Here is a 115,343-nt window from a genome sequence, read left to right as displayed (position 1 = left end):
AGAATCTGGCTCAAAGAGATCGCCTGGGTCAAATGCCCTCTTCCTTCCCCCTGAACCATGAAAAGGATTTTCATATTATAGATACCGTTGGTTTCTTCCCGTCAAAAATCCGGTAAAGGCGACCTGTTTTTCAACTACCGGAAATTGCTCTGCAACCTTCGCCGCTTTGAGAGGTTTTTGAACAATTGCCTGCTGATCATAGTACAGCAGACTCCAGTTACCATCGAAATCTTCGACCAGCGCGCTCAGCGTCTCTACCCAATCGCCGGAATTCATGTACATGATACCGTCTATTTCACGGATCGCCGGGTGGTGAATGTGTCCACAAATTACACCGTCACAACTCCTGGAACGTGCCAGCTCTGTGAGCTTTTCTTCAAAATCCGTCATATAATTCACCGCCAGCTTCACGGATTGCTTCACTTTTTGAGACAAGGAATAATATGACAGTCCACGCCATTCGCGGTACTTGTTATAAAACTTATTGACCCAGAGCAAAAATGTATAACCCATATCTCCCAGGTACGCCAGCCATTTCAAATGGGTTGTGATAGAGTCAAAAACGTCTCCGTGCGTGACATAAAATCGCTGGGTACCTGAGTTGAGAATATAATCTTTGCGGATCTGAAAGTGCTTTCCAAGCCTCAGTGGGATAATCTGATCAAGAAAATCATCGTGATTGCCACGAATGTAAATGACTTTCGTTTTGTGTTCTTCAATCATTTTGAGCACCCGTTTGAAAAACATTGTGTGCTTTTTTTTCCAGACGCCGTACTTTTTAAGCTGCCAGGCGTCAATAATGTCGCCATTCAGTATCAGCTTTTTACAAGTATAGCTTTTCAAAAAGCTGGTTACCTCTTCCGCCTTGGAACCGCCCGCGCCTAAATGCAGGTCAGAAATGATGATTGTCCGAAAGTGAGTTGTATCTCCCATGATACAAATTTTCTCATTTTATATTACCTGGATGTTACTATCAGGTTATCAGTAAGTTAAGATTTGATAAGAAATTATTTCTACGATTTACTCCAAACTTTTTCTTAACGTCCTCCTGGGTTATTTAAGAAAAAAGGTCAGATATTTATATTTCCAGAACTGCATATCCAGCTATGAAATCACTTTTTACGCTTCTGTTATTTTGCTCTTTTCAGTCGATAGGACAAAAGATTTACCTGCCCCACGAAGTAGAAAAAAGCGCCGAACCTGCCGGCGGATCATCCTACTTCAACCAGTTTATCAATGCCAATCTGCAAATCCCGTTCAAAAGCTCGGTGAAAGGTTTGAATAGCCGCGTTTTCGTAAAAGGTATAGTCGAGCCCGACGGCACGATGACGAATGTTGAGATAATTCGTGGAACTGATCCGCTTTGCAACCAGGAGGCACTTCGGGTAGTGAAGTTGTTTCGTGCATGGAAACCTGCGTTGGTAAAAGGCGAGGCTGTTCGCCAGTCTGTTTCCTATCCTATCGCATTCAAAGCAGCCGCCAGAAGCAGTTACGATAGTACCAGCAACTCCATTACCGAACATTTTGATAGTAAATACGCGCCGACAACTGATCTGAAAAAAGCAGAATACCGAAGCACGCTGCCTCTCGACGAAAAGGGATATGTCGCAAATGATGTCAGATACGAGCAAAAGCAGGGAAACAAATGGAAACCGATCGGTACAGCAGCATTTGCGAAAAATAATGTGTGGTTTAAATCGGATTATCTGGGTGAGGGGATTGATTCCATCCAAGCGTATTCCATATCTGCCCGCGACAAAAATATGGCCAGCCACGCTGCGGAAGCAGTTTTCCAGCCAAATGGCAGCCTGCTCGACTATATTGAATACAATGCGGACAACAAAGCCTCTCTGCACAAAAAATACGACCTCAAAGGAATGGTCCGCGAAATGACGCTCTTTTCCGACAGCCTGAAAACGGAAATTAAATGGTATGATAATGGCCAGATTAAAACGGTGAAAGAAACGCTGCTTGCGAAACAGACCGACAATGAGCAGGTTGCATACATAAATGCGTGGGAAAAAGATGGTACACAGACTGTCAAGGACGGCGACGGGTATTGGAAAACAACTGAAAAGACCTACGACGGAAGGTTACTGACGGAACAGGGCCGCGTTATATCCGGCGCAAAAAATGATAAATGGACGGGGAAGCTTGCAGACAGCACTTTATTTTATGAGGAAACATACGAGCTTGGGGTATTGCAAAAGGGAATATCCTATCAGGACGGACAGCAAATTGAATATACCAAGGCCCAGATCAGTCCGCAGTTCAAAGGCGGAATCAATGAATTTTACAGGTTTCTTGGCCGCAATATCGTATACCCGACCGACGCGGCCCGTCGCGGCGTTGCAGGACGGGTACAACTTTCTTTTGTAGTATGCGAGGACGGCAGTCTTTGCGAATATAAGGTTGAAAAAAGCGCCGGATTCGGGCTGGATGAGGAAGCACTTCGTGTCGTTAAAAAAATGAATGGAAGTTGGGAGCCCGGCATTTTGCGGGGCAAGCCGGTGCGCGTGCGCTATAATGTTCCGATTAACTTCCAGGTCCAGTAACATACAAAACCATTTATCCTATCCCAATGCCTTTCAGCGGCTTTGGGATTTTTTTATACCAAAACGTAGTGGAAAATTGGCGTGATTTGATGATATTGTGATATCATTTTAATATCAACCTCAATCCTTATGAATGAAAAACCACTAACCTCCAATTCAGGCGCGGGAATGCTCGGCCTGGGTATATTGCTGATGTTTATAGGCGTAGGCCTGGCGAGCTCGCTTGACAATCCAGCTTTGGGCATGATCTTCTTCATCCCCGGATTCTTTTTCTTGCTGGGTTTTACGGTCGTTAACCCAAATGAGGCCGTAGTCGCAACATTTTTTGGCGACTACCAGGGAACTGTCAAAGAAAATGGGCTCCGCTGGATCAATCCATTATTTAAAAAGAAAAAGATCAGTTTGCGCGCCAGAAACCTGAACGGTCAGAAATTGAAAGTAAACGACAAGCTCGGAAACCCCATTGAAATTGCGGCAGTTGTAGTTTGGCGGATCAGCGACACTGTGAAAGCCTGCTTTGAGGTGGACGATTACGTGAAATATGTAGAAATCCAGTCGGAAGCGGCTGTACGCCACCTTGCGGGGATTTATGCTTATGACAGTATGGAGGACGATGATATTGCAGTTCATGAAGTTACGCTGCGGGACGGAAGCGGTAAAATCAATGAAATGCTGGAAGGCGAGCTGACAGAACGGCTTAGTCGCGCCGGAGTGGAAGTACTCGAAGCACGGATCAGCCACCTGGCCTACGCACCTGAAATCGCAGGGGCAATGCTGCAAAGGCAACAGGCTTCTGCGGTGGTAGCAGCGCGCCGGCAGATCGTGAACGGGGCTGTCGGTATGGTGGATATGGCACTTGCAATGCTTTCGGAAAAACAAATTGTGGAACTGGATGAGGAGCGCAAAGCTGCCATGGTAAGCAATTTGTTGGTAGTATTATGTGGTGAAAAAGCAGCCACTCCAATTTTGAACGCCGGTACTTTGTATCCCTGATATGTCAGAAAAAAAGGCTTTTGTACTACGGATAAATCCTGAAATGCTCAAAGAACTCGAAGTTTGGGCGCAGCAGGATTTTCGTAGTTTGAACGGACAGATTGAATACCTGCTCAGCGAAGCATTGAAAAAACAGCGACGCGGGAAAAAGCATAGTGACAATGGTGCGGAAGGAAAAGAATAAAGAAAATGTTAACATTGCATTACAATAGTTGTCGTACCAATTTTAAAGTAAATATGAAGAACGCCATCCGGATTTTGGTTTTGACCATTATCTCGTTACCAGTCTTTGCACAAATTCCCGATACTTTTCAATGGCTTCCGGATGGAAGCGGCTACCGTGATGTAAGCGATGATGAAATCGTGGAAGTTGCATTGCCGTCCAATACTCCGAAGATCCTCGTATCACGTGCTCAGCTCACTCCCTCGGGAGGTAGTGCACTGACAATCAAGAGTTACACGGTTAGTAAAGCCGGAGACAAGTTTTTGATTTATACCAATGCAAAAAGAGTTTGGAGATACGAAACGCGGGGCGACTACTGGGTTTTTGATGCGACTTCGAAGACTTTGAAACAGCTTGGAAAAGGGCTACCGGCTTCCTCTCTGATGTTCGCCAAGTTTTCACCCGACGGAAAACATGTCGGATACGTGAGTGAGCATAATGTGTATGCCGAGGACCTGCAAAGCGGCGAGGTAAAACAGCTGACCAAAGATGGGACCGACCGCGTGATCAATGGTACTTTCGACTGGGTATATGAAGAAGAATTCGACTGCCGGGATGGATTTCGGTGGAGCGACGACAGCAAGTCGATCGCCTACTGGCAGCTCGATGCACGCAAGATCCGCAATTTTTTGATGATCAATACGACGGATTCCATTTACTCTTTTAACGTTCCGGTGGAATATCCAAAAGTTGGCGAAACGCCTTCTCCCTACAAGATTGGAGTGGTGGATATCGCGAGCGCACAGACCAAATGGATGAACATTCCCGGCGACCCGCAAAATACCTATGTGCCAAGAATGGAATGGTCGGGTATGCCGAATGAGCTTGTGATTCAGCAATTGAACCGCAAGCAGAACGAGAGTACTTTGATGTACATTAATACAACAGACGGCAGCGCCAAACCATTTTACACTGAAAAAGACGAAGCCTGGATCGACATTAAAAGCCGCTGGGAAAACGACCCGATGGGCTGGGATTGGATCAACGGCGGCAATGAATTCCTTTGGGTAAGTGAAAAAGACGGCTGGCGCCATACATATCGGGTAAGCCGCGACGGAAAAAAGGAAACGCTCATCACCGCCGGAGACTTCGATATGATCAGTCCGGTTCGCATTGACGAGAAAAGCAACGCCTATTATTTCATGGCTTCTCCCAACAATGCAACACAGAGCTATCTGTACAAAACCACTCTCGATGGAAAAGGTAAACCCGTGCGGGTAACGCCGGCTGATCAGGCGGGCTCGCACAACTATGAAATTTCGCCGGCCGCTAAATTCGCAATGCACCGTTTTTCTAATGCAAAAACTACTCCGCTGACAGAGTGGATTTCTCTTCCAAAGCACACTGCAATTGACCCAAATAATTCCATTGCGCAGTCGGCAAGTAAGGTCAATGCCGCGAAACTGGACATCGAATTTTTTAAGGTAACTACCGAAGAAGGCATTGAAATCGATGCGTGGCTTGTAAAACCGACCAATTTTGATGCCTCTAAAAAGTACCCCATCGTATTCACTGTGTATGGCGAGCCGGCGGGAAGTACTGTAAAGGATACCTATGGAACAGGGCGGAACCGCCTGTATAACGGAAATATGGCCGATGACGGCTATATCTACGCGTCTATGGACAACCGCGGAACACCGTCTCCCAAAGGCGCGAAATGGAGAAAGGCGATCTACAAAAATATTGGAAGGATAAATATCAGGGATATGGACGGAGCGGCGACTGCTATGTTCAAAAAGTATCCCTTTATCGATACTTCAAGAGTAGCGGTTCACGGATGGAGCGGCGGCGGTTCTTCGACTTTAAACCTGCTTTTCCAATATCCTGATCATTTCAAAACAGGTATTGCAGTGGCGGCGGTGGGTAACCAGCTTACTTACGACAATATTTACCAGGAGCGCTATATGGGTGTTCCTCAGGAAAACCGCGATGATTTTGTAAAAGGGTCACCTATTACGTACGCGAAAAACCTGCGTGGAAATTTACTTTATATTCACGGTACCGGTGATGACAACGTGCATTACCAGAATGCAGAAATGCTTGTTAACGAGTTAATTAAAGCCAATAAGGTATTCCAATTCATGCCTTATCCGAACCGGTCGCACAGTATCAGTGAGGGAGCCGGGACTTCGGCACATTTGAGGACTTTGTTCACTGATTATCTGAGAAAAAACTGTCCTCCGGGAGCGAAGTAAGTTAATATCAGCTATAAAAAGGGTTGACTTCGAAAACAAAGTCAACCCTTTTTTGTGGTTTCACAAAATCCTATTTGCCATAAAGCTTCTTCGCAGCCGGCTCATATTTATCTCCCGCCGACCATTGTGGGGCCACTTTCCGATCAGCGATCAGCCTGGCAGTATAGGTATATGCCTGGCTGAATTTCAAAAGATAATTAAAATTGATCGTTTCCGGATTATCCGAAACCTGGTGATAGTTTTTCATAATATCTCCATTAAACTCCCTGAAACCAGGCGTAAACGTCGGTGCAGGGATACCTTCCCTGGCAAAGCTCACATTATCTGATCTGTCAAATAGTCCCTGCTCAGGGGAAGGATCGGCGAAAACACCAAGTCCGAAAGCTTTGCTTGCGGTTTCAATTTCAGCGCGGGCACCCGTGCGGTCAAGGCCCATAACAGCTACGATGGTAGTATCGTTATAACCCGCCCCATCGGAATTAAGATTGAAAATGCATTTGTTTAAGGGTAACAAAGGGTTTGCTGCGTAATATTTGCTACCTAGCAAACCAACTTCTTCTCCCGTCAACGCTACTATCAATACCGAGCGTTTTGGAGGATTTTTGGACAATGCCTCTGCGGCAGTAAGCAGCGCGACGGTTCCGAATGCATTATCCCTTGCGCCGTTGAAAATGCTATCCTCAGCCGTGTAAGGCTGCCCTCCCTGCCTGCCCACGCCCACGTGATCGTAATGTGCGGTCAGCAGCACATATTCATCTTTCAGTTTCGGGTCGGAGCCCTGAATCAATCCGGCTACGTTGTAGCTGTTGATCAGCTGCATTTTTCTTCCGGTTGTTTTGAATTCCACTTCCTTCACTGCCCGCAATGCACGCGCATATTTCGCCTCTTTCCCATTCACCCAGGCGTGCGGAATACTTGGGGTAGCCGCAGCATCACCTTGTGAAAGTGCTAATTTCTCTCCTCCAAAGGCGCGCAAAACGATATTCCAGGGTACCGGCGCATTAAATAATTCAATAATACCAATTGCTCCTTTCGATGCGGCGAGCTTGCGCTTTTCGTTAGAGGTAGCGAAAATTTCAGTAGGCGTCTGCGCTTCCGGTGTGCCGCTTTCTACAAGGACGATCTTCCCTTTTACATCCAGGCCTTTGTAATCGTCCCAGCTTTTGGCAGCATCTTCCAATCCGAAGCTGGCATATATGATCGGCGCTTTCAGGTTTGTTTCGCCTCCGTTCATGAGCAGCCAGGCCTCGCCAGCTTTCATAATTTCAGCATCGGCAATAATTTCCCCCGCTGCCGAGGCGCCCATTTTTTCGAAAGGAACATTTTGAAAATAAGATACAGTATTAGAACCTGCATTGCTGGTAACCGGACTTAAACCCAGCTTCCGGAATTGCTCGGCAACATACCTCGCGGCCACAAAATTACCAGATTCCCCAGTCCGCCTCCCCATCAGTTCATCAGCCGCCAAAAAACGCATATGAGCCTCAGTTTCTGATTTTTTGATTTGAAATTCTGGCAATGCAGGGCTTTTCTTTTGGGCGAAAGAAGGTTGGAAACTCATAGCTCCAACAAAAAGTATCAATAGTATTGTTTTTTTCATTTTGACATTGATAAATCTCTTAAACATAAAAATGAAGCTACTATTAATATAGTAGCTTTCATATGGTTTATCAAAAATTGCTGACTCCCTTTCCTGACTATCTATTCAAAATCACCGCAGCTTCCTTCGCAAAATACGTCAGAATACATTTTGCCCCCGCCCGGCGAATGCTCATCAGGACTTCCATCATGGCGCGGTCGCCGTCCAGCCAGCCATTTTGTGCAGCTGCCTTGATCATCGCGTATTCGCCAGAGACATTGTAAGCAGCTATGGGAATATCAAAGTTTTCATCCAGCAAACGGATAATATCCAGATAGGACAGAGCAGGTTTAACCATCAGCATATCAGCACCTTCCTCAAAGTCCAACTGCGCTTCCAGTAATGCTTCCCGTTTATTTGCCGGGTTCATCTGGTAGGTTTTTTTATCCCCAAACTTAGGAGCCGATTCCAGCGCATCACGGAAAGGACCGTAAAATGCACTCGCATACTTGGCGGAATAAGACATGATACTCACGTCCGTAAAACCATGCGAGTCGAGGTGGCGGCGAATGTAACCAACTCTTCCGTCCATCATATCACTAGGCCCCAGGATATCAGCCCCGGCTTTTGCCTGCGCCAGCGACATATTCGCCAGAATTTCCAGCGTGGCATCGTTCAGGATCTTCCCATTTTCCACCAATCCATCGTGACCATCAGAACTGTACGGATCCATCGCTACGTCCGTCATGATTACCAATTCCGGAAAACGCTCTTTAATCGCGGTGATCGCTTTGAGATAAAAGGTATTTTCCTGATAACTTTCAGAAGCAGTTCTGTCTTTTTTACTTTCAGGATAGTTGGGAAAAAGATCGATCGCGCGGATGCCCAGATCGGTTACTTCTTTTAATTCTTCCAAAAGATTATCGAGCGAAAAACGGTGAATACCAGGCATTGATTTCACCTCAACCTTTTGATTACTCCCCTCCTGGACAAACATGGGATAAATAAAATCGGAAACCTGAAGATTCGTTTCCTGAACCAGTTCCCTGATTCCTGCGGACTTTCTATTGCGTCGTGGGCGACGGGATATATCGATCATGATGGGCTTTCGGCGTCAGCGCTCGGCTGCCGGCTTTTTATTAGCTATTTGAATATTTACGCAAATAAAAAACCAACCCGCTCGAAATTCAGTTTCCCAAATCCAAAAACTTCCTCCCAGTCTTCCTCCATCCTCCTTTCCTCCCCCTCTTCCCTATGCGGCCCGCGTCGGGCCGCCCTACGCGGGTCGCCCTTCACCCTACCATCAATTTAAATCCTTCCCCATGCAGGTTCATGATCTGAATAGTCGGGTCTTCGCGGAGGTATTTGCGGAGTTTGGTAATGTAAACGTCCATACTTCTTGCATTAAAGTACGAATCGTCGCCCCAGATGGTCTTCAAGGCAAAGCTGCGGCTGATTGGTTGGTTAAGGTTTTGGCAAAATAGTTTGAGTAACTCTGACTCCTTGCTTGTGAGCCGGGCAGAATTCCCGTTGGCTGTCAGCTGCTGGTGGCTGTAATCAAAAACGTATTGACCAATGTGAAATATTTTAGTGGCTTCCTGTGAGTCAGGCTGTTTTTTATACCGCCGCAGAATGGCTTCAATGCGGAGAAGCAGCTCTTCCCGGTCAAATGGTTTGGTTACGTAGTCATCCGCACCAACCCGAAAACCCTGCATAGTGTCTTCCTTCATCGATTTTGCTGTCAAAAAAATGATCGGAACATCCCGTCCGCTCATTCTCACTTCTTTGGCCAGCGAGAAACCATCCTTCTTCGGCATCATCACATCGAATATGCACAAGTCATATTCTTTGTCCACAAAAGTCTGCCAACCTTTCTGTCCATCAGTAGCAAGATCGGTAGGGAAGCCTTTATCGGTAAGATATTCCTGAAGCAGCAATCCCAGATTTGCATCGTCCTCAACAAGTAGCAGGTTGGGCATAGAAAGGATATTAAATTATGTTTGCAAGATAGTATTGATAAACCTTCTTAGCTCATAAAAAATGTTAAAACTTCTTGTATCGTTAGCCGTGATCTTTATCATTTTGGGCGTCGTATACTATGCCGGCCCAAAAGTCCCCGAGGCGCGCCTCACACCCGTTTTGCCGACGGTCACCAGTGATCTTGTCAAGCTTGAACAGGAAATAAAGCAAACTGAAAAGGCCACCGCGCTGCTCAAAAGCGACAATGAAGCACGCATTATCTGGGCCGACAGTACCAAAAAGGAAAAGACACCTTATAGTATCGTGTATATCCACGGTTTCGGGGCAAGCTGGGCGGAAGGCGACCCGATACACAAGGATCTTGCAAAAAAATACGGAGCAAATCTTTATCTCTCACGCATGCACGACGCAGGAATCAACGATCCCGATGCATTCGACGACCTCACTCCAAATAACTTTTTGGCCGGAGCAAAAAGGGCATTGGCGATAGGCAAGGTGCTGGGTGACAGTGTAATTGTGATAGGCACTTCGGCAGGCGGACTACTATCCGTTTACCTGGCTTCAACGCATCCCGAGATCAAAGGACTTATTCTTTACTCGCCCTGCATGGAGGTAGCGAATCCGAGCCTGAAACTGATCACCGGACCCTGGGGAAAGCAGATTTTACAGCAGGTGATGGGGGAACACAATACCTCGCAAGATTCCATTCCGGAGCACGCGCAGTTCTGGCTGCAGGGTTACCATTCCAATGGGCTCGTCACGTTGCAGCAAATGATGGACGTGATTTCGAGGCGCGAAGTGTATGAACGGATTAAAATGCCGGTATTTGTAGGATATTATTTTAAAAACGACAAAGAGCAGGATCAGGTAGTGTCGGTCGCGGCTATTCAAAAAATGTTTCCGCAGCTCGGTACGCCCGATCATTTGAAAGTTGAAAAAGCATTCCCGGAAAGCGGCGACCACGTAATCGCTTCCAGGCTGCGGTCGAAAGATGTAAAAGGCGTGTACAAAGCTACCGACCAGTTTTTCAGGGAGAAGCTGTACATGAAACCAGTAGCTCAGCGCAGTAGTGTTAGTTGGGCAGACTAAATTCTGGCAAACCCGTCAAAAATTATTTACTTTGTCGCCTCAAACGGACTTATCCTAATTAATCAATAGAAAAGGAAAACATGGCTTACGGTTTATTAAAAGGAAAAAGAGGAATTATTTCAGGGGCATTGGACGAAAATTCTATCGCCTGGAAAGTAGCCCTGAAAGCGAAAGAAGAAGGTGCCATATTCACATTGACAAATGCCCCGATCGCCATGCGTATGGGCGCGATCAATGATCTGGCCAAACAATGCGATGCAGAAATCATTCCCGCCGACGCCACTTCCGTTGAAGATATTGAAAACCTTTTTACTAAATCGACCGAAATTCTGGGCGGTAAGATCGATTTCGTTTTGCATTCGATCGGTATGTCGCTGAATGTTCGTAAGGGTAAAGAATATGGCGATTTGAACTACGAATGGTTTCAGAAGGGCCTGGATATTTCTGCGATATCACTGCACAAATTTTTGCAGGTCGGCGAAAAGCTCGATGCAATCAACGATTGGGGATCGGTTGTGGCATTATCCTACATTGCAGCCCAGCGCACGTACTCTTTCTATAATGATATGGCCGAGGCAAAAGCATTGCTTGAAAGCATTGCGCGCAGCTACGGTTACCGTTATGGAAAAGCAAAAAATGTGCGCGTGAACACCATTTCTCAGTCGCCTACCAAAACAAAAGCCGGTTCAGGAATCGCTGGTTTTGACGCATTTTACGAGTTTGCTGATAAAATGAGCCCGCTAGGAAACGCTTCCGCCGACGATTGTGCGAATTATGCCATTACCCTGTTCTCTGATCTGACCCGTTTTGTTACCATGCAAAACCTCTATCACGACGGCGGTTATTCGTCCACGGGTATCTCCGAAGAACTGGTTACAATGATCCAGGAACAACATAAATAGGAAGCTGACTTTAATCTTTCCGAAAAGAAAAACCCTTCAAGGCACACTGCACTGCCCCCCAAAAGTTAGACACTTCTTGGGGGTATTTTTATGGGTAAAAACAGAAAACACAGTGCAGAGTTGAGGTTAGCGGTTGTAAAATCTTATTTAGGCGGAGGTGGTATTAATGAATTGGCCAGACGCTTTGGGATTACTAGGTCCTGTATACAGAAATGGGTGGGACACTATAAACAAGGCGGCGGTTCAAGTCTTTTGCCGCAATACGGGCGCGATTACACAATAGAATTTAAGCAACAAGTTGTGTTCGCTTATCAGAAACAGGGTTTATCTTTGAATGAGTGCTGCTTCAAATTTAAAATACCCAGTAAAAGTACTTTACATGTTTGGGTCCGGCAGTATGAGCAGTTTGGTATAGATGGTTTTAGCACGGCCCGTGGCAGGCCCAGGTCTATGAAAAACAAACCCAAGATCATAAAAACATACGGTCCATTGACCCGGTTAGAGCAGCTCGAAAACGAAAACCTGCGCCTGAGGGCAGAAAATGACTTGCTAAAAAAGTTGGATGCCTTAATCCGCCAGAAGGAAGCTGCGCAAAAGAAAAAGCGTTGACAATCCATGGGTTAAGGCAGAAATATCCGCTTGAATTGCTTTTGGAGCTCTTTGAAATACCCAGGAGCAATTTCTACTACCATATTAAAAATAGCGCTCAGGCCAGCAAGTATAAGGAGGCGAAAAAGCAGATCAGGCAAGTTTACGATCGGCATAAGGGAAGGTTCGGCTACCGTCGCATCACAATGATGATCAGGAAGATGGGCAGCGAGCTCAACCATAAAACGGTCTTAAAGCTGATGAAGTCCATGGGCCTGAAATCGTTGATCCGTCTCAAAAGGTACCGCTCTTACAAAGGCCAGACAGGCAGGGTTGCGCCCAATATTCTCAACAGGGATTTTAAATCTGAAAAACCATCACAGAAATGGGCGACGGATGTCTCCGAGTTCAGGGTGAAAGACAAAAAACTTTTTCTGTCTCCTATTATTGACCTGTTTAATGGAGAAATCATCAGTTACAACCTGTCCGAATCAGCTAATTTTAAGCAAGTAACACAAATGCTCGAAACGGCATTTAAAAAGATCAATAAGCCAGAAAATCTGGTACTGCATTCCGACCAGGGCTGGCAATACCAAATGAGTAAATATCAAAAAATACTTGAATCGAAGGGTATTATCCAAAGCATGTCCAGAAAAGGCAACTGCCTGGACAATGCGATTATTGAAAACTTTTTTGGCACCATTAAATCAGAGTTGTTCTACCTGAACAAATACCAAAGCACCGACCAGCTGAAAGAAGACATCAAGGAATATATCGACTACTACAACAACGACAGGATCAGGCTTAATTTAAATGGAATGAGCCCGGCACAATACCGGGCTCATCACACTAATCGTTAAATTATAAAACGTCCAACTTTTGGGGTTCAGTCCACACGTTTTGAGGGGTTTTCTGTTTTTGTATAAAATATTTCCACCACTCTCCCGTTTGCCGTTGTGTGCTATTTATGAACAGATTAGTTTAGCCAAAATAAAACTGCCCCATGAAACCTCAGAAAAATCAGCTCTTCACATCCTTCTCATTTCTTACATTTATCCTCTTCCTGATTTCCTGTGGCGGGGAAAAAGAAACTGCCCAGGCAATACCCGATGCGCCAATTTATACTTTGGTCTTTCTGGACAAAACCCAGAGCGTACATGTTGACAAAAACTATGTAAACGACAAATACCGCCAGGCGCTGACTGATATTGTGGAAACCAATATGCGTAGTAAGGGTGATAAGCTGGAAGTTTATTTTATTCACGAAAACACCTCCAAAGCAAAGGCATTATCGCTGACCGTCAGAAGTGAGAAAGATAATATGGAAGGTGCTAATGCAACTGACCGCGAGGGAATTGAAACCGCATTTCAACTATCGCTTCAAAAAGAAAAGGGTATTTATCTTAGACAATTACTGGCTAAACTGAACCAACAGAATACCGGCGCTTCTAACTTATCGACGGATATCTGGGCGAGCCTTCCTGTAATCGCAAAAGCCGGAGAAAGCGGCTCGGAAGTGAAGGTGTACTATTTCAGTGATATGATAGAAAGTGTCAAAGGCGGCGACCGGAGGGATTTTCATATCAGGCCTCCAAAAAGTGATTCAGAAGCGGAGGCTGACGCAAAAGCGGATACCAAGAAGCTGGATCAATACGCGATAGGCTCACCGCAGGTAACGATCGTTTCACCGTTTGAACCCACCGCATCAACCAAAGAGAACAACCCGCACGTAACGCATTACTGGCAAACGCTGTTTCAGGAATTGGGCGGTGTAAGTGTAGAGGAACTTTGAGTTCTTAGGAAAATCTAAAACTGCTGGATTGCTTTTAGATTTTCCGCTTCATCAAATATTGCCCGAACTGGGATTTGAAAGCCCGGAATTGCGAAGCTGGTCACAGTCCCATCGCCGGATTTGAGTATCAGCTCGTATTCTTCTCCGTTTAAATGATACTGCTCCAAAGTCTCGTGTTCTGGATCAATAATCCAATACTCTTCGACTGAATGTGCTTGATAATCTTTAAACTTTACACCTTTATCGCGTCGCTCGGTCGATGGTGAAACAATCTCTACTACAAAATCTGGTGCCGGAAAAAGGGTCTGATCCTTTCCAAAATCGATAGATTTTTCTTTACAAAAAAAGCAAATGTCTGGCTCGTAATCATTACGAGTAAGCTTAATCATAATCTTTTCAACGCCAACAAACCCGAGCTGATTTTTGCCTACATAAATGCTTAGTAACCTGTAAAGTAGCCCAGTCGCTGCATTGTGGCTCATTTTCACCGGAGAATGCACAATGATCTCACCGTTGATAAATTCAATTTTATCTTCTTCGGTAATATCATTGTAAAACTTGGCTCGCCGCTCCCGCTCCTCATTTAACACATCGATCACAGCTTGTACCACGAAATACGCGTCCGGCTCATTGAGAATATCTGACACAATTCGCTTCCCCATTTCCGTTTTTAAAATTGGTCTTTCCAAAAGTTGTGTTTCCAAATTTAACAAAGTTTAAGGTGAAAAAATAGAGAATTGGCCCTGTTACCCAGCCCAATTCTCCCGATCCAAACTCCGGTATTGAATCGCTTCCGCGAGGTGTTCTACTCTAATATCGTCGCTGTCGGCGAGGTCCGCGATGGTGCGGGATACTTTCAAAATGCGGTCGTAAGCCCTGGCTGAAAGGCCCAGTCTTTCCATTGCTTTGCGTAGGAGCGCCTTTCCTGCTTCTTCGATCACGCAAATTTCCTTTACCATTTCCGGCGTCATCATTGCATTGGAATAAATCTCTTTTTTGTCTTTAAAACGCTCCGTCTGCCTCTGCCGCGCTCGAATTACCCGCTCGCGTATATCGGCGCTGCTTTCCGATTTTCGGGTAGAAGATATCTGGTCAAAAGAAACCGGAGTGACTTCTACATGCAGATCGATGCGGTCGAGCAGCGGGCCGCTGATCTTGTTGAGATACTTTTGTACCACACCCTGCCCGCATACGCATTGTTTTTCCGGGTGATTGTAGTACCCGCACGGACAAGGGTTCATACTGGCTATCAGCATAAAATTCGACGGATATTCAACGGCCATTTTTGCACGCGAGATAGTCACCTTCCGCTCTTCCAGCGGCTGCCGCATTACTTCCAGAACGGTTCTTTTAAACTCAGGCAGCTCGTCCAGAAACAATACACCGTTATGTGCGAGTGAAATCTCTCCCGGCTGGGGATAACTTCCTCCGCCTACCAAAGCTACGTCGCTGATAGAGTGGTGCGGCGCACGAAACGGTCTGCGTGAAACGAGCGTTGCGCGCTTGCCGAGCTTGCCGGCTACTGAATGTATCTTGGTAGTTTCTAATGCCTCCGGTAAACTTAATGGAGGAAGTATACTCGGAATCCGCTTGGCCAGCATTGTTTTACCTGCTCCGGGTGGTCCGATCATTATCGCATTGTGGCCGCCAGCAGCCGTAATTTCCAGTGCCCGCTTGATATTTTCCTGACCCTGAACATGTTCGAAGTCAGCATCATACTCGTTTTGGGTAGCGAAAAATAAGTCCCGGGTATCGATCCTGACAGGCGATATATCGAGCTTGCCTTCGAAAAAAGCGATTGCATCCGGCAGTGTTTCCACGGGGATAACATCAATGTTATTGACGATCGCGGCTTCATGTGCATTCTCGGCAGGCAATATCAGTCCTTTAAAACCCTGCTTCCGCGCTTCGATCGCAATCGGTAGTACGCCTTTGATCGGGCGCAACATGCCGTCGAGTGAAAGCTCTCCAAGGATAATGTAATCTTCGAGGCTGCGCTCGCAGGTGAGTTGCTCGGAGGTATAGAGCGTGCAGAGTGCAATTGGCAGGTCGTACGCAGAACCTTCTTTGCGGATATCGGCCGGGGCAAGGTTAACGACAAGCTTTTGACGCGGCATTTTGTAACCAAAATATTTAAGGGAAGCCTCCACGCGCTGCTGACTTTCCTTCACCGCACTATCGGCCAGACCAACCATAAAAAACCCGAGCCCCTGACCAACATTCACTTCGATCGTGATAATGGTAGCGTCCACGCCATACACGGCGCTTCCATAAGTTTTAGCTAACATGTGTGTGTAGTTAGAGTAAATGAAAAAATGGATTCCGGCAAAAATAGCAGGAAATTGATGAAACACTTTCAATGGGAAAGCTGCCTGTGCGGGTACCAGGCAGGATTGAAAGCAACAAATAGGATTATAGTCTGGTATGAATTTCCGTATGAAGGATCTGAGTTATCCAGCGGCTCTCTATTCTACCACTGCGGAGACGCAAATATAGGTGGGGATAATGCCCGTGGCCCGGATACGTACCTCGGCATCTTCCGCCTGCGTGTTCCCGGTAAGCACAAGTGCAGTATCCAGCCCGAATTTATTTCCGCCAAGAATGTCGGTATGCAAAGTATCCCCTACCATTAAAATATCCCTTTTGCTAACATTAGGATAGTTTTTAATGTGCTGATAAGCGAAAATGAACATTTGCGGATCTGGTTTTCCAAAGCGGATAAACTGCCTGCCGATCGTGTCCTCGATCATTTTGGCCAAAGCTCCAACCGCAATAGAAAGCCGACTTTTGGATGCCGGATAAGTTTTGTCAGTATTCGCAACGATGACCGGAATATTGCGTTTTCGCAACAGGTTAAGTGTTTTTGTCAGATCTGTATTCCAGTCAAAACCCTCGTCATCCATAAATACCAGTGCATTGATCTGCGCGGCATCGTCCAGATTTACTTCACGGATAGAAACGGTTTTCAGGCCAAGGGTTTCAATATAATGCGCCGAATTATCGGTACCGACGTAGGCTACCAATCCCTCCCGAAATTTGTAATCCAGGTACTCGCGTGCGAGCATACCTGAGGAGATGATCCGGTTTGCGGTAACATCATTAATACCCATTTTCACATAAGAATCGGCCAGCTGCTCGGGGCTCCGGGAGGCATCGTTGGTGACCACGTAAAAATCTTTTCCATGTTCGTTCAGGTAAGCGAAAGTTTTTTCAATGCCGGGAATCAACCCATTATATGTTTTTAAAACACCGAAAGCATCAAAGAAAATGACGTCGTATTTTGAGATTACAGATTTGAAATTATCGAGGATCATAGTAAAGAAGTGAAATAATAATGGGGTCAGAAAAAAACGCTATATATTCAGTACCCTAAGGATTTTATCAGCATCAAAACCCTCTATTGAGGGGAAATACAGTTCATAAGCCTCCTTTTGCAGTTTCGTACAATAGGATCTGTGGAAAAAATACTTACCATATTTGATCACATAATTCAAAATAAAAAACCGGTAAGCTTCTTTCATGAACAATATTTCGCGCTCGGTGAGCGGATATATTTTATGGTATTCTTTCAGAAAGATCATAAAACGGTCTTCCGTGAGCGGGCCGATCAGATAACTGAATACGGTGCGGTCGCCTACATTGGAACAAACCCGGCTGAAAAAATAGAAGTCCATCACGCGCGACGAAACCCTGAACCAGTCGTAGTCCCATCTTGAATAAAATTTCAGATCGTCTGTAACAGAGAAATTACCAATATTCCAGTCCACAAAAACGGGCATCAGATCAAATCCGCTTACATTCAGCCGCTGGATATTCTTCATGAAAATATCACACTGCTTTTTCAGGATATTGATAAACCCCCGGTGCTCGTATTTGCCGGTATCAGTTTCCAGAATGTCCAGCAAATGCTGAATATCTGTTCTCAAATTTTTCGAAGACTTGGGAATAGAGCGGCTCGCCCTGAAACATGCCTGGTGAAATTTAGCGGTTTCTGTCCCCAGTTTTCCTATTTGCTCTTCATTTAATCTGCGCGGAAGCCTGTTTGCAGCACGGATCGGATTGTAAAATACGACCCAGGTATCCACAAAATCTTCCTGGTAACGATATGTATAAACCTGGTTATTTTTGACAAGTGACTTCGCCAATACATTTTCAAACGGATAAAGCAGATTGTTGGACAAAGCCTGAATAATCCGGTGGTCCTCCTTAAAATGCTCATATTTTCCGAAATAAGACAGCTTCGCAATTACTTTGTCGTCATTGTCAAGCGTCACCCTGAAAACATGGTTTGTAGACACCATTGCGCTGATATCTTCGACAAACTTCACTCCTATCGAATTGTCAAATCCGGCCCACGCCTGTCTGATAATCCCCGGATAATCTTTTAAACGCATTGCTTTATTCTCCCTACGCCTTAGCGTGTTGATGCTTTTTTTAGTTATTTCAAAATCAGTTTCAAAGGTAGCAACTTCAATGCGCGGATTGCGGCTGCGAGACAGGATAAATAAAAAAATAATCCCATAATTTTACAGAAACTTACCTTTTCAATTTTGTTTTATTACTTCTCCCGTTTTCTGGTCCGTCTGGCACTGCCTATTTATCTCAAAAAGCTCTGTGTCTCGCATTTCGACCGGCTTCCAAAAGGAAAACCGTTACTGCTGGCTTCCAATCACCCCGATTCGTTTTTCGACGCGGTCGTGATCGGTTCCGTGCTGAGCCAGCCTATCCATACTCTGACGCGCGGAGATGTTTTCAAAAAACCTGCTGCCGCTTTCTGGTTACGACAAATTAACCTGATTCCTGTTTTTCGCGGCTCGGAAGGTCGACAATACCTTAAAAATCATGATGTTACCGCACAGGAAAGTCACGACGCTTTGAAAAAAGACGATGCGGTGGTGGTGTTTTCAGAGGGTATTTGTGTAAATGAATGGCGACTGCGCCCGCTCGGAAAAGGTACCGCCAGAATGGCTTACAAGATCTGGTTTGGCGAGGATGCATTGCCGGAGATGAAAGTAATCCCGACGGGTTTAAACTATGAAAATTTCAGAGGGCCGGGAAAGCGCGTTGCATTGAAATTCGGTGTCCCGATTAGTCAGGAAGAGATCACAACCAGCTCCTCCGACTATGAAAAATGGTTGCGTGAATTCAATGAAATTTTAGAAATTAGAATGAATGAAATAATCCTGACCGTTCCCGAGGATTTGCCGGTTCAGGAGCGCAACAACATTTTAAAGACCTATTTCAGTGAATGCAAATCGCCCGCACGGGACAATGCACTACTAAAAGGACTAGGCTGGATTGGCCGGATTTTACACGCGCCGCTTTACACTTTCTTTACCAAAAAAACAGCCCAGCTAACCGGCAGATCAGTATTTTACGATTCCGTTTTGTTTGGAATGCTGATGTACATTTATCCGGTGATCGTCGGAATACTCGCAGTTATATTAGGCGCATTTGCCGGCTGGCAGGCGGGACTTGCATCGTTTGTTGCTTTACCTCTGCTGGCCTGGGTAGGAAGTAAATACAAGTAGAATCAGTCTTTCACCCGCCCGAATCCCATTGTTTTGAGCATCCAGTCCGGCAAAGGTTTCTGGCTTTTTCTTTTTTGTAAATCCATAAACCAGCCGATTTTTTTGAGGATCGGTACTTTATGTGTTTCCACCAACTCGATCAAGGTGCCGTCTGGATCTTCCAGATAAGCAAATCGCCCGGCGGCGGCTTCCATACCGAAAGATTGCTCACTATCAATGGTAAAAGGATAACCCTGCGCCTGCAATTTCGTTTTCAATGCATTCATATCCAGGGTATCAAAACACAAATGGATATATCCGCAGTCGCCCCAGAAACGATTTTCAAATATTTTCTTCGGAGTGCGGTCCAGAGCCTGGATAAGCTCGATCTGCACATTACCTAAAAGCTTACTGAATGCGCCTTCGGGTGTGAAGTTTTTGCGCAGCAACATTCTTCTGAATCGCTGCCCCGGGAAAGCGGAAGGAATATCGGCAAACACGCCGGTTTCGTCATAAACAACTTCCAACGGCTGCAAAAGGCTTTCGTAAAAGGCAACAGACTGATCAATATCACTCACGCCGACCACCACGCCGGCCACACCTCCAACTGGTTTTCCGGTTTTCTGGAACCAAGTTTTGTCGGTTGTGATCTGGAAAATATTTCCATAAGGATCTGTCCCCCAGAAACCTTCTCCCTCGGGTAACGCCACCACCGGCCCCACTGCCTGCCCAGAGTTGCTTTTGATCCAGGCATGAGCCTTCTGCACATCAGGTGTTTTGAAACGGATCGCATTGATTCCCAGGTCGCCCGGCTCCACTTTGAAATTGGCAGGCTGAGATTTGCGGCTGGTAAAAGACCAGATTTCAAGTCCACCACCACCGGCCATATTGATCGCCAATACTGCATGCCGTTTTTGAACTTCGCCTCCGGTATAGGGCGTCATCAGCGGAGCTTCGGCTTTTTCATCAAAAACCGGTACATCAAAACCCAGCACCTGACGATACCATTTCCAGGCATCCGGTACATTTTGAACACCTACTCCTACTTGTTGAATTCCTGAGATCAGCGCAGCACTCATTCGTTGAGAAAATTAAATCGGTCGCAAAATTATTGAACGGCAATTTTACGAAATAAAACGCAAACCAGCCTTTGTGTGGCACGGTTGACTAAAATTTGTGTACTGTGGAAAAATTTTCTTGGAAGACAAAACCATATTGATTATCTGATAAACATTATAATTCCTATATTTAAATGAGATTTCCAGAATATTATTTCTAAAAAGTGGAAGTCAACGCATCCATTTGGGTGCGCTCACCGTATGTGTGGTGAGCTTGTCTCAATTCAATCTAGAATGAATCAGTCTGTTATCATTGCGCCGATAAGCGAAAGCTTGCCGGATTTTTTAGGCTCTGCCAATTACTCTAAAGTTGTTGTAATAGCTGATAATAATACAAAAAAACATTGTTATCCGAGTCTGAAAGCCCTTTTACCAAAACATACTATAATAACCGTTCAGAGCGGCGAAGCTAATAAAACACTGGCGACGTGCGAGAAAATCTGGCAGGGAATGACAAATGAAGAGCTTGACAGACACGCGCTGGTGATCAATATTGGCGGCGGCGTTATCGGGGATATGGGCGGATTTTGCGCCGCAGTTTACAAGCGTGGAATAGATTTTATACAGGTGCCAACAACGCTGCTTTCACAGGTAGACGCAAGTGTAGGAGGTAAGCTAGGTATTGATTTTCAAGGATTTAAAAATCATCTGGGTGTCTTTAATATTCCCAAAAGTGTATTGATAGATCCGGTTTTTCTGAAAACTTTGCCTGAAAGGGAGATTCGTTCCGGGTTCGCAGAGGTCATCAAACACTGTCTGATCGCAGACGCAGGGAAATGGGACGAGATCAGGCAAAAAGACTTTGAAAGACAAAACTGGCAGGACCTCATTGCACATTCTGTTAAAATCAAACAGCAGGTCGTAGAGGAAGATCCGACAGAGAAGGGATTACGGAAGATTTTAAATTTTGGACACACACTGGGGCACGCTGTTGAAACCTGCTTTTTGAACAAAGCGACCAATAAGCGATTATACCATGGGGAAGCGATTGCAATCGGAATGATCATGGAAAGCTACCTGTCTTTCGAGCGGAAAATGATCACCCAGGATACGCTGACAGATATTGAGGAATTTATTTTCGCTACCTACGGTAAGGTAAAAATCAGTCCGCAGGATATTGAAGAAATTATCGGTTTGACAAAACAGGACAAGAAAAACAAAGGAAAGGAAGTGCGGTTTTCATTGCTGAAAGGAGCAGGGCAGTGTGCGTTTGATATAGTGGTTTCTGCTTCTGAAATGCGTAAATCAATAGCTTATTATTTGGGATAGTATCTACCAGCTTCGGGTATAAGTTATTGGTTAGAGTGGTGTGTAACAATTTATTTACAGACATATTTTTTCACAACCTGACAAATTAAATACTTATGCTGAGGTCTATCTTTACTTACGCTGCATTACTCCTAGTAATAATAATTGCCGGATGTTCCAGTGGCCGCAAAGTCTTCGTTGAGCACGATTACAGCTACGAAACGAATTTTAAAGACTACTCTTCTTACACTTTTCTGGAGTGTGAGCGCGACACGAATAACTTATGTACGGAGATTTACGAAGCGATCCGTCGCCAGATGCAGGTAAGAGGCTACAAGCTTACCGCCGAAAAACCCACTTTACTTGTTAATTACGGTATTTTCTACGACAACCTTCGCTACCAGGGATATATGCAGCCGGTGATTAAAAACTGGGTGGATACTGAAAACGACGGTTTTCGCTACGAGCCGATCAAATACGCCCTTGACAAAGGAACACTGATCGTCTCACTGATCGACGCGGAAAGTGATCAGGTAGTATGGAGAGGTTACGCTTCCGGTATTTTTAAAGGCGTAGAAGGATCGAACAACCATTACAGAAGCGTAGTAAGGCGCATTTTCGACCAATATCCCCTATTCGCAAAAGGCTACGACCCAAGAAGATACAGCGAAGCCGTAGGCCGATAATTAAATTATTCAATTACCGTCGGCTTAAGCCGACGGCTAGTGACTAAAGGTGCGCCAGCTTAAGCCGACGGCTAGTGAAAAGGCGGTTTACCGCAGCTTCAACGTTGCCAGCGTCAGAATAGCCAGGATAATTCCTACGATCCAGAACCTGGTAACGATTTTCGACTCGTGGATTCCTTTTTTCTGATAATGATGGTGAAGCGGCGACATCAGAAATATTCGTCGCCCTTCTCCGTATTTCCTTCTCGTGTATTTAAAATAGCTGACTTGCATAATCACCGAAAGGTTTTCGGCAATAAAAATCCCGCACATAATAGGTATCAGCCATTCTTTACGGATTGCAAGTGCCACAACTGCTATCACACCTCCCAGCATTAAACTTCCCGTATCACCCATAAAAACCTGGGCAGGATATGCATTGTACCAGAGAAACCCGACGCACGCCCCTATAAATGCGGCACAGAAAATCACGAGCTCACCCGAGTTAGGGATGTACATGATATTCAGGTATTGCGAAAATTTTGTATTTCCCGAGAGATAAGCCAAGACCCCGAGCGTCAATGCGATAATGCCTGAAACGCCAGCGGCCAGCCCGTCAATTCCGTCGGTAATATTGGCTCCGTTGGAAACGGCTGTAATGATAAAAATAGCGATGATCGTGTAGATAACCCAGGTATATTCCTCTGGTAACCAGCCAAAAAGCAGTGTTTTGTAATCAAATTCATTGTTTTTAAAGAAAGGAATTGTCGTGATGGTTGGATGTACGATATCGCGATAACGCTGAACTTCACCCAGATTAGAGCTTAGCAAAGGCTGATCATACACCCTGATCCTGACACTATCATTAAAAGACAATGTCACACCAACGATCACACCAAGTCCAACCTGTCCGACGATCTTGAACCGCCCGTGCAATCCATCTTTATTGTTCCTGAATTTTTTTAAATAATCATCAACAAAACCGATCAAGCCCGTCCAGAGCGCAGTTATGATGAGCAAAACGATATAGACATTACTTAGTTTGGCAAAAAGCAAAACCGGAATAAGCAGCGAAGCAAGTATAATGAATCCGCCCATTGTAGGCGTACCTGCCTTCTCCATCTGACCCGCCAACCCAAGATCACGGATAGACTCACCCATTTGCTTCTTTCTCAGGAAGTTAATTATCGACTTGCCGTACGTTGCCGCAATGAAAAGCGACAGGACCGTAGCTCCCAACGCCCTGAACGAAATGTATTGGAATACACCGGCGCCCGGTATATTGAAGTTTTTGTCTAGATAATCAAAAAGGTAATAGAGCATGAAGAAACTTATTGGGGTGACGGCTGCAAAATTGGTTCTTTTCGGAGACTACGCAAAAAGCCACTGGCTTTTTAATTGGAATGTCTCTTTTCAAACACTTCTAGCAGAATTTCCTTATCATCGAAATGATGTTTTACTCCTTTGATGTCCTGATAATTCTCATGTCCTTTCCCAGCGATCAGAATAATATCCCCGGGATTGGCCGAAAGCCCTGCATTAAAGATTGCCTCCCGTCTGTCGGCTATTGTTGAAGTTTTTTTGAAATCGATCGGCGGAACTCCTTTCTGCATTTGTGCCAGAATATCCAGCGGATCTTCAAATCTTGGATTGTCAGATGTAAGAATAACCCTGTTACTAAACCTGCACGCGATTGCCGCCATTTTAGGCCGTTTTTCGGCATCCCTGTTGCCGCCGCAGCCCACGATCGTGATTACCTGCTCATTCCCACTTCGTAAATGCGCGATCGTTTCCAGTACGTTTTCCAGTGCATCCGGGGTATGCGCGTAATCTACTATCCCCACAATCTGATCAGCAGAATGGAATTGCTCAAAACGCCCAGGAGGACTTTTGAGGTTTGACAATTCCAGTAATACAGTCTCCGGTTTTTCGCCCAATAAAACTGCGGCGCCGTAGACAGAAAGGAGGTTATAAGCATTGAACCGTCCGATCACCCTGAACCAAACTTCCTGGTTATTTACATCCATATGCATGCCGGCCAACGTGTCGGAAATTACCTTTCCCTTGAATGCTGCGAGCGTTTGCAGCGAATAGGTTTCCACTTTGGCACGGGTATTCTGAACCATTACCGCGCCTCTGCGGTCGTCGATATTCACAAGCGCAAATGCAGATTTAGGCAGTTGATCGAAAAAGCCTTTTTTAGCTGCAATGTAATTATCGAATGTTTTGTGAAAATCGAGGTGATCGTGGGTGATATTCGTGAAAATGCCTCCCGCAAAATGCAATCCTGTGATCCTGTGCTGCGCAACCGAATGCGAGCTCACTTCAATAAATACGTGGCTGCAATTTTTTGCCACCATCTGAGCCAGTAAGTGATTCAATGCAACCGAGTCAGGCGTAGTATGCGTGGAGGGAATGACTTCATCCTCAATTTGATTTTGAACAGTAGATAACAGCCCGCAGCGATAGCCTAAACCCCTGAAAAGCTGAAAAAGGAACGTCGCTACCGAGGTTTTACCATTCGTTCCCGTAACGCCTACCAGCTTTACTTGGCGGGAAGGATAACCATAATATGCGGAGGCAATCAATCCCATTGCAGCAGCAGAATCGTCAACCTGGATATAAGTAACCTGGTCGTTTAATTGTTCAGGCAGTTCCTCGCACAATATCGCAGCGGCACCGAGCTCTGTCGCTTTTCCTATATACTGGTGCCCGTCCGTTTGCGTGCCTCTCAGTGCGACAAACAAACATCCTGGCAAGATTTTGCGGGAATCAAGGACAATACCTGTGATGTTGATTTCATCAGAACCCGTGATGCGGGTACCTTTTACTTCGGAAAGAAGGGCATTTAGCTTTTTCTCCTGATTGCTTTCCATTAACGGAATTACTGTAAAGTTAAAAGTATTGTTTTGACCCCGCTCTGGTTAGCTCCCGGCGGCAGCGATTGTTCCACTACTTTTCCAGAACCTTTGAATGTTACTTTAAATCCTTTGTTTTCAAGCAAATACAAAGCGTCGCGCATAGCCATTCCTACCAGATCCGGAACATCCTTCGAAGCCAGGTCCGTTTTTTTCCAGTTCGTTTTGCCTTTTTTGTAGAGAGATGCGGCCGCATACTCGGCATCTGCCGGCGCCGGGGTCAATTTGAGTTCTTTGCTGATCACCTGCAGATCAGACGTACGTCCCGCCCACATTACTGCTTTGGAATCTTCCGGTAACGAATCCCTTACAGGCTTCTGTATACCTACTTCCGACGCGTAAATCCTGTCTGCAACCTCTTTGAAAACAGGCGCGGCGACACTTCCTGCGTACCTCGTGTAGTCGGCTCCGGAACTTTTCGGGTTATCGATCACGACAATACAGCTGTATTTGGGCTTATCGGCCGGAAAATAACCTGCGAATGAAGTATAGTTTTTACCTTCCGTATAAATACCATTAATCAGCTTCCGCGCAGTTCCGGTCTTTCCTGCGATTTTATACAGATCACTTTTAATGTGCTTGGCAAGACCGTTATTCACAACTCCTTCCAGCATTTTCTTCACTTTCCGGATCGTTTCAGGAGAACAAATGGGCTTTTCTTCTACGTAGGGCTCCATTTTATCTTCCAGCTCCTCGGCATTCCGTATCTCCTTCACGATCATCGGCCGCACCCAGTAGCCGTCATTTGCGACAGCATTATACAATGCGAGCGTTTGCAAAGGCGTCATCTGCATTTCGTACCCGTGCGCCATATAATACATTGAATAACTGCTCCATTGCTTGGAAGTACGGTCACGGATCAGCGGCGGTTTCTCACCTTTCATTTGGATGTCCGTCGGCGTAGTGAGGTGAAACTGTTTCAGGTATTTGAGATATTGGTCAGGCTTATTGGCAAAATACCGCATCATAAGCTGGACAATACCGATGTTAGATGATTTTTCTAAAACCTGAGAAGCAGTAATCGTACCAAAACCTCCTCTGTGCGCGTCCCTGATGATATTGTTCCTAAAACGCATTGCCCCGTTTCCGGTATTTACCATGATCTTGTCGGGGTCCATATTTGTTTCCTCCAGAATCGCCATCATGGTGGCCAGCTTGAAGGTTGATCCCGGATCGTTACTGCCTGCGAGTGCGTAATTGAAAACTTCCTCATACTTGTGGTCGCCACGTTTCGTCAGATTGGCCATCGCCCTGATCTCACCGGTTTTTACTTCCATGATCACCACCGAGCCAAAATCCGCATCCATTTCATTCAGCTTACGCCGCAATGCGATCTCGGCCATATCCTGGACTTTCATATCCAAAGTAGTGTAAACATCGCGCCCCGCCTCCGGCTGCACATTCAATGCATCGCCTACCGGAATTTTCATGCCGCCCTCTACCAATTCTACCCAGCCGATACCCGATTTACCCTCCAGTATTTTATCAAAACTAGCTTCCAGACCAATGTACCCCTTCCCCGTTTTAGGATCAATGCCGCCAATCGTCCGGTCGGCCATCGGGCTATATGGTTTATATCTCTTATAGATCGTTTCGAACTTTCCACCTCCGCCTTTCTTATGTTTGGCAAAAAACGGCCACTTTTTTACTTTCTCCCGATCCAGATAACTGATCTCCCGGCTTTTCAGTCGCAGGTAACGTTTGGTTTTACTTACCCGGTAACGCATGATCTTGCTCCTGTAACCGGCAGCCGTATTTTCTCCGAAACTCTTCGCCAATAAAGACGATAGTTCATCAATATGCTCGTGGAAATAGGTCGAGTCAGCGACTTTGGTATCAAGTCCGATAAAATAATACGGCAGCGAAGTCGCCAGCAGACTTTTATCATTGGAATAAATATTCCCGCGCATAGCAGGGATCGTATCCAGTTTCAGGTCGTTTTTAGCTGAATATTCAGCCCACGTCTTGCCTTTGAATTCGTCATAATACTGCACCCGGATCAGTTTCACGAATACCAGCACAGCGAGCAGGAATAACAGCCAGCCAACAGTCCTGGCCCTGTTAATCAGCGCTTTCTTATTGTTTTGACCACTTTCAATTTCGTTCTTCATACGGGGAAGAAAAAATTACTTTTAAATATTTGTTGAGTCTCTTAAGATCAATATTCCTCGGCTTTGACAATGATCTTCTTCGGTGGCGTCAGGTTTTCCTCCAGACCCGTTGCTCTCACTTTTTCAATGATAACAGACTGCTTTTTACTTTTCTGATATTCTGAATGAATGGAATGGTACTCGGCACGCAGATCGTCCACTTCCTTTTTCAGCTTAATGCTGTTCCGCACATATTGTTCAGACTGAAATCCGATCCTTTCATAGGCTACCAGCAAAATCACCACCCAGCCAAAATAATAGAAGTATTTGACAGGCAGCCGCTCCTCACGACCCGGCGCTTTTTCACCGAATACCCGGTCGAGCGGTAAAAATTTGTTCAGCCAGTTAAAAAGATGATATTCCCGCTTGCGTCTAGGCGGTTTCGGGGGTATCGGTTTTGGTTTTTTTTTATTTTCCGCCATGCTCAATTTCCAGTTATAATGCGTTGAGTCAACTATTTACTCTTCCTTTTCTGCGCTTCTTAATTTCGCGCTCCTCGCTCTTGGATTTCTGGCCACTTCTTCCTCGGTCGCCTCTACCGGCTTTCTGGTAACGCTGTTGAGTGGCTTTAATACATTTCCGTAGAAGTCTTTTTCGAGCTCTCCGTCAAATTTTCCTTTTTGGATAAAGTTCTTGACGAGCCTGTCTTCCAGCGAATGGTAAGACATAACTACCAGTCTTCCACCAGGAGCGAGCACTTCCGGCACTTGCGAAAGAAATTCTTCCAGCACCAGTAATTCATCATTTACCTCAATCCGCAAAGCCTGGAAAACCTGGGCAAAATATTTGTTTTCACGATGTTTGGGCGCAAAACGCATCAGGATACCTTTTAAATCATTGACAGTTTCAATGGGCGTATTATGGCGTGAAGAAAAAATCGCTTCAGCAGCAGTTTTTGCATTGGTTACCTCGCCGTACATTCCTAATATCCTTTGCAGCTCCCGCGCCGATCTCGAATTCAACACTTCGCGAGCAGTTTTGTCGGTGCCAGGGTTCATCCGCATATCCAGGTCCGCCTCGAATCTCGTTGAAAATCCTCTTTCAGGGGTATTGATCTGATGGGAAGAAACGCCCAGATCGGCCAGGATACCATTGACTTTTTCTGCTTTGTGCAGTTTCAGGTACCTTTTCAAATGCCTGAAATTGGCGGCTATGAATGTAAATCGCTTGTCTTCTTTCAAAGCTTCCGCATTCCGGGCGGCATCGGGATCCTGGTCGAAAACGAGCAGCCGACCGGTTGTCAGCCGTTCCAATATCGCTTTGGAATGTCCGCCGCCTCCAAATGTGACATCGACGTAAATACCGGTTGGATCGATTTGTAATCCTTCAAGACATTCCTGCAACATGACAGGTTCGTGATAGGTACTTTGTTGATCCATTGTGAAAAGAGACTATTTTTAGGAACTAATTTTTACCGGGAGGCAGTTACAAACTTAGCAATTTTAGCGCGTAGGAATTGCGACCTGCATGGGATTTAATTTTCTTGCTACACTTATATTTCTATTATAACAAACTGTTTATGAGAGCGATCATTTCAGGAGTTTCCCTGCTATTTTTTTTATTCCAGATCGGCTGCAAATCGTCCTCCGAAGCCAATCTTAAAAATGGCATCTGGCGCGCCACGCTTAGCCGTGACAATCAGGAACTTCCGTTTCTGCTCGATATCTCGAAAAATCCCGATGGAAAAACGTACAACGTTTATGCATTGAACGGGGCCGAAAAGCTGAGCATGGACACCGCATATTTCGAAAACGATTCGCTGGTGATCACGATGCAGCTTTTTGATGCCAAAATTGTCGCAATAGCGGAGGATGAGCATTTAAAAGGTGTTTATTACCGATTGGCAAACGGCGTAGTTTCCGGGTCACTACCTTTTGAGGCGAAGTTTGGCGAGAAATACACTTTCTTCAAACCAGGCGAAGCCAAAAGCGCAAAAAATGTTACCGGCAAGTGGGCTACGATTTTTATTAATGAAGAAACGGGCGACAGTACGCAGGCCGTAGGTGTACTCACTCAAACCGGAACCGATGTTACAGGTTCATTTCTGACCACTACCGGCGATTATCGTTATCTGACAGGAAGTGTGAACGGGGACAGCCTTTTCCTTTCCACTTTTGACGGTTCCAATGCAAAGCTTTTTAAAGCCGCTATTGGTGACGGAAAAATGACCGGGTCCCTGAAATCCGGGCTTAAAGCTTCACGGACGTGGGCTGCAACACTCGACCCGAAAGCAGAGCTGCCTGATGCGAATAGCCTCACATTCATGAAGCCCGGCGCCGATCGCGTCGATTTCAAATTCGCTGATCCTTCCGGTAAAGAATGGTCGTTGCAGGATCCCCGGTTTGCGGGCAAGCCGGTCATCATTCAGATCATGGGCTCGTGGTGCCCGAATTGTATGGACGAAACCAACTTCCTCGCGCCCTGGTATGATAAAAATAAAGACCGAGGCGTAGAAATCATCGGGCTTTCATTTGAACGTTCAGACAAGCCGGAGATCGCTAATCCAAAGATTACCAAGATGGTAGATCGTTTCAAGATCAATTACCCCGTAGTACTTGCGGGTACGACTTCTGAGGAGGCGACGGCCAAAGCACTTCCGATGCTCAATAAGGTAATGTCCTATCCCACTACCATTTTTGTTGATAAAAAAGGAAAAGTCCGCGAGATACATACCGGCTTTTCGGGCCCGGGAACAGGCAAGTACTATGACGAGTTCGTGACCGAGTTCAATACCTTGATGGACAAGCTTATCGCTGAAAAATAGAGATATTGAAAAACGCACCGTAGCTATTGGACTGAACCCCAAAAGTTGGACGTTTTATAATTTAACGATTAGTGTGATGAGCCCGGTATTGTGCCGGGCTCATTCCATTTAAATTAAGCCTGATCCTGTCGTTGTTGTAGTAGTCGATATATTCCTTGATGTCTTCTTTCAGCTGGTCGGTGCTTTGGTATTTGTTCAGGTAGAACAACTCTGATTTAATGGTGCCAAAAAAGTTTTCAATAATCGCATTGTCCAGGCAGTTGCCTTTTCTGGACATGCTTTGGATAATACCCTTCGATTCAAGTATTTTTTGATATTTACTCATTTGGTATTGCCAGCCCTGGTCGGAATGCAGTACCAGATTTTCTGGCTTATTGATCTTTTTAAATGCCGTTTCGAGCATTTGTGTTACTTGCTTAAAATTAGCTGATTCGGACAGGTTGTAACTGATGATTTCTCCATTAAACAGGTCAATAATAGGAGACAGAAAAAGTTTTTTGTCTTTCACCCTGAACTCGGAGACATCCGTCGCCCATTTCTGTGATGGTTTTTCAGATTTAAAATCCCTGTTGAGAATATTGGGCGCAACCCTGCCTGTCTGGCCTTTGTAAGAGCGGTACCTTTTGAGACGGATCAACGATTTCAGGCCCATGGACTTCATCAGCTTTAAGACCGTTTTATGGTTGAGCTCGCTGCCCATCTTCCTGATCATCATTGTGATGCGACGGTAGCCGAACCTTCCCTTATGCCGATCGTAAACTTGCCTGATCTGCTTTTTCGCCTCCTTATACTTGCTGGCCTGAGCGCTATTTTTAATATGGTAGTAGAAATTGCTCCTGGGTATTTCAAAGAGCTCCAAAAGCAATTCAAGCGGATATTTCTGCCTTAACCCATGGATTGTCAACGCTTTTTCTTTTGCGCAGCTTCCTTCTGGCGGATTAAGGCATCCAACTTTTTTAGCAAGTCATTTTCTGCCCTCAGGCGCAGGTTTTCGTTTTCGAGCTGCTCTAACCGGGTCAATGGACCGTATGTTTTTATGATCTTGGGTTTGTTTTTCATAGACCTGGGCCTGCCACGGGCCGTGCTAAAACCATCTATACCAAACTGCTCATACTGCCGGACCCAAACATGTAAAGTACTTTTACTGGGTATTTTAAATTTGAAGCAGCACTCATTCAAAGATAAACCCTGTTTCTGATAAGCGAACACAACTTGTTGCTTAAATTCTATTGTGTAATCGCGCCCGTATTGCGGCAAAAGACTTGAACCGCCGCCTTGTTTATAGTGTCCCACCCATTTCTGTATACAGGACCTAGTAATCCCAAAGCGTCTGGCCAATTCATTAATACCACCTCCGCCTAAATAAGATTTTACAACCGCTAACCTCAACTCTGCACTGTGTTTTCTGTTTTTACCCATAAAAATACCCCCAAGAAGTGTCTAACTTTTGGGGGGCAGTGCAATTGACTATGGTGCGTTTTTTTATAACCAAAAAATAGTATGCTTGCATAATACTACTTCGATTTTTACATTTGTGGGCAGGGCTTCACTGAAATTACGAAGCTAATCAAGAGCGATGCGCAAAGAGAAAACCGTTGATTTTCAGATAAAAAGGGCCTGGCATTCTATTTCAAGAATGTACAACACTTACGCTGCCAGGCATGATACTACCATGTCTGTCGGCTATGTGCTCCTGAATATTGATATTGAAAACGGAACGCCGGCCACCAAAATCGCACCGTTGCTTGGTATGGAGCCGCGGAGCCTGGTGCGGATGCTCAAAACACTGGAAGAGAAAGGGTTAATCAGGCGCGAAATCAGTGAAAACGACAAACGTTTTGTACGAATTGTACTGACTGATCTGGGAAAAGAAAAGCGTGAGCTGGCGCGGGAAGGCGTTATTTCGTTGAATACAATGATCAGGGACAAAATCCCACTCGATAAGCTGGTCACATTTTTTGAAGTGATCAAAGATATCAACAGGCTAGTCGAAGAAGAAAATCAAAAGTTAAAGGCTGGCGACGGCGGAATTGATGAATTTTAGCCCGCGACAACTATTCTTAGAACCAAAAGCATTAACAAATGAACCGTTCAATCCGTAAAGTAGCTGTGTTAGGTTCCGGGATCATGGGATCCAGAATTGCCTGTCATTTTGCAAACATAGGTGTGGAAGTCCTTTTGCTTGATATTGTTCCGAAAGAGCTTTCCGAAGTCGAAAAGGCCAAAGGCGTAACCGCAGAACACCCGGCTTTCCGAAATAAGATCGTAAACGAATCGCTTCAACAAACTATTAAGGCTACCCCGGCTTCACTATATAGCCCGACATTTGCCTCCCGCATTAAAACGGGAAACTTTGACGATAACCTGGCTGATATTAAAAACTACGACTGGGTAATTGAAGTAGTCGTAGAGCGGCTGGATATCAAGAAAGGTCTTTTTGAAAAAGTAGACGCGCTTCGCAAGCCCGGGACGCTCATTACCTCGAATACTTCCGGTATCCCGATCCATTTAATGGCGGAAGGCCGGAGCGAGGATTTCAGGAAGCATTTCTGCGCCACCCACTTTTTCAACCCGCCCAGGTATCTGCGCCTGCTCGAAATCATTCCGACTACCGATACCGATCCGCAGATCATTGAGTTTCTGATGCATTATGGTGACCTGTTTTTGGGAAAAACCACCGTATTATGTAAAGATACCCCAGGCTTTATCGCCAACCGGCTGGGCATATATGCACTGATTCAGACGATCCGCGTGGCGGAGGAAATGGGGCTAAGTGTAGATGAAGTTGATAAGCTTACCGGTCCGGTTGCAGGCCGGCCCAAGTCGGGTACTTACCGGCTTTCGGATGTGGTCGGACTGGATACGACGGTTCACGTAGCGAACAATCTGTATGCTTCCGGTGAAGGTACCGACGAATCCCGCGACGCATTCAAGCTGCCTGCTGTGATGCAGAAACTGTTTGATAATAAGTGGCTTGGCGACAAAACCGGTCAGGGTTTTTATAAAAAAATAAAAGACGAAAAAGGTAAATCTGTAATCCTTGCGCTCGATTTTGAAACGCTGGAATACAAACCTTCGGGAAAAGTAAAATTTCCAACCCTGGAAACTACGAAAGCTATCGGAGATACCTGGAAGCGCTTTCCCGTATTGCTGGCAGGTGAGGATAAGGTCGGTGAATTTTACAGAAAAACATTCGCCGATATATTCCGGTACGCCACTTTCCGCATTCCTGAAATCTCTGATGAAATTTTCAGGATTGATCAGGCGATTTCCGCTGGTTTTGGCTGGCAATTCGGCCTGTTTGAAACCTGGGATGCGATCGGGCTGAAAAATATGCTCGGTATCATGGAAAGCCTTGACCAGAAACCTGCGCAGTGGGTTTATGAAATGCTGGAAGCAGGCAACGAGTCCTTTTACAAAGTAGAAAACGGAAAGCGGCTTTATTATGATATTCCTTCCAAATCTTACAAAAAAATCCCCGGCCAGGATAGCATCATCCTGCTCAGCAATCTGTCTGACAACATTGTATGGAAGAATGCAGGTGCCAATCTGTACGACATCGGTGACGGCATTTTGAACCTCGAATTCAAATCCAAAATGAATACGATGGGCGCGGAGGTAATTGAAGGTATCCAGAAAGGAATAAGTATTGCGGAGAAGGATTTTCGCGGACTGGTGATCGGAAATGAATCCACCGAGGCGTTTTCTGCCGGAGCTAACCTGGCCATGCTGTTCATGTTCGCGATCGAGCAGGAGTTTGACGAGATCAATATGGTGATCGCACAGTTTCAGCAAACGATGATGCGCGTGCGCTATTCTTCAATTCCGGTCGTAACGGCGCCGCATTCGCTGGCATTGGGTGGCGGCTGCGAGCTGAACCTGCACGCCGATAAAGTGGTAGCGCATGCCGAGACTTATATCGGACTGGTAGAACTGGGCGTCGGACTGATCCCCGCCGGGGGCGGTACCAAGGAAATGGCGCTACGCTGCTCGGACATGTACCACGCAGGTGATACCGAATTGAATATCCTGCAAACTGCCTTCATGAATATTGCACAGGCGAAAGTGTCCACCTCCGCCCAGGAAGCGAGGGAAATGAATTATTTGCAGGAAAAAGACCAGATTGTTCTCAACCGGTCCCGTCTGATCGCCGAGGCGAAACAGGCTGCTGTCGAGCTGGCTGAAAACGGCTACACACAACCGAAACAGCGAAGTGATATCAAAGTCCAGGGCAAAACAGGCATGGCGCTTTTCATGGCGGGTATCGCGCAGATGCGACTTGCCAATTACATCAGCGATCACGACGCCAAACTCGCCAATAAACTGGCTTATGTGATCAACGGCGGGGATTTGAGCTATCCGCAAATGGTAACCGAGCAATATCTGCTCGACCTCGAAAGAGAAGCTTTCCTGTCACTCTGCGGCGAAAAGAAAACACTGGAAAGAATGCAGGGACTCTTGAACGGAGGTAAGCCGCCGAGAAACTGACAGGCTGCGCATCAGATCCAGGAATTATTGCCGGGCCAAATAGTGTTCTGCAATATTAGGATTTGTGATCAAATGTTCGATATTTAGAATTAATCAGGTAAAAAATTCTCTGAAACCACCTGATCTTTGCGCCGGAACCAACCCCAAAAAGAGCACATTAACCAACAATGATTTCTAAAAAAGCCAAATACGCCCTGAAAGCTCTGAAAGTTTTAGCAGAGCAATACGGAAAAGGTCCTGTCCTGATATCTTATATCGCTGAAAAAGAGAAGATCCCTAAGAAATTTTTGGAGGCTATTCTGCTGGACCTGCGCAATAATGGTGTTTTGCAAAGTCAAAAAGGAAAGGGCGGCGGTTATCTTTTGCGCGTACCGCCCGGCGAAGTGAATTTTTCTAAAGTACTGCGGATCATCGACGGCCCGATCGCGCCTGCGCTGTGCGTTTCGATGTTTTTTTACGGTCGCTGCGATGATTGCAAAGATGAAGAAACCTGCAGTCTTCGGACAGTACTTGAAAGGTGGCGGGACGCCAACCTGGCGGTTTTGGACAAAACGACATTGAACGATCTGCTCCGGGCAGAGAATGCCGGTTCTGATCTATTGGCTCAAAACAGCGCGATCACTCCGGACGTATAGATCTGTGCCGTCGAAGTCACCGATATATTTGTAATTGTCTGAAACATACTTAATCAACGCAGGGTAGCTTCCAATTCCCTGCGTTTTTTTGTCCTGTACCCAAAAACTGTTCTTTCCTACTGCGTCCAGAATGAACGCAGGTCTGGTCCGCGCCAGATCGGACATGAATCTCTTGCGATAAATCTCCCTGACCGGCAGGTCGAAAATAGAACGTTCGGTGTGGTTTTCAGCGGTACCTTCGGCCAGCTGGGCTTCCACATAATAGGTACATTGCCAGCCCCAGACTACCATATAATCTTTTTCTTTCCGGTATTTATTCAGCTCCTGCACCACCGGACTTTGAGCCAGCGTCCGCGCATGAACCGAATCGAAATTATTCAGCCTCCTCTCTCTCAAATAACCAACTCCATCAACCGCCGCAAACCACACTAACAAGGCTACCGGAATTGATAGCGCCCATTTTTCGATAGGTTTTAACCCGAATGCCGCGAGCATTGTCCAGGGAATGATGCAAAAATTGAGGTAATGAATAAAATCATTCCCTGACTTGGTGACTGCGTAAATGCTGCCTAATACCGAGAAAAGTAATATAAAACGTAAAGTCAAATTCGACGATTTCCTGACAACTGGCCCGAAAATCTGTATTACCCCCAAAATAATGGGCACAATCAAAACATAAGTAAATACTTCAAAATCAGGAGCCAGCCGAAAGATCGTGTGGAACTGGGCGGGGATTTCGAGGAAACCTTTACCGTCGGCGTAAACTGCGTTGCCCAGTAGGTAGAAGTCGATCATGTCCTGGAAAACGCCAAATGCTAACATCCAGATCAGGGCGAGTAATGGAAAGGTAATTCCGCCCAGTAAAAGCGTTAAAGTAGGCAGGTAACCGTTCCTGCTTTTCAGGAATTGGTAACAATAAAATAGGCCGCCCAGCACCAAGATAAGCGCCTGGGGAACCGCCTGAAGTTTGGCAAAAGGAATAGCGCCCGCTACAAAACCGAGCCAATATGCATTCCATCTGATCTGCCCCAAATTTCCTGTCAACCTGGAAAGAAACCAGACACAAATCGCCAGTAGCAAAACCGGGATCTGCTCGCTGGAATAATGGACGAAATCGACTTCCTGCGTGAAAGAAAGCAGAAAAAGCGGTGCTAACCAGCTGATTCGCGCCACTTTTTCACCAAACCAGTTTTTTAACGCAAAGAATAAAAAAAGCAACGCGCCAGCTGAACTGATCAGCCCCATGAACCGGCCGGAAGTATAGTTGATCTCAAAACCAAAAAGGCGGGGGATCACGAGCCAGTAAATATCCAGCGGCCCGATCGTAGTGCCATCAACTGAGCGCCAGTAAACCGGATCCTGAAATAGCGTGATAGCGTGGCTCAGCATCTGGCTTTCGTCCGGGTTCAGCTCGCGGTTAAAAACGATAACCGGCAGCCGCATTACGAAAAGAAGGGCTATTCCACCGACCAGCCAAACGGAGTAAGGGATGGTTTTTTTGTAAGTAGCAAGTACGATCGCAGCCGCCAGTATGTAGCCGATTAACCAGTATACAGTGGGCGAATAGTCGAACGTAATCATAGGCGGCTAGGCGATAGTATCAACCTTTTCCACGAAGTCACGGTAATGCACAGCCGGAATGAAATGCTGCTGGGAACGGTATTGCAACACCATAAATACCAGAAAAAGAGAGATTAAAAACGCTTGCAGCATCAAGATCATCAGCGTACTGCCCAAAGTGGAAGCCCAGCCCGGTGTCGCATTTCCGATCAGTTTCAAAAATAAAATAACAAAAATGAAGGCGATTGCCACGCCAGACATGAAAATAGAAAAAATCAGTATCCGGACAGCAGTAGTATCGATCATCACCGAAATCGCGCTCAGGCCGTGCAGAACAAGCGATACAAAGTTCATTTTACTTTCGCCAGCAAGTCTTTTCGCCCGGTTGGTCAGTACAGAATCGTACGGAATGCGCGATTTGATAATGCCACCGGGATAATTATTCCAGATCTCGGAAACGCGTACCAAATTTTGCAGCCTGCTTTTTGGGATCAGACTAAAATTTCCGAAAGTGATCATTTTTCCGGTCAACAGGTTGAAGATCAACTTATAGATAATATAGAACGACCTGAATAGCAGCCCTTCTGTTCTTTTGTTTCTTTCTGCAAAAATGATCTTGTCCGGCTCTTCAAGCGATTTTCTCACCAGGCTGTTGATATCAGAGGGAGCATCCTCTCCATCTGCATCCATGACGATCACTTTGTCGGTCGGGAGATGCTCAGCCACGTAGGACAGTCCGATCGCGATCGCTTTCTGATGTCCAAGATTTCTGTATAATCTTAAAACCTTGATTTCCTTACCGCTGAAAGTAGCAAAAGGTAATGTGCGGAGTCTTGAAGAACAATCGTCGACAACCAATAAAGTAGTATTAGCCAGAATTGAAGTGCTGACGTCTGCATTTATTTTCTCAATCAGCAGGTTCAGCGCCTCCCAGTCGTTGAACTGAGGAATTATAATGACAAAGTTTTCTGACATCTGGGGACGACATAGTAAATCTCCGAAGCAGGCGCTCCGGAGATTCTATAAAAATTAAACCGTTTTCAAACCTAGTCTGGACGAAATGCCATCGTGCATTTGTGTAAGTGTCTCTACCAAACCATATTCCGGGTTCCAGCCGGGATAGTGAGATTTGAATTTAGAAAGATCGCTCACATACCAGATATGATCGCCGATCCTGTTGGTGTCAGAATAAGAATAAGAAAGTTTGTTGCCTGAGATCTGCTCGCACAGCGCGATCGCTTCCAGCATCGAGCAATTCGCGAAGCGGCCGCCGCCTGCATTGTAAACCTCGCCTGGACGTGGGTTCTGGTAAAAATGCCAGAACATATTCACAAGGTCGTGGCTGTGGATATTGTCACGTACCTGCTTGCCTTTGTAGCCGAAAATCGTGTAATGGTTGCCGGTAATCGCACATTTCATCAGGTAAGCCAGAAATCCGTGCAACTGCGCGCCGGAATGGTTGGGACCGGTAAGGCAGCCTCCGCGGAAAACGGCAGTTTTCATTCCGAAATACCGGCCGTATTCCTGTACCATAATATCAGCTGCCACTTTCGAAGCGCCGAAAATGGAATGTTTTGTATGGTCAATGCTATGGTTTTCGTCAATACCGTTTTCGAAATACGGGTGGTTTTCGTCGATTTCCCAACGTGTTTCCAATTCTACCAGCGGCAGGTAATTGGGGTTATCGCCGTAAACTTTATTTGTTGAAGTGAATATAAAAACTGCCTCAGGGGCGTGCAGCCGAGTCATTTCAAGCATATTCAGTGTCCCTACCGCATTCACGCCGAAATCGGTAAAAGGCTCGCGTGCTGCCCAGTCGTGGCTTGGCTGTGCTGCTGCGTGTACGATCATTTTAATGTCTGATCCGTACTCCTTGAAAATCGGCTCCAACTGACTCACTTCCCTGATATCTGCCGAATAGTGCTTGTAGTTTCCGAAAGCGTCCTGGATCCGGTTCCGGTTCCACTCTGTATTTCCGTCCGCTCCGAAAAAGTATTGACGCAAATTGTTGTCAACACCGATGACAAGATCAAATTTATCAGCCAGAAACGCAACCGATTCACTTCCTATCAATCCAGCCGAGCCGGTAACCAAAGCTATATTCATGTTTGTGTATCTTTTAATTACTTATTTTTCTCAATTATATCAAATCAACCTGCCTCGAATACGTAAAGTAAATTAAAAATGTTCAAAAAGTCGCAACTTCACTTATTCAGTGGGCGCTTGCAAACGGACTATATTCAGAGTGCGGTATTAAAAATATTCAATAGCCCTTAAAAAAAAGATATCCCCGTATGGACAGGGATATCTCTATATAATTTCTAAGAAATGAGCTTATTGCTTCACAACAGAGCTGGTGATACCACCGTACAACTTCGCCCTGATATCGTTCACGCGACCGTCAAGCTCTGGCTGCGCATCGTATTTGTAGGACATCTGTCGAGGCAATGAATCGGGGCTTACACCGTAAACGTATTCATTTCCTTTGTTATAGTCTTTCTGCTCGATGTGGTTATACTTTTGGTATTCGCAGGAAGTAAGCAGCGCAACAGAGGCAACAAATGCAACAATTTTATAGACTTTCATTTCTTTGACAGTTCAATAGTATTACGCGCAAAAATAACCGCCATTTTCATAACCACCAAATCAGGCACGCAAATGGATTACTATTTTTTCAGCGCGTCCAATTCATCACTTACAAACCGGATGAGTTCGGTGATATTCTTTTCGGAAAAATCAAAAGGCACATTCGCCGCCTGGTAAATTTCACCGATAGTTGCGGTATAGCCCAGTTTTAATGCGTCGAGGTAACCTTTGAGGCCGGCGGCAGGATCCTGGCGGTAATTCTTCCAAACTCCGATCGCCCCCAATTGCGCGATCCCATATTCGATATAATAGAATGGCACCTCGTAAATGTGCAGCTGACGTTGCCAGAGGTACTTTTTGAAATTTTCCAGGCCATTCCAATCCATGATCGAATCTGTAAATTCTTCATAGATCCGAGTCCACGCCGCTGTACGCTCCTCGGCGGTATGCGTAGGGTTTTCATACATCCAATGCTGGAATTTATCTACCGTAGCTACCCAGGGAAGCGTCTCAATAATCGATTCCAAATGTTGGATCTTGGCTCTTTTCAGATCATTTTCATTTTCAAAAAACTCATCCCAGAAATCCATCGTAATCAATTCCATCGACATCGATGCCAGTTCCGCCACTTCCGAAGGAGTATGTTTGAAGGAATTCAACGCCAGATCGCGCGTCACAAACGAATGCACGGCGTGACCGCCTTCGTGCAACAGCGTTACCATATCCCGCAGATTGGAGGTTGCATTCATGAATATAAACGGCACACCGATTTCGTCGAGCGGATAATTGTAGCCTCCCGGTGCCTTGCCTTTCCGTGATTCAAGGTCGAGGTGGTTCATCGCTTTCATCACTTTCAGACAATCGCCCAAAAACGGATCGAGGCGCGTGAAGCAGCGGATTGTTTTGTTCAAAAGCTCTTCTCCCGTCGCAAATGGTTTCAGCGGGGGCAAACCTTTCGGATCCACTTTGGTATCCCAGGGCCGTAATGCGTCCACTTGAAGTGACTCTTTTCGCGCAGCTGCCATATTGTTCAAAATGGGCACAACCGCCTTTTTTACGGATCCGTGAAAATCAAAACAATCCTGTGGCGTGTAGTCGAAACGGCCCATTGCCGCGAACATATAGTCGCGGTAATTAGCAAAACCAGCATTCCGGCCAACGTTGTTTCGCAGCGTAACCAGCGAATTCAGGAGTTCGTCCAGTTTGTCATGGTCCTGATACCGCCGCTCGCTGATCGCCCGCCACGCTTCTTCGCGCGCACTTCTGTCGGTGGATTGAAGCCGGTCGGAAGCTTTTTGCAATGTCATTTCCTCACCGTCCAGCGTCACAGTCATCGCACCGGCGATTGCTCCGTAGCGACGCTCCTCAGTCTGCATTTCGGTGATGATCGGGATATTTTCATCGCGGAAAATCTCGATTGCTTTTTTCATGCCCCGCAAAGTGATCGCAAAACCGGGCTCTGTCAGCTCGCTTAAAAATGGGTTGTCTACTACTTTTTTATCCAGTACATTGCCGTACTCGGCCAGCTTGGGCTGTATTTCGGTTATAAAAAATTGCAGTGCATTGATCAGGCTTGTGTTGGCGGTGTCGCAGGTTTGGCGGATGTAGCGCCACGCGAAATTTTCTGACAAATAGGATTCGATTTCGCTTCGGTCGGAAAACCATTGTTTCAGATCTTCCGAGGAGTTGATTTCGCGGTTTTGCAAATTTTCAAAAAGCGGCTGCACATCGTCCCAGCTCTTCAAATCAAACTCTTCCCCAATAAAAACCCGGCTCGCCCGGGTTGGTATATGTATCGTTTCTTGCTCAATCATAATATGTACTACTTGTGGATATTCAAATTTAATGTTTGTGGTTTATTCAAAGGATCCTGAACGGATTGTATTAACTAAATCAAGACTTTATTCATTCTCGACAAGATCAGCCGCATATTGTAATATTGCCTGAATAGATCCAGTCGGAAGGTCAGGATACATTCTTGTCAGATCATCGAAAGTAGCTCCCTCAGCCAATTTTCGCAAGATAAGTTCGACAGATAAACGGGTTCCCGTTAATACTGGTTTCCCCAGCATTACCCGATAATCGGCGGAAATATAGTCTCTGTAATTCATGCGTGTTGATGATTTTATTTGCGTATATCAAATTAACGAAAATCTTAATACTACAACTTCGTTTGCTCCGGCTGGGTTGCATCCGACAGGTTATCGGTGACCATATTTTCGGTTTCCTTGACATTCGCAAAAGCATATTCCATTTTCGCACGGTCAAATTCTTTTTCATTATTGGCCAGCCAGATCGTCGCGACGCCGTTGCCGATAAAATTGGTGATCGCGCGGGCCTCGGACATGAAACGATCCACGCCCAGGAGCAGCGCCAGACCTTCCACAGGTATCACTTTGATCGCAGTTAATGTTGACGCCAGTACCACAAATCCGCTCCCCGTCACGCCGGCGGCGCCTTTTGAAGTGACCATCAGAATACCGATCAGCGATAATATCTGTCCAAAAGTCAGATGTACATTGAATACCTGCGCAAGGAAAATCGTAGCCATTGAAAGATAAATCGTCGTTCCGTCGAGGTTAAAGGAATATCCCGCCGGCACGACCAGCCCCACTACCGGTTTGGAACAGCCCATTCTTTCGAGTTTGACCATCAAAGAAGGCAAAGCCGCTTCGGAAGACGAAGTGCCCAGCACGATCAGCAGCTCTTCGCGGATGTATTTCAGGTAAGACCAAAGCTGGATTTTGTACATCCGCAAAATCAACCCCAGAACCCCGAAAATAAATATTGCCATCGTCGCATAAACCGTCCCCATCAGCTTGGCAAGTGGTAAAAGCGTGTCGATACCATATTTACCGATCGTGTAAGCCATGCCGCCGAATGCACCGATCGGGGCAAAGATCATCACCAGGTGCAAGGCGCGGAAAACGTATTTGGACACAAAATTCAGCCAGTGAATAATTTTGTCTTTCCCCGAATATTTACTTAAAACCGTCCCCAAAACCAGCGAAAAGAGCAAAACCTGCAAAGTCACATTATCTAAAAAGAATTGCAGCCAGCTGAAATCGTCTACTTTACCAGTATAAGCGGAAATATCGCCTTTACCCAGATTGCTCGTCACCACGCCCTGCCCCGGCTGGATGATATTGGCCACGATAATTCCGACAACTAAGGCCAGCGTAGTCACAACTTCAAAGTACAGCAGTGCCTTGGCTCCTACTTTACCTACCTTTTTCAAATCGCCCATTCCAATGATCCCCAGCGTGATTGTGAGGAAAATGATCGGATTGATGAAGATTTTGACGATCTGAATAAAACCCTTGCCCAGGAATTCCATCTGTACCCCCCGGGCCGGATCGTAGTGGCCCAGCAATGCGCCGCCGGTGATCGCAGCCAATACCCAAAAGGTAAGATTGGTAAATAACTTTTTCAAAATCAGCGGATAGTAAGGATTAGGTAGGAAATGAATTTACAATAATAAAAATTCCACCACCGGGTTTCGATCACGGCAAAGCATTTTTTTATTAGTTATTTATACTTGGTCTAAATTAATGCCCTATATTTGCGCTTAACCGTTCGTATAAATTAAATTCGGAAGCATGTTCCGGCGCAAATGATCAGGCTATGAGGGACGAGTCGCATTCACCTAATTCATTGAGGATTCTGAGCCAGTCGGACTGCGGCTATATCGGGCAATGCAATTGTTGTGACCATTTTAATTTCGCTTTTGGCAACATTCTCTTCATTTTCAGTGAAGACGGGTTGCGCGGGTTCCAGTCGGTTTTGTATGAAGAGTTTCATTTTCACAAACTGGAAGAGCCGCTTCCAAATGGAAAAAACTACATGCTGCCCTCGCCGATCCCAAATTTTATGATTTCATTCAACAACGAAGAAATCGAGCAGGTGAAGCGGTTATTCCAGGAAGCGCTGATCGTGCTGGAAGTAGATAAAATATTCTCTTATAAAAAATAACGTGCTGCAATGCCTTTGTCTTTCAGATCATTAACTTTTATAGCCCTATTTACACTTTGCATTAAAATCAATGCAACTGCGGCGCGCATTGTGTCGACAAATGGTACGCTGAGTGAAATTTTGGTGGGTTTGGGCCTGGAAAAACAAATCGTGGGCGTGGATGTGACAAGTACTTACCCGGCATCTCTCGAAAAGATCCCGAAGATCGGGCACAATCGCAGTATTGCAGCAGAGGGTATTCTCGCGCTGAACCCGGATATTATTATTTACACCAATCAAAGTATGGTACCTCCCGCAGTCCTGAAACAGTTGACGGGTTCGGGCAAGAAAATGGTGGAGTTCAAGCAAGAGTACTCAAAGGAAGGCGCGATTAAACTGATCCGGGAAGTAGGCGCTTATTTTAATGCAAAACCGCAGGCTGAAAAAATGGTGAAAGCTTTGGAAAATGATTTTGCCAAAATTCCGGCACCCAAATCTCCCAAAAAGTTACTATTCATTTATGCCCGCGGAACCGGCACCCTGATGGTTTCAGGAACAGGCACTTCGCTCGATAAAATGTTCCAGCTCACCGGCCACAAAAATGCAATTCAGGGTTTTACAGAATTCAAACCCCTGACAGCAGAGTCGCTTGTGACTGCCAATCCCGATGTATTAGTCTTATTTTCAAGTGGTTTGGAAAGTCTGGAAGGAATGGACGGGTTGCTGAAGGTGCCGGGTATTGCCAGTACCAATGCGGGTAAAAATAGAAAAATCGTCACGATGGATGGACAGTTTCTGACTGGTTTCGGGCCGCGGCTCGGAAAAGCGGCGCTGGAACTATCACAAAAAGTCAACTAACCGGCATGCTCGCTGAAATCGAAAAAGAACGGGATATTGAAAAGCCAGTCGTGGAAGCGCGGCTGTTCCTGCCTTCCTCAACGGGGAAAATGGCGTGGATACTCGGCTTTATATTACTCGCCTGCGTCGTTTTCTCAGCCTGTACCGGCGCACTTTCGATTTCTGTGCGCGAGCTGGCCGACATTATTGCGTTCAAATTAGGCTTCATCAAAGAAACGAGCGTAGAAGAGCAGAAATCGATCGTTTTCTGGGTGATCCGGTTACCGAGGGTTTGCCTCGCAGTATTGATCGGGGCGGGGCTGGGTATTGCAGGAGCTTCGTTGCAGGGACTTTTCAGAAATCCCATCGCCGACTCCACATTAATAGGTGTTACTTCCGGGGCGGCGCTTTTTGCCGTTTTCGTATTGATGTTGAATGCCAGATATTTCGCAATGCTCACCGAACTAGGCGGCGCTTACAGCATTTCTTTTGTCGCATTTCTCGGCGCAGCATTCACGACATTTTTAGTATATCAATTGTCCAAAATAACCGGCGAAGGCGGCATTACCACCCTGCTGCTTTGTGGTATCGCGATCAATGCATTTGTAGGCGCCATTACCGGATTAATGACCTATCTGGCTGACGATCAGCAACTGCGAAGCATTACGTTCTGGAACCTTGGCAGTCTCGGCGGCGCCACGTGGACTTCCGTTCTGGCTGTTTTGCCCTTCGTTTCCATATCTGTTCTGTTCATGCCCTATTTATCCAAAGCATTAAATCTGCTGGTATTGGGCGAAAGTCAGGCGGCTAGTTTAGGAGTGAATATGAAAGCGCTCAAACAAAAAGTGATCATTCTCGCGACATTAGGCGTAGGCGCTTCCGTCGCAGTTGCAGGTACGATCGGCTTCGTCGGTCTTATCGTACCGCACATTATACGCACAACATTTGGCCCAAGTCACAAAACGCTGATCGTGGGCTCCGCAATAGGCGGCGCTATTGTATTGACATTGGCAGATACTTTGTCAAGAACAATCGTAGCGCCCTCCGAGCTGCCGATCGGCATATTAACCTCGCTGCTGGGCACTCCATTCTTCATCTATATTCTTTGGGAACAAAAACGAAACAGACGATGATGGAGATCAACCAGGCGGGTTTTGAAATTCGGGGCCGCAAGCTTTTACATGAAGTAAGCTTCCAGGTGAAGTCCGGGGAATTCTGGGCGATTGTGGGCGCAAATGGCGCAGGTAAATCTACGCTGATCAAAATGCTGTCCTCTGAGCTGGCTCCTACTTCGGGTTCGGTTACTTTCGACGGGAAGGACCTGAAAAAGTATAAACTGCGGGACCTGGCGAAAAAACGGGCGGTGCTCGCGCAGCAGAATACGATCACGCTTTCATTTACGGTGCAGGAGATCGTGTTAATGGGAAGATATCCTTTCTACGATTCCGAGCCGACGCAGCGTGATCTTGCCATTGTTGATATGTGCCTTAAAAAAGTGGGTATTGCCCATTTGAAATCCAGGTTATACCCGACTCTTTCCGGCGGCGAGCAGCAGCGCGTGCAGGTTTCAAGGGCGCTGGCGCAGATCTGGGAAGTCGATAAAGGGTTGTTGCTGCTCGACGAACCTACTACCGGAATGGACCTGTTGCATCAGTTTGAAACTTTCCAGCTGGCGAAAGAAATGACTACCAAAGGTTTCTCGGTTGTCGCAGTAATCCATGACCTGAACCAGGCTTTGCAATACGCAGACAAAGTTTTAATGCTGAAAAACGGACAAAATTTCGCAATCGGTTCACCTTCGGAAGTGCTGACGGAGACCAATATTCAGGCAGCGTTCGGCCTGGCGGTGCAGATTATACATTCCGAGCATATTCAATTTCCGATCATCGTACCAAATGTTGCGCCGGCATTATCGGGCATTGCGCAGTTATAATATCACATTTAAAAAAATATGACAATGAAATCAACCCTTTCGCCAGACAGAACTGAACTCAAAGAACGTTGGGAAGAATTTAAGGTAATCAACCCCAAGACGCGGATTCGCGACGCTGCCAAACAACTGAATACCAGTGAAGCTGAGCTGGTTGCGATCGGGATTGGTGAAACTGCTACCCTGCTAGACGGCGATTTCCGTGAGCTGATCAAGGAAGTAGGTTCACTGGGGCACGTGATGGCGCTTACCCGCAACGACCACGTCGTGCATGAGCGGAAAGGTGTTTATGAAAATGTTTCTTTCAATAACCACGTCGGACTTGCTTTGGGCGAGGATATTGATCTGAGGTTGTTTTTGGGAGATTGGAAATTCGGTTTCGCTGTGTCGGAAAACGACCGTCATAGTCTGCAATTTTTCAACAGCTTCGGGGAAGCTGCCCATAAAATTTACCTCACCGAAAAAAGCAACAAAGAAGCTTACGATACATTAGCAGCAAAATATAAGGCTGCTGATCAGGATGTTAACCTATTTATTAGCCAGAAACCAGAGAAGGCGCCGGAGCCTGAGACCCAGCCGGAAGTCGACGTAGCCGCATTCCAGTCCGAGTGGCTTGCGCTGAAAGACACGCATGACTTTTTCACGCTGCTCCGCAAATACAAGCTGTCGAGAAAGCAGGCGTTACGCTACGCGCCGGAAGGATATGCATACCAGATCACGCCTTCCAGCATGAAGCCCGTTTTCGACGCGGTTTCAGCCTCCGGACTTCCGATTATGGTTTTTGTTTCCAACCCCAATTGCATCCAGATCCACACCGGCCCGATCAGCAAGATTTTCGTCATGGGGCCCTGGCTGAATATCATGGATCCCGAGTTCAACCTGCATTTGCGCGAAGACGCGATCGACGAAGCCTGGATCGTCCGCAAGCCAACGGAAGACGGAATCGTAACCGGCATTGAACTGATCGACAAAGAGGGAGTTATGTTCAACCAGTTTTTTGGAAAAAGAAAACCGGGTATTCCCGAGCTGAAAGAGTGGCCGGCATTGCTGGGAAGCACGGTTACCAGGGTTGTTTAACATTCAAATTCAAGAACTTCCAAGTTAAAATTTCGCCATAGTATTCTGGAAAACCGGTTTCTTTTCGAGCCGGTTTTTTTGTTTATATAAATTAAAATTATTTACCCGCCAATAATTTTTTTTGTAAACTTTTTTAAAAACGCAAATCGCTAATTTTCTGTCTATTAGTATTTTATAATTGTACTTTTGTTAACATTTTGTTAAATTTTCCTGATATAGGTGTTTTGATTTTTGTACATTTAGCCTCTCAATCCTATTAAAAATATACTCACATGGAAACAGTTCAGTCTTCCCAATCCGAGCGGACTTACACGTCCGACGAAGCATATCAGGCTTCCCTTCAATACTTTAAAGGTGACGATCTGGCCGCCAGGGTTTGGGTAAATAAGTATGCGCTGAAAGATTCTTTTGGGGCGATTTATGAAGCTACCCCGGATGATATGCACAGACGTATCGCGAAGGAGATTGCCAGAGTGGAGCAGAAATATGCGAACCCACTGAGTGAGACTGAGATTTTTGACCTTATTAAAGATTTCAAATACATCATCCCGCAAGGCAGCCCGATGACCGGCATTGGTAATCCTTACCAGATCGCGTCGCTTTCCAACTGCTTTGTGATTGGAAATAATGGCGCTGCCGATTCGTATGGCGGCATCATGAAGATCGACCAGGAGCAGGTGCAGCTGATGAAAAGAAGGGGCGGTGTGGGCCACGACCTTTCGCATATTCGTCCAAAAGGTTCTCCGGTTAAAAATTCAGCGCTTACTTCCACGGGCATTGTGCCGTTTATGGAGCGTTTCTCAAATTCGACCCGGGAAGTTGCGCAAGACGGTCGGCGAGGCGCATTAATGCTTTCGGTAGCGATCCGGCATCCTGATTCTGAGGATTTTATCGATGCCAAAATGCAGCAGGGGAAAGTTACCGGCGCGAATGTTTCGGTGCGGATCGATGACGACTTCATGAAAGCGGTTGAATCGCAGGGAACTTACAAACAGCAATATCCGATCAAAAGCGCCAATCCGACGCATGTAAAGGACATTGATGCGACGGTACTCTGGAAAAAAATCGTTTACAATGCGTGGCAATCGGCGGAGCCGGGGATATTGTTCTGGGATACGATCACGCGCGAATCTGTGCCCGACTGCTACGCCGATCTGGGCTACGAAACCGTTTCTACAAACCCTTGCGGCGAAATTCCGTTATGCCCCTACGATTCCTGCCGCTTGCTGGCGATCAATTTGTTTTCCTATGTGGATGATGCTTTTACTGACAAAGCGAGTTTCAACTGGACTTTATTTAAAAAACATATCGCCGCCGCCCAGCGCATGATGGACGATATCATCGACCTCGAACTGGAAAAAATCGATGCGATCATTCAAAAAATCGACGCCGATCCGGAAAGTGATGAAGTGAAGCTGGTAGAAAAAAATCTCTGGCTGAACATTCAGAAAAAGGCGCAGGAAGGGCGGAGGACCGGTATTGGCATTACTGCGGAAGGTGATATGCTGGCTGCATTGGGGCTGCGCTACGGAAGCGACGCCGGAAATGATTTTGCAGTTGAAATCCACAAAACCGTTGCATTGGAAGCTTACCGCGGCTCTGTGCACACTGCCAAAGAGCGTGGCGCATTTGCCATTTTTGATTCGGAAAGAGAGAAAAACAATCCGTTTATCCTGCGCCTGAAAGCCGCCGACGCGCAGCTTTACTATGAAATGCTGGAATACGGCCGCCGGAATATCGCCCTGTTAACCATCGCGCCTACCGGCACCACGAGCCTGATGTCGCAAACCACTTCGGGTATCGAGCCCGTTTTTCTGCCGGTTTATAAAAGAAGGAGAAAGGTAAATCCGAATGACAAGGATGTGCGTGTGGATTTTGTGGATGAAGTTGGCGACTCGTGGGAAGAATATGTCGTTTTTCACCATCGTTTCAAACAATGGATGGAAGTAAACGGACACGATCTGACGAAAAACTATTCCCAAAAAGAGCTTGACGACCTGGTCAAAAAATCACCTTACTACAAAGCGACCAGCAATGATGTAGATTATCTGAAAAAGGTAAAAATGCAGGGAGCGATCCAGCAATGGGTGGACCATTCAATCAGTGTGACGATCAATATGCCGAATGATGTAACCGAAGAGCTGGTAGGTGAATGCTACATGGAAGCCTGGAAGGCTGGCTGTAAAGGAGTTACGGTTTACCGTGACGGTTCCAGATCGGGTGTCCTTATTTCAAACGAAGAAAAAAAGGAAACTAAAACCGACGCGCCAACCCCTTTCCCGACTGAAAGGCCGCAGACGCTGGAAGCTGATGTAGTCCGTTTTCAGAATAAAAAAGACAAATGGATCGCATTCATCGGCACGATCGATGGCAGACCTTATGAGATTTTCACGGGTTTTGCCGATGATGAAGACGGAATCCTTATCCCGCGCTGGGTAAATGAAGGTTTGATTATTAAAAACCGCGAAAGCGATGGTACCTCAAGATACGATTTTCAATATAAAAATACCCGGGGCTATAAGACTACAATAGAGGGTCTGTCTCACAAGTTTAACCCCGAATACTGGAACTACGCCAAGCTGATTTCCAGCACATTGCGTCACGGAATGCAGATTGAGAAAGTTGTTGATCTGATCGGAAGCCTGCAGCTGGACGAAGCGATCAATACCTGGAAAAACGGAGTGGCTCGGGCATTGAAACGCTATATTCCCGATGGTACCGACGCGGCCAAACAGAAATGCCAGAATTGTAATTCGACCAATCTGATGTACCAGGAAGGTTGTCTGACCTGCAAAGATTGCGGTTCTTCGAAGTGTGGATGATGGTTTTTAGGGCTTTTAGCTTTTGGCCTTTGGCTGTTAGCTGTTAGCTGTTAGCAATTGGCTTTTAGCTTTGGCATTGACAGCACCAAAACTAAAAGCTAAAACCTAACAGCTAATAGCTAACGGCCAATAGCCAACCACCTAATCCTCCACCACTCCCAAATAATTGTACGGCGTCAGCGCCCTTAATTCTTCGCGGATTTTTTCGGAAACGTCCAGCGTTTCGATGAAGCGGGAAATAGAATCGTGGTTGATCTTCTCATTTGTGCGGGTCAATTCCTTCAATGCTTCGTAAGGTTTTGGATAGCTTTCACGGCGCAGGATCGTCTGGATTGCTTCTGATACTACCGCCCAGTTATCTTCGAGGTCAGATTTTAGCATTTCACCGTTTAATTCCACCTTACCCAGTCCTTTTATCAGCGAGTTAAGTGCAATGGCCAGGTGTGCAAGGGGAACACCTATGTTTCTCAAGACCGTCGAATCCGTCAAGTCACGTTGCAAGCGAGATATTGGAAGTTTCGAAGCAAAGTGTTCAAATAATGCGGAAGCAAGTCCCAGGTTACCTTCTGAATTTTCGAAATCGATCGGGTTTACTTTGTGCGGCATCGCCGACGAGCCTACTTCCCCGGCCTTGATCTTTTGTTTGAAATAACCCATGGAAATGTAAGTCCACATATCCCGGTTCAGGTCTGTCAGAATGGTATTCAACCTTTTCAGGCAGTCAAAAGTAGCAGCCAGGTTATCGTAATGCTCGATTTGGGTCGTATGCTTACTTCTTTTCAAACCCAGACCTTCCACAAAATGATTGGCAAAAGCCATCCAATCTTGCTTCGGATAAGCCACGTGGTGCGCATTGAAATTTCCGGTTGCCCCGCCGAACTTAGCAGAGGCGGGAATTTTATCAAGCATTTCCAGCTGCCGCTCTAACCTTTCCACAAATACCAGAAACTCTTTTCCAACGCGTGTAGGTGAAGCCGGCTGACCGTGTGTGAATGCAAGCATCGGCACATTTTTCCACTCGATCGACATTCTTTTCAATACAAAAAGTACCTGGCGGAAAAGAGGCTTGATCTGCCGCTCCAGCGCATCCTTTAATGAAAGCGGGATCGCCGTATTGTTGATATCCTGGGAAGTAAGACCGAAATGGATGAATTCCTGATAGGTTTCTATTCCCAATTTTTCGAATTGCTCCTTAATAAAGTACTCAACCGCCTTTACATCGTGGTTAGTCACTTTCTCAATGTCTTTGATATGCAGTGCATCCGCCTCGCTGAAATCTTCATAGATCTTGCGAAGCAAAGGATATTTCTTTTTGTCAAATTCTGATAACTGAGGCAGCGGTAACTCGCAAAGCGCGATGAAGTATTCTATTTCGACAAATACTCTGTAATAGATAAGGGCATATTCGGAGAAATAAGTTGATAGCTCTGATACTTGTTTATAGTAACGGCCATCAACCGGAGAAATCGCTGTGAGCTGATTTAAAGACATGATTTTCAATACAGAAATTGATTATCGCGCAAAGTTAGTGGAATTCACGGTCACAAAATGGTAAAACGGATACGAAATATTCTTTTTGGTATCGGGCTCCGAATTTTTAAAACTATTCGCATATTCGCCCGTCAAACCTTATCCAACAATACCTTATGCAACCTTCACCATTCATTGGAGAGTTAGTCGGAACCATGGTCCTAATTCTACTTGGCAACGGCGTGGTCGCCAATGTTGTTCTCAAAAGAACGAAAGGTGAAAGTGGCGGCTGGATTGTCATTACCGCTGGCTGGGGCTTTGCGGTGATGATAGGTATTTTCACTGCAAATGCATTCGGAAGTGCAGCAGCTCATTTGAATCCTGCTGTCACCGTCGGCCTGGCAGTGCTCCGAAACGATTACAGCATGCTGGCCAGCTACATTCCGGCACAACTGATCGGGGCATTTTTAGGAGCGATATTGGTTTGGCTGCAATATCTGCCGCATTGGAAAGCAACTGAGGATGCAGGCGCAAAACTGGCCTGTTTTTCCACTGATCCCGCAATCCGCTCGACCGGCGCAAACTTCCTGAGTGAGTTCCTGGCAACTGTTTTATTGATCGTCGGTGTTGTGGCGATCGGCTACGCAGGTACTTCCGATCCCGAAAGAGGCGGTATTCCGTCGGGCGTAGCACCTTATCTGGTTGGTATGCTCGTGTGGAGCATCGGTCTTTCTCTGGGAGGTACCACCGGCTACGCGATCAACCCGGTCCGCGACCTTGGCCCCCGTATCGCCCACGCCATTTTGCCGATCCCAAATAAAGGAAGCTCCGACTGGGGCTATGGCTGGATTCCAGTTGCTGCGCCTATTGCCGGAGCTATTATAGGAGGACTGATATTACGCTCCTTTTCCTTTTAAAAAATTACTCAACCTTAATTTTACCACCACCGGAATAGCTTCTGTATTCACCGCGGTACATCGCATCCGCAGCAGCCGGGCCCACTATAAAGTCGCCTTTTGAGACAATCCTGACCTGATAATAGAAGGTTTTGGCCTGCCTTTCGGCGCTTGTGAAAAAATGGATCCTATCGTCCCGGATATCATAATATTCCGGAACCGCCGAATTCCTGATCCAAGGCATATCACGCGGCTCGGTAATGCGGGGATTTTCTATTTCAAAACCGGCGGGCAGCAGGTCTGTCACCACCACGTTTTCAACAGGAAGTCCGTTCGTGCTTGTCAGGGTTAATTTCACAACAACCAGATCATTTTGACGAAACGCCTGAACAGGCGCACCGTCTCGGGTCAGGAACTGCCTCCGAATACTCAATCCCTGATCTTCTTCCGTGTACGTGCCGGTAGCGGACATTCCTTCCGTTTGTGCAAACCAGTACAAGTCGCCTTTCCCCTGCGTTTTCACACTCACTTTTTTCCCCGCTATTCCTTTTGAAATTTTCACCTCTTTACCATTAAATGCAGCCAGCTCCTTCCCTCCTGCCGAAACTGTGGCGGTAACCGTCGAGCCGGAAGTCTTTTTAGCCAACTTGCCAAGCGCCAAAACCGCAAAAGCAGCTTCCTGGGTATTGAGGTAAGATGCTGATTGAATAGCCTGCGAAAGCTGCCTGCCCAGTGCCGGTATCTGCAAATTGCCCGGGTCGGATTCCAGTAATGTATTCAGCACAAGTGACATATTCCGGAGCGGGGATGAATAGCTATCATCCTGATATTGAGCCGCATGATCAGCAGTATATTTTTTTGGTAAAAGAGCTGAAAAACTGCGCGCATCTCCTGCAAGCTGGAAGGCCGCTGCCAGTAAATACCTCGAATCTGTTGTCAGTAACTGTGCATTCTGTTTATAATAATTCATCGCTGCACGATTGGGATTCCCGTTCAAAGCCAGCACATACAGGGAATAAATCGCCTCCCTTTTTGCCACCAGTTTGCGTGTTTGTGTGCCAGTCGGCTGATAATCAAGTCCATTTCCGGTGGAAGCAATTACTGCTTCTTTCGTAGCGCTTGTCCCGGATTGCAATTTAAGGTAATCAAGCGCGCGGCTGATTGTTTTGACATTCACCTCAAAACCAGCTCTCCGGGCTTCTTCCAGAAAATGCACGGCATAAGCTGTGGCCCACCAATCTTCTTGCGTAGCACCCGGCCACATTCCCATTCCGCCATTATAAAGCTGTTGCGCCTCGATTTTCCTGATCGCCAGCTGAATATTGGTCATCGGGTTCAGGTCGCTTTCTCCGTTTCGCACCGTGTACACGGGCACTGCCATTGCTTTCGTGAGATCAGAGAAATAGATCTGGGGAAATGCTTTTGAAATGGTTTGTTCCAAACAGCCATAAGGATATCCCAGTAACGTGGAAAGTGCCTTTCCGCCTCCCTGCACGAGCGGGGAGCGGCTGAGTACAATCTGACTGCGACTGGTTGCCGGAATGAAGGATGTGCTGAGATCGATAACTCCCTGGCTGTTGGCAGTAATTGTCCCGGATGTACTCGTTTTCAAGAGCGGAGAAGCCGGCCTGACCGACACTTCGGTTTCATTTACAAATGTTTCCCCAAAAGCATTGACCTTCACAACAACTTTCGCCAGCCCGATCGCCTGCGCAGCTTTTATAGAAAACGTAACCCTGTTTTCCTTGCCTGCGGCAATAGGTATGGTTTGAGAAGCTTGGCCGCTGGCAGCTACCGGCCCCTGCAGTTGCAACGAAACAGAAGCATTTGCCGCGTTTTTGCTCGTATTACTAATATTAACGGGCAAAATCAATTCGTCTCCCGGGCTGAGAAAACGGGGCACCGCGGCGCTGATCACCACCGGATCCGCTACTTTCATATTTTTACTCGCCGACCCAAAAGCGTTGTCTTTATAGGCCACTGCCATGATACGCAGGTCGCCGCTGAATTGCGGAATGTTAATGTCAAAAGTCGCCTCGCCACTGCCATTCGTGGTGAGTATTTTACTCCAGAAGGAAACAAGCTCTTTCCTGCCGTTACTCAGCGGGTTGATCCTTCTTTCCAACTCAAAACCGTCACCGCCAAAACTCGACTTTGCATTCAGGGTCAATTCAGGGAATAGCTGTGCGTACAAATCGTGACTGGTCACTTCCAATGCCCTTTTTTGGTAAAAGTGGCCGTAAATGTCAGGCGTTTTGAAATTTTTGATTTGCAAAATACCTTCGTCCACCACCGACAAGGTTACCTGTGTATTGGGCTTTGTTTTTACTTTGATCTTTTGTCTCGTTTTGGATCGGGACTGTTCGGCGACAGAGATTGTAACCGGCAATTTTCGATCTGTATCCTCTACTATGATGGGCGAAAACCCATGCGCAACCGTGAGCGGCATATCCGAATTGTCCATTTTCCGGATCAGCGTCGCGGTGACGAACACATTGGGTAAATGCTCCTCCTTAATTTTCAGCGTCAGCTCGGCTGCCTTTTTATCAGTGGTCAGGATATGCTGTTCAAGTACATTGTTCCGCTCCACTGTCACAAGCAATCTTCCGTCAAATGGCGTTTTGAACAAAATCTTCGCCGCGTCGCCGGTTTTGTAAGTTTCCTTGTCGGTTTCCATCAAAACCCTGCCTTCATTACTTACCTCGAAGGATGAATATTGCGTATTACCGTATCCATAAGCGTAAAATTTGGCGACTGTATAATGTGCCGCTCCCGGCCTTTTCACCCGCACTTCATATTCCCCTGAAACGGTAGGAGCATAGCTGAATGTGCCTTTGCCGGTGGGTAAACCCACTGTTTTTGAGTACACCACTTTCTCCTTTTTGCGGGAAGTATATTGCAGCCGCTCATATTTTTTCTCCACAACAGTCTGATATTCAATACGAACCACTTCCACAGAAGAAGTTGCACCGCTTTGTAACTGACCTTTGCGGTTCAGTCCGATGATATCGATAGGTACCGGCGCATTTGTGCCTACATAAGTGTCCGGCAAGCGGATTCCATAGAATACAGGCTGCGTGAATACATCAAACCGCTGCAACCGATTGACTGGCCGTCCATTTTCATCAAAAACCGTCACATAAATTTTCCCTTCCAGCACGCCGATATCTTTCAGCCCGCCGCCCAGCACGAAGTTCTCTTTTGCCTGCCCGTTTTCATTGGTAACGCCCTGCCGGGTTTCTTTCGCAAAGGAAGTTTCAGCAGGAATATCGAAAGTGTATTCAGAAAACCCTTTTGCAAAAAACCCCTTTCGCGTAAGCTGAGACTCCATTTCGTAAGTACGGTTGGCTGCGGGCGGGCCAAACAGATTGACAGCAGTCGCCGTGAGCGAAACAGTCCCGCCGGACATATAGTCCGTGTTGGCACCACTCAGATCCACCTTGATCCGATCGGGCATAAATTCCTCCACACTGATCGAATGCGATCCGAGCAGCACATCATTCGCATTATATACATCCAGCACATAGTTGCCCGTCAAGGCGGCACGGTCGATTTCCACTTCTGTTTCAACTGCGCCCTGTTCATTGGTCGTTTTACGCCAGTTCCGGTATTCGCGGCCATTTGGAGTTAACATTCTCATTTTCAGCGGAACCTTCGCGGCAGTCTGCCAGGACTGACTTCTCAGCACCGTATTGAAATACATTGTTTCACCTGGCCGATAAATATCCCTTTGTCCATAAGTAAAAGCCTGAAAGCCAGATGCATTATCTCGTGCACCTTCCACTTCAAATCGCGAAGTTTCTACTTTGGTGTCATTTAAAACGAGGTAATTGAAATCTTTGTCGTTGCTAGCCGTAATCATCGCCGCCTTGAAGCCTGGTGCTTTTTCTTCCAGTTTATCAATATGTGCAACTCCCTTTCCGTCGGTAGTAAGGGTGTGAATCACCTGATTATTAGAGCTGATCAATGTGATTTCCAGATCGGAAATAGGGTCGTTGGTCTGGATCGAATTAGCAAAAACCCATAGTTCATCTTTCCCCTGCTTGGCTATTAATCCAATATCAGAGATCGAAATCAGTTTGGTAGCGCTTAAATAGGCTTCATTCGTAGATCGAACCGTCACCAGATATACGCCCTGCCGCTTGTTTTCGTCGGGTAATGCGATATTAAGGGCAGATAATCCCTTGCTTTTGGGTAAATTTTCCGTTTCTACATTCTTGAAAACCAGCACGTCGCTCATGCCACTTTCCCAATCGTCGCTATATTGAAAAGTACCTGTTTGCTGCCATTCATCGCCCACATAACCGTAATCGTTCCAGCGATTTTGGCGGATGTAGCTCAGGATATTATTGGAATATAATTTCGATATTCTTACCTGTACTTCGGGAATGTTCACGATCTGAACGCCAATGTTCCGGGAGCCTTTTCCGGGAAGGTAAACAGCTTTTTTGTTGGTAAATGAAATAGCAGGCGGCAGTTTTCCAAAAAACAGGTCCTTCGAAGTTTCCTCTTCCAGCGCCTGCCCGAGCATGCCTTTCAGGCTTTTATTAAGCAGTAACGAATATGTTTCCGTTTCATTAAAATCAGCGCGGATGATGAACCCATTCTGCGTCGGCTCCATTTGGGAAACAGTATCCGGATTAATGCTGAAACCTTTGGCAATGCTCTCCTTGTCAAGCTCCTGCGAGGTGATCACTCTTGCATAGCCCGCATTGTTTTCGAAACCGGTTTGAATGTCAATTACTCGTAAATGAAGTGGCGAAGGCAAACTCGCGTTGCTGGAGATTTCCGCATTGGAAGCGTACTTGGTATTCGGTATTTTCAAACCCGGCCCGATGATGAGTTTTACCGGCGTGTCATTATTATCCGCCTTTCCGGCATTGGTTAATGCGATTATTACCTGCTTTTCGTCGGGAGAAGGAAGTATTTTAAATGCTGCGGCTTGATCGGCAATGGTGATTTTCAGCTTTTCTGCTACTTCCTGCCTGTTAACCGGGTAGTTAAACAGCAATTTGAGCCTTGCTTCCTGCCTGCCGCTTTCCTGCGAAATAGTCCACCAGGCTTCTGTTCCCGCCAGTTGCAGGAAAGGTGTGTGGAAATCCAGCGGATCTTTGGAAATATCATACTTTTTCTCGGCTTCTACTTTTTTGGTGAGCAGGTTTGTAAGATTCGCTTTGTAGGACGTAGCGGGTTCGAACCCCGCAACGGGAGAAAAAATCAGTTCATTTGGCGCTGTCCATTTGAACTTGCCTTTTACAGCAGGCTCGAACTGAATGTACTGCGTTGAATCCCAGTCATTCAGGTCCCCCAGGGCAACCAGGTCTTTATTAAAAGTAAATACAAGATTTTGCGACAAACTGATTTCATCCGCGAAATTGGTGCCGGCAATCCTGACTTCGTTCAAAGACGAGCAACTATTGAATAACCAGCTGAAAAAGAACAGGTAAACGAGGGAAAGCAGAGAAGGTTTTTTCATAACGACATATAAAAAACGGATGATTTTTTGTGGTAAAAATCATCCGTCTAATTTAACTTATATCACCGAATCACCCGGAACATTGAATTCTAAATGATTTAAAGGTCTCAAATTTTCTACAACCGGCTTTAAAACGCTTCCATCACTTCCTCAATTGGTTTGGCACCTTCAAAAAACGATAATAACCGGAGCAAAATCGCCTCTACAACCGCGTCAGGACAGGATGCGCCGCAAGTCAGCATGATCTTTACCGGCGCTTTTTCCGGAATGTAATTTTCAGAAACGATCTCTTCTTTTAAATGCATATCAAAATGCCTGATCAGCTGGCGGTCCAGCAGCTTATTCACCGATTCGATAAAATAGGTAGACAATTTCTGCTCGCAAAGCTCGACCAGATGTGAGGTATTGGAGCTGTTATAACCTCCCGCCACGATTACCAGATCCGCCTCCCGCGTCAACAACGCATAGGTAGCATCCTGATTATCATTGGTAGCATAACAAAGTGTATCGCGGGTATTGGCAAAATGCGCCTCCACTTGATCCGGAAGCAGGTTGTAATGTCGGATCATCATGTTTTTCAGGTAATCTGAAATCCCCTGCGTGTCCGAGGCCAGCATGGTGGTCTGGTTCACTACGCCAATGCGTTGCAGGTCCTTAGCCGGATCAAATCCTTCTGAATATTGACCTTCAAAATCCGTATAAAACTGCTCAGTTGGCCTGGACCCTGTCATATACTCCGCCAGCCGCTCGGCTTGCGCCATATTCTCTACCACAACCGTCGGCGCATTTTCCTTACTGTGCGAAAATGTAGCCCGGGTCTCTTCATGTTTCGGTTTTCCGTGCACGACGATCGTGTAATCCTTCTCTCCGATCTGCGCAGCGCGGTTCCATACCTTTTCTACAAACGGACAAGTCGTGTCGTACACATATGAGTTAATGCCGAGTTCAGCCAATTTCTGCTGATTTTCTACGGTAGTTCCAAAGGCTGGGACTATCACAATATCTTCGGTCGTCAATGTTTCCCACGCGATCAGCTGGTTGCCTTTTGTATCCATAATAAACTGAACGCCGCGATCGAGCAGATCTCTGTTCACGTCGGGATTGTGGATCATTTCGCTTAACAGGAAAATCCGTTTCTCAGGGTTTTCGGCAATCGCTTTGTAGGCAATATCAATCGCGTTTTCTACCCCATAACAAAAACCAAAATGCCTGGCAATCAGAAATTGTACCGGGCCAAAATCTAGCAATGTAGGCGAATAGTCCCGTTTCAGCTTATCATTTTTACGGCGAAACTCCTTAATCGGGGTAATAATCCGGCTCCTGTAAAAATCAGGGATATTAAACGTTTTCATTTATGATTTCGGTAGATTGCAGCAAACAGCCAAAGATAACAGAACTCCATCTGCATAAGAACAATCGGGCGTTTATCATTGTTCAAATCTGAATTTTTTGAAAAAATTATAATGCGCCGTGCAACATGCATCGAGCGCTACTGTCTTTACCACAGAACGTTCAAAAATTAAACCTTCTGCTTGAAAACACAAATATACCCAGACCGGCATGTCGAACTGGTGGAACGTTGTAAACTCGGTGAGCGAAAAGCGCAGTACGAGTTATACAAGTCTTATTCCAAAGCCATGTTCAACATTTGCATGCGGATATTAAACCATATGGGGGAGGCGGAAGATGCTTTGCAGGAGGCTTTTGTAGATGCATTTACAAACCTGCACCAGTTCAGGCAGCAGTCGACGTTCGGGGCCTGGCTGAAACAGATCGTGGTGAACAAGGCGATCAACCATTTACGCAGCCGGAAAGTGAAATGGGTGGAGATCGACGAGTTTCAGGAAACACTGGAACACAGCGACAGAAACGAGGATTCCTTCGGGCTCGACGAGAGCCAGACCACGCTGGAAGTAGAAAGGGTAAGGAACATGGTCCAGAAACTTCCCGACGGTTACAGAGTCGTGTTAAGCCTGTATCTGTTCGAAGGTTATGACCACGAAGAAATAGGCGAAGTACTGGGAATTAGCGAAACAACCTCGCGAACGCAATATATGCGAGCGAAACGGAAGCTGACGGAGATGTTGGTCAGGTAGTTAGGGTGATCAGTGTGGTCATTGGTTGTCATTGATAGTCACTGATTGTCTTATGTGATAGGACATATAACCGTAAACTAGCGCGACAAGAAATGACAATAAATTACCACAAGTGACAATTAATGACTTCTAGTGACAATTAAACTTTCAACCAAAAAAATAAACGGATTTGAAAAAATTATTTACCCATGACACATTAATGAATCTATGAAAAATTCTTCAGATAAAAAGGATCGATTGGAGCGGTTTGTGAGAGATAACAGGGATGGATTTGATACTTTCTTACCGCAGGATTCTTTATGGAGCCAAATCGAAAGTCAACTTCATAATGAGATTCCGATAGTTCCGGAAAAATCCAAAAAAAAAATCAGGCGGCTGACTAATCCGTATTTCGACTGGCGAATCGCCGCCGGTGTCTTCCTCGCGCTCGGAATCGGCTTTATGGTGTATTTGAATAACGAATACGGCATTACCCGCGATCCGCGCGTGGCAATAAAAGTGCCGACTTATGCCCGCGAGCTCAATCAATACAATGTTGCAATAGATCAGAAACGGGAGGAGATCATCAAGCTCGCACGGAATAATCCTGAATTGTACAAGGATTTTGCGGCCGACCTGGAAAGTCTTGAGGTAAACTACAAAACTCTCAGATCCAATCTGTCCAACGCGCCCAACCAGGAAGCGTTGCTGGAAGCGATGATCCAGAACCTACAATGGCAGGTTGACCTTCTCAACCAACAATTAGACATTTTGCAACGCATTAATAAAGTCAAAAATGATAACGAAAAAGATAATAACAGTGCTCCTGTTATTTAATATAGCATTGATCCTGCCGCATTTCCTCAGTGCAGGCCCCAACGATCCGGAACAGGGAGGACTTATCGAAAAACGGAGAAATATTATTAAAGTTTTCGATGTAAAAAAGAGCGATCTGCTCATTGTAGACAATCAATTTGGTCAGGTAAAAGTCAATTTGTGGGATAAGGGAGAAATCAAAGTAGAGATTGTAATTACCGCCAACGCACCTTCAGACAGTAGGGCATCGCAGTATCTGAGCGCCGTTAACATTGAAGAAAAGCGAATCAAAGATGAGATCGCACTGACCACACACATCGATCGCGGCCAGTTTGCCAACAATGGCTGGAACAACCGCAAAGGCGAAAAGAATTTCGTCCAGATCAATTACACGGTTTACATGCCGAAAGAGAATGCGCTCGTTGTCCGAAATGAATTTGGTGATACTGAAATTCCTTTTTTCCACGCACCGCTCACCGTTGATTCCAGACATGGAAACTTCGTAGCCAATTTCCTGGAAAACGCTGATAATGTGATTGATGTAAAGTATGGCAGCGCGAAAATCGGGACAATGGATGGAGGAAAACTGGAATTTGAATACTCAAAGCTCAGCCTCGATCACGGAAAAAAAATACTGTTAATTAACAAGTCGGGCGATTTACGTATTGGCGATGTGATCAACCTTGATGCAAATATTGACTATTCGGGCGCGAATATCGGAACGATCAGAGGAACTGGAAAGATCAAGCTGAACTACTCGGGTAGCTTCAAAATCGATGAGCTGACAAATTCGGCACAAAATGTTGATATTCAGGCAGCGTACTCTTCGATAGTGCTTCCTGCGGAGGCTAACCAGTTTAATGTGACTGTCTCTTACGGAAATTTCACCTATCCGACCAATAATGTCAATTTCTCGATGCAGCCCGCGAAGGACAACAAATCTTACAAACCCAGGCAATATCAGGGAAAGATAGGCGCTGGCTCGGGAACAAAAATCACTGTAAACTCGCGTTACGGAGATGTGAGGCTGAAAGACTAGCGACTGGTTATTCCTCCAAGATCACGTTGTAACTAAAATCAAGCGGATCAAAAGCCTGAAATAGTTTTGAGATAAATTCGGGATCGCTCGTATAAAAACTCAGCAGATTGTCATACCGTTCCTGGGCGATTCCGTTCGGGAACAGTTTGTTTTTAAGCGCCAGCAATTGTTCTATTTCTGATTGATGATTGCGCTCCTCGGCCCGCACAATCCTTTTCTCCAATTGTTTAAGCGAATGCAGCAACCTGGTTTGCTCGGCCTTCACCGCCCCAAACATGGTTTGGTCCACGGCGATTGCTTTTTCCAGTATTGTTTCAAAAATCTTATTGAAGTCCTCCTTCTGATCGTCGAGATCCAGAATGTGCTGGGTATTTCTTTCTATGAAAGTCTTGCGTAATGCTACTTCATCCAAAAACAGATCTTCGTAGCTTATATTCAACTTTTTAACCTTTTTACACTGGTGCCCGGTGATGTAAAGTGCAAAATTTCTTGGTATCAACATCGGAAAAGGAACCCCGAAATGATCAAAAACACCTTTCAGCTGCATCCAGTAAGGTACTTCTGACGGTCCGCCTATATACGCAAGATTAGGGAGGATCATTTCCTCATAAAGCGGTCTCAGTATCACGTTCGGACTGAAAAGCTCAGGCTTATTTTCCGCCAGATTTAAAATTTCAGTTTCTGAAAACGATAGCCCAGTATTCAGTACTTTATAGGTGATATCTTCCTTCACGATTCGCTCGCGAAGGTTTTCGTCAAGGTAAAACAAATTGATTTCCCGTGCATTTAACGGGGTGTGGTAACCCAGCGCATTAAGCCTGGAAGTGGTTTCACTAACCAGCTTGCCGGAAATGTTATTGGAAAGTTCTTCTTTAATGACGGGAAGGAAGGAGCGTTTTAAATCCGCATGATCCGCATCGATTGTGACGAGGCCGTATTGCCCGAATAACTCGTGCATATAACATCGAACGGCGTCGGCGAGCGTGCCACTTTCGAGATACGCCCTGGCAAAAAGATCCGGCTTGCCGGGAAGTTGTTTCAATATGCTTTCCAGCTCCTTAGGATTCAGCCTGCCCACTGCGCCTTTATGGTCGCCCGTCCATTTGTGTGTTTGCCCAAATAAATGAACCGAAGCAATTTCTTCGAAATCATGGTCTTCCGTAGCCATCCAATATACCGGCACAAAGTTGTATTCCGGATAAGCCCCTTTCAAGGCACGGGCCAGTTTGATCGTCGTAACGATCTTATAGATGATATAGAGCGGGCCGGAGAAAATATTAAGCTGGTGACCGGTTGTAACGGTAAAGGTTTTGTTATCCAGCAACAATGAGAAATCAGGCAGATCGGAAAGCCCGACATATTGACTGTTGAGAACATTTACAAGTGTCTTTCTCTTTTCAGTATCGAATGCACGTTTTGCTGTTATAACCTCGTTCGCGTTTTCAAGAGTCGGAAACGCGCTGTAAAACTCTGATAGTGAAGGTTTTTGATCAAGATAATCCAGCAGTAATGCGGGAAATTGACCTGTCGCACGCAGATCCACCGTCTGCAGAGTTGTGAAAAATGGCTTTTCAGCAGCTTGAAGAGAATCCAACGTATTTAGCTTAAGTGTTCATTCGAAACCAAAGATCTAACGAGAAAAACGCGGAAATTGGTTTCCCAAAGTTGCGTATTTTGAATAATAATAAAAAACCATTTCAGGCAGCAAAAAGGCCTGACCTTTTCAGATCCGGCCTTCTAATTTGCTGGTTTTTAATTACCTGAGTCGATGCCTTTACCCTAATCTTTAATGATCAAAATATATAAGTATTCTTTGCTATCAGTTCGTCTGCGACCCGGCGCCGGGCATTTTTCAGGTTGACGGGTTCAATCTTCGTAAAGCGCTTCAAGCCCATGAGCATGACACTCAGCTCGTCGCTTTCCGCGAAACTCGTGATCGCCGCGCGGCCAGCTGAATTGACTTTTTCTACTGCGCGGTTCAGATAAATCAGTGCCATATCCTGCTGCAATGCATTCCGTTCCGCGCCCAGCATCCCGATGCTTTTTTCAACGCGCAGCAAAACTGACTCGGCTACATAAATCTCGATCACCATATCCGCCAGGCTCATAATGATCTCCTGCTCCTCGGAAAGCTTCATCATGAACTTCTGCACCGCAGCCCCGGCCACCATTAATACCGCCTTTTTGAGGTTCCTGATTACTTTTTTCTCCTTTGCGAAAAGGGTATCCTCTTCTTCTGCGCCAAAATCAGGAATAGACATTATTTCTTTTCCTACCGCCGCTGCCGGGCCCATCAGGTCGAGTTGGCCTTTCATTGCCCGCTTCAAAAGCATATCGACCACGAGCATTCTGTTGATCTCGTTGGTCCCCTCGAAAATGCGGTTGATCCGACTATCGCGGTATGCCCTATCCATGGGTGCATCGGCAGAAAAACCCATTCCGCCGTAAATCTGCACACCTTCGTCTACCACAAAATCCAGTACTTCCGACCCGTGCACTTTCATAATCGCGCATTCGATCGCAAGTTCTTCCAGTGCTTTCAATTTCGCCTCGGAATCTGACATTCCTTTCGCCTGAAAAGCGGTGATCAGGTCATCGATATTCTGGCCAACGCGGTATGCAGCCGATTCCGTCGCATACATGCCGACCGCCATTTCAGCAATTTTATGCTTGATAGCGCCGAAATTTGCTATTGCCGTACCAAATTGCTTGCGCTCATTTGCGTAATTAATCGCCTGTTCTGCTACTTTCTTGGCGCCTCCCAGTGCGGCAGCCGCGAGTTTGATGCGACCGATATTCAGGATGTTTACCGCGATCTTGAACCCGTTTCCTCTCTCTGAGAGCATATTTTCAACGGGTACCTCACAATCGTTGAAGAAGATCTGGCGTGTGTCAGATCCTTTGATGCCCATTTTGTGCTCCGGCTCGTTCATCGTAATTCCACCGGATGACTTATCTATGATGAATGCGGTCAGGTTTTTATCGGCCTGCCCGTTTTCTTCTATTTTGGCAAAAACAATGAATACATCGGCAAAGCCACCATTCGTAATCCACATTTTCTGGCCATTCACGATATATTGTTTTCCATCATCTGAAAGCTTTGCCCTGGTTTTGCCGGAATTTGCATCTGACCCGGAATCTGGTTCGGTGAGGCAGTAAGCCGCTTTCCATTCGCCCGAAGCCAGCTTAGGAAGATACTTTGATTTTTGATCTTCATTGCCATAATACAAAATCGGCAGCGTACCGATCCCTGTGTGTGCGGAGAGCGCAACGGAAAATGAGTTACCTGCGCCAGTGGCCTCAGCTACCAGCATGGAAGTATTGAAATTCATCCCAAAACCGCCATACTCCTCCGGAACAGCTGTACCCAGCAATCCCAGTTCACCCGCCTTGTCCATGAGGCCCGCGATCAGTTCGGGACTTTTCGCCTGGTCGATTTCGTCAAGCCGCGGCCAGATTTCTTTGGCAAGAAAATCGCGGCAGGTAGCTGCGATCATCTGCTGCTCTTCATTAAATTCCTCAGGAACAAATATTTGGGAAGCCAGGGTTTCCTTAATTAAAAATTCTCCGCCCCGGGTGGAGCCCCGGCTCGACATTTTTCTTTCTTCTGCAACAGCCATATCATTTATAGAATTATAGAACGATGTGCAATAATAGTATGCAAGCATACCATTAAATAGGCCCAAATATAAATCATAATTATATTATGCCTGCATACTGCCCTCCGAAATAATGCTAATTATGTGGTGCTTTAAGGAATGTTACTTTTTGAAGATCCTGAATTGTTTCAGCAGCTCACCGGCACTGTTGCTGATCCTGACAAAGTAAATACCCGAAGAAAGACCGGCTTCTGAGAGATCGATATTGGCCAGATTATCGGAAACACTCACCAGGCTTGCAGGAAGAGGTATCCGCTTTCCAGAAATCATCACAAGTTCATACTGCATTTCTTCGCCGGTCTGGTTTTCAGGAAGTTTTATATTGATGACGTTTTCTGTAGGGTTAGGGTAAAATGCCCATTCCAGCATGTTTTTGGTAATATTAACCGAATCTCCGTATGAAATACTGAACTGAATAGAATTGGTAACGATTGCCGAATCTTCCTCGGCGGCGGTTACCGTCAATGTATACCTGCCCACATAAGGCGCAAAGCCCTGGGCATTTTCATACAATGCATACGGAAATACAGCAGTCGTAGAGGTTCGTTTATAGGGTCCGTCGAGCTCAAAGGTCACGCGGTCGTACTCAAAATTTCCGTAAGCATAAATGTTCAAAAGCGGCGGAAGTGAGTCGTAAGCCACCACATCATCGCCTGCAAGCTTGCGGATTACCCGCTGATCAACTTTACTGCCACCCGCCACAAGCTCGAACCGCAGCTCGGGTGTCTGCACCTTCAGGATCAGTGGAATTTCCACGTAGGCGCCGCCATTATCATAAGCTCTGATAATCAACCTGTACTCACCTTCTTCGGTCGGCGTCCCGGAAAAAACATTGAGTGCAAAATTGAGCCACGAAGGTCTGTTTTGGACAGAGATTGAAGAGATATAACCATCGGGATCGCCAAAAATATTGGCAGGCAGAATGTAGTTGAATGGCATATTCACCTGCGCGTACTTGACGGGAAGTGTGGTGGTTGCGAAAGGAGGCGCATTTAAAAACTGTGGCTCCACCACTCGTATCGTGAAATATGTTTCAACGAATGCATTCAAATCGTCGTAAGCCTTAAAAATAATCCGGTATTCTCCCAGCTTATCAGGCGTTCCGCTCAGTGTTCCATTCGTAAATTTCAGCCAGGCAGGTAATTCGGCGGCTTCGATTTTGGTGATTTCTCCGTCACTATCTTCGAATGTTCCGGCAGGAATTGCAAAACTGAAAGGTTTGCCGATCGCTACCATTTGATTGGAAAAATTGGCATCTACAGTTGGCGGCTTGTTTGCATTTTCCCGGGTATCTACGCGGATCGTGAAAAAAGCATCGGTAGAACCGCCTTCGTCGTCGGTTCCCTTCACTGTAATACGATAATCACCCAAAACAGTCGGCCGGCCGATCAGGTTTCCATTTTCGAATCTCAGCCAGGAAGGCAAGCCGCTTACTTCTACCTTCACAATGGTGCCGTCAACATCCGAGAAGGTGTCGATAGGAAGTTTGTAAGTAAAATCCTTGTTCACTGCGATAATCTGCATCGGTACCGGTCGAAAAACGTAAGGCATATAATTGGATGCGTCGTTCCAATATTCCGGTGCCAGCAGGTCTTCCTCCAGCTTCACTTGTACAGGTTTCGGACTTGCGGGATTTGCATAAGCACGCTTAGACCATTCATCGAATATCACACTGATCGCCCCCTTTTTTTCAACTGCGGCAGAAAGCCGGTAACTCACAGATTCGGTGTATTTAATTGGCTGCAAAGGCTGTGAAAGCCAGGTGGCAGCGGCAGGTCGTAGAAACGGCTCGGATCTTGCCATTTGTTCTTTGGTGGATATTACTACTGCCACTACATTGGCACCATGGGCAAAATTTTCCGTTATCTGCTTCAAATGCGTGTTATTGTCGAGGTAAGAGCTCACAAACAGTTCATTCGCCGTGATAAAGCTTTCAGGCATATTGCTTTTTACGATATCCACAGACCACCGGTGATCGTAATTGGGGCTATCGTTGATCTTGATACCATCTGCCTTTTTATTTAAGTCCTTGAATCCCAATGTCCCGCGCATTACTGAAGCTGCGTCGAAGACCGAACCGTAGTCGGAGACAAACTTGATAGCGGGATCAACCGATTTCACAGCTCCTATCATTTGCTCGAAATATTTTTTCATCGCCTCGTGCCGGTAAATGTACCAGTCTTTTCCGGCGCGCTGCCTGAAAGATTCTTCCGGATCCCAGGCTGTAAAAGGCGGATAAGGATCGTTAAAAGTCTTGTAGTTCATGCCCCAGAGGAAATTGAGGCGCTCGATCTTTTTGTAATGATCTTTCAGCCAGTTCTGAAAACCGCTTACCATGGTTTTGGAATAATCATACACGGCCGAACCTTCCCTTCCATCCGTGATCAGGCCACCCGGATATTCACCTTCCTGGGTAGGGGTATTTGTGACGGACACGTACAGCAGCTTGTTGCCGGTTTGAAGATATTTATACCTGGTGACGGTTTCTTTTACAAATGCGATCCCTTTATTAACGATAGCCTGGTTATCAAACCCGAAGAAGGTATCCTGATAACCTCCAAGTAGCGGTTTGTCGGAATGGCTGAACTGGCTATCAGAAGGCTCCCAAAAACCTTTAATGCGTGTGCTATGCCTGCCGAGGTGGATGCGGAGCGCCACCTTCATACCCAGGTCGGTGGCAATTTTGATCTGCTCGTCGTACTTGGCCCACTTCGGGGTTTCAGTTGGAGAACTGTGATAGACTTTGTCCCAGGGAATAGTAATGTAAACTGCGTTCATGCCGAATTGCCTGCCCGAACTGATCAGCTCTGGCTCCGGCCCCCGGTTATCGGCGTCCGTGAGGTTCAGAAGCATCAGGGCCAGGTATCGCTGCGGGTCTACTTCCGAGGTACTTTTATCAGATTGGGCTGAAATGGGTTGAATTGCAGCAAACAGGCCTAAGACTAGACAGAGAAACTTGGCAGGAAACTGAAATGCGTTCGTAGAATTGAACATGCTAAAACTTTTTGTCAATTAATTTGATCCACTCATTATACCCGTTTTCCACATTGAATTGACCAGCCCGCTCAATGCTTTTCGTACTGTCAACAACCACTTTCCCTTCCATAATCAACCGCATTCCGTCCACCATTTGCCTGACACTCAGGTCACTGGTCACCACACCCATTCCATCCTGAATAAATTCGGAAACACCTCCGGAAGGGAATGAAACAATGGGCTTGCCCAACAGCGCAGCTTCTATCATCACAAGAGGAAAAGGGTCTTGTCTCGAGGTGAGGAGGAACCCGTTACCCACGTTAAGGTAGTTATAATAATCTTCTTTTTGCTTACCTACCAGATGAATTTTGGTCGCAGATTTGCTACTTACACACCTCTGTTCGGTATAATAAACCATCCCGTCGTCAATTTTTGCCCCAACCCAAATGAGGTGGACATTTGGGTCATCGAGCTCATCGGCAATATCCGGGAGCATATCAAAACCCTTTCGCTCTGAAGTCATTCCTGACAATACCCAAACAAATGCTTTTTCCGGAATACCAAGATCCTTTCTCAGCTGATTGCTTCGCTCGTTATCCTTTTTAACCAGCTTATGGTCAATAAAAGAATATAGCAGACCGATATTTTTAGCGCCTGCGTTACTGAGCGCATCGCAGGTAGCCTGCGAGCAGCCGATCAGCAAATGTGAATAGTCGATAATACTTTTAAAATCCGGCCCGCTGAGATAGCTGTATGTCAGCGGCATTTCGTGAAAGTGTGTTACGACTTGGATGGAAAATTCTTTTGCAATTACGATAGATTCGGGGATCATGGTGGTATTCACATACCAGAAATCCGCTTTGAAATCTTTCGCGAGCTTTCGTAAATACCTGTGAATAGGATTAATACCAATGTGGTAGGATACTTTTTGAAATACATTGAACTTTCGAGGGGCTATGAATCTTGGGATATCTTCGGGAAAATCGTTCAGTAACTCCCCGTTAGCAAAACTTACAATACCTACGTCGAAACGCGAACGGTCGATTTTTTTTAAAATATACAACAGCATCATTTCTGATCCTGTCCTTGTGGCATAGGGCGTGAAAAACAGTATTTTTTTCTTCATGCTATTCATGCAGAGGCGGTTAATAGGTCGATGTTCTCGTGCGGTTTTATCTTATACGATCCTTTTTTTAAGAATAAAGTCTGCCAGAAATACTTTAAAATTACCACCGTTTTTCTGACATAAATCCGCTGGGTTCTTAGTTCTATCAGCGGATTTCTGCTGCTTTTGATATTAAATGCAATTTTCCAGCCAAAAACCACCGGTACCATACTAATATAATGTGCGATCAGTAAAAGATACTGAAAAACACCATATTGCTTCCTCACCCAAAGGAAATTGGATACCTGCATTTGCGTACTGAACCGGTTGATCCAGGAAATATTCGTCCGCCGGAACGGATTGTTATTTTCGAGGTGAATGAATTTACAATCTTTGAAATAACATAGCTTCCCCAGTTTCCCCAGCCTTCCCGACCATTCCACGTCCTCCCCGTACATAAAAAAATCCGGACTGAACCCGCCCGTTTTCTCAAATCCTTCGCGCCTCAGAAAAATGAATGCACCAACCAGCCAGTCGTATTGATCGGGGTCCGAATATTGGGGTTCCGGATAAAAACGGTTCAGTATGTTGTCCGTCGTACCTCCCGGAGGCAGTATAAAAAACGTTTTCCGAAACTCATTGAAACTTTGGTAAAATGGCATTGGCGTACCATCAGGATAATATTGCAGTGCCCCGCAGGCGATGATATCCTGCCTGATTTCAAGTCGCTCAAAGCAGCGGCCTATCACATTGTCGGTGACCAGCGTGTCGGCATTGAGCAGCAGGAAATACTTCCCTTTTGCTATTGCCATTCCCTTATTATTGGCAATTCCAAAGCCCGGATTGGAGGGCAGGTCAATCCAGCGGACAGAAGGATAGGTACCGCGGATCAGGTCACCGCCACCGTTTTCAGGGTCATTGTCAACAATTATTACTTCAAACGTCACTCCGGAAGTGTGCTGATGAATAGAATTTAAACAATTAATGATCAGTTGTGGCGTGCGGTAATTAATGATGATAATGGATACATCCATGAAAAAGCGTGCAAGTTGGCTGCGTAAAAATAAAGAATCTCCGTGGAACGAGGGCAAACGTACCACGGAGATCGTTGATTAGAATAAAATTAGTTAGTTGCCGGTTTAATTGAGTCTTTCGAAAATTCCGGCAACACCCTGGCCACCGCCCACACAGGCTGTTACCATACCATATTTCTGGTTCCGCCGCTTCATTTCATTGAATAGTTGCACCGACAGCCTGGCCCCTGTTGAACCCAGCGCGTGGCCCAGCGCGATGGCGCCGCCATTTGGATTTACAATTTCCGGATTAATATCCAGCTCCTGGATCACGGCAAGCGACTGCGCGGCAAATGCTTCGTTCAGTTCAATTTGCTCAATATCCTGTAATTTCAAACCAGCCTGTCTGAGCGCAGTAGGGATCGCCGCCACCGGACCAATACCCATAATCCGGGGATCCACACCTGCAGTGGCATAAGACAGCATTCGGGCGATTGGTTTGAGGTTCAGCTTGTTTACCATATTTTCCGACATGACCATCACAAATGCGGCCCCGTCGGAAGTTTGGGAAGAGTTACCCGCCGTAACCGATCCGCCGGCAGCAAAAACGGGCTTTAATTTATTCAAAGCCTCCAGCGTAGTATCAGCACGCGGGCCTTCATCCTGGTTCACTACCAATTCGCGGGTTTTCTTCTTACCGGAAGCTTGGTCAAAATAAGTTTCTTTCACAGTAACCGGCACAATTCCATCCGCAAACCAGCCTTCCTTCTGTGCCCGCAATGCTTTCTGATGTGATTGGAAAGAAAATTCGTCCTGCTTTTCCCGGCTGATATTAAAATCTTTCGCAACCTGCTCGGCCGTCAGCCCCATGCTCAGGTAATATTGCGGATTGGTGTGTGCGATCTCATAGTTCAGTGCCGTTTTCCAGCCCATGGTAGGTACCATTGACATGGATTCGGTGCCTCCCGCAATGATACATTCGGCCATGCCGGCATTTATTTTCGCCGCCGCCATCGCGATAGCCTCCACACCCGAGCCGCAATACCTATTTATAGTAATTCCTGAAACATTCTGCGGCAGTGCAAGCAGAGCCACGTAGCGCCCCATTTGCATTCCCTGCTCAGCCTCCGGTACCGCATTGCCCACAATCACATCGTCGACCTGGGTAGGATCCAGCTCAGGTAGCTTTTCGAGCAAATGTTTGATAACCGTAGCCCCAAGATCGTCGGGACGTGTGAAGCGGAAGCCGCCCCTGGAAGCTTTTCCCACTGCGGTCCTGTATCCCGCTACAATATATGCGTTCATATAGCTATGTTAAGTCCATGAAAATTACGATAGTATGCCTGCATACTATCGGGTAAAAATAGAAATTTAACCTAAAACAACAAACCGCCGGAATTTGTTTTCCGGCGGTTTGCAACTACGAAGTCTTTACTGATGGATTGTTAAGATCTAGGAGTGAAAATTCTCCTCAATGATTGATTTTGGTCTTTTTGCAATATCCGGCATCACGATCCAGAGGATAATGTAAAACAGGACGATCGGAAATGTGACTGGGACAAAGACTGCCAGTACGAATAAAACACGGACGATCGTTACGTCGATCTGAAAGTAATCTGCAAGTCCGGAAGCTACTCCACCGATCATTTTGTTGGCTGTGTTCCGGTATAATCTGTTATGGTTCATGGCTAATAGCGTTTATTTTGATTTGATGATTCAAAGCTACTATGCATTACCTAGTAGTTGATTGTTTTCTTTACAAACGGCTTTTTGCCGTTAGCGGGGGTTTTATTTAGTGGTGTGAGGTGACGGATTATATGACTGTCAAGTGTTAGATAATGCGATTGTTCCACAGAAAACAACGCTAGTGACTGAAAATTAACCCACCGTTAAATAAATAAATTTTATATCTCCTCCCAGCCCCATCGCAAGCAGAAAGAGGTCGAATTCGCACCAGATCCACCTAAGCTTCCTCAAAATCAAATCACAATAATTATTTAAAGGTAATCCCGGAACATCTTAAATGTCTGAGGCGAGTACTCGATAAGGGTATGATCATGATTTGGTGTCTTTGCCCTAAGAGTATTTTATATGAGCACACATTAGCATTGAAATGTAGCAAGGAATGACTAAACAAGATCTCCTGATAAAGGCAATCGAGGAAGCATTTAACAAGCATTATGAAGCTTTGTATAGATATGCATTTACGCTTCTAAAAGAGAATGAAACAGCCAAAGATGTTGTCCAAAAAGTATTCCTTTCACTCCTGGAACGAACAGACGCGCTTGAAATTAAAGTTTCTCTGCAGTCCTATCTTTTCCGTGCCGTTTACAACCATTGTATCAATCACCAGAGCCGGTCACAAAACTTTGTCGACTTGGATCGGACTTCTGAAAAATTAAATAGTGCAGAAAGTGGCATTACCTCAATCGAAATCAAAGAAATGCAGAACTCAATTGATGCTGCATTAAACAAGCTACCACCCCAATGCAAAATTATATTTATCAAAAGTAGGGAAGAGGGAAAAACGTACTCACAAGTTGCAGCGGAATTGGGAATTGCAGTTAAGACCGTTGAAGCGCAAATGACAAAAGCATTAAAAATTTTACGCTTAGAGCTGGCAGATCTTTTGTTTTGCTTGATTTCTATAATAGAAAATATTAACTGAATATGTCATGACAGATATACAATCCATTCTGACAAAATACATACTCGGTGAAGCGTCACCAGACGAAGCCTGTAAGGTCGAGCTTTGGTTGAGTCAATCCATATCCAATCAAAAAGAATTCCAGCGTTTGTGGAAAACAATAGAGATAACCTTTCAACATGAACGCTACCAATTACCCAACACGAGAGCTGAATGGGCAGAAACAAGGTTGCAGCTACGGAAACTGAGATCAATGACCGAAAAAGCACATTACTCGACTGAAATGATTTCTGGGAAAGGATATCCACTCATAACCATAACGTCCGCAATTAACGCTATTCTCGTACTAATGGTTAGCTTTAACAACCTTTCCGATACGATTACCTTTGGCTCGGCAAATAAAGTGATAGTTCAAAGCAATAAGCAAAGAAGTTCTGAAAGTATTTATAAGCGAGAAAGTAGCAATAGATTATATCCTAGGCATCCGCCAATCAAAGAATCCAGCTTAGATAGTCATATTCTGGATTTCAAGGACACCCCTCTACATGAAGTTCTTATCATTCTTGAAAAAGACTATAAAGTGCGGTTTCAATTTACAGATTTAGATATTAGAGATTGCAGGATCACCTCCCGGTTTGAAAATAAATCGCTGGAAGAAATATTAGATATCATTGCCTATACGCTAAAACTAGAATATAAGAGTGTATCAGGAACCGACAAGATTATTATAATAGGAGATAAATGCGAATAAAATGTGGCATAGTTTGGCGAAGGTACTTTTAATAATTGGGTTTCAAGCGAACGTCTTTTCTCAAAGCAAGATAGCCTCCGGGCTACTTCACAAACTAGAAATTGAAGACAAGATTTCCTTGGACTCATTGACAAAATACATACACCAGAAGACTACTATCAGGCTTTCATTTAATTCCGCGACAATAAGTAAGACTGAAATTATAATACCAAGAAAAAAATGTACGATTTTGCAGCTATTGGTGCACATGAGTAGAACAACCCCCTTAAACTATCAGATTTTAGGGGAATACGTAATAATTCAAAAGAAGAGTATTCCAAAACGTTTAAGACCGTTAAATAAGACACATAGCGCTTCACCAAAACAAATAGTCGGAGAAATTGGGAGAAATACCCATGATAAAATTGAGAATTTTAAGAACCTGCACATCGGGGGAGCTCAACTCTCAATTGATTCTTCAAGAAGTAGTATGAGCCATGGACTAAGTAATCAGCAACAAACCGGCCTTCGATTGATGAACAGTAAAACTTGGAAGCCTTTACCACTAGCGACACCCAATTTGAAACAGATCACTAATCTCGTACCTATTAAATTAGGCCATTCAATAGGTGTGATAGAAAGCCTGTCCGAGTCAACCTCATCGCCAAAATGGCATTTACACGCCGGATTCTATGCATCCGAAACATCTTACACAAACATTGCATTCGAAATTGGATTAAAGCCAATACATCTGCTATCCTCCATTGGCACAAACTATGAAATCCCCAATTGGAGGCTTGGCTTAGGTTCAATATTGAATGACAACAGCAAGTCTCAGTGTCAACTAAATGCGACTATCGGTTTCCTGAAGCAGAATGTCTCATTCAGCCGTCGCCCATCAAGAAAAAGTGACACTATAAATGGCCAACTCTATACTGTTACCTTATCCTGGAATAATAAACTCACATCAAAATATATGGTTAAAATCGGGCCTACTTTTAACATTTTACGTACAAGCTATCTTGTTAGTGGTGTCGCAACATCTGTCTATAATTTCCCCTTTGGATCCAAATGGTATGAGGATGAACTGAGCCTTTTGTCTCCTCCATTTATTATTCAAAATAGTTTTTCCGTAGAAAAATCCTCATACAAAAAGAAATGGATTGGATTGTCTATCGGATTGTTCTATAATTTTCAATAATGAGATAAGGGTGTTGTTTGCTATTTGTGACTTACTCAAAACGAATGAGCACTATGATAGCACTATTGAACACAGCCGAAAGAGTAAATATTTCACATCAGATTGACAACTATGTTTTTCAGCGACACGTTTTTGCCTACAAAGAAGCAATTAAGCATTTGAAGGGTATAGTAATTGAGCTCGGATGCGGCACAGGGTATGGCCTAGATATATTGGCTCCTAACTGTGTATGGGTTGCAGGAGTCGACAAATATATTTCCAGTCAAAAATACAGTCATTCAAATTGCGGAATTTTCAGAAGCAAATTGCCAAATCTGAATAACATAGGGAATGATTCGTTTGATACTGTAATCTGCTTTCAAGTCATTGAACATATTAAAGAAGATAATATCTTAATAGCCGAAATACGTCGCATTCTGAGGCCGGGTGGAAAGCTTATTCTCACTACTCCCAATAATCTCATGTCACTGACGCGAAATCCGCATCATGTAAGAGAATATAGTACAAAAACTATTCAAAAAATATTAACGGGAGTTTTGATAAATACGAATTACTGGGAGTATATGGAAATAATAATGTTATGCAATATTATGAAGCAAATAAAATGAGCGTAAAAAAATTTAGTCGCTTAGATATTTTCAATCTACAACATAAACTGCCATCTGCACTCTGGAAGATTCCTTACAATCTTGCCAATAACATTAACCGGATACTATTATATAGGCAGAATGTCAATATATGCAACAATATCACGTATTCCGATTATTACCTCGATTCCGTAAAAGATGAATGCATGGATTTCTTTGTAATGGCTGAGAAGTAGATGAGTATGAATATTGTTGATTTATTTTACCCACTGGTTAGACACTTTTTATCAATTCATTCCTTTCGATACATTTGTTGCGGCTTATTTTTAACAGCTATTAGCCTTGGCATATTCTTCGTCAGCTACAATTTTCTTCTTGACTTCTTTGTGATAAGTCAGATAGTGGATCGAAAAGAGGTTGAGATTGTACGGTTAGGGAACATATCGCTTACGAAATATTCTTGCGCTTACTTCATATCGCTTTCTGTCAGTTTTCCTTTGGGCTTTTTCTTCTCTAAATACGTTGTGTTTATTGAATCACAGCTTAGAAGTATAGAACAACTCTCCGCCTATATTTTCTTACATTTTTTAAATCTGTTGCTAAACTATTTTCTACTTTATTTTTTTGTTGAAAAGTGTGGATTCTGGGCAACCACGTCCCAAATTTTGATCACAATAATCATCGCGAATTTCAGCTATCTCTTTCAAAAATATATTTTGCTCCGCAAAATATGAATCCCTGGGATTCTCAAACAAATATTTGCAAAGCCCTTTTTTCCAAAAAGTTGGTCTATTAGAGGCTTTATCCGTTTTCAATCTAATCGAATTTTCACTTTAGATTTGTCATTTTACGGAGCTTTCCTTCCCCCATATCCCTCGGCTTGCATCTTTTAAAATGGCACCCTGTTCCCTGTCTAATGATTTTTATACTTTCTTAGAAGGTGTTTGGGAATTGCAAGGAATGGAGATCGTACCATCTTTGCAGTGACGAAACATTAAAGCATTGATTAAACAGTTTACTAGACTGACCGATCTCCAATGGGCGGCAATATCACCATTTTTGAATCTAAAAAGAAAGAGAAAACTGAATTTGAGGGAGGTGATGGATGCACTTCTCTACATACTTCGTACAGGCTGCCAATGGCGAAATTTGCCTTCCTGTTTTCCTCATTGGCAAGCAGTATATTGGTATTTCAGCCAGTGGAAAAAGCAAAATGTAATTGAGCAAATAAATCGGGCAGTTAACCAGATGGACCGGATAAATGCTCATAGGGATAAAAATCCGTCGATTCTTTGTATTGACAGCCAGAGCGTTAAGTTGTCCCCTATGATTTGTGAATTACGTGGCACGGATGCCAATAAAAAAGTAAACGGACGTAAAAGGCAGGTGCTAGTTGACAGCGAAGGTCGGATCTGGTTTGCACATATTCATGCCGCAAATCAGGGCGACGGTCCCGCATCCCTTGCTTTCATGGCTGACCTTATCTGCCAAGATGAACGTCTAATAAAGATTTACGGAGACCAAGCATATAACGGCGTTTTCGCGGATGAAATCAGGAAAAATGGTATCGATTTTGAGAAAGCTTCAAAGCCAGAATCTGCAAGTGGATTTATACCAGTCGCTAAAAGATGGGTCGTCGAAAGGACATTCGCATGGACTAATTTCTTTCGTAGAATCGTGAAAGATTATGAATATACCGTATCATCTTCTGTTTCTTGGCTCTTTCTGGCCAATATTCAGTTGATGTTACAACGAATAAAGCCGATTAGTAAAACTTAATTCCCAAACACCCTCTTAGCGAGCATCGATAGCGAAGTAAATTACCAAATGCCCTATCCCCGACGCTGATCTCCCAATACCTCATCCAGTACTAACAACCTCCTTCGTGCAAGCCCGGTCGCACTGAACTGTCAAGGACTAGCGGCTTCCCAGGGGCAGAGGAGTCTAGAAAGCGGATACCCCTTGCAATGTGACTACCTAACAACAACTCTCAGGAAAATCAAAGAAGTTGCGCAACAGAATTGGCAATGAATTACCTTTGGGGGCGAAATAAGCCTCTGTGCTGACAAACTGGCATTGATTTTAAGACAGGCTTAATTTTTTCTTTGAGAATGAACGATATAAAATATATAAATCATGTTTAAAATATTCTCCAAGCTGTTTGGCACCAAATCAGAACGGGATTTGAAAGAATTGACCCCGTATGTGGATAAAGTCAATGCCGAATATGCGCTGTTAGCTTCTTTATCGAATGACGATCTCAGGTCTCAGTCAGCCGGCCTGAAACAACATATATCCGATCAGCTTAAATCCATTGACGACCAGATCGCTGCATCAAAACAACAGGCCAGCGATGAGCCGAATGTGGACAACAAGGAGGTTATTTTCAAAAAAATAGATGCACTTGAACTGGACAGGAACAAAGAGCTTGAAAGAGTTTTGCTCGAAATTCTTCCAAAAGCATTTGCAATCGTAAAAGAAACTGCCCGCCGGTTTAAGGAAAACGAACAGCTGGAAGTTACTGCCAACTATTTTGACCGGGAAGTTGCGGCAAGAAAGTCGCATATCAGGATTGAAGGCGACAAGGCACATTGGAATACAACCTGGGATGTAATCGGCCAGCCTATTAAATGGAATATGCTGCATTACGATGTGCAGCTGATCGGCGGGGTTGTATTGCACCAGGGTAAAATTTCCGAAATGGCCACGGGTGAGGGTAAAACGCTTGTTGCGACCTTGCCTGCATTTTTGAATGCGCTCGCAGGTCAGGGAGTACATATTGTCACTGTGAACGATTACCTCGCCAAACGTGATGCCGAATGGAACGCGCCCCTTTTCGAATTTCACGGTTTGAGTGTGGATTGTATCGACCGTCACCAGCCCAATACCATCGCAAGAAGAAATGCTTACAAGGCTGATCTGACCTACGGAACAAACAACGAATTCGGTTTTGATTACCTGCGTGACAATATGTCACGGACTACGGAAGAGCTGGTACAGCGCAAACACCATTTTGCGATGGTCGATGAGGTTGATTCCGTATTGATTGATGATGCGCGTACGCCCTTGATTATCAGCGGGCCGGTTCCGCGTGGCGACGAACAGGAATATATTGAATTAAAACCGCGCGTTTCACGCATTGTTGAAGCTCAGAAAAAGCTTGCAATGGATTTTTTAAATGACGCGAAGAAGAAAATTGCAGCAGGAGACAAAAAAGAAGGCGGACTTGCATTGTTCCGTGCACACCGCGGTATGCCGAAATACAAGCCTCTTATAAAGTACCTCAGTGAATCGGGTATCAAAGCTTTGATGCAGGAATCTGAATCGATTTATCTGGCTGAAAATCAAAAATTGATGCCGGTAGCTGATGCGCCGCTTTATTTCACGATCGATGAACGTCACAATAGTATTGAGCTTACTGAGAAAGGGATTGACTTTTTGACCGGAGAATCGGAAGAAACTAACTTCTTTATTCTGCCTGATATTGCAGTTGACCTCGACGCAATTGAGAAAGATTTGTCCCTCAGCGAGCAGGATCGCATTATCAAGAAAGAATCTCTGATCCGCGATTATTCCGTCAAAACGGCAAGAATCCATACAGTTAACCAGTTGCTGAAAGCATTTACACTCTTTGAAAAGGATGTAGAATATGTGATCATCGACGGTAAAGTGAAGATTGTTGATGAGCAGACGGGCCGTATCATGGAAGGTCGCCGCTATTCTGATGGTTTGCACCAGGCTATTGAAGCGAAAGAAAGCGTGCGGGTTGAAGACGCGACTCAAACCTACGCGACCGTTACCCTGCAAAATTATTTCCGGATGTACCACAAATTGGCTGGTATGACGGGTACTGCGGAAACCGAAGCTGGTGAATTCTGGGAAATCTATAAGCTCGACGTTGTCTCGATCCCGACCAACGTAACCGCTGTTCGTAAGGATCACGAAGACAAAGTGTACCGTTCGGTACGTGAGAAATACAATGCGGTAACAGACGAAATCGTGGAACTGGTGGAAGCCGGCAGGCCGGTTTTGGTGGGTACGACTTCAGTTGAAAACTCGGAGATCATCAGCCGGATGCTTACCCTGCGGAAGATTTCTCACCAGGTACTGAATGCGAAACAACACCAGCGTGAAGCGGAAGTGGTAGCCGAGGCTGGTAAGCCTGGGACAGTTACGATTGCTACCAACATGGCCGGTCGCGGTACAGATATAAAACTGACCCCTGAGGCGAAAAAAGCAGGTGGATTGGCGATTATAGGTACTGAAAGGCACGAAAGCCGACGCGTCGACAGACAGCTGCGCGGTCGTTCCGGTCGCCAGGGTGACCCGGGTTCTTCTCAATTCTTCGTTTCTCTGGAAGATAACCTGATGCGCCTTTTCGGTTCCGACCGGATGGCGAAGGTAATGGACAGAATGGGTCTTGAAGAAGGAGAGGTAATTCAAAGCAGCATGATCACCAAGTCGATCGAGCGTGCGCAGAAAAAAGTGGAGGAAAATAACTTCGGAATGCGGAAGCGTTTGCTGGAATATGACGATGTTATGAACTACCAGCGTGATGCGATCTATACCCGTCGCCGAAATGCATTGTTTGGCGACCGTTTGGCTGTGGATATTGCCAATACGCTCTTCGACGTGTGTGATGAGCTGATCAATACAGCCGGCACTTATGCCGAACTGGAACTGGCTGCCATCACCACGCTGGGAATGGAGCTTCCTTTTAGTGAATCGGAGTACAGCTCATTCAAACCCGCAGATCGTTCGCAACGCCTGTACGAAGCTGCTGAAAAGCAGTATCAGGACAAAAACAATGCGATTTCGCAAAAAGCATTGCCGGTACTTCGCTCTATTTATACTGAAAGGGGTGCTACTGTAACCGAGATTATGATACCGTTCAGCGACGGTATCCGTCAGACTGGGGTGGTGGTTGGATTGAAAAAATCCATTGATAATGAAGGGAAGGAAATCACCCACGAAATGGAGAAAGCAATCGTACTTTCACTGATCGATCAGGAATGGAAAGAGCATTTGCGTGAAATGGACGATCTGAAGCAATCCGTGCAGAATGCGGTTTTTGAACAAAAAGATCCTTTGCTGATCTATAAATTTGAATCCGTAGAATTGTTCAAACGCTTTTTGAGCAAAGTGAACTTCGACATGATTTCTTTCCTTATGAAAGCGGATATTCCTCAGGAAGAGGCTGTTCCGGCAACTGCTGTGCAACAAATCGTACGCCGGCCGGCACCAGCGCCTGAGCTGCATACCAACAAAGAAGAAGATATTGACCTCGATCTCGATCAAAGCAGATATGCGCGTACGGAATCAACTACCAAAGCACAACCTGTTCGTATTGAGCGCATTGCAGATCGCAATCAGAAAGTGTCGGTTCAATACCGCGACGGCCGGATTCTGCGTGATGTGAAGTTTAAAAAAGTAGAACAAGAAGTTAAAAATGGTGAATGTGTAGTAATTGAGTAGCCATTTTTCACACAAATAATGCAAGCCCTGCCTTCCCTGAACAGAAAGGCAGGGCTTTTTGCTGCCGTAAAATCAGGATTTATACGATATTTGCAATTATTGAAAGGCACTAACGCAATTTCCCATCAACATGAAGCTTCACAAGGAAGGCTATACCATTATTCTGATTACAATTATCGTTCTGGTACTGATCAACTTAGGAATCAATTACCTTCTTCCTGACGGTTACTGGATTCCCCGATTAGTATTGATCGGCAGCTTTGTCGTCCTTTTACTGGTTGTTCAGTTCTTCCGCGTTCCAAAACGGGTTGTACATAAAAGCGACAGACAAATCGTTGCGCCTTGCGACGGAAAAGTGGTAGTGATTGAAGAAGTAGTGGAAACTGAATACTTTAAAGGACCAAGAAGGCAAATCAGCATATTCATGTCGCCGCTGAATGTACACGTCAATTGGAACCCGGTGAGCGGAGTGATTCAGTATTTCAAATACCACGCAGGCCTATACCTCGTAGCCTGGCACCCAAAGTCGAGTACCGACAATGAGCGTACTACCGTCGTGATCAGGACCATAGAAGGCATTGATATACTATTCAGGCAAATTGCAGGAGCTGCCGCACGCCGCATTCGCTGGTATGTTAAGGAAGGCGACCAGGTGGAACAGAGCACCGAAATGGGCTTTATCAAATTCGGCTCCCGCGTCGACATCTTCATACCCCTCGACGCGGAAATCAAAGTAAATCTGCAGGATAAAACGATTGGAAGTGTTACTGTGCTTGCCGAATTGAAATAATTCAGGGCCTTAATGTGCCTATCCAATCTCCGATTTGCTCGAAAAACCCAGGCACTGACGCCGGGTAAACAACTGCCATAAAGACCATCCCGAAGATCGCGCCGTACATGTGCGCGCTGTGATTCACGTAACTCGTACCCTTTTTTGCTTCGTACAGCGAGTATCCCAGGAACAAAATTCCGAAAATGAATGCCTTCATTTTGATGAAGAAATATAAGGAAATTGTCATGGTGGGAGCAAAGAGAATTGCTGCGAACAAAACAGCGGAAACACCTCCCGAAGCGCCCAGTGAGTTGTAATTTGAGCTGTTCCGGTGTTTCAAAAAAGTTGGAATATCTGAAACAATAATGCCGGCAATGTAAAGAAACAGGAAATACAGGGACCCGCTAGGACCGAACAACATGCCAAAAAGCCGCTCGATACCTTCGCCTACGAACCACAAACTGAGCATATTAAAGATTAAGTGCCCGAAATCCGCATGGATAAAGCCGGATGTTACAAACCGGTAATATTCATTGCGTTTGGTGATTTTATACGGGTTCATGATCAGCTTATCCATCAAACTGTAATTGTTGAAAGCATAATAACTGATACCCGATGTTATAATGACAAGAAGAAGGGTAAGTGACATAAAATTAAGGATTAGAGAATTGTATTATTTTTCCCGTTCAACAAGCTGCTGTGCAAATTGGAGCAGCGGCTCTTTCCGGGCATTTTCTATTTTCAAATCGCGCAGGTTTTGCAACCCGATTTCGAAGTACTCGCTTATCTTTTTTTCTGTAAACGTCCTGATGTTCAACGTCTCGTAAATCGCCTTCACTGCATTGATTTTTTCCTCCGGGTTGAAATCCGGTACAGAAATCCATTTCTCAAGCTCGCTTTTCGTCGCAGCATCTGCTTTTGACAGCGCTTCAATCAGCAGGAAAGTTTTCTTGTTTGCCAGAATATCCCCACCCACCTGCTTCCCGAACTTGGAAGGGTCACCGTAAACATCCAGCAGATCGTCTTTCAGCTGAAACCCAATGCCCATATTTTCTCCGGCTGCATAAAGAAGACGTACAGATTCTTCGTCTGCGCCCCCTATTATTCCCCCCAATTCCAACGCAAATCCAAGTAAAACCGATGTTTTCAAACGGATCATTTCCAGATATTCCTGCTCGGTAACATTCCAGCGTGTTTCAAAATTCATATCCAGCTGCTGGCCCTCGCAAACTTCCGCGGCAGTTTGGTTAAAACGCGACAGCACAAGTCTGAGCTTTTCCTTCGGAATATCCAGAAGCAGATCATAAGCACGGATCAGCATGACATCACCCGATAAAATGGCCGTATTGGCATTCCATTTTTCATGTACGGTAGGTTTCCCTCTCCGCAAAGGCGCACGGTCCATAATATCGTCGTGCATCAGTGTAAAATTGTGAAAAACCTCAACCGCCATAGCCGGCTTCAATGCAAGAAGAAGATCCTCGGAATAGATCGACGAGGCCAAAAGTGTCAGCAATGGCCGGAAGCGCTTGCCGTGCAGGGACATAATATAACTGATCGGCTCATAAAGTTCAGCCGGATTATCCCCGTAGGAATGTTTTTCAAATTCGGCTTGAAGCTTTTGCAGTAATTGCTCGGGGTTAACCATTCGAAGTGCAGGATCGCCTGATTAATCAGGACGCAAAATTAGACATTAACTTACCAGCCGGTTAAAGCGACTTATGCAAAGTAGCGGAATTTCCTTGTCTTGCCGATAACATTTTATGTATTAATTCGATTTCGAGCTGTTTTAAAGCTATTACCACACATTGTGATAACTTTGAAAATCTAATCCTTTTTCAGAACCGCATGTCATTTCATCAGTATTTCAACGGAGAAATTACCCCGACAGACCAGCCCGTATTTAAAACCAACGACCTCGGTTTGCTGCGCGGATACGGTTTGTTCGACTATTTCAGGACCTACAATGGAATTCCTTTCCGCTGGGACGATTACTGGCAGCGTTTTGAAAATTCGGCGCGACTGCTCAAACTGCCGGTCAATATCTCCCAAAGTGAAACCGAAAAAGTGCTCGCCGACCTCCACGCATTGTCGGGGGAGCAGGAAGTAGCATTTCGTTTCGTACTCACGGGCGGTTATGCGCCGGACAGTGTCAATGTAGTGCAGCCCAACTTCCTGATCCGTACCGAGGCATTGCCGCAGGATAATCCGGCTGGCCGTTTGAAAGGTATTAAGGTCATTCCCTATGAATACGTGCGCGACCTGCCCGAAATCAAAACCACCAATTATGTACATATGGTTTTGATGGCAGATGAAATGAAAAGGCAGCAGGCGGCCGATCTTTTGTTTTATAAGAACGATGAAGTGAGCGAGCTGACCAGAAGCAATATCTTCATTTTCCGCGACGGCAAACTGATCACTTCCAATCGTAATATATTAAATGGTATTACTAGAAAAGTAGTATTAGAACTTGCAGAGCCGCATTTTGAAGTAGAAATAAGACCTATTTTCTACCAGGAAGTAATTACGGCGGACGAAGTTTTTACGACCAGTACCACGAAATGGGTAATGCCTGTGGTGCAAATTGGCGATCAGCCCGTGGGCGACGGTTTGGCTGGCAAACGCACATTGTTTTTACAGGAGCTTTTCGAAAAACTGGTTTCGGTTTGGGGCAAATAAAAAAGCGGCTTCCTTTCGAAAGCCACTTTTCCACACTTTGTAATAAATCAATCTAGTTAGGCGCATTCGGTGACTCTTTGTTAACGATCGGCCAAACGCCCGGCCGCGGTACGCTTACTCCTTTTGTAGGTCCTTTGGTCATCGCATCCAGCCCGAAATAGTAAAGCGGCCAGCCTTTATACGTCAGCTGCTTTTTACCAAAAACGGTTATCGTACCGAAATGCGTTTTATCCAAACCTGACGGAACATCTTCGATGCTGGAAACTTCGTATATCGGCCAGGTGGCGTCGTGCGTCGCGTCATTTGTTGTCCAATTGTTGTTCATCGACGAATCGCGGGCAAATGCATACAGTGTGCGGCCCAGACTATCCACGATAAACTGCGTTTCCGCTGTGCCTTCTGTATAGTCGGCTTTATAAGATTTACCGTCATTTCCCACCAGCTGCGCATTTGAAAGCATTACAGTATACTTCGCTTTTGCTGCATACCATATATTACCCACACCTTCGCCCTTCACATCTCCTGCAACTGCATCATCCTGAAAATAATAGAGCGGCCAGCCTTTGTAAGTAGTTTGTGTCACGCCGTCGGAGCGCGTGATATTGGCGAAATCAGAAGCTTTCAAACCTGCGTCCAACTTGATTGAAGCCGGATTGGCTACCGAGAATACCGGCCATTTGGTTAAGCAGGTGCCGGTACATACAGATGTGTTACCCGCGTCTTTTGTGAAAAAATAAAGGGTTTTCCCCGCCTTATCTGTCAAAACTTTACCTGATGAACCGGCCTCTTTCAACATTACATCATTAGGAACAGGTTCTGGTTTATCGTCGTCATCGGAGCAGGATATCATCATTGAGAGTAATCCCAGCACAAGCAGGCTGCGGGAAATCGAAAAGATTTTCATCGGATTCATTTTTTATTGTTAGAGATGAATTGGTTAATCCCGAATACGGGCAAAAACCTCCGATGGTTGCGTGTTATTTTTGGGTTTCATTTCAAAACAGAAGAGGCACAACCTGCGCGGTCGTGCCTCTTCGTTATTATTTAGATTAAAGATCAGGTCCAGCCCTGCGCGGTCATAGGAACGCGGCTATCTGCTTTGGTATGCAACGATACTCCTTCACTTTTATCAGCGATATAACCGATGAAACTTATTTTGGGATTGTTTTTAATCTTTTCATAATCGGCCTGAGAAACAGTAAATAAAAGCTCATAATCTTCACCACCATTCAATGCGGCAGTGATCGGCCCGATATTCAGTTCTGTCGCAGCGAGGAACGTTTGTTCATCAACAGGTAAACGTTCTTCAAACACAACCGCTCCTACTCCCGACTGAGCGCAGATATGCAGCAGATCCGAAGCCAGCCCGTCGGATAAATCGATCATTGAAGTGGGTAACACTCCCGCTTCTTCCAGCTCATAGATTACGTCCATTCTTGCCTCTGGCCGCAGTTGGCGCTGTATGACGTAATCTTTTCCTTCCAGCTCAGGCTGCATTTCCGGGTTAGCCAGGAAAACCTGCTTTTCCCTTTCCAGCAGTTGAAGACCAAGATAAGCGCCACCCAAATCGCCGGTGACACACAACAGATCGTTCGCTTTTGCCGTATTTCTGTAAACGACCTTGTCCTTTTTAACCTTACCGAATACGCTCACAGAGATCAGTAAGCCTGATCTCGACGAAGAGGTGTCTCCACCAACCAGGTCTACGTTAAAATCCTTGCAGGCCGCTTTCACACCCGCATAAAATTCATCAACCGCTTCCACAGAAAACCGGTTGCTGATCGCGATATTGACGGTTACCTGTCGGGGATACCCGTTCATCGCAGCTATATCCGAAACACTGGCAGATATAGACTTGTAACCCAAATGTTTAAGTGGAAAAAAGGTCAGATCGAAATGCACGCCTTCCAGCAGCGTATCCGTAGTCAGCAAACCGTATTCTTCACCAATATCAATTACCGCTGCGTCATCGCCGATACCTCTTACAGTATCAGGCTGCGTGTTGGTAACCCCTTTATTTATTCTCTGAATCAGCCCGAATTCGCCCAGGCTGCTAATTTCTGTTCTGCTTTCCATCCTGCAAAATTAGACAAAAAAGCGAAGCCACTTCCGGTCAGAAATGGCTTCGCGATCAAATTAAGTTGTATATGTGTTACCTACGGATTTGTCAAAGTGTATTCATTGATTGACCCTCCGGTTTTGGAGCTGCCTTTTAAGCGGGTAAGTACCAGTTTCGCATCTTCGAGGGAATTGATAGTAAACTCAATAGTTCCGCCTGTTCCGGTTGGCTGCGGGGTTAAGCCGCTCAGTATCAATTTACTTTCACCTTCCAGTGCCCAGGTTCCGTTAAATGTACTTCCTTCGAAATCAGTAAATGAAACGGTCATTGCGCCTGAGGCATTGGTAAGCGCCAGCCTGAATGCCGAATAGCCGGGAAATTGATTGCTGGATCCGCCTCTTGTGTAAGCTACCGCAGCTCCGTGCTTTACAGATTCTGCTGTCCATGCTTTGGCGATTCGCTCTGAAGCGGGTTTCACTTTCTCTTTACAACCTACGGTTATCAATGTGAAAACCAAGGCAATACACCATATCAGAGAGTAACTTTTTTTCATAGATCTGTTTCCTAAAATTTCTTAACACAACGCCAAGTTCTTACTTTTTAGTCTGAATATCAAAATATTCATTCAAGATCACTTTAATTTTACGCCCGCCGGCTGGTATCATTAAATTAAGGGCAAAATTTACCTTCATGAAAGAATATACGCGCGCGCAGCTGGCGCTCCGGAATGGTCAGGATAAAGAGGATATCTGGTGTGCTTACAAAGGGATCATTTATGACGTTACTTCATCCAGGTTATGGCGAAACGGCCACCATTATGAACATTGGGCCGGCCAGGACCTTACCAAAGAACTGGGCGACGCGCCGCACACTGACCAGGTTTTTAAACGCTTCCAGATAGTCGGCAGATTACAGAAAATATCCTAAAACCGGTTTCATGGATTCAACCTTTTTAATAGCCGACAGCGGCTCGACCAAGACAGATTGGGTAGTTACAAAAGGAGGCGCGCGCGTCGCCTCATTTCAGTCTGCCGGCATTAATCCATTTTACCAGTTAGCCGAAGAGATCATTCCGGTACTCGATAAGCAGGTTTTGCCGCATATTGAGGGCGATATTGACAAGATCTTCTTTTACGGCGCTGGCTGCGCGGATGAAAAATCGGGCCGGCCGGTGTCTGATGCTTTGAAGCATTGCATTCGTTCAGCTTCGGTAATAGAAGTGGCTTCTGATATGCTCGGAGCAGCCCGCGGTTTGTGCGGACACAGCGCCGGACTGGCATGCATTCTCGGAACGGGGGCCAATAATGCATTTTACGACGGCGAAAAAATAGTGCATTCGATCGGCTCGCTCGGTTTTTGGCTGGGCGACGAGGGAAGTGGATCATATCTGGGTAAAACGCTTGTAGTCAATTATTTACAAAACGATTTACCCGGCGATCTTCATCAAAAATTTGCAGAAAAGTACCCCGAAATAAACAGACTTTATATATTGGACCAAGCCTATAAAAAGCCTTATCCAAACCGTTTTTTTGCCTCGTTTTCTGTATTCATTTCAGAACACCTGAGCAATAGCTACATACTCGATCTGCTCAGAGAAGCATTCTCCCTTTTTACCGAAAAGTATATCCTCAAACACAAAAACGCGGACCAGTATCCCGTCCACTTCACGGGATCGATCGCTTTCTACTATCAGGATATCCTCCAAACTGTACTTACCTCGAAAGGCTTGCAGCCCGGCCGGATCCTCAAAACCCCGCTCGACGGACTGGTCCAGTACTATTTATAGCGACAAGACGAAGCGTTAATGAATGTTAAGGAGGGCTAGTTTGGCCTGTTTACGCCTCTTTTACCCATTTTATTAGTGTAAATGGTCTTAAATTTGACTATTATATTACTGCAATGTCAAGACGAACAATTCAGGCACTTACTGTATTCTCTGCACTTCTGATCATAGGCGTGGTGATCACGCAGATTTTCTGGGTTAAACAGGCGCTGGATCTCCGACACCGGCAGTTTAACCAGAATGCCCACGTCGCCCTGCAGGATGTGGCCGCGAAACTGGCGCGTGTAAATGGTGTTATGCAAACCAGTAACCCTGTTGAGCAGCTTTCTCCGGAGTACTTTCTGGTCAATACCAACTCCACCACACAGCCCGAACTGCTGGAAGTATTTATTAAGGAGAGCTTTCAGAAATACAAACTGATCGCCGACTTCGATGTCGGTATTTACGATTGTACGACCAACCGAATGCGCTACGGCATGTCGCTGAGCACAAAAAATAGCGCGAAGATCCCCGCAAAGACTTCCAATTGGATCAAGACCGACAAGTATCCTTATTATTTCGGAGTTCGCTTTCCAGAGCAGGAAACCTATTTTGCAGGGAGCATTAACCGGGCAATCTGGTCTTCGGTGCTGGTGCTCGTGGCCGTGCTACTTTTTGCTTATGCGCTTTTTGTGATACTAAGACAGAAACAACTTTCAGAAGTGCAGCGTGATTTTGTAAATAATATGACCCACGAGCTCCAAACGCCCATTTCTACGATCCGGATTGCAGCCGATGTGCTCAACTCCGAAAATATTATGACGCAGCCGAAACGGCATAAGCGTTATGTCCAAATTGTTCAGGATGAGATAGTAAGGCTGCAGGGACAGGTGGAAATGGTGCTCTCGATGGCCAAAGCTGAGCGGAATGTGCTTACTTTACAAAAAGAGCATTTGAATGTGGAAGAAGTGATCAGGTCGGTCCTGCTGCCATTTGAAAACAAGGTCAAGTTCCGGGATGAAACTGTCAACAAAATTATTGAAGCAGATCCATTCCATTTCAGGTGCATGATTAATAATCTCATTGACAATGCTTTAAAATATTCCGACGATATCCCGGAGGTAGAAGTGGATATTTACAACAAAGGAAAATGTCTTGTAATTGCCGTCCGTGACCAGGGAATCGGTATTGCACCGGAATATCAGAAGAAGATTTTTAACCAGTTTTTCCGTATTCCTTACGGCGATGTGCACAATGTAAAAGGCTTTGGGATCGGGTTGAGTTATGTCAAACAGATCGTCAGGGCGCACCGATGGAAGCTGGAACTGGAAAGCACATTGGGAAAAGGAAGCACGTTCAAGGTCAATATTCCTCAGAAACAACACGCATGAAAAAAAGAATCCTGTACGTAGAAGACGATCCAAATTTGGCATTCGCCACGAAAGACAATCTGGAAGAGTATGATTTCGAGGTAATTCACGCGGCAGACGGAAAGGAAGCGCTTGACTTTTTTGGCAAAGAGCATTTCGACATTTGTGTCCTGGATATTATGCTACCGAAAATGGACGGGTTCACGCTGGCTGAGAAGATCAGAGATTCCGACAACCAGGTCCCGATCCTTTTTCTATCCGCAAAATCTTTGCAGGAAGACAAAATCAAAGGACTCAAACTCGGTGCCGACGATTATGTTACCAAACCTTTCAGCATTGAGGAGCTGAAACTCCGGATTGATGTCTTTTTGAGAAGAAGTAAATCCGAGCAGGCAGCAACGGCAAAGACCAGCACCAGTAGCATTGGAAATTATTTGTTTGATTTTCAAAAGCTTACATTAAATCTAAATGGCACCAGCCAGAACCTCACGTTCCGGGAAGCTGAGGTTTTAAAATACCTCGCAGAGCGTCCCGACACGGTTGTCCGCCGCGACGAGCTTTTGAAAGCCATCTGGGGCGACGATGATTATTTCATGGGCAGGAGCCTCGATGTTTTTATATCAAGGCTAAGAAAATACCTGTCTGGCGATCCGGAAATCCGTATTGATAACATTCACGGCGTAGGATTCAGAATGCGCTGGTAATGTGTTTTTTGTAAATATTTTCTTTCAAGAGTTGCTCAAAAAAAAATATTTACACATCTTTGCACCCTCATTTGGAAAAATTGCAAGGTTATGGCTAAGGTTTGTCAAATTACAGGTAAAAGAACTCGCGTTGGAAATAACGTTTCTCACGCTAACAATAAAACAAAACGTAAATTCTTCCCGAATTTGCAGAAGAAACGTTTCTTCCTCCCTTCGACAGGAGAATGGGTTACGTTGAAAGTAGCAGCATCGGCTCTTCGTACCATCAATAAAAACGGTATCGAAGCAACTATACAGAAAGCATACGATAAAGGAACACTTACGTTCTAAAAGGTTTTACGAATTTATTTTAAAGGGCTTCTTTTCGTCGGGAAGTCCTTTTTTCGTGTATATACTTTATTACATCTACTCGTTGCATGACCGGTTCAGGAAAAATTTTTCTCCTTTTAGGATCCAATCTTGGCGACCGCGCGGCGATTTTGCAGCAGGCACGGCAAATGATCTCTGAAAATGCAGGAACCATCCTTTCGCAATCATCGATCTACGAAACCGAACCCTGGGGTTTGCTTGACCAGCCTGCGTTTTTGAATCAGGTAATTGAAATTGATTCTGCCGAAGAACCGGAAAGTCTTCTGAAAATCCTGCTGCAAACAGAGCAGGAAATAGGCCGGATACGCAAAATACGCTGGGGCGCCAGGCTGATCGATATTGATATTCTGTATTACAAAGATTTGGTCCAGGACAGCTCCGCCCTCATTTTACCACATCCCCACCTCCACGAACGCAAGTTTACTTTAATTCCGCTCGCTGAAATAGCCCCGGAGTTTTTAGATCCCAAATCGGGAAAAACGGTGGCACAGCTTCTGGCAGCATGTTCCGACCACAGCATAGTCGCAAAAATTTCTTGAAATATTTATAAATATATCGGAACACTTTGCTCGTCTGCATTGACCATTGATTCGCGTTTTTTGCTAGTTCATCATTTTTCTCTGTCATTATACTGCCATTAGAACTTGTTTTGCAGAGGTAAGTCAATCAATTTTACCATTTATCCCCAAAGTCACAGGGGAATTCCCTACTGAGTTGTCAGTGTTTTGAATAGAAAAAATTCAAAATCGCGAACCAAAATTAAGCCAATGAAAAACAGAAAAATTTACCTACTGCTGCTATTACTCGGCGTTTGTTTTCAGGTAACTGCCCAAAACCGGCATACGGTGAGTGGTTATGTTAAGGACAATGCCAACGGAGAAGGGCTCATCGGCGTTTCAGTTTATGTGCGCGAAGCCGCGACAGGCGTTGTCACCAATTCCTACGGTTTTTACTCAATTACGCTGCCTAGCGGGAACTATACACTAGTTTTCAGCTACATAGGCTATCAAAAGGTCACCAAAGAATTAATTCTCGATGCGGACAAGACGGTGAGTATTGAAATGGAGGGCGAAAGTAACCAGTTGCAGGAAGTGACGGTTTCTACGCAGCGGGAAGATGAAAATGTAAGGAGCATTGAAATGTCGGTGAACAAGGTGGAAATGAAAACCATCCGGAAAATGCCGGCATTGCTTGGAGAGGTGGATTTGATACGCAGTATCCAGCTGCTTCCAGGGGTGACAACCGTGGGAGAAGGAGCTTCGGGTTTTAATGTCAGGGGCGGCGATGTTTCTCAAAATCTGGTATTGCTCGACGAAGCACCCGTTTACAACTCTTCACACCTTTTCGGATTTTTCTCGGTATTCAATCCTGACGCGGTGAAAGATGTGAAACTGATCAAGGGAGGTATTCCCGCGCAATATGGCGGGAGAATTTCTTCCATTCTTGATGTAAGAATGAAAGAAGGTAACTCCAAAAAACGTGAGGTGAATGGTGGTATAGGCACCATCTTTTCCAGGCTGACTTACGAGCAGCCTTTTGCTAAGGGAAAAGGATCTTTCATCGTAGCAGGCCGCCGTTCGTACATTGATATACTTGCAAAGCCATTTCTGAACTCTGACCTGAGAGATTCGAAATTCTATTTTTATGATCTTACAGCAAAAGTTAACTACCAACTAGGTGATAAGGACACATTCTATGCTTCGGGTTACTTTGGTAAAGATGTCTTCGGCGGGGGTGACTTTGGCTTCGGCTGGGGAAACGCTACTGCTACGGCTCGCTGGAACCACATTTTTTCCAATAAGCTGTTCATGAACCTGACAGGCTATTACAGTAATTATGACTATTCGCTCGGACAAAATGCGAGTGATCCTAATGCGAAAGATAAGTTTGACTGGAAGTCGAAGATTATCAGCACCAGTATTAAACCCGATTTTACATTTTACATTACCCCAAATAATCAGCTGACTTTCGGTGGCCAGTACATTTATTATGATACGCGCCCGGGCCGAGCAATCGCACTGTCGGAAGGACAATCGACCGACATCAGTCTGGAACCTAAATACGCGGACGAATCGGCGATCTATATAGGTAATGAGCAAAAGTTTTCAGAACGGATTTCCCTGCAATATGGCATCCGCTACTCCTACTTTCGCAGCCTGGGACCAGGTACCGAATACAAATACTTCACCGACGAGGTTGGAAAGCGCCAAGAGCCTGTTTTCCCTGGTGTGCAATACAAAAGGGGCGATGTCATCAAAAGTTACGGTAACTGGGAACCGCGGGCTTCGCTGAATATTGGGGTAACTTCCAATGCTTCTATCAAAGCCAGCTACAATCGTACAGCGCAATACCTGCATTTACTTTCCAACACTGCAGCTGCCTCGCCGCTCGACGTCTGGACTTTGAGCTCACCGATTATACAGCCGGAAAAGGCAGATCAGGTTGCATTGGGTTGGTTTCAGAACCTGAAAGACAATACCTACGAAGCTTCGGTGGAGGTTTACTATAAAAAACTGTATAACCAAATTGACTATGTTCCTGCTTCTGAACTCCTTCTGAACCAATTTGTTGCCGGAGATCTGCTTTTCGGAAAGGGCCGGGCCTATGGTGCTGAATTTTATCTTAAGAAAAACAAAGGAAAGCTAACCGGCTGGATCAGTTATACGCTATCCAAAACCGAGCGGCAGGTAGAAAGTATCAATAATAACGACTGGTTTCCGGCCCGATTTGACAAGCCGCATAACTTCACTTCCGTTGCAATCTATGAAATGAGTAAGCGACTTTCGCTATCGGCCAATTTCACGATCACTTCGGGTACACCCGCTACTTTCCCTACCAATCGCTGGGAGTATAACGGCTGGCCTGTGGGCAACAATTTTGAAAACAGGAGAAATAACAACCGCATTCCCGCCTATCACCGCCTCGACCTGGCGGCTACTTTAAAATCGAAAAAGAAGCTGTTTAAAAAAGGCGAAGGCGAGTGGGTATTGTCGTGCTACAATGTATACAACCGCCGCAATCCATTTTCGATCTATACGCGGGTGAATGAAGACAATGCATTGAAAACAGAGGCTGTACGGTACGCGGTGATAGGAAGCTTTATTCCTGCGATTACTTACAATTTCAAATTTTAACCAGCCATGAATCCGATGAAATATTTTAATAAATCAGCTATAAAAATAGGCTTTGCAGCATTACTAGGAGGGTTTTTTCTTACTGGCTGCGAAGATGTGGTCGATTTGGAAACTCAAACCGGACCTCCGCAGCTGGTGGTCGATGGATGGATTACTAACCAGGCGGGCCCGCAAACGATCAAACTTACCTGGTCGGCGAGCTATTTCGATAATACCCCTGCAAAACCTGTCCTGAATGCCGAAGTGGTCGTTAAAGATGACAAAGGCACTATCTACGAGTTCGAGGATACTGCGGGAAATGGTAATTATATCTGGCAAAAAACAGGTGACACACTAGGTCACATCGGCCGCAAATATACTTTGACGATCAAACAGGGTGCAGAAACCTTCACTTCCAGTACCGAAATAAAGCGTGTTCCTGCCGTGGATTCAATTGTTTATACCAAAGAAAAACTGCCTTTCGAACCGGATAAAGGCCCGCGTGAAGGTTATATAGCCGAGTTTTATGCGCGTGATTTTGTGGGTGAAGGAGATACTTACTGGATCAAGCCGGTGATCAGGGGAAAGCCGGAAGTACCCAAAGCAACCAGCATTTCGATTGCTTATGACGCTGCATTCGGAGCCGGAGCTCCTTCCGACGGACTGATATTTATTCTGCCACTTCGCCAGTCTATCACGACGGATACGCTTTATTCCGCCGGGCATCAGGTGGGTGTGGAGTTGCACAGCATTACCAATGAAGCTTTTGAGTTTTTGAAACAAATCCGTGAACAGGCTGGAAACGGCGGACTTTTTGCTACACCGATCGCCAATATCAGATCCAATGTGGTGAATGCAAATCCAGGCGGCCCCAAAGCGCTGGGATTCTTCGGCTCGTCGGCGATCAGCAGAATGGAAACAACCATCGACCCTGCAAAAGCACGTCCTGAGGACGATTAACAGCATATTTGAAAATATTGAAACCGCTGGCCTGCTATTTTGCCAGCGGTTTTTTTGTTATATTTCATTTAAATAAAAAGACCATGAAAAAGCCTCTCCTGCTGCTACTGGCACTTTTGCCAGCTATATCATTTTCCCAAACGCGGCCGCGTGATTTGGGTATTAAAATCGGCGTGCTGCCTGTGGGCGCAATGAATGCGATTACGGATGTTCCGGGCGTGAAAGTGGGCCAGGTAACCCTTGCCGAAGGAGCTGATATTCGTACCGGCGTCACCGCGATCGTTCCGCACGACGGAAATTTGTTCCAGCAAAAGGTGCAGGCCGCGATGTACATCGGTAATGGTTTTGGAAAAATGACCGGATATTCGCAGGTGGAAGAACTTGGTACCATTGAATCCCCTATTGTTTTGACCAATACACTCAACGTGCCCACCGCCGCCGACGCGATCATTGACTGGACGCTGGGACAAAAAGGAAACGAAAACGTACGCTCTGTCAATGCGGTTGTTGGAGAAACAAATGATGGTTTTTTAAATGATATCCGCGGTCGCCATGTTCGTAAAGAGCACATTTTGAATGCATTGGCGCAGGCCGAGAATGGCGCTGTCGCCGAAGGTAATGTAGGCGCAGGAACCGGGACGGTTTGTTTCGGCTGGAAAGGCGGGATAGGAACTGCGTCGCGCAAACTGCCGCAGAAGCTGGGCGGCTATACGGTGGGGGTTCTGGTTCAGACCAACTTCGGCGGCGTACTGAAAATCAACGGTGTACCTGTCGGCCAGGAGCTTGGGAAATATGCATTTAAAGAAACACTCGACAAATCTTCCGACGGCTCCTGCATGATGGTACTCGCCACGGACGCGCCACTTGACGCGAGAAATTTGAAGAGGCTGGCGAAAAGGGTATTCCTCGGCATGGCGCAAACCGGCGGGATCGCAGCCAACGGAAGTGGCGACTACGTTATTGCCTTCTCAACTGCCAACCGGGTACTGCACGATGCGCCAGAGCCAACTGCTACTGCGACTTTCCTGACCAACGATGTTGTTTCCCCGCTCTTTCTGGCCGCCATGGAGGCTACCGAAGAGGCGATTATTAACTCTCTTTTTATGGCCAGGACAATGGAGGGAACGCAGGGCCACAAGGTAGAGGAATTGCCCAGGGAAAAAGTCCTTGAAATAATGCGTAAATATGGCCGACTGTAAGAATAGGGCGTTTTTAGTTATTTAAAATTCAGCAGATAGCCCGTCAGATCAGCGAGATCCTGCTCATTCAATCCCAAAGTTACAGGCTCAGGCATGAGCGAGCTTGGCATTTTTTCCCTGCTTTTAATATCCGCTGCTTTGATCGAATGCTGCTTTCCAGCGGCATCTTTCAGTACTACATTCGCCCCGTCGCTCATTAAAAATCCGAAATAAGTCTCCCCTTTCTTGGTTACGATCGTGTAGCTTTCGTATCCGAAAACCATACTGGCCGATGGATTCACGATCGCGTCGAGTAAGCCATTTTTATCAAATTTTTTGTGCACAAGCGTCAAGTCTGGGCCGATATCCGCGCCCGTTTCGCCGTGTTTGTGGCAGGCGACGCAATAGGTGGTGAATATCTTCTCGCCCTGGCCGGGGTTAGCTTTCATCCTGGCGATAAAATCTGTTTTCAATACCTTTCCATTTCTCGGAAAAAACTGGCTCGCCACCACTCTGACATTCTGATCGGGATTTTTGAAAATGATCTCACTCACCGATTTCGCTATTGTATCCTGCAACTGTCCCTGCACCCGCATATCGACCAGAATATTTCCCCCGTCAATATCTGCAGCCATTGATTTGGCCGCTTCAATTCTCGTCGCCACATTGCCCGACTTATCCGCCACGATCTTTTTCTTTTCCAGCATTTGCCGGTAAGCAGGCGTCATTTGCTGGGCGGTAGCTTCCTCCCAATTCAGGAGCTCAGCCCAGTCGTTACTTTTCCGGAAGTTTAGCCACCACGAAGCCTGCGACGAAACGTCTTTCAAAGGTGATTTGCTTAATGAAACCATTGCTTCCGCTGCTTTTTTACTTTTGATAAAACCGATCGCAGTTAATGCCTTTCTGCGTTCAGGAACACTGACTTTTGCAGAACCAGACCTGATCTTCAAATCGTTAACCGCGTTTTCGGGGTGCAATCGCCAGGCGAGATTCGCCCGCTGCGGATCCCAGTATTCGGGATCGGCTTTGTATGATTCTCTTACCATTGCATACACCTTTTGCTCTTTCCCGTCGGCCGCAGTACCGATAGCTTCCAGCATCCAGGGATCTTTTCCATCATAGTTTTTGATCAGGCTATGAATAGGTTTAAATGCTTTTTCGTAAGGCAGATCTCGAAGCGCAATCGCTATTTCCCGCCGCACAGCTGCGTCAGGGTCATTGGCCAATTGTTCCAAAAATCCATCAGACTTACCAATCGACCGCAGTGCGCGGAATGCAGTCAGCCTGTGCGCAGCATCTGAAGATCTTGTGAGCTTATCTACTTCCTGCGCTCCTTTTTCACCTAATTGGGATAACAGCCAGATGGCCCGCGCCTGGTGAAACGGATTTTCTGCATTCAGTAATTGTTTGACGTCTCCGATTACTTCATCTCCTTTTGCCTTTAATCCTTCAAAACCCAGCAAACGAACATTGACCGCAGGATTTTTTAATGCCTCGATCAGGCCGGTAGTAGTGGTAAGGTCAGTTTTTGGGATCGTCAATTTTTTACCTTTCGGGGTAATGCGATAAATGCGGCCGTAGCCGATCTTGTCCTTCATGGCGTGCCCGCCTACCACCGGATCATACCAGTCGGCGATGTACAATGCGCCATCGGGACCGACGGCCGCATCCGACGGACGGAACCATTTTCTGGTATCACCATCCGTTTCATACCATTCATATCTCTCATTCGCCTGCGGAAAAGAGCTGATCAGGTCACGGCGGTTTAGTTTAAAACCAGCGCCGGTTTGTTCCGGTTTGTATGCAAAAATCACATTCCGGCCAGCTTCGCAGCTTAGTAAGGTACCGCGGTAGTCTTTCCCGAGTTCGTCGCCTTCGTAAAAAACGGTTCCGGTGGGCGAGCCTGCGCCGGTATTGTCACCGGCTGGCATCACGCCCGGATCTTCCTGATGCCAGTGGGTTGTGAAAATATCCTGTCCCGGCCGGCGATCGGCCTGCCAGTAACGCGTTCCATCTGCCGAAAAATAACCCGCATTACCATTTTCTTGTAAGAAACTTACCCGGCAGGTAATTACCTGATCGTCATTATCATTCTGCCACATGTTCCCGTAACTGTCCAGGCACACCTCAAAGCTATTCCTGAAATTGTGTCCCAAAACCTTCAAACCAGTTCCGTCAGGGTTAATACGCAATGCTAACCCTCCCACCCAGATCCGCCCGTCGTCAGACTTTTGATTTCCCTGGTTCGACTTATTATAAGGTGTGCCGCCGGTATACAAACTGCCGCTGCGCAACGTCCAGCCGCTTTTATCTTTCACCTGGTGCGGGCCTGCATTGCCGGTATTGAAATAATATTTCCCGTCCGGACCGGCTACTAACGAGTGCAGGGAGTGGTCGTGGTCGAAACCGCCGAAACCGGTCAGGAAAATCTCCCGGCTGTCGGGCTTGTCGTCACCGTCTTTGTCAGTGTAAATGATGAGGTTAGGGGCGCAGGAAACGATTGTTTTGTTGCCGATTACCGCAATTCCAAGTGGTGAAGTCAGTAAGGTATCTTCCACATATACTTTCGAAGATTCCGCTTTCCCGTCACCGTCTTTATCTTCCAAAATCATCACACGGTCGCCCTTCTGTTTGTGGCTCAGCCGCTCCGCTGGTTTGGTATTAAAATCGCGGTAATTCACCGCCTCGGTGATCCAGACCCTGCCTTTTGCATCAATATCCATATTGGTAGGATTATGAAACATCGGCGCCTCGGCCCAGAGCGTCGCTTCCAGGTCTTCGGGAACATATAGCTTTGCAGTATCTGCCAATGCTATCGGCGCACCTGATGATTTTTTCGGAGCGTCTGGCAGTTTTTGTATTTGATATAATCCAAAGAAAGAAAGCAGGCAAATGCCGGCAAACGCAAAAAAAACACGCTGAGGAATCAGAGCTATTGAATTCATATCATTTAAAAGAGAAAAGACTTTCCAGATAAGTCCGGTTTTGCTGATAACATGCTATCAGATCGGCGCCGGGCGGGGTAGCTCCTTCGATCTGCATCCAACCTGAATAACCTGTTTTTTTAATCGCTTCCGCTATTTTTGGCCAGTCGAGGGTGCCTTGTCCGAGTCGCTGGCCGTTTTCTTTCATGTGTATTTCGCAAATCATTTCTTTTCCAAGCATGGGAATCTCTTTGAAAATATCGTGACCGGCGTCGACGGAATTTCTGAAATCGTAATAAACTTTAACTGCATTCGACCCTACTGCATTAATAATATCCAAATGCTCTTGTCCGCTCATATACGATTCGATTCCCAATGTAATACCTTGCTTTTCAGCGTGGGGCGCTACTTTTTTCAATCTTTCAATGACCGCCTTTTTTCCCTTTTCATCATTCCGCAAATCTCCGTCAGAGAAAAAGGCGAGTAAGATCACCTTCACTCCAAGCGCCTTCGCGGCGTCGACGCTATTCCATACCCATTCTTCGGTTCTCGGCTCCGATTTATAAGGTACGCGGTTTAATTCTCCGATAGCGAGACTGGAAATCTTAACGCCAGTTCGCGCGGAAGCTTCCTGAATGGATTTCAAAGTGGCAGGAACCGAAAGTCCAGCCTGGTCTTTGGAAGTATTGTAACTAACCTGAATGCCCTGTAAACCGATCTGTTTAGCCCGCTCAAAAGCTTCCGGATTCAATGCTTTGCCGACAGACCAATCGCAGGCGCCGAGCTGGAAGCGAGGCGGAGCAGGTAAATTCCAGTCTTGCGAGGCAGCCAGAAAAATAAATGCAGACTTTTTGAGCACTTCCCGGCGGCTTAATAGCAACTCTTCAATCATTACAGGCGGATTTAGGATTGTAATGTATTTACCTATTAAATCTGCCTGCAAATAGATTCTACTTGTCACATACTCAGGATACTATTTGTAAAAAGCATCTTCAATATGCCGGATCTCGGTTTCTCCGTTCGGCATTACAAGCACTGAAACAATATCGAAACGAACATCAAAGTGCCAGTCTTTATCGAAAATATAATTTTCCGCTGCGCGCATCACCAGTTTGGCTTTGGCCGGATTGACGAACTCTTCAGGCATTCCGTAGGCGGTCCCGCTCCGCGTTTTGACTTCGACAAAAATCAGCATTTTCTCTTTTTGTAAAATCAAATCAATTTCAGTGTGTCTGCTGCGATAATTTTGCTCAACTATCTTAAATCCTTTTGCCAGCAAAAAAGCGGCAGCCTGCGCCTCGCCCCAATGTCCGGTGTCGTTGTGTGCCGCCATATTAGAAATCGCTTTCGAACAATTAATTACTGAAATAAGTTATCATTATGTCATACGTTGAGATAATTCGTCTGACAAAAGACTTATGACGCAGAAAACATGAAGAAGTTTCTAAAACAGCGTCGAAAAATTTAAAAAATGAATACCCTCATCAATAAGCAGGTTAATTTCAGGAACCTTGGCCTGATTGACTATCAGGAAGCCTGGGACTATCAGGAGAAAATTTTTGCGGAAACCCTCGCGTTAAAGACTCAAAACCGGACTTTGAGCGATGCAGAAAAGGTTTTAACTCCCAATTACCTCCTGTTTTGCCAGCACCCTCATGTTTATACGTTGGGAAAAAGCGGCAAGCCTGAGCACCTCCTTTTATCTGCGGAAGATTTGACTGTAAAACAGGCAAAATATTACAAGATCAATCGCGGCGGCGATATTACCTATCACGGCCCCGGCCAGCTGGTAGGGTACCCGATCCTTGACCTCGACAATTTTTTTACGGATATTCATCTGTATATGCGGACGCTCGAAGAGGCCATTATCCGTACTTTGGCAGATTACCAGATTGATGCGGGAAGGATCAAGGGTTTGACAGGCGTTTGGCTTGATCATGAAGCACAGCTCAATCCCCGCAAAATTTGCGCACTGGGTGTGAAGGCCAGTCGCTGGGTGACCATGCACGGATTTGCACTTAATGTCAATACCAACCTTTCGTATTTCGGGAATATCGTTCCCTGCGGAATCGATGACAAGGCAGTAACATCCATGGCAGCAGAATTGGGGGCAGAAGTCGAAATGAATGATTTATCAAAAGTTTTAAAAGCACATTTGGCGGATTTGTTCCAAATGGAATTAAAGGATTTAGAAGAATGAAGAAGGATATTATATTTCATCCCGTGAAGAGAATACAGGTTGCGATCGTAAAAAGTGTGAACGAATTGAATGCCGAAGAGTGGAATGTTATTGTGATCAATAAAAATGACGATCCGATTACGAATGTGTTTGTGACTTCAAAAGGATATAGTAATAGTGAGTCAGGCACCAATTCTGATCAGAAGACTTCTACACTCAGGCACTTTTTCCCGGAGATTCCGGCCGGTGAGCATGCAGTGGTGGAACCGATCATGCCCGACGTTTTTCATCTCAATAACGAATTCTGGGTCAGCTATTTCATCGAAAACCAGATCTACGATAAAAAGTTTATATTCGTGCCGGACAGTATCATCGAAGCCAACCTGATGCAGATCGAGCCGCTGGGCTTGCAGGGCGTTTTGCATGACTGAGGTGGATTGGAAAGGGACGAGGTAGTTCGGGATTGATCGGATTGGGGAATGGAAGGGGTCGAGGTGGATCGGGATTGGGGGTTGTTGTCAATAATTGTCATTAGTGGTCATTAATAGTTATTTGTTGTGGAGCATGGTATGGGATCGCTTAGGCCGCTGGAATTAAATATTGCTATTGATATTACACACGCAAAACAATAAATGACCATCAATGACAAAGAATGACTATTAAATGACCAATAAGCAGGAACCTGAACCATCCCGAACCGACCCGGGCAAAAATTAACCATTCCCACCTATAATCCCCCACACTATGACAGAAGATTTCAAAAAACGCATTAAAAATTTCCTCCTCCTCGACATCGAAACTGTTTCGTCACATGCCTCCTACGAACAGCTTCCAGACCGAATACAGAAACTTTGGGACAAAAAAGCATTAAGTCTCAAACGTAACGACGACAGCCTCAGCAATGCTGAACATTTTTATGACCGCGGTGCTATCTATGCTGAATTTGGTAAAATTGTTTGCATTGCTTTCGGCGCATTCTACTGGAATGAAAATGAGGAACTTGCATTTAAGGTGAGCAGTTTTTCCGGCGACGACGAGGCCGATCTGTTGCGGCAGTTCAAAGCATTGATTGAGAAATATCCCGCTGAGCAACTGATACTTTGTGCACATAACGGCAAGGAATTTGATTTTCCCTTCCTCTGCCGCCGAATGCTGATCCATTGCATTGAAATACCAAAAGCCCTGCAAATTACCGGCAAAAAACCATGGGAAATCCTGCATCAGGATACGATGGATCTCTGGAAATTCGGGGACTATAAAAGCTATACTTCGCTGGATTTGCTCGCTGCGGTTTTTGATATTCCCGGTAGTAAAAATGAAATGAGCGGAGACCAGGTCACTAGGGTTTATTACGAAGAAAATGACCTGGCAAAAATTTCCCGATATTGCAGGGAGGACGTGGTGGTCCTGGCACAGCTTTATTTGCGATTGCATTGCTTCCAGGCAGTTCAGGAAGAGAACATTACCAGGGTCGGATGACGCTGTACTGAGTGACCGGTAACCGGTAGCGAGGTATTAATTTAAAAGAATAATGAAAGACAAAAAAGTAAAAAATAAGCCCGAAAGGGAAAAAAGAGAGCCGAAAGCTCCTCATCATATTGTTTCCTATATAGATAATTTAAAAGCAGATATTGCTGCATTTTTCGATCTGAACAGAGAGCAGCAATTTCGTCCTTTCGATGTCCACGATCATTTTGGTGTGCAGGATAAAAAGGTAAGGGTACTGTTCAACGAAATCCTGCATGAGCTGGAACAAGCTGGAAGGATCGTTTATCATAAAAACGGCACCTACTCCGCAGGAGCGGACAAACCTGTGAATAAAGAACTGACAGGCCGCGTTGACCGCGTCAACAAATCGTTCGCATTTGTGATCGTAGAGGGCAGAGAAGACGATATTTATATTGAATCAGAAATGCTCAATGGTGCCTGGGACGGTGATATTGTCTCAGTGCAGACACTTACCAAAAACAGTCGCAACTCCGGAAGAGGTGATTCGGGTAAAAGCCGGGTCGAAGGGCGGGTTAAGGATATTATTGAGCGAAAAAATGCAGATATAGTCGGTATTATTGAAATTAGCCAACGCTACGCCGTTGTCCAGCCGGATAACAAAAAGCTATTCGATCCTATTTTTCTGGAACCCGATGAAATCAAAGATGCCAGCAATGGCGACAAGGTTATCGTAAAGGTCAAAGAGTGGCCGACGAGAAGAAGTCAGGCTGAGGGAGAAATCGTGCAGGTACTGGGCAAAGCCGGTGATAATGATGTAGAAATGCACGCGATCCTGGCCGAATTTGGGTTACCTTATCATTTTCCGGATGACGTTGAAGCAGAGGCAAATAAGATCTCTGACAAGATTACCAAAAAAGAAATTGCGAAGCGCCGTGATATCCGTGACTGGCTCACACTTACGATTGATCCGGTCGATGCCAAAGATTTTGACGATGCACTGTCTGTCAGGTATTTGGATGATGATATAGTTGAGGTGGGCGTTCATATCGCCGATGTTTCTCATTATGTATTGCCAAATACCGAGCTCGAACGGGAAGCTTACCGCCGGGCAACTTCCGTCTATCTTGTCGACAGGACTGTCCCCATGCTGCCGGAAAAGCTCTCCAACAACCTTTGCTCACTTCGCCCGAATGAAGATAAACTGGCATTTTCGGCCATTTTTGAGATCAGTTCAAAGGGAAAGGTGCTGAAAGAATGGTTTGGGAGGACAGTGATCCACTCAGACAGAAGGTTTAGCTATGAAGAAGCACAGGCTGTGCTGGATTCGGGTGAAGGGGATTTTCCGAAAGAATTGGCTACCCTCAACACGATTGCGAAGATCTTTCGTGAAGAGCGATTCAAAAAAGGAGCGATTAATTTTGAAACCCCGGAGGTGCGATTTAAGCTGGATGAAAACGGAAAACCGCTGGGTATCTATCAAAAAGAGCGGCACGATTCGAACAAGCTGATAGAGGAATTTATGCTTCTGGCTAACAAACGCGTTGCAGAATACGTTTACGCACTTTCGAAAGGCGAGGAAAAGAACACGATGGTATATCGTATCCACGAAGCGCCCGACGTGGACAGGCTGAAAACGTTTGCCACTTTCGTTGCCAAACTCGGTCATAAGCTGGAAGTGGAAGAAGAAAACAAGATCGCGAAATCCATGAATGCGATGCTGGCGCGTGTGGAAGGAAAACCGGAACAAAACCTGATCGAATCGCTTGCTGTGCGCACCATGGCGAAGGCCAGGTATTCTACCGAAGATTATGGGCACTTTGGTCTGGCATTCAGGCGGTATTCACACTTCACATCCCCGATCCGCCGCTATCCGGACGTAATGGCGCACCGGCTTTTACAGCATTATCTCGACGGCGGCGCGAATGTAAATTCGGAAGAGTATGAAAGTGCTTCCAAGCACTCTTCTGAACGTGAGCGACTTGCGGCAGAGGCCGAGCGTGCTTCTATCAAATATAAGCAGGTTGAGTTCATGAGTTCCATGGATCCCGACACCGAATTTGCAGGCATCATAACGGGTGTAACGGAGTTTGGGATTTTTGTAGAAATTACAGAAACTGCTTCGGAAGGATTGATCCGTATGACCGACCTGGGCGACGATTACTATGAATTGGATAAGGAAAATTACCGGATCATTGGACAGCGCACAAAGAAGATATATACTTTCGGAGATCAGGTGAAAGTAAAAGTGAAGGATACCAATCTCGCCCGTCGCAGTATGGACCTGTATCTTGCAGGAACCGTCCCTTCGCCGGGCAGGGAAAACAGGGGCCGCTCAAATGTCCGTAAACCGGCGGTTCACGAATCCCGGCCACCCAGATCCTCACGCGGTAACCGGAAATCTGGCGGATCTTCATCGGAAAAGCCGAGGAGGAAAAGGAAGTGATTGGTTCTTTTCATTTTGATGTTACCTAATTCCAAGTCGTTCGTCTAAGGACTTAAATATCTCAGACGAATGGAATTGTATTTTAAAGAAGAAGCATACCTTGTGATCGGCCAATGCATAGAAGTGCACAATGAACTGGGCCATGGTTTTGCGGAGATCGTTTATAAGGATGCGCTAGAACTCTGTTTTGCTCAAAAACGAATTTCTTTCGAAAGGGAAAAAGAGTATCTCGTTTACTTTCGTGGAATTTTACTCCGTCATAAATTCTAGGCTGATTTTGTGGTGTTTGATAACATCATTCTCGAGGTTAAATATGTGTCTTGCCTTACAGATGAGCATGTTTCACAAACTATTAACTATCTGAAAGTTTCGGGAAACAAACTCGGTTTACTTGTGAATTTTGGCCGCGGCAGGTTAGAATATAAGCGATTGGTGCTTTAACTTTTTGCCACGAATACACGAATTTGCACGAATGCATTCGTGCAAATTCGTGTATTCGTGGCAAAAAAAATCTCAACCATTAATTCAATGCCAATAAAAATACTTCTCTTCCTCCTCCTAACCTCCATCACCTCCTTCGCCCAGAAAGCCGCAGACAAGGAAGAATGGGAATCGATTTTTAATGGTAAGGACCTGACTGGCTGGGATATCAAGATTGCGGGACACAAAGTCAACGATAATTACAAGAATACGTTTATCGTTGAGGATGACATGATCCGTGTGAATTACAAGGAATATGACAAATTCACAACTGAATATGGTCATATGTATTACAACAAACCCTATTCTCATTATAAAATCCGCCTTCAATATCGTTTTACAGGTAACCAGGTTCCCGGCGGCGCTTCATGGAATGTTCGAAACAGCGGAATTATGTTGCATTCGCAATCAGCCGCCAGCCTTGGACTAGATCAGGATTTCCCTATTTCACTTGAAATGCAATACCTCGGCGGACTTAACGCGGGCGAGCGCACGACCGGCAACCTCTGCACGCCCGGAACAATCGTGGATATCAATGGAAAACTGGATGAGGCGCATTGTATTAACTCTTCTTCCAAAACCTACAATGGTGACCAGTGGGTAGATGCAGAAGCAATTGTACTAGGCGATTCAATCGTATATCATTTAATTGAAAAGGATACTGTACTCACCTTTACCAAACCCAGAATCGGCGGAGGTTATGTTGGCAAAAACCATACATTTAAAGACGGGAAAGTGGGGAATGAGGAAGATTGGGCAAAAAAGCAGGGCACGCCATTGAGCAGCGGCTACATTGCATTACAAGCTGAAAGTCATCCGATTGATTTCCGGAATATTCAGGTACTCAATTTAAAAGGCTGCATGAACCCGAAAGCCATTAATTACAAATCATATTACATTGAACCTGATAATCAAGCCTGTAAGTTTAAAAAGTGAGGCGATCATTTGTATTTCAGACTTAACAGCATCAATACTTCCCGCGCTGAGAATCAAATAAGCGACTTAGAATTTTATATTTTTGCAATGGACGTTAAAAGTATCATATCGTCCATTTTTCGTTTTTAATCCCGAAGCATTTTATGCTCATCAAAAGTACAATTCTTCGGATTGTCCTGCTAGTCACTATCCTCGCCGGCATTAACTGGCTGGCTTCCGTGTTTTTTTTCAGAATTGACCTTACCGAGGACAAGCGATATAGCATTTCCGATGCTACAAAAGAGCTATTGGGTAGCCTGGATAAAGATATTAGTGTCAATGTATACCTCTCGGGCGACTTTCCCGCAGGCTTTGAGCGACTCGAAAGTGCGACGCGGGAAACTTTGGAAGAATTTAAAACCTACTCCAACGGACACTTAACAGTCAACTACTCCGACCCTTCCAGTGCGACTAGCGAAGAGCAGCGGCAAAAGCAATACATGAACCTGGTAGACCGCGGATTAACGCCCACCAATGTTTTTGCAAATGAGGACGGGAAGCGGACAGAGAAAATCATATTCCCCGGCGCGATCGTTCTGGCAGATACGCTGGCAGTTCCCGTTCAGCTCTTGAAAGGAAATAAAACCAGGTCTACTTCCCCGGAAGAGCAACTGAATCAATCCTACGAAGGAGTTGAGTTCGAACTGGCTTCCGCGATCCGGCTTCTGGTCAATCCGGCACGTAAAAAGGTCGGTCTCGTAGTTAGTCACACACAAATTTCTCCGGCAAGGTTAAGTGACCTTATTGCAACAATTCAACAGGGCTACGATCTTTTTATGGATATGAATAATCCCGAATCCTACGACGGGCTTGATGCGCTGATCGTTATGAAGCCCGACAGCGCTTTTTCCGATGATGATAAATACAAGCTGGATCAATATGTGGTTTCGGGAGGGAAGGCAATGTTTTTCGTTGACGGAGCGAAAGTTGACAGTGTGAGCCTGGACGGAAATTACGCCCAGCCGCTTGATCTGGGATTAAACGATCTGTTTTTCAAATGGGGCGCCCGGATTAATACCAATCTGGTAAAAGATTTGAATTGTGCTGACATCTTACTGAATGTGGGTAACCGCGGTGACACGCCGGAGATCCGGCCGCTTCCCTGGCGCTTTTATCCATTGATCAACAATTTTGGCAGGCACACCATTACCAGAAATCTGAATGCAGTTTATACCCGGTTTCTAAGCAGCATTGATACCGTTGGCGGCGCTTCTTCTGTTCAAAAGATTCCGCTTTTGCTGACTTCTCCCTATACCCAGGTCGTTAATACCCCGGCGCTGGTGGGTTACAACGAAGCCCGCAAGGATCCAGACGCTTCAGAATACATAGGTGGCCCGAAACTTGCTGCCCTGCTTTTGGAAGGCTCCTTTAATTCTCTTTTTCAGAATCGCATTCTGCCTGCCGATCCCCGCTCTTCTACATTTAAGGAATCCGGAAGTGGCGGGAAAGTGATCATTTGCTCCGATGGCGACGTGATTGTCAACGACTTCGATTACAAGAGAAACGCGCCCTTGCCTTTGGGCTATGACCGGGTTTCCAAGCAGACTTTTGGCAATAAAGACTTCATAATGAACGCACTTGACTACCTGACCGATGCAAACGGGCTGATCAGTGCGAGGAACAAGGAAATCAATATCCGGGCGCTGGATAAGATCAAATTACAGGAAAAAAGAAAGTTTTGGCAGGCTCTTAACCTACTTCTGCCTATTGCCCTGATCGGAATCTTTGGCGCACTGAGATACTACCTCCGAGCCCGAAAATTCAGCGGAATTTAAGGTACTTCGTCCGGTAATTTTTTCTATTTTTGTTCCCTACAAAACGATTTTCGGGCTGTGGCCAACCCTATATATTTCACATTTAAACACTTACGTCACGAATTATGAAGTTTGTCGTTTCGTCATCAGTTCTTCTTAAACAGCTTTCTGCTATCAACGGTGTCGTTTCAACGAACCCAATCGTACCGATCCTTGAGAATTTCCTTTTAACATTGGAGGGTAACTCGCTCACGGTAACCGCCTCTGACCTTCAAACGGTGATGATTACTGAAATTGAGGTCGAATCAAGCGAAAAAGGCGCGATTGCTATTCCTGCTAAATTGTTGCTGGATACATTGCGCGGCCTGCCTGAGCAGCCTATTACATTACAGGTCAATGGTGAAACTTTTGGTACAGAGATCATTTCGGATAATGGCCGTTATAAATTGTCTGGTGAAAATCCGATCGATTTCCCGAAAACACCTGCTGTTAACCGCGGACAGTCTGTTGAATTTTCTTCATCTGCGCTGGGTTCGGCAATCGCCAATACACTTTTTGCAACCAGTACCGACGATCTGCGTCCGGCTATGACCGGGGTTTTTGTTCAAATGGGAACAGAAAATGCCACGTTTGTAGCCACCGACGGTCACCGCCTCGTACGTTACCGCCGTACTGATATTAAATCTGATATCGATACGTCGATGATCATTCAGCGAAAAGCATTGAATTTGCTGAAATCATGTCTGCCGTCAGACGACCTACCTGTAAAAGCAGAATTCACGTCTTCAAATGCGTTTTTCAGCTTTGGTAATATCCGCATGATCTGTCGGCTGATCGACGAGCGTTTCCCGGATTACGAGAATGCGATCCCAACTAACAATCAGAATACATTGACGATTAGCAGAATGGAGATTCTGAGCTCACTGCGTCGTATCTCAATTTATTCAAACCGCACCACGCACCAGGTTCGCCTGAAAATGTCTTTGAACGACCTGGTTATTTCCGCAGAGGATCTTGACTATTCTAATGAAGCGAACGAGCGCCTCATGTGTGAGTATAATGGGGATGATCTGGAAATCGGTTTTAATGCAAAATTTTTGATCGAAGTATTAGGTAATCTGTCCAGCAAAACCATCACATTTGAACTCTCAGCTCCAAATCGTGCGGGATTAATTATTCCGGTTGACCAGGAGGAAAACGAGGATATTCTTATGCTGGTGATGCCGGTAATGTTGAACACTTACGTTTAGATTTCAATAAAATTCTACTAAAAGTCCAGCAATTGATGCTGGACTTTTTTTATTTAATACCCTCACTATCAATTTGTTTAAGCTACACCAACCTTATCTACGAAAAAAATCGTACTTGTAGCTTGGAAGTACGATTTTTTTCGTAGACATTTGGTACGAAGATTATCGTAACCTATTATACTATGTATATCAAACCCACTGATTCCGAGTTAGAGATCCTGAATTTCTTGTGGCAAGCCGGCCCAAGTACGGTCAGGGCCGTGCACGATGCACTGTCAGCAACTAAAGACGTAGGTTATACCACGACCTTAAAGTTAATGCAGATCATGCATGACAAAGGATTACTCTACCGAACTGAACAGGGCCGGTCGCATATTTATGTCGCATTGCTGGGTAAGGAAGAAACGCAGCAAAATTTGCTGGGGAAAATGGTTGAAACTGTTTTTCAGGGATCGGCAGCTCAAATGGTCATGCAGGCTTTGGGGAATCACTCCACTTCTGCGGAAGAGTTAAGTGAAATTCGTGAGTTATTAAATAACCTTGAAAACAATCGATAGCTATGAAATCGATTTCCGGCCTTTTCTCAGATTCCATGATGTCCGCCTTCGGCTGGACGCTTGTTCATTCCCTTTGGCAGGGAACCGCCCTCCTACTCATTGGCCTAGCTGCTTTTTATATACTTCGCCGTAAATCGGCCCTGACGCGTTACGCAGTGGGCATTAGTTTACTGCTTGTTCAGCTCGTTGCGTCTCTCGCAACATTCTTTCATTATTTTATGAAATATTCAACGCCACTGGCCCGCGCGGTCTCAGCCGGAGCAAATGCGACAGAAGGTTTGGCAAGAGTGGTACGGTCGGGATACGAATATCCTCTGACTTTCAAAATACAACTATGGCTGACTGCTCACATGCACGAGTTGGTTACTTGTTGGGCAATAGGCGCGGCGATCCTTTTGATGCGATTCTTCGGCGGCTGGATTTTCACAGAGCGGCTTCGTGCTCAGGCGCGCATTGTGACTGACAGGGAGTGGCGCGCAAGACTCGGTATTATTATAGCAAAAATGAATATTGCCAAGTCGGTGGAGTTTAAGGAAACAGCCAAAATTTTAACGCCAATGGTAATTGGTACGATCAGCCCGGTCATTTTGCTCCCAATCGGTTTCCTCACCGGATTTTCAACTTCACAGGTGGAGGCAATTCTCGCACATGAACTGGCGCACATTAAAAGGAACGATTACCTGATCAACCTCTTTCAGTCATTTGTGGAAGTGATCTTTTTCTTCCACCCTGCTATCTGGTGGCTTTCCGACAAGGTCCGTGCAGAACGCGAGCATTGCTGCGATGATATTGCACTTGCTGTTTGCGGAGATAAAATGTCGCTCGCACACGCACTGGTAAAAGTAGCCGAGTGGCAGACTGCCCCGAGGGTTGCGATGGCATTCGCTTCGAAAAAACCTTTACTACTAAATAGAGTGCAGCGGGTGCTGGGTATTTCTCCAAAAACTTCCAGAAGTATCGGAAGTCTGCCGGTCATTCTTTTGATGGTCACGCTTGCTGTCGGTGTATCCGTTTACGCAGTGGCTCAAAAATCTGAAAAAACCCAGGAAAAGAAAGTCGCGAAGCAAAGCGTAAAGAAGAAAACAGGCAAGTCCGCATTGGTGGTGGTACCGGGGGATATTGTCGAAATGCGTGACGAAGAAATTGCTGCGGAAATGGATGAGCTCATTGAAATAAGGCTGGATGAGCCTGTTGAAGGATTTGCTATTAACGACTCACTCGAAAAGAAAATCTCCGAGATCAGTAAAAGAATGCACGCGATCAATGCCGAAATGGAGCCTTTCCAGCGCCGATTGGAAGAAATTCAACTGGAAATGGAAAAGCAAAACTTTGAAATCGAACGCGTTCAAAGAGATCTTGAAAAAATCGAATGGAAAAAAAATCGTGCGCTGGAATTGAGATCTGAGCTGATGGAAAAACGTTCGTCCCTGCTTGACCGAGGAGACAAACCCAATCAAATAAAACCAAATGAAGCAGATATTGAAAAGCAGCTGGCTGATTTTGAACAGCAGATTAAAACGCACGAACAAACTGTTTCAGAGTTGAATGCACAAATTTCCTCCGCCCGTAAAGCTGAGGTAGCGGCGCAGCAGCCAAACCGGAAACTGGAAGCCGAAGCAGAGGAATTGCATCACAAAATTGAAGAGCTAGGCGAGAAACTGGGCGCAGAAGCAATGGGTATAGAAAAACTCGAAGCAGCGGCGCGACCCCGGCCAGCAAAAGTTGCGCGGGTGGGCAAAGTGCAAAACAATCGCAGAATTTCGCCGCCGCCTCCACGGCCGCCAGCACCAGCGAGAGCAGCCAAACCGGCGAAAGCGACTATTCCGCCTCCGCCGCCACCAGCTCCCGCAAGAAATAATTGAGGTAATAGATTAAAATCTACTATTCTACTTCCAGAATTACATCGTCAGTTAATGGGCGGGTGACGCAGGTCAGGATAAAGCCGGCATCTTTTTCTCCCTGCGTCAGCCCCTCATCTTCATCCATTTGCACTTTTCCGGAAACGCAGCGGCCCATGCAGGCAGTGCACATGCCCGCCTGACAAGAATAAGGCAAGTCGATATCCATATTTAAAGCAGCTTCCAGTACAGTTTCGTGCGCCTGAACTGGGACTTTGTATTCGGTACCTTCGTAAAAAATGGTGACTTCTCTTGTTTTGTAGGTATCATCCTCAGCTACAATTACTTCTCCGGGCTGCGTGGATGAAGCGGTTGCAAAGCTTTCTCTCCTAACCTTCTGATCCGGCACCCCCAGAATCGACATTGCACGTTTGGCTTCATCGATCATATCTTCAGGCCCGCACAGATAATACTCGGCCTCACTTGCATTCAGGTCACCGAGCTGGCCAAGAATTTTGAGGATATGCGTTTTATTCAGCCTGCCCGTTTCGCCAGACCAGCCTTCGGAGGGTTGGCTCAAAGTGTGAACAACCTGAAAGCGATCGCCATATTTCTCTTTTAACGCAGTAATTTTATTGTTGAAAATGATAGAATCCTCATTTCGGCTCCCGTAAATCAGGAACACTTCACTCTCTGGTTCTACAATTAAAATCGATTTTAATATTGAAAACAAAGGAGTTATGCCACTTCCGGCCCCAACGAACACTACCTGTCTGACCTGATCATCCTCCTGTTTTGGAAAAAATGAACCCATTGGCTCTACTGCTTCCAGGATATCACCTTCCTTAATGGTATCCAGCAACATATTAGATACAAATCCGCCGGGAATACGCTTCACCGTAATCGCGAGCGAAACATCCGTATAAGGCGAGCTCGACATAGAATAGGACCTGCGCAGCTTGGTACCATCTTCCATTGGCAGGAGCAAAGTAAGAAATTGCCCTGGCCGGTAGGCAACAACCTCATTCAGAGGGTGCCAAAAGTGAATTGTAGCTGCCTCGTCCGTTTCCTTTTCAACTTCTTTAACCTTTAAAAAATAGTGCTTGCTCATTGTTTATTGGCTGTTAGCCTTTTGCTATTAGCTTTTAGCGGTTGGCTTTTAGTTTTGATGAATATAAATGCAAAAGCCTCACAGGATAACACCTATGAGGCTTTATTCATTTCTTAAATGCCTATTTTAAAGTAGCAACTGCGTCTTTAATGCGCTGAACTGCTTCCACGAGCGATTCGTCTGACGCGGCAGTTGAAATACGGATGCAGTTTGGAGCACCGAAACCTGAGCCTGCTACGGTTGATACGTACGAATTGTTGAGCAGCCAGTTACAGAAATCGTCGGAGTCTTTAATAGTAGTTTCTCCATTTGATTTTCCGAAATAATAGCTTACATCCGGAAAAGCGTAGAATGCGCCTTGCGGAACATTTACTTTAAATCCTTCAATCTCTTTCAACAAACCAACTACCAGGTCCCTGCGGCGGTGATAAGCTTTTGCCATTTCGATCGAAGGCTCCATCGGGCCGTTGAAAGCAGCAGTTGCCGCTTTTTGCGCGATCGAATTAGTACCCGAAGTAACCTGTCCCTGCAATTTCTCGACACCTTCGGCGATCCATTTTGCAGCGGCGATAAAGCCAATGCGCCATCCGGTCATTGCATAACCTTTTGCTACACCATTCACGGTAATCACGCGATCCTTCAAAGCCGGAATAGAACCAATGCTGAAATGGCCTTCCTCGGTGAAGTTGATATATTCATAGATTTCGTCGGCGAGTACATAAACTCCTTCATGTTTTTCAAGTACCGCGGCGATTTCCCTTAATTCAGCTTCCGAATAAACAGCTCCCGTAGGATTGTTTGGAGAAGCGTACATCACAATTTTAGTTTTTGGTGTGATTGCAGCTTCCAGTTGCGCAGCAGTTACTTTGAAGTCATTCTCAAAAGCACCATCCACGACTACCGACTTACCTTCGGCCAGCTTCACCATTTCGGAGTAGCTTACCCAGTAAGGAGCGAAGATAACAACCTCATCGCCTGGATTGACCAATACCTGGATTACGTTTGCCAAAGAATGTTTCGCGCCGGTTGACACGACGATATTCTCAGGTTTCCATTCAATTTTATTATCTCTTTCCAGCTTGTCAGCGATCGCCTTGCGCAGATCAGGATAGCCTGCAACAGGAGAATAGCCATGAAAACCATCATCGATAGCCTTCTTGGCGGCTTCGCAAATGTGCTCAGGTGTCTTAAAATCTGGCTCACCTACACTCAGACTGATTACTCTGTGACCTTTGGAGGCAAGCTCCCGGGCCATTTTGGTCATCGCCAGCGTCGAAGATTCTTCGAGGGCGTTAATGCGGTCGGCCAACATGCGTGTTTCCAACCGGGTTTGCTCTGCTACTGCGGACATTGCAACAAAAATTGAGTTAAAGAAGGTACTGCAATCTGTATCAACAAATTGCCCGCAAAGGTACGGGTTTTTTATAGTTGTGCGGATTAAAGCAAACAAAGATTTTTTAAAAATTTCCGTTACCAATTCAATGATTGCTCCTATTCATTAATAATCACGCAACAGTTCACACTAAAAAATGAATTTATGGAAACTGAGATTGGCATGGAAGATCTGCGCTTTGGGAAGTATTCCCCAAATAAATGCAGCGTGAAATGAGCGGGTAACCACTTGCGAAATGTTCACAAACGGTTGTAGAATGGCCGATGCGATTGGAAAAGAGGGGCGGGAGGATTAGATACCTAATTCAGATTTAACGTCTGCAAGCGTATGCCACTCCTTATTCTCCGCTTTAGCTTTAACTGCTCTTAAATAGTCTGCTAAATCCTCGAGACTCTAGAATTCTGCCAATTCATTTAACAGTTGTTGATATTTCTCAATTGGAAGAACCGCAAACTTAGGAATGACCGACTCTTCTATTATTTGAGCTCGTAAGTTCATTTGTAATTACATTCGCTTATGTAACACCTAAAAATAAGAAAAAAGCCGTCGACGAGAGTCAACGGCTTTCCAAATGCATTGATATTTACCTTACGCCAAAGCAGCTTTCAGATTCTGATCAATCGCTTCCAGGAATTCTTCGGTGTACAGGAAGTGTTCACCGTGTTTCACGTCGTTTCCGAAAACGTTGATTGCCAAATCCTTGG

At 45.6% G+C, this 115,343-nt stretch carries 98 protein-coding genes and 1 pseudogene (2 of these 99 cut by a window edge); 54 read left to right on the top strand and 45 right to left on the bottom strand.

The features are described 5' to 3' along the window. A protein-coding gene (locus FXO21_RS11755) for a glycosyltransferase family protein (RefSeq protein WP_149640247.1) crosses the window boundary here: on the bottom strand, positions 1–74 show its 5' end (the start). It extends 1,042 nt beyond the left edge of the window; the window shows 74 of its 1,116 coding nt (coding positions 1–74); its start codon is at positions 72–74; its stop codon lies beyond the left edge, outside the window. A gap of 1 nt (position 75) precedes the next feature. After that, positions 76–933 (bottom strand): UDP-2,3-diacylglucosamine diphosphatase, encoded by an 858-nt coding sequence (locus FXO21_RS11750; protein WP_149640246.1) that lies wholly within the window; start codon positions 931–933, stop codon positions 76–78. A gap of 173 nt (positions 934–1,106) precedes the next feature. Here FXO21_RS11750 and FXO21_RS11745 point away from each other — a divergent pair, with 173 nt between their 5' ends. The 4 genes from FXO21_RS11745 (at position 1,107) to FXO21_RS11730 (ending at position 5,966) form a co-directional block, all read left to right on the top strand. Continuing rightward, the gene (locus tag FXO21_RS11745; RefSeq protein ID WP_149640245.1) at positions 1,107–2,555 is read left to right on the top strand and encodes an energy transducer TonB; all 1,449 of its coding nucleotides are present in this window, start codon (positions 1,107–1,109) and stop codon (positions 2,553–2,555) included. 129 nt (positions 2,556–2,684) lie between these two features. Beyond that, positions 2,685–3,548, top strand: coding sequence for an SPFH domain-containing protein (locus tag FXO21_RS11740; RefSeq protein ID WP_149640244.1), 864 nt, complete (start codon positions 2,685–2,687; stop codon positions 3,546–3,548). A 1-nt stretch (position 3,549) separates the two neighbouring features. Further along, a complete protein-coding gene (locus tag FXO21_RS11735) occupies positions 3,550–3,732 on the top strand; it encodes an Arc family DNA-binding protein (protein WP_149640243.1) in 183 nt (60 codons plus the stop codon). A gap of 53 nt (positions 3,733–3,785) precedes the next feature. Next, a complete protein-coding gene (locus tag FXO21_RS11730) occupies positions 3,786–5,966 on the top strand; it encodes a S9 family peptidase (RefSeq protein ID WP_149640242.1) in 2,181 nt (726 codons plus the stop codon). A 70-nt stretch (positions 5,967–6,036) separates the two neighbouring features. On the opposite strand, the gene FXO21_RS11725 is transcribed toward FXO21_RS11730, so the two are convergent. The 3 genes from FXO21_RS11725 to FXO21_RS11715 form a co-directional block, all read right to left on the bottom strand. Continuing rightward, on the bottom strand, positions 6,037–7,566 hold the full coding sequence (locus FXO21_RS11725; RefSeq protein ID WP_149640241.1) for a M28 family peptidase: 1,530 nt from the start codon (positions 7,564–7,566) through the stop codon (positions 6,037–6,039). 97 nt (positions 7,567–7,663) lie between these two features. Further along, positions 7,664–8,644: a porphobilinogen synthase gene (hemB, locus tag FXO21_RS11720; RefSeq protein WP_192579208.1), complete on the bottom strand. Its 981-nt coding sequence runs from the start codon at positions 8,642–8,644 to the stop codon at positions 7,664–7,666. A 193-nt stretch (positions 8,645–8,837) separates the two neighbouring features. After that, a complete protein-coding gene (locus tag FXO21_RS11715; protein WP_149640240.1) occupies positions 8,838–9,524 on the bottom strand; it encodes a response regulator transcription factor in 687 nt (228 codons plus the stop codon). 61 nt (positions 9,525–9,585) lie between these two features. Between FXO21_RS11715 and FXO21_RS11710 the strand changes: the two genes are divergently transcribed. From FXO21_RS11710 to FXO21_RS11690, 5 genes are all read left to right on the top strand, one after another. Next, positions 9,586–10,614 (top strand): alpha/beta hydrolase, encoded by a 1,029-nt coding sequence (locus FXO21_RS11710; protein WP_149640239.1) that lies wholly within the window; start codon positions 9,586–9,588, stop codon positions 10,612–10,614. An 80-nt stretch (positions 10,615–10,694) separates the two neighbouring features. Continuing rightward, entirely contained in the window at positions 10,695–11,516 is an 822-nt protein-coding gene (locus tag FXO21_RS11705) for an enoyl-ACP reductase FabI (protein ID WP_149640238.1), read from the top strand. Positions 11,517–11,606: 90 nt separating this feature from the next. Continuing rightward, on the top strand, positions 11,607–12,125 hold the full coding sequence (locus FXO21_RS11700; RefSeq protein ID WP_149638667.1) for a helix-turn-helix domain-containing protein: 519 nt from the start codon (positions 11,607–11,609) through the stop codon (positions 12,123–12,125). A 41-nt stretch (positions 12,126–12,166) separates the two neighbouring features. Continuing rightward, a complete protein-coding gene (locus tag FXO21_RS11695; protein WP_229245209.1) occupies positions 12,167–12,964 on the top strand; it encodes an IS3 family transposase in 798 nt (265 codons plus the stop codon). Between the two features lie 143 nt (positions 12,965–13,107). Next, positions 13,108–13,896: a hypothetical protein gene (locus FXO21_RS11690; protein WP_149640237.1), complete on the top strand. Its 789-nt coding sequence runs from the start codon at positions 13,108–13,110 to the stop codon at positions 13,894–13,896. 14 nt (positions 13,897–13,910) lie between these two features. On the opposite strand, the gene FXO21_RS11685 is transcribed toward FXO21_RS11690, so the two are convergent. The 4 genes from FXO21_RS11685 to FXO21_RS11670 all read right to left on the bottom strand — a co-directional run bounded on the left by FXO21_RS11685 (position 13,911) and on the right by FXO21_RS11670 (position 18,290). Next, positions 13,911–14,609 (bottom strand): Uma2 family endonuclease, encoded by a 699-nt coding sequence (locus tag FXO21_RS11685; protein ID WP_225865656.1) that lies wholly within the window; start codon positions 14,607–14,609, stop codon positions 13,911–13,913. A gap of 33 nt (positions 14,610–14,642) precedes the next feature. Continuing rightward, positions 14,643–16,184: a YifB family Mg chelatase-like AAA ATPase gene (locus tag FXO21_RS11680; RefSeq protein WP_149640236.1), complete on the bottom strand. Its 1,542-nt coding sequence runs from the start codon at positions 16,182–16,184 to the stop codon at positions 14,643–14,645. Between the two features lie 177 nt (positions 16,185–16,361). Then, positions 16,362–17,210, bottom strand: coding sequence for a TIGR01459 family HAD-type hydrolase (locus tag FXO21_RS11675; protein WP_149640235.1), 849 nt, complete (start codon positions 17,208–17,210; stop codon positions 16,362–16,364). A 39-nt stretch (positions 17,211–17,249) separates the two neighbouring features. Beyond that, positions 17,250–18,290, bottom strand: coding sequence for a hypothetical protein (locus FXO21_RS11670; protein ID WP_149640234.1), 1,041 nt, complete (start codon positions 18,288–18,290; stop codon positions 17,250–17,252). A 156-nt stretch (positions 18,291–18,446) separates the two neighbouring features. On the opposite strand from FXO21_RS11670, the gene FXO21_RS11665 reads away from it, so the two are divergent. Next, entirely contained in the window at positions 18,447–19,427 is a 981-nt protein-coding gene (locus FXO21_RS11665) for a 1-acyl-sn-glycerol-3-phosphate acyltransferase (RefSeq protein ID WP_149640233.1), read from the top strand. A gap of 2 nt (positions 19,428–19,429) precedes the next feature. Here the strand turns inward: FXO21_RS11665 and FXO21_RS11660 are convergent, their stop codons facing one another. Then, positions 19,430–20,485, bottom strand: a complete 1,056-nt coding sequence (locus tag FXO21_RS11660) for a VOC family protein (protein WP_149640232.1) — start codon at positions 20,483–20,485, stop codon at positions 19,430–19,432. A gap of 273 nt (positions 20,486–20,758) precedes the next feature. Here FXO21_RS11660 and aroB point away from each other — a divergent pair, with 273 nt between their 5' ends. Together aroB and FXO21_RS11650 are read left to right on the top strand one after the other, a co-directional pair. Further along, positions 20,759–21,793: a 3-dehydroquinate synthase gene (gene aroB, locus FXO21_RS11655; RefSeq protein WP_149640231.1), complete on the top strand. Its 1,035-nt coding sequence runs from the start codon at positions 20,759–20,761 to the stop codon at positions 21,791–21,793. Between the two features lie 89 nt (positions 21,794–21,882). Beyond that, positions 21,883–22,458 (top strand): DUF4136 domain-containing protein, encoded by a 576-nt coding sequence (locus FXO21_RS11650; protein WP_149640230.1) that lies wholly within the window; start codon positions 21,883–21,885, stop codon positions 22,456–22,458. A gap of 87 nt (positions 22,459–22,545) precedes the next feature. Here the strand turns inward: FXO21_RS11650 and mraY are convergent, their stop codons facing one another. The 5 genes from mraY to rsmH form a co-directional block, all read right to left on the bottom strand. Then, a complete protein-coding gene (gene mraY, locus FXO21_RS11645) occupies positions 22,546–23,760 on the bottom strand; it encodes a phospho-N-acetylmuramoyl-pentapeptide-transferase (RefSeq protein WP_149640229.1) in 1,215 nt (404 codons plus the stop codon). Between the two features lie 71 nt (positions 23,761–23,831). Further along, positions 23,832–25,313 (bottom strand): UDP-N-acetylmuramoyl-L-alanyl-D-glutamate--2,6-diaminopimelate ligase, encoded by a 1,482-nt coding sequence (locus FXO21_RS11640; protein ID WP_149640228.1) that lies wholly within the window; start codon positions 25,311–25,313, stop codon positions 23,832–23,834. An 8-nt stretch (positions 25,314–25,321) separates the two neighbouring features. Then, the gene (locus FXO21_RS11635) at positions 25,322–27,466 is read right to left on the bottom strand and encodes a penicillin-binding protein (protein ID WP_149640227.1); all 2,145 of its coding nucleotides are present in this window, start codon (positions 27,464–27,466) and stop codon (positions 25,322–25,324) included. A 47-nt stretch (positions 27,467–27,513) separates the two neighbouring features. Further along, positions 27,514–27,927, bottom strand: coding sequence for an FtsL-like putative cell division protein (locus tag FXO21_RS11630; RefSeq protein ID WP_149640226.1), 414 nt, complete (start codon positions 27,925–27,927; stop codon positions 27,514–27,516). A gap of 36 nt (positions 27,928–27,963) precedes the next feature. Continuing rightward, the gene (gene rsmH / locus FXO21_RS11625; RefSeq protein ID WP_149640225.1) at positions 27,964–28,884 is read right to left on the bottom strand and encodes a 16S rRNA (cytosine(1402)-N(4))-methyltransferase RsmH; all 921 of its coding nucleotides are present in this window, start codon (positions 28,882–28,884) and stop codon (positions 27,964–27,966) included. Positions 28,885–29,024: 140 nt separating this feature from the next. On the opposite strand from rsmH, the gene FXO21_RS11620 reads away from it, so the two are divergent. Next, complete coding sequence (locus FXO21_RS11620) at positions 29,025–30,269, top strand: peroxiredoxin family protein (protein WP_149640224.1); 1,245 nt, start codon at positions 29,025–29,027, stop codon at positions 30,267–30,269. Between the two features lie 61 nt (positions 30,270–30,330). Here the strand turns inward: FXO21_RS11620 and FXO21_RS11615 are convergent, their stop codons facing one another. Next, on the bottom strand, positions 30,331–31,128 hold the full coding sequence (locus FXO21_RS11615) for an IS3 family transposase (protein WP_229245209.1): 798 nt from the start codon (positions 31,126–31,128) through the stop codon (positions 30,331–30,333). Between the two features lie 41 nt (positions 31,129–31,169). Then, the gene (locus FXO21_RS11610) at positions 31,170–31,688 is read right to left on the bottom strand and encodes a helix-turn-helix domain-containing protein (RefSeq protein ID WP_149638667.1); all 519 of its coding nucleotides are present in this window, start codon (positions 31,686–31,688) and stop codon (positions 31,170–31,172) included. A gap of 157 nt (positions 31,689–31,845) precedes the next feature. Here FXO21_RS11610 and FXO21_RS11605 point away from each other — a divergent pair, with 157 nt between their 5' ends. The 3 genes from FXO21_RS11605 to FXO21_RS11595 all read left to right on the top strand — a co-directional run bounded on the left by FXO21_RS11605 (position 31,846) and on the right by FXO21_RS11595 (position 35,392). Next, entirely contained in the window at positions 31,846–32,313 is a 468-nt protein-coding gene (locus FXO21_RS11605; RefSeq protein WP_149640223.1) for a MarR family winged helix-turn-helix transcriptional regulator, read from the top strand. Positions 32,314–32,351: 38 nt separating this feature from the next. Continuing rightward, positions 32,352–34,757 carry a 3-hydroxyacyl-CoA dehydrogenase/enoyl-CoA hydratase family protein gene (locus FXO21_RS11600; protein ID WP_149640222.1) on the top strand — a complete coding sequence of 802 codons (2,406 nt, stop codon included), beginning with the start codon at positions 32,352–32,354 and terminating at the stop codon, positions 34,755–34,757. A 167-nt stretch (positions 34,758–34,924) separates the two neighbouring features. Next, complete coding sequence (locus tag FXO21_RS11595; RefSeq protein ID WP_149640221.1) at positions 34,925–35,392, top strand: RrF2 family transcriptional regulator; 468 nt, start codon at positions 34,925–34,927, stop codon at positions 35,390–35,392. On the opposite strand, the gene FXO21_RS11590 is transcribed toward FXO21_RS11595, so the two are convergent. The 7 genes from FXO21_RS11590 to FXO21_RS11560 all read right to left on the bottom strand — a co-directional run bounded on the left by FXO21_RS11590 (position 35,354) and on the right by FXO21_RS11560 (position 42,971). Then, positions 35,354–36,973: a hypothetical protein gene (locus FXO21_RS11590; RefSeq protein ID WP_149640220.1), complete on the bottom strand. Its 1,620-nt coding sequence runs from the start codon at positions 36,971–36,973 to the stop codon at positions 35,354–35,356. The two genes, FXO21_RS11595 and FXO21_RS11590, sit on opposite strands and share 39 nt — an antisense overlap. Positions 36,974–36,979: 6 nt before the next feature. Next, entirely contained in the window at positions 36,980–37,927 is a 948-nt protein-coding gene (locus tag FXO21_RS11585; RefSeq protein ID WP_149640219.1) for a glycosyltransferase, read from the bottom strand. Positions 37,928–37,981: 54 nt separating this feature from the next. Beyond that, positions 37,982–39,058, bottom strand: coding sequence for an NAD-dependent epimerase/dehydratase family protein (locus FXO21_RS11580; RefSeq protein ID WP_149640218.1), 1,077 nt, complete (start codon positions 39,056–39,058; stop codon positions 37,982–37,984). A 228-nt stretch (positions 39,059–39,286) separates the two neighbouring features. Continuing rightward, positions 39,287–39,538: a hypothetical protein gene (locus tag FXO21_RS11575; protein WP_149640217.1), complete on the bottom strand. Its 252-nt coding sequence runs from the start codon at positions 39,536–39,538 to the stop codon at positions 39,287–39,289. A gap of 80 nt (positions 39,539–39,618) precedes the next feature. After that, positions 39,619–41,352 carry a M3 family oligoendopeptidase gene (locus FXO21_RS11570; protein ID WP_149640216.1) on the bottom strand — a complete coding sequence of 578 codons (1,734 nt, stop codon included), beginning with the start codon at positions 41,350–41,352 and terminating at the stop codon, positions 39,619–39,621. Between the two features lie 87 nt (positions 41,353–41,439). Next, on the bottom strand, positions 41,440–41,649 hold the full coding sequence (locus FXO21_RS11565; protein WP_149640215.1) for a DUF433 domain-containing protein: 210 nt from the start codon (positions 41,647–41,649) through the stop codon (positions 41,440–41,442). 50 nt (positions 41,650–41,699) lie between these two features. Then, positions 41,700–42,971, bottom strand: a complete 1,272-nt coding sequence (locus tag FXO21_RS11560; protein ID WP_149640214.1) for a cation:dicarboxylate symporter family transporter — start codon at positions 42,969–42,971, stop codon at positions 41,700–41,702. A gap of 191 nt (positions 42,972–43,162) precedes the next feature. Here FXO21_RS11560 and FXO21_RS11555 point away from each other — a divergent pair, with 191 nt between their 5' ends. From FXO21_RS11555 to FXO21_RS11530, 6 genes are all read left to right on the top strand, one after another. Further along, positions 43,163–43,510, top strand: coding sequence for a DUF6686 family protein (locus FXO21_RS11555; RefSeq protein ID WP_149640213.1), 348 nt, complete (start codon positions 43,163–43,165; stop codon positions 43,508–43,510). A 9-nt stretch (positions 43,511–43,519) separates the two neighbouring features. Beyond that, the gene (locus FXO21_RS11550) at positions 43,520–44,347 is read left to right on the top strand and encodes a heme/hemin ABC transporter substrate-binding protein (protein WP_149640212.1); all 828 of its coding nucleotides are present in this window, start codon (positions 43,520–43,522) and stop codon (positions 44,345–44,347) included. A 5-nt stretch (positions 44,348–44,352) separates the two neighbouring features. Next, positions 44,353–45,459: a FecCD family ABC transporter permease gene (locus FXO21_RS11545; RefSeq protein ID WP_149640211.1), complete on the top strand. Its 1,107-nt coding sequence runs from the start codon at positions 44,353–44,355 to the stop codon at positions 45,457–45,459. Beyond that, the gene (locus FXO21_RS11540) at positions 45,456–46,259 is read left to right on the top strand and encodes a heme ABC transporter ATP-binding protein (RefSeq protein ID WP_149640210.1); all 804 of its coding nucleotides are present in this window, start codon (positions 45,456–45,458) and stop codon (positions 46,257–46,259) included. Before FXO21_RS11545 ends, FXO21_RS11540 begins: the two co-directional genes overlap by 4 nt. 24 nt (positions 46,260–46,283) lie before the next feature. Then, positions 46,284–47,333: a hemin-degrading factor gene (locus FXO21_RS11535; protein ID WP_149640209.1), complete on the top strand. Its 1,050-nt coding sequence runs from the start codon at positions 46,284–46,286 to the stop codon at positions 47,331–47,333. A gap of 272 nt (positions 47,334–47,605) precedes the next feature. Further along, entirely contained in the window at positions 47,606–50,155 is a 2,550-nt protein-coding gene (locus tag FXO21_RS11530; protein WP_149640208.1) for an adenosylcobalamin-dependent ribonucleoside-diphosphate reductase, read from the top strand. Between the two features lie 141 nt (positions 50,156–50,296). Here the strand turns inward: FXO21_RS11530 and purB are convergent, their stop codons facing one another. Then, positions 50,297–51,646: an adenylosuccinate lyase gene (purB, locus tag FXO21_RS11525; RefSeq protein ID WP_149640207.1), complete on the bottom strand. Its 1,350-nt coding sequence runs from the start codon at positions 51,644–51,646 to the stop codon at positions 50,297–50,299. 155 nt (positions 51,647–51,801) lie between these two features. Here purB and FXO21_RS11520 point away from each other — a divergent pair, with 155 nt between their 5' ends. Then, positions 51,802–52,542 (top strand): MIP/aquaporin family protein, encoded by a 741-nt coding sequence (locus tag FXO21_RS11520; protein ID WP_149640206.1) that lies wholly within the window; start codon positions 51,802–51,804, stop codon positions 52,540–52,542. Between the two features lie 4 nt (positions 52,543–52,546). Here FXO21_RS11520 and FXO21_RS11515 read toward each other — a convergent pair whose 3' ends face one another. After that, the gene (locus FXO21_RS11515) at positions 52,547–57,997 is read right to left on the bottom strand and encodes an alpha-2-macroglobulin family protein (RefSeq protein ID WP_149640205.1); all 5,451 of its coding nucleotides are present in this window, start codon (positions 57,995–57,997) and stop codon (positions 52,547–52,549) included. A 128-nt stretch (positions 57,998–58,125) separates the two neighbouring features. Further along, positions 58,126–59,349 (bottom strand): 4-hydroxy-3-methylbut-2-enyl diphosphate reductase, encoded by a 1,224-nt coding sequence (locus tag FXO21_RS11510; protein ID WP_149640204.1) that lies wholly within the window; start codon positions 59,347–59,349, stop codon positions 58,126–58,128. Positions 59,350–59,529: 180 nt separating this feature from the next. Here FXO21_RS11510 and FXO21_RS11505 point away from each other — a divergent pair, with 180 nt between their 5' ends. The 3 genes from FXO21_RS11505 to FXO21_RS11495 all read left to right on the top strand — a co-directional run bounded on the left by FXO21_RS11505 (position 59,530) and on the right by FXO21_RS11495 (position 61,927). After that, positions 59,530–60,093, top strand: a complete 564-nt coding sequence (locus FXO21_RS11505) for an RNA polymerase sigma factor (protein WP_149640203.1) — start codon at positions 59,530–59,532, stop codon at positions 60,091–60,093. 207 nt (positions 60,094–60,300) lie between these two features. Then, positions 60,301–60,909 carry a hypothetical protein gene (locus FXO21_RS11500; protein ID WP_149640202.1) on the top strand — a complete coding sequence of 203 codons (609 nt, stop codon included), beginning with the start codon at positions 60,301–60,303 and terminating at the stop codon, positions 60,907–60,909. After that, entirely contained in the window at positions 60,869–61,927 is a 1,059-nt protein-coding gene (locus FXO21_RS11495; protein ID WP_225865655.1) for a hypothetical protein, read from the top strand. The genes FXO21_RS11500 and FXO21_RS11495 overlap by 41 nt, the downstream gene beginning before the upstream one ends. Before the next feature lie 7 nt (positions 61,928–61,934). Here FXO21_RS11495 and bshC read toward each other — a convergent pair whose 3' ends face one another. The 7 genes from bshC to FXO21_RS11460 form a co-directional block, all read right to left on the bottom strand. Then, on the bottom strand, positions 61,935–63,521 hold the full coding sequence (gene bshC, locus FXO21_RS11490) for a bacillithiol biosynthesis cysteine-adding enzyme BshC (protein ID WP_149640201.1): 1,587 nt from the start codon (positions 63,519–63,521) through the stop codon (positions 61,935–61,937). A 199-nt stretch (positions 63,522–63,720) separates the two neighbouring features. Further along, positions 63,721–65,547 carry an acyl-CoA dehydrogenase family protein gene (locus tag FXO21_RS11485; protein ID WP_149640200.1) on the bottom strand — a complete coding sequence of 609 codons (1,827 nt, stop codon included), beginning with the start codon at positions 65,545–65,547 and terminating at the stop codon, positions 63,721–63,723. A 141-nt stretch (positions 65,548–65,688) separates the two neighbouring features. Beyond that, positions 65,689–68,580 (bottom strand): putative Ig domain-containing protein, encoded by a 2,892-nt coding sequence (locus FXO21_RS11480; RefSeq protein ID WP_149640199.1) that lies wholly within the window; start codon positions 68,578–68,580, stop codon positions 65,689–65,691. Between the two features lies 1 nt (position 68,581). Further along, complete coding sequence (locus FXO21_RS11475) at positions 68,582–69,688, bottom strand: glycosyltransferase (protein ID WP_225865654.1); 1,107 nt, start codon at positions 69,686–69,688, stop codon at positions 68,582–68,584. 5 nt (positions 69,689–69,693) lie between these two features. After that, positions 69,694–70,701: a glycosyltransferase family 2 protein gene (locus tag FXO21_RS11470; protein WP_149640197.1), complete on the bottom strand. Its 1,008-nt coding sequence runs from the start codon at positions 70,699–70,701 to the stop codon at positions 69,694–69,696. Positions 70,702–70,806: 105 nt separating this feature from the next. After that, positions 70,807–71,985, bottom strand: a complete 1,179-nt coding sequence (locus FXO21_RS11465) for an acetyl-CoA C-acyltransferase (protein ID WP_149640196.1) — start codon at positions 71,983–71,985, stop codon at positions 70,807–70,809. Positions 71,986–72,132: 147 nt separating this feature from the next. Continuing rightward, the gene (locus tag FXO21_RS11460) at positions 72,133–72,366 is read right to left on the bottom strand and encodes a PspC domain-containing protein (protein WP_149640195.1); all 234 of its coding nucleotides are present in this window, start codon (positions 72,364–72,366) and stop codon (positions 72,133–72,135) included. A gap of 439 nt (positions 72,367–72,805) precedes the next feature. On the opposite strand from FXO21_RS11460, the gene FXO21_RS11455 reads away from it, so the two are divergent. From FXO21_RS11455 to FXO21_RS11420, 8 genes are all read left to right on the top strand, one after another. After that, on the top strand, positions 72,806–73,348 hold the full coding sequence (locus FXO21_RS11455; RefSeq protein ID WP_149640194.1) for an RNA polymerase sigma-70 factor: 543 nt from the start codon (positions 72,806–72,808) through the stop codon (positions 73,346–73,348). A gap of 7 nt (positions 73,349–73,355) precedes the next feature. Then, complete coding sequence (locus tag FXO21_RS11450; protein WP_149640193.1) at positions 73,356–74,078, top strand: DUF4974 domain-containing protein; 723 nt, start codon at positions 73,356–73,358, stop codon at positions 74,076–74,078. Between the two features lie 247 nt (positions 74,079–74,325). Next, entirely contained in the window at positions 74,326–75,258 is a 933-nt protein-coding gene (locus tag FXO21_RS11445; RefSeq protein WP_149640192.1) for a hypothetical protein, read from the top strand. A 53-nt stretch (positions 75,259–75,311) separates the two neighbouring features. Then, on the top strand, positions 75,312–75,866 hold the full coding sequence (locus tag FXO21_RS11440) for a class I SAM-dependent methyltransferase (protein ID WP_192579207.1): 555 nt from the start codon (positions 75,312–75,314) through the stop codon (positions 75,864–75,866). A gap of 215 nt (positions 75,867–76,081) precedes the next feature. Then, on the top strand, positions 76,082–76,579 hold the full coding sequence (locus tag FXO21_RS29205; RefSeq protein ID WP_149640190.1) for a GtrA family protein: 498 nt from the start codon (positions 76,082–76,084) through the stop codon (positions 76,577–76,579). Between the two features lie 268 nt (positions 76,580–76,847). Then, positions 76,848–77,624, top strand: a complete 777-nt coding sequence (locus FXO21_RS11430) for an IS5 family transposase (protein ID WP_149638781.1) — start codon at positions 76,848–76,850, stop codon at positions 77,622–77,624. Positions 77,625–77,981: 357 nt separating this feature from the next. Then, positions 77,982–81,320 (top strand): preprotein translocase subunit SecA, encoded by a 3,339-nt coding sequence (gene secA, locus FXO21_RS11425; protein WP_149640189.1) that lies wholly within the window; start codon positions 77,982–77,984, stop codon positions 81,318–81,320. Between the two features lie 130 nt (positions 81,321–81,450). Then, complete coding sequence (locus FXO21_RS11420; protein WP_149640188.1) at positions 81,451–82,110, top strand: phosphatidylserine decarboxylase family protein; 660 nt, start codon at positions 81,451–81,453, stop codon at positions 82,108–82,110. 1 nt (position 82,111) lies between these two features. Here the strand turns inward: FXO21_RS11420 and FXO21_RS11415 are convergent, their stop codons facing one another. Both FXO21_RS11415 and FXO21_RS11410 read right to left on the bottom strand, forming a co-directional pair. Next, positions 82,112–82,741, bottom strand: coding sequence for a rhomboid family intramembrane serine protease (locus tag FXO21_RS11415; RefSeq protein ID WP_149640187.1), 630 nt, complete (start codon positions 82,739–82,741; stop codon positions 82,112–82,114). Positions 82,742–82,765: 24 nt separating this feature from the next. After that, the gene (locus FXO21_RS11410; RefSeq protein ID WP_149640186.1) at positions 82,766–83,740 is read right to left on the bottom strand and encodes a polyprenyl synthetase family protein; all 975 of its coding nucleotides are present in this window, start codon (positions 83,738–83,740) and stop codon (positions 82,766–82,768) included. A 200-nt stretch (positions 83,741–83,940) separates the two neighbouring features. On the opposite strand from FXO21_RS11410, the gene FXO21_RS11405 reads away from it, so the two are divergent. Continuing rightward, complete coding sequence (locus FXO21_RS11405) at positions 83,941–84,771, top strand: aminotransferase class IV (RefSeq protein ID WP_149640185.1); 831 nt, start codon at positions 83,941–83,943, stop codon at positions 84,769–84,771. 52 nt (positions 84,772–84,823) lie between these two features. Here FXO21_RS11405 and FXO21_RS11400 read toward each other — a convergent pair whose 3' ends face one another. The 3 genes from FXO21_RS11400 to FXO21_RS11390 all read right to left on the bottom strand — a co-directional run bounded on the left by FXO21_RS11400 (position 84,824) and on the right by FXO21_RS11390 (position 87,383). Then, positions 84,824–85,675 (bottom strand): hypothetical protein, encoded by an 852-nt coding sequence (locus tag FXO21_RS11400; protein WP_149640184.1) that lies wholly within the window; start codon positions 85,673–85,675, stop codon positions 84,824–84,826. Between the two features lie 152 nt (positions 85,676–85,827). Next, positions 85,828–86,847: a thiamine-phosphate kinase gene (thiL, locus tag FXO21_RS11395; RefSeq protein WP_149640183.1), complete on the bottom strand. Its 1,020-nt coding sequence runs from the start codon at positions 86,845–86,847 to the stop codon at positions 85,828–85,830. Positions 86,848–86,927: 80 nt separating this feature from the next. Continuing rightward, positions 86,928–87,383, bottom strand: a complete 456-nt coding sequence (locus FXO21_RS11390) for a hypothetical protein (RefSeq protein ID WP_149640182.1) — start codon at positions 87,381–87,383, stop codon at positions 86,928–86,930. A 137-nt stretch (positions 87,384–87,520) separates the two neighbouring features. On the opposite strand from FXO21_RS11390, the gene FXO21_RS11385 reads away from it, so the two are divergent. From FXO21_RS11385 to FXO21_RS11345, 9 genes are all read left to right on the top strand, one after another. After that, positions 87,521–87,757, top strand: coding sequence for a cytochrome b5 domain-containing protein (locus FXO21_RS11385; RefSeq protein WP_149640181.1), 237 nt, complete (start codon positions 87,521–87,523; stop codon positions 87,755–87,757). A 10-nt stretch (positions 87,758–87,767) separates the two neighbouring features. Then, a complete protein-coding gene (locus FXO21_RS11380; RefSeq protein ID WP_149640180.1) occupies positions 87,768–88,616 on the top strand; it encodes an N-acetylglucosamine kinase in 849 nt (282 codons plus the stop codon). 113 nt (positions 88,617–88,729) lie between these two features. After that, entirely contained in the window at positions 88,730–89,983 is a 1,254-nt protein-coding gene (locus FXO21_RS11375; RefSeq protein WP_149640179.1) for a sensor histidine kinase, read from the top strand. Then, complete coding sequence (locus FXO21_RS11370) at positions 89,980–90,666, top strand: response regulator transcription factor (RefSeq protein ID WP_149640178.1); 687 nt, start codon at positions 89,980–89,982, stop codon at positions 90,664–90,666. Before FXO21_RS11375 ends, FXO21_RS11370 begins: the two co-directional genes overlap by 4 nt. Positions 90,667–90,756: 90 nt before the next feature. Further along, positions 90,757–90,996 carry a 50S ribosomal protein L28 gene (gene rpmB, locus FXO21_RS11365; protein WP_149640177.1) on the top strand — a complete coding sequence of 80 codons (240 nt, stop codon included), beginning with the start codon at positions 90,757–90,759 and terminating at the stop codon, positions 90,994–90,996. An 86-nt stretch (positions 90,997–91,082) separates the two neighbouring features. Next, positions 91,083–91,574 (top strand): 2-amino-4-hydroxy-6-hydroxymethyldihydropteridine diphosphokinase, encoded by a 492-nt coding sequence (gene folK / locus FXO21_RS11360; protein ID WP_149640176.1) that lies wholly within the window; start codon positions 91,083–91,085, stop codon positions 91,572–91,574. Between the two features lie 228 nt (positions 91,575–91,802). Continuing rightward, a complete protein-coding gene (locus FXO21_RS11355) occupies positions 91,803–94,169 on the top strand; it encodes a TonB-dependent receptor (RefSeq protein WP_149640175.1) in 2,367 nt (788 codons plus the stop codon). A 6-nt stretch (positions 94,170–94,175) separates the two neighbouring features. After that, the gene (locus FXO21_RS11350; protein ID WP_225865653.1) at positions 94,176–95,108 is read left to right on the top strand and encodes a DUF4249 domain-containing protein; all 933 of its coding nucleotides are present in this window, start codon (positions 94,176–94,178) and stop codon (positions 95,106–95,108) included. 83 nt (positions 95,109–95,191) lie between these two features. Next, positions 95,192–96,307, top strand: coding sequence for a DmpA family aminopeptidase (locus tag FXO21_RS11345; RefSeq protein WP_149640174.1), 1,116 nt, complete (start codon positions 95,192–95,194; stop codon positions 96,305–96,307). Positions 96,308–96,324: 17 nt separating this feature from the next. On the opposite strand, the gene FXO21_RS11340 is transcribed toward FXO21_RS11345, so the two are convergent. From FXO21_RS11340 to FXO21_RS11330, 3 genes are all read right to left on the bottom strand, one after another. After that, complete coding sequence (locus FXO21_RS11340) at positions 96,325–99,231, bottom strand: PVC-type heme-binding CxxCH protein (protein ID WP_149640173.1); 2,907 nt, start codon at positions 99,229–99,231, stop codon at positions 96,325–96,327. 1 nt (position 99,232) lies between these two features. Continuing rightward, positions 99,233–100,102: a sugar phosphate isomerase/epimerase family protein gene (locus FXO21_RS11335; protein ID WP_149643465.1), complete on the bottom strand. Its 870-nt coding sequence runs from the start codon at positions 100,100–100,102 to the stop codon at positions 99,233–99,235. 81 nt (positions 100,103–100,183) lie between these two features. After that, positions 100,184–100,543 (bottom strand): YraN family protein, encoded by a 360-nt coding sequence (locus tag FXO21_RS11330; RefSeq protein WP_149640172.1) that lies wholly within the window; start codon positions 100,541–100,543, stop codon positions 100,184–100,186. Positions 100,544–100,681: 138 nt separating this feature from the next. On the opposite strand from FXO21_RS11330, the gene lipB reads away from it, so the two are divergent. The 10 genes and pseudogenes from lipB (at position 100,682) to FXO21_RS11280 (ending at position 112,159) form a co-directional block, all read left to right on the top strand. Then, positions 100,682–101,410: a lipoyl(octanoyl) transferase LipB gene (gene lipB, locus FXO21_RS11325; RefSeq protein ID WP_149640171.1), complete on the top strand. Its 729-nt coding sequence runs from the start codon at positions 100,682–100,684 to the stop codon at positions 101,408–101,410. After that, on the top strand, positions 101,407–101,820 hold the full coding sequence (locus FXO21_RS11320; RefSeq protein WP_149640170.1) for a hypothetical protein: 414 nt from the start codon (positions 101,407–101,409) through the stop codon (positions 101,818–101,820). The genes lipB and FXO21_RS11320 overlap by 4 nt, the downstream gene beginning before the upstream one ends. A 313-nt stretch (positions 101,821–102,133) precedes the next feature. Next, a complete protein-coding gene (locus FXO21_RS11315; RefSeq protein ID WP_149640169.1) occupies positions 102,134–102,868 on the top strand; it encodes a 3'-5' exonuclease in 735 nt (244 codons plus the stop codon). 52 nt (positions 102,869–102,920) lie between these two features. Beyond that, positions 102,921–105,281, top strand: a complete 2,361-nt coding sequence (gene rnr, locus FXO21_RS11310; protein ID WP_149640168.1) for a ribonuclease R — start codon at positions 102,921–102,923, stop codon at positions 105,279–105,281. 69 nt (positions 105,282–105,350) lie between these two features. Further along, positions 105,351–105,722, top strand: a pseudogene (locus FXO21_RS11305) (GxxExxY protein). 87 nt (positions 105,723–105,809) lie between these two features. Further along, complete coding sequence (locus FXO21_RS11300; RefSeq protein WP_149640167.1) at positions 105,810–106,697, top strand: 3-keto-disaccharide hydrolase; 888 nt, start codon at positions 105,810–105,812, stop codon at positions 106,695–106,697. 143 nt (positions 106,698–106,840) lie between these two features. Beyond that, positions 106,841–108,511, top strand: coding sequence for a gliding motility-associated ABC transporter substrate-binding protein GldG (gldG, locus tag FXO21_RS11295; protein ID WP_409014749.1), 1,671 nt, complete (start codon positions 106,841–106,843; stop codon positions 108,509–108,511). Between the two features lie 104 nt (positions 108,512–108,615). Beyond that, the gene (dnaN, locus tag FXO21_RS11290; RefSeq protein ID WP_149640166.1) at positions 108,616–109,740 is read left to right on the top strand and encodes a DNA polymerase III subunit beta; all 1,125 of its coding nucleotides are present in this window, start codon (positions 108,616–108,618) and stop codon (positions 109,738–109,740) included. A 182-nt stretch (positions 109,741–109,922) separates the two neighbouring features. Continuing rightward, positions 109,923–110,297: a BlaI/MecI/CopY family transcriptional regulator gene (locus FXO21_RS11285; RefSeq protein WP_149640165.1), complete on the top strand. Its 375-nt coding sequence runs from the start codon at positions 109,923–109,925 to the stop codon at positions 110,295–110,297. 2 nt (positions 110,298–110,299) lie between these two features. Beyond that, a complete protein-coding gene (locus FXO21_RS11280; RefSeq protein ID WP_149640164.1) occupies positions 110,300–112,159 on the top strand; it encodes a M56 family metallopeptidase in 1,860 nt (619 codons plus the stop codon). A 19-nt stretch (positions 112,160–112,178) separates the two neighbouring features. Here FXO21_RS11280 and FXO21_RS11275 read toward each other — a convergent pair whose 3' ends face one another. From FXO21_RS11275 to FXO21_RS11265, 3 genes are all read right to left on the bottom strand, one after another. Then, positions 112,179–113,246 (bottom strand): ferredoxin--NADP reductase, encoded by a 1,068-nt coding sequence (locus FXO21_RS11275; protein ID WP_149640163.1) that lies wholly within the window; start codon positions 113,244–113,246, stop codon positions 112,179–112,181. A 121-nt stretch (positions 113,247–113,367) separates the two neighbouring features. Next, positions 113,368–114,597 (bottom strand): pyridoxal phosphate-dependent aminotransferase, encoded by a 1,230-nt coding sequence (locus FXO21_RS11270; RefSeq protein ID WP_149640162.1) that lies wholly within the window; start codon positions 114,595–114,597, stop codon positions 113,368–113,370. Between the two features lie 630 nt (positions 114,598–115,227). Next, on the bottom strand, positions 115,228–115,343 hold the final stretch of the coding sequence (locus FXO21_RS11265; RefSeq protein ID WP_149640161.1) for an NADP-dependent isocitrate dehydrogenase. It continues 1,096 nt past the right edge of the window; only the last 116 of its 1,212 coding nucleotides appear in the window; its start codon lies off the right edge, out of view; it ends in the stop codon at positions 115,228–115,230.

It is taken from the genome of Dyadobacter sp. UC 10, from assembly GCF_008369915.1.
Lineage (GTDB): Bacteria > Bacteroidota > Bacteroidia > Cytophagales > Spirosomataceae > Dyadobacter.
Note: the sequence above shows the minus strand (reverse complement) of the source record. Positions and strands in the feature narration are given on the sequence as shown.

Coding starts and splice junctions, on each gene's coding strand:
- FXO21_RS29205 (WP_149640190.1), top strand. CDS start 76,082: ATGAGTATGAATATTGTTGATTTATTTTACCCACTGGTTAGACACTTT.
- FXO21_RS11335 (WP_149643465.1), bottom strand. CDS start 100,102: ATGATTGAAGAGTTGCTATTAAGCCGCCGGGAAGTGCTCAAAAAGTCT.
- FXO21_RS11400 (WP_149640184.1), bottom strand. CDS start 85,675: ATGAAAATCTTTTCGATTTCCCGCAGCCTGCTTGTGCTGGGATTACTC.
- FXO21_RS11575 (WP_149640217.1), bottom strand. CDS start 39,538: ATGAAAGTCTATAAAATTGTTGCATTTGTTGCCTCTGTTGCGCTGCTT.
- FXO21_RS11690 (WP_149640237.1), top strand. CDS start 13,108: ATGAAACCTCAGAAAAATCAGCTCTTCACATCCTTCTCATTTCTTACA.
- FXO21_RS11350 (WP_225865653.1), top strand. CDS start 94,176: ATGAATCCGATGAAATATTTTAATAAATCAGCTATAAAAATAGGCTTT.
- FXO21_RS11550 (WP_149640212.1), top strand. CDS start 43,520: ATGCCTTTGTCTTTCAGATCATTAACTTTTATAGCCCTATTTACACTT.
- hemB (WP_192579208.1), bottom strand. CDS start 8,644: ATGATCGATATATCCCGTCGCCCACGACGCAATAGAAAGTCCGCAGGA.
- FXO21_RS11390 (WP_149640182.1), bottom strand. CDS start 87,383: ATGAAAAAAAGTTACTCTCTGATATGGTGTATTGCCTTGGTTTTCACA.
- FXO21_RS11730 (WP_149640242.1), top strand. CDS start 3,786: ATGAAGAACGCCATCCGGATTTTGGTTTTGACCATTATCTCGTTACCA.
- lipB (WP_149640171.1), top strand. CDS start 100,682: ATGAATACCCTCATCAATAAGCAGGTTAATTTCAGGAACCTTGGCCTG.
- FXO21_RS11675 (WP_149640235.1), bottom strand. CDS start 17,210: ATGATCCTCGATAATTTCAAATCTGTAATCTCAAAATACGACGTCATT.
- FXO21_RS11300 (WP_149640167.1), top strand. CDS start 105,810: ATGCCAATAAAAATACTTCTCTTCCTCCTCCTAACCTCCATCACCTCC.
- FXO21_RS11330 (WP_149640172.1), bottom strand. CDS start 100,543: ATGGCGGCACACAACGACACCGGACATTGGGGCGAGGCGCAGGCTGCC.
- folK (WP_149640176.1), top strand. CDS start 91,083: ATGACCGGTTCAGGAAAAATTTTTCTCCTTTTAGGATCCAATCTTGGC.
- FXO21_RS11735 (WP_149640243.1), top strand. CDS start 3,550: ATGTCAGAAAAAAAGGCTTTTGTACTACGGATAAATCCTGAAATGCTC.
- FXO21_RS11520 (WP_149640206.1), top strand. CDS start 51,802: ATGCAACCTTCACCATTCATTGGAGAGTTAGTCGGAACCATGGTCCTA.
- gldG (WP_409014749.1), top strand. CDS start 106,841: ATGCTCATCAAAAGTACAATTCTTCGGATTGTCCTGCTAGTCACTATC.
- FXO21_RS11405 (WP_149640185.1), top strand. CDS start 83,941: ATGTCATTTCATCAGTATTTCAACGGAGAAATTACCCCGACAGACCAG.
- FXO21_RS11455 (WP_149640194.1), top strand. CDS start 72,806: ATGACTAAACAAGATCTCCTGATAAAGGCAATCGAGGAAGCATTTAAC.
- FXO21_RS11595 (WP_149640221.1), top strand. CDS start 34,925: ATGATTTCTAAAAAAGCCAAATACGCCCTGAAAGCTCTGAAAGTTTTA.
- FXO21_RS11640 (WP_149640228.1), bottom strand. CDS start 25,313: ATGGAAAGCAATCAGGAGAAAAAGCTAAATGCCCTTCTTTCCGAAGTA.
- FXO21_RS11610 (WP_149638667.1), bottom strand. CDS start 31,688: ATGGGTAAAAACAGAAAACACAGTGCAGAGTTGAGGTTAGCGGTTGTA.
- FXO21_RS11555 (WP_149640213.1), top strand. CDS start 43,163: ATGAGGGACGAGTCGCATTCACCTAATTCATTGAGGATTCTGAGCCAG.
- aroB (WP_149640231.1), top strand. CDS start 20,759: ATGAATCAGTCTGTTATCATTGCGCCGATAAGCGAAAGCTTGCCGGAT.
- FXO21_RS11745 (WP_149640245.1), top strand. CDS start 1,107: ATGAAATCACTTTTTACGCTTCTGTTATTTTGCTCTTTTCAGTCGATA.
- FXO21_RS11460 (WP_149640195.1), bottom strand. CDS start 72,366: ATGAACCATAACAGATTATACCGGAACACAGCCAACAAAATGATCGGT.
- rsmH (WP_149640225.1), bottom strand. CDS start 28,884: ATGGATCAACAAAGTACCTATCACGAACCTGTCATGTTGCAGGAATGT.
- FXO21_RS11345 (WP_149640174.1), top strand. CDS start 95,192: ATGAAAAAGCCTCTCCTGCTGCTACTGGCACTTTTGCCAGCTATATCA.
- FXO21_RS11340 (WP_149640173.1), bottom strand. CDS start 99,231: ATGAATTCAATAGCTCTGATTCCTCAGCGTGTTTTTTTTGCGTTTGCC.
- FXO21_RS11580 (WP_149640218.1), bottom strand. CDS start 39,058: ATGAATATAGCTTTGGTTACCGGCTCGGCTGGATTGATAGGAAGTGAA.
- FXO21_RS11270 (WP_149640162.1), bottom strand. CDS start 114,597: ATGTCCGCAGTAGCAGAGCAAACCCGGTTGGAAACACGCATGTTGGCC.
- FXO21_RS11320 (WP_149640170.1), top strand. CDS start 101,407: ATGAAGAAGGATATTATATTTCATCCCGTGAAGAGAATACAGGTTGCG.
- FXO21_RS11630 (WP_149640226.1), bottom strand. CDS start 27,927: ATGGCGGAAAATAAAAAAAAACCAAAACCGATACCCCCGAAACCGCCT.
- FXO21_RS11700 (WP_149638667.1), top strand. CDS start 11,607: ATGGGTAAAAACAGAAAACACAGTGCAGAGTTGAGGTTAGCGGTTGTA.
- FXO21_RS11570 (WP_149640216.1), bottom strand. CDS start 41,352: ATGATTGAGCAAGAAACGATACATATACCAACCCGGGCGAGCCGGGTT.
- FXO21_RS11605 (WP_149640223.1), top strand. CDS start 31,846: ATGCGCAAAGAGAAAACCGTTGATTTTCAGATAAAAAGGGCCTGGCAT.
- FXO21_RS11475 (WP_225865654.1), bottom strand. CDS start 69,688: ATGAAGAAAAAAATACTGTTTTTCACGCCCTATGCCACAAGGACAGGA.
- FXO21_RS11545 (WP_149640211.1), top strand. CDS start 44,353: ATGCTCGCTGAAATCGAAAAAGAACGGGATATTGAAAAGCCAGTCGTG.
- FXO21_RS11620 (WP_149640224.1), top strand. CDS start 29,025: ATGAGAGCGATCATTTCAGGAGTTTCCCTGCTATTTTTTTTATTCCAG.
- FXO21_RS11440 (WP_192579207.1), top strand. CDS start 75,312: ATGATAGCACTATTGAACACAGCCGAAAGAGTAAATATTTCACATCAG.
- secA (WP_149640189.1), top strand. CDS start 77,982: ATGTTTAAAATATTCTCCAAGCTGTTTGGCACCAAATCAGAACGGGAT.
- FXO21_RS11315 (WP_149640169.1), top strand. CDS start 102,134: ATGACAGAAGATTTCAAAAAACGCATTAAAAATTTCCTCCTCCTCGAC.
- purB (WP_149640207.1), bottom strand. CDS start 51,646: ATGTCTTTAAATCAGCTCACAGCGATTTCTCCGGTTGATGGCCGTTAC.
- FXO21_RS11540 (WP_149640210.1), top strand. CDS start 45,456: ATGATGGAGATCAACCAGGCGGGTTTTGAAATTCGGGGCCGCAAGCTT.
- FXO21_RS11410 (WP_149640186.1), bottom strand. CDS start 83,740: ATGGTTAACCCCGAGCAATTACTGCAAAAGCTTCAAGCCGAATTTGAA.
- FXO21_RS11355 (WP_149640175.1), top strand. CDS start 91,803: ATGAAAAACAGAAAAATTTACCTACTGCTGCTATTACTCGGCGTTTGT.
- thiL (WP_149640183.1), bottom strand. CDS start 86,847: ATGGAAAGCAGAACAGAAATTAGCAGCCTGGGCGAATTCGGGCTGATT.
- FXO21_RS11420 (WP_149640188.1), top strand. CDS start 81,451: ATGAAGCTTCACAAGGAAGGCTATACCATTATTCTGATTACAATTATC.
- FXO21_RS11370 (WP_149640178.1), top strand. CDS start 89,980: ATGAAAAAAAGAATCCTGTACGTAGAAGACGATCCAAATTTGGCATTC.
- FXO21_RS11280 (WP_149640164.1), top strand. CDS start 110,300: ATGAAATCGATTTCCGGCCTTTTCTCAGATTCCATGATGTCCGCCTTC.
- FXO21_RS11485 (WP_149640200.1), bottom strand. CDS start 65,547: ATGGCTGTTGCAGAAGAAAGAAAAATGTCGAGCCGGGGCTCCACCCGG.
- FXO21_RS11715 (WP_149640240.1), bottom strand. CDS start 9,524: ATGCCCAACCTGCTACTTGTTGAGGACGATGCAAATCTGGGATTGCTG.
- FXO21_RS11275 (WP_149640163.1), bottom strand. CDS start 113,246: ATGAGCAAGCACTATTTTTTAAAGGTTAAAGAAGTTGAAAAGGAAACG.
- FXO21_RS11635 (WP_149640227.1), bottom strand. CDS start 27,466: ATGAAGAACGAAATTGAAAGTGGTCAAAACAATAAGAAAGCGCTGATT.
- FXO21_RS11565 (WP_149640215.1), bottom strand. CDS start 41,649: ATGAATTACAGAGACTATATTTCCGCCGATTATCGGGTAATGCTGGGG.
- FXO21_RS11465 (WP_149640196.1), bottom strand. CDS start 71,985: ATGAACGCATATATTGTAGCGGGATACAGGACCGCAGTGGGAAAAGCT.
- FXO21_RS11740 (WP_149640244.1), top strand. CDS start 2,685: ATGAATGAAAAACCACTAACCTCCAATTCAGGCGCGGGAATGCTCGGC.
- FXO21_RS11725 (WP_149640241.1), bottom strand. CDS start 7,566: ATGAAAAAAACAATACTATTGATACTTTTTGTTGGAGCTATGAGTTTC.
- dnaN (WP_149640166.1), top strand. CDS start 108,616: ATGAAGTTTGTCGTTTCGTCATCAGTTCTTCTTAAACAGCTTTCTGCT.
- FXO21_RS11380 (WP_149640180.1), top strand. CDS start 87,768: ATGGATTCAACCTTTTTAATAGCCGACAGCGGCTCGACCAAGACAGAT.
- FXO21_RS11660 (WP_149640232.1), bottom strand. CDS start 20,485: ATGAGTGCTGCGCTGATCTCAGGAATTCAACAAGTAGGAGTAGGTGTT.
- FXO21_RS11585 (WP_149640219.1), bottom strand. CDS start 37,927: ATGTCAGAAAACTTTGTCATTATAATTCCTCAGTTCAACGACTGGGAG.
- FXO21_RS11590 (WP_149640220.1), bottom strand. CDS start 36,973: ATGATTACGTTCGACTATTCGCCCACTGTATACTGGTTAATCGGCTAC.
- FXO21_RS11495 (WP_225865655.1), top strand. CDS start 60,869: ATGATAACGAAAAAGATAATAACAGTGCTCCTGTTATTTAATATAGCA.
- FXO21_RS11415 (WP_149640187.1), bottom strand. CDS start 82,741: ATGTCACTTACCCTTCTTCTTGTCATTATAACATCGGGTATCAGTTAT.
- FXO21_RS11500 (WP_149640202.1), top strand. CDS start 60,301: ATGAAAAATTCTTCAGATAAAAAGGATCGATTGGAGCGGTTTGTGAGA.
- FXO21_RS11375 (WP_149640179.1), top strand. CDS start 88,730: ATGTCAAGACGAACAATTCAGGCACTTACTGTATTCTCTGCACTTCTG.
- FXO21_RS11445 (WP_149640192.1), top strand. CDS start 74,326: ATGAGTAGAACAACCCCCTTAAACTATCAGATTTTAGGGGAATACGTA.
- FXO21_RS11670 (WP_149640234.1), bottom strand. CDS start 18,290: ATGCGTTTAAAAGATTATCCGGGGATTATCAGACAGGCGTGGGCCGGA.
- FXO21_RS11750 (WP_149640246.1), bottom strand. CDS start 933: ATGGGAGATACAACTCACTTTCGGACAATCATCATTTCTGACCTGCAT.
- rpmB (WP_149640177.1), top strand. CDS start 90,757: ATGGCTAAGGTTTGTCAAATTACAGGTAAAAGAACTCGCGTTGGAAAT.
- FXO21_RS11535 (WP_149640209.1), top strand. CDS start 46,284: ATGAAATCAACCCTTTCGCCAGACAGAACTGAACTCAAAGAACGTTGG.
- FXO21_RS11515 (WP_149640205.1), bottom strand. CDS start 57,997: ATGAAAAAACCTTCTCTGCTTTCCCTCGTTTACCTGTTCTTTTTCAGC.
- FXO21_RS11450 (WP_149640193.1), top strand. CDS start 73,356: ATGACAGATATACAATCCATTCTGACAAAATACATACTCGGTGAAGCG.
- FXO21_RS11385 (WP_149640181.1), top strand. CDS start 87,521: ATGAAAGAATATACGCGCGCGCAGCTGGCGCTCCGGAATGGTCAGGAT.
- mraY (WP_149640229.1), bottom strand. CDS start 23,760: ATGCTCTATTACCTTTTTGATTATCTAGACAAAAACTTCAATATACCG.
- FXO21_RS11710 (WP_149640239.1), top strand. CDS start 9,586: ATGTTAAAACTTCTTGTATCGTTAGCCGTGATCTTTATCATTTTGGGC.
- FXO21_RS11705 (WP_149640238.1), top strand. CDS start 10,695: ATGGCTTACGGTTTATTAAAAGGAAAAAGAGGAATTATTTCAGGGGCA.
- FXO21_RS11470 (WP_149640197.1), bottom strand. CDS start 70,701: ATGGATGTATCCATTATCATCATTAATTACCGCACGCCACAACTGATC.
- FXO21_RS11680 (WP_149640236.1), bottom strand. CDS start 16,184: ATGTTAGCTAAAACTTATGGAAGCGCCGTGTATGGCGTGGACGCTACC.
- FXO21_RS11600 (WP_149640222.1), top strand. CDS start 32,352: ATGAACCGTTCAATCCGTAAAGTAGCTGTGTTAGGTTCCGGGATCATG.
- FXO21_RS11510 (WP_149640204.1), bottom strand. CDS start 59,349: ATGAAAACGTTTAATATCCCTGATTTTTACAGGAGCCGGATTATTACC.
- FXO21_RS11480 (WP_149640199.1), bottom strand. CDS start 68,580: ATGTTCAATTCTACGAACGCATTTCAGTTTCCTGCCAAGTTTCTCTGT.
- FXO21_RS11530 (WP_149640208.1), top strand. CDS start 47,606: ATGGAAACAGTTCAGTCTTCCCAATCCGAGCGGACTTACACGTCCGAC.
- FXO21_RS11285 (WP_149640165.1), top strand. CDS start 109,923: ATGTATATCAAACCCACTGATTCCGAGTTAGAGATCCTGAATTTCTTG.
- rnr (WP_149640168.1), top strand. CDS start 102,921: ATGAAAGACAAAAAAGTAAAAAATAAGCCCGAAAGGGAAAAAAGAGAG.